This is a genomic window from Gilliamella sp. BG3, assembly GCF_046635605.1.
GTDB classification, from domain to species: Bacteria; Pseudomonadota; Gammaproteobacteria; order Enterobacterales; family Orbaceae; genus Gilliamella; species Gilliamella bombi.
In genome coordinates, this window is the sequence record NZ_JBIDFE010000010.1 from 1 (window position 1) to 93,632 (window position 93,632).

At 34.6% G+C, this 93,632-nt stretch carries 90 protein-coding genes, 2 tRNA genes, 1 pseudogene and 1 riboswitch; of the genes and pseudogenes, 62 read left to right on the forward strand and 31 right to left on the reverse strand.

What is annotated here, in order from left to right:
• The first annotated feature begins 360 nt into the window (after positions 1–360).
• The 4 genes from ACGH6S_RS05990 to pmrB all read left to right on the forward strand — a co-directional run bounded on the left by ACGH6S_RS05990 (position 361) and on the right by pmrB (position 2,693).
• Positions 361–633, forward strand: a complete 273-nt coding sequence (locus ACGH6S_RS05990) for a phosphatase PAP2 family protein (RefSeq protein ID WP_238786395.1) — start codon at positions 361–363, stop codon at positions 631–633.
• A complete protein-coding gene (locus ACGH6S_RS05995) occupies positions 561–797 on the forward strand; it encodes a phosphatase PAP2 family protein (RefSeq protein ID WP_363319033.1) in 237 nt (78 codons plus the stop codon). Before ACGH6S_RS05990 ends, ACGH6S_RS05995 begins: the two co-directional genes overlap by 73 nt.
• A gap of 96 nt (positions 798–893) precedes the next feature.
• Positions 894–1,556 (forward strand): two-component system response regulator PmrA, encoded by a 663-nt coding sequence (gene pmrA, locus ACGH6S_RS06000; protein WP_174798531.1) that lies wholly within the window; start codon positions 894–896, stop codon positions 1,554–1,556.
• A gap of 33 nt (positions 1,557–1,589) precedes the next feature.
• On the forward strand, positions 1,590–2,693 hold the full coding sequence (gene pmrB / locus ACGH6S_RS06005) for a two-component system sensor histidine kinase PmrB (RefSeq protein ID WP_174798530.1): 1,104 nt from the start codon (positions 1,590–1,592) through the stop codon (positions 2,691–2,693).
• Here the strand turns inward: pmrB and ACGH6S_RS06010 are convergent.
• Entirely contained in the window at positions 2,662–3,282 is a 621-nt protein-coding gene (locus ACGH6S_RS06010; protein WP_085165835.1) for a YrbL family protein, read from the reverse strand. The genes pmrB and ACGH6S_RS06010 overlap by 32 nt on opposite strands.
• Before the next feature lie 274 nt (positions 3,283–3,556).
• On the opposite strand from ACGH6S_RS06010, the gene rplM reads away from it, so the two are divergent.
• Positions 3,557–3,985, forward strand: a complete 429-nt coding sequence (gene rplM / locus ACGH6S_RS06015) for a 50S ribosomal protein L13 (protein WP_034901369.1) — start codon at positions 3,557–3,559, stop codon at positions 3,983–3,985.
• Positions 3,986–3,996: 11 nt separating this feature from the next.
• Complete coding sequence (gene rpsI, locus ACGH6S_RS06020) at positions 3,997–4,389, forward strand: 30S ribosomal protein S9 (protein WP_174798529.1); 393 nt, start codon at positions 3,997–3,999, stop codon at positions 4,387–4,389.
• Between the two features lie 848 nt (positions 4,390–5,237).
• Here the strand turns inward: rpsI and ACGH6S_RS06025 are convergent.
• Positions 5,238–5,372 carry a hypothetical protein gene (locus ACGH6S_RS06025; protein WP_255456969.1) on the reverse strand — a complete coding sequence of 45 codons (135 nt, stop codon included), beginning with the start codon at positions 5,370–5,372 and terminating at the stop codon, positions 5,238–5,240.
• Between the two features lie 549 nt (positions 5,373–5,921).
• Between ACGH6S_RS06025 and ltrA the strand changes: the two genes are divergently transcribed.
• The 6 genes from ltrA to glnE all read left to right on the forward strand — a co-directional run bounded on the left by ltrA (position 5,922) and on the right by glnE (position 14,564).
• Entirely contained in the window at positions 5,922–7,652 is a 1,731-nt protein-coding gene (ltrA, locus tag ACGH6S_RS06030) for a group II intron reverse transcriptase/maturase (RefSeq protein ID WP_411578501.1), read from the forward strand.
• 437 nt (positions 7,653–8,089) lie between these two features.
• On the forward strand, positions 8,090–8,722 hold the full coding sequence (locus ACGH6S_RS06035; RefSeq protein ID WP_065589152.1) for a glutathione S-transferase N-terminal domain-containing protein: 633 nt from the start codon (positions 8,090–8,092) through the stop codon (positions 8,720–8,722).
• Positions 8,723–8,771: 49 nt separating this feature from the next.
• Complete coding sequence (locus ACGH6S_RS06040) at positions 8,772–9,179, forward strand: ClpXP protease specificity-enhancing factor (protein WP_174798527.1); 408 nt, start codon at positions 8,772–8,774, stop codon at positions 9,177–9,179.
• A 93-nt stretch (positions 9,180–9,272) separates the two neighbouring features.
• Complete coding sequence (locus tag ACGH6S_RS06045) at positions 9,273–10,220, forward strand: inorganic triphosphatase (protein WP_174798526.1); 948 nt, start codon at positions 9,273–9,275, stop codon at positions 10,218–10,220.
• A gap of 16 nt (positions 10,221–10,236) precedes the next feature.
• Positions 10,237–11,280 (forward strand): hypothetical protein, encoded by a 1,044-nt coding sequence (locus tag ACGH6S_RS06050; RefSeq protein ID WP_174798525.1) that lies wholly within the window; start codon positions 10,237–10,239, stop codon positions 11,278–11,280.
• Between the two features lie 440 nt (positions 11,281–11,720).
• Complete coding sequence (gene glnE / locus ACGH6S_RS06055) at positions 11,721–14,564, forward strand: bifunctional [glutamate--ammonia ligase]-adenylyl-L-tyrosine phosphorylase/[glutamate--ammonia-ligase] adenylyltransferase (RefSeq protein ID WP_411578500.1); 2,844 nt, start codon at positions 11,721–11,723, stop codon at positions 14,562–14,564.
• 127 nt (positions 14,565–14,691) lie between these two features.
• On the opposite strand, the gene ttcA is transcribed toward glnE, so the two are convergent.
• Together ttcA and yeiP are read right to left on the reverse strand one after the other, a co-directional pair.
• Complete coding sequence (gene ttcA / locus ACGH6S_RS06060) at positions 14,692–15,588, reverse strand: tRNA 2-thiocytidine(32) synthetase TtcA (protein ID WP_174798495.1); 897 nt, start codon at positions 15,586–15,588, stop codon at positions 14,692–14,694.
• 14 nt (positions 15,589–15,602) lie between these two features.
• Positions 15,603–16,175 (reverse strand): elongation factor P-like protein YeiP, encoded by a 573-nt coding sequence (gene yeiP, locus ACGH6S_RS06065; protein WP_065574609.1) that lies wholly within the window; start codon positions 16,173–16,175, stop codon positions 15,603–15,605.
• Between the two features lie 116 nt (positions 16,176–16,291).
• Between yeiP and ACGH6S_RS06070 the strand changes: the two genes are divergently transcribed.
• Positions 16,292–16,558, forward strand: coding sequence for a YkgJ family cysteine cluster protein (locus ACGH6S_RS06070; protein ID WP_174798494.1), 267 nt, complete (start codon positions 16,292–16,294; stop codon positions 16,556–16,558).
• 203 nt (positions 16,559–16,761) lie between these two features.
• A complete protein-coding gene (locus ACGH6S_RS06075) occupies positions 16,762–18,204 on the forward strand; it encodes an amino acid permease (protein WP_174798493.1) in 1,443 nt (480 codons plus the stop codon).
• Between the two features lie 117 nt (positions 18,205–18,321).
• Here ACGH6S_RS06075 and infA read toward each other — a convergent pair whose 3' ends face one another.
• The 6 genes and pseudogenes from infA to bamD all read right to left on the reverse strand — a co-directional run.
• A complete protein-coding gene (infA, locus tag ACGH6S_RS06080) occupies positions 18,322–18,540 on the reverse strand; it encodes a translation initiation factor IF-1 (RefSeq protein WP_025315083.1) in 219 nt (72 codons plus the stop codon).
• Between the two features lie 224 nt (positions 18,541–18,764).
• Positions 18,765–19,418, reverse strand: coding sequence for a nicotinate-nucleotide adenylyltransferase (gene nadD, locus ACGH6S_RS06085; protein ID WP_174798492.1), 654 nt, complete (start codon positions 19,416–19,418; stop codon positions 18,765–18,767).
• Entirely contained in the window at positions 19,412–20,416 is a 1,005-nt protein-coding gene (gene holA, locus ACGH6S_RS06090) for a DNA polymerase III subunit delta (protein WP_174798491.1), read from the reverse strand. Before holA ends, nadD begins: the two co-directional genes overlap by 7 nt.
• 7 nt (positions 20,417–20,423) lie before the next feature.
• Positions 20,424–20,915, reverse strand: a complete 492-nt coding sequence (lptE, locus tag ACGH6S_RS06095) for an LPS assembly lipoprotein LptE (protein ID WP_174798490.1) — start codon at positions 20,913–20,915, stop codon at positions 20,424–20,426.
• 35 nt (positions 20,916–20,950) lie between these two features.
• Positions 20,951–23,533, reverse strand: coding sequence for a leucine--tRNA ligase (gene leuS / locus ACGH6S_RS06100; protein WP_174798489.1), 2,583 nt, complete (start codon positions 23,531–23,533; stop codon positions 20,951–20,953).
• A gap of 339 nt (positions 23,534–23,872) precedes the next feature.
• A pseudogene (gene bamD / locus ACGH6S_RS06105) lies at positions 23,873–24,595 on the reverse strand (outer membrane protein assembly factor BamD); the annotation flags it as partial.
• Between the two features lie 92 nt (positions 24,596–24,687).
• On the opposite strand from bamD, the gene rluD reads away from it, so the two are divergent.
• Positions 24,688–25,662 (forward strand): 23S rRNA pseudouridine(1911/1915/1917) synthase RluD, encoded by a 975-nt coding sequence (gene rluD / locus ACGH6S_RS06110; protein ID WP_174798488.1) that lies wholly within the window; start codon positions 24,688–24,690, stop codon positions 25,660–25,662.
• Between the two features lie 5 nt (positions 25,663–25,667).
• Complete coding sequence (gene pgeF / locus ACGH6S_RS06115) at positions 25,668–26,438, forward strand: peptidoglycan editing factor PgeF (protein ID WP_034911320.1); 771 nt, start codon at positions 25,668–25,670, stop codon at positions 26,436–26,438.
• Between the two features lie 143 nt (positions 26,439–26,581).
• On the opposite strand, the gene ACGH6S_RS06120 is transcribed toward pgeF, so the two are convergent.
• The 3 genes from ACGH6S_RS06120 to queD form a co-directional block, all read right to left on the reverse strand.
• Complete coding sequence (locus ACGH6S_RS06120) at positions 26,582–27,649, reverse strand: DUF1176 domain-containing protein (protein ID WP_411578499.1); 1,068 nt, start codon at positions 27,647–27,649, stop codon at positions 26,582–26,584.
• A gap of 108 nt (positions 27,650–27,757) precedes the next feature.
• Entirely contained in the window at positions 27,758–28,372 is a 615-nt protein-coding gene (locus ACGH6S_RS06125) for a 7-carboxy-7-deazaguanine synthase QueE (protein WP_411578504.1), read from the reverse strand.
• 2 nt (positions 28,373–28,374) lie between these two features.
• Positions 28,375–28,797 (reverse strand): 6-carboxytetrahydropterin synthase QueD, encoded by a 423-nt coding sequence (queD, locus tag ACGH6S_RS06130; protein WP_065611257.1) that lies wholly within the window; start codon positions 28,795–28,797, stop codon positions 28,375–28,377.
• 3 nt (positions 28,798–28,800) lie between these two features.
• A riboswitch (PreQ1 riboswitch) is annotated at positions 28,801–28,846 on the reverse strand.
• Positions 28,847–29,131: 285 nt separating this feature from the next.
• On the opposite strand from queD, the gene clpB reads away from it, so the two are divergent.
• From clpB to hisM, 4 genes are all read left to right on the forward strand, one after another.
• Positions 29,132–31,702 carry an ATP-dependent chaperone ClpB gene (clpB, locus tag ACGH6S_RS06135; RefSeq protein ID WP_296302200.1) on the forward strand — a complete coding sequence of 857 codons (2,571 nt, stop codon included), beginning with the start codon at positions 29,132–29,134 and terminating at the stop codon, positions 31,700–31,702.
• A 452-nt stretch (positions 31,703–32,154) separates the two neighbouring features.
• Complete coding sequence (locus ACGH6S_RS06140) at positions 32,155–32,943, forward strand: lysine/arginine/ornithine ABC transporter substrate-binding protein (RefSeq protein ID WP_085165485.1); 789 nt, start codon at positions 32,155–32,157, stop codon at positions 32,941–32,943.
• Positions 32,944–32,946: 3 nt separating this feature from the next.
• The gene (locus tag ACGH6S_RS06145) at positions 32,947–33,630 is read left to right on the forward strand and encodes an ABC transporter permease (protein WP_065591006.1); all 684 of its coding nucleotides are present in this window, start codon (positions 32,947–32,949) and stop codon (positions 33,628–33,630) included.
• Positions 33,631–33,636: 6 nt separating this feature from the next.
• Positions 33,637–34,356 (forward strand): histidine ABC transporter permease HisM, encoded by a 720-nt coding sequence (hisM, locus tag ACGH6S_RS06150; protein ID WP_411578498.1) that lies wholly within the window; start codon positions 33,637–33,639, stop codon positions 34,354–34,356.
• A gap of 127 nt (positions 34,357–34,483) precedes the next feature.
• Here hisM and ACGH6S_RS06155 read toward each other — a convergent pair whose 3' ends face one another.
• Both ACGH6S_RS06155 and lexA read right to left on the reverse strand, forming a co-directional pair.
• On the reverse strand, positions 34,484–34,858 hold the full coding sequence (locus ACGH6S_RS06155; RefSeq protein WP_065591008.1) for a hypothetical protein: 375 nt from the start codon (positions 34,856–34,858) through the stop codon (positions 34,484–34,486).
• An 81-nt stretch (positions 34,859–34,939) separates the two neighbouring features.
• A complete protein-coding gene (gene lexA / locus ACGH6S_RS06160) occupies positions 34,940–35,566 on the reverse strand; it encodes a transcriptional repressor LexA (RefSeq protein WP_065591009.1) in 627 nt (208 codons plus the stop codon).
• Between the two features lie 256 nt (positions 35,567–35,822).
• Here lexA and coaE point away from each other — a divergent pair, with 256 nt between their 5' ends.
• The 4 genes from coaE to tsaD are packed head-to-tail and all read left to right on the forward strand — an operon-like array spanning position 35,823 to position 38,441.
• Positions 35,823–36,428 carry a dephospho-CoA kinase gene (gene coaE / locus ACGH6S_RS06165; RefSeq protein ID WP_174798483.1) on the forward strand — a complete coding sequence of 202 codons (606 nt, stop codon included), beginning with the start codon at positions 35,823–35,825 and terminating at the stop codon, positions 36,426–36,428.
• A 5-nt stretch (positions 36,429–36,433) separates the two neighbouring features.
• On the forward strand, positions 36,434–37,171 hold the full coding sequence (gene zapD / locus ACGH6S_RS06170; protein ID WP_174798482.1) for a cell division protein ZapD: 738 nt from the start codon (positions 36,434–36,436) through the stop codon (positions 37,169–37,171).
• Between the two features lie 29 nt (positions 37,172–37,200).
• Positions 37,201–37,416, forward strand: coding sequence for a DNA gyrase inhibitor YacG (gene yacG / locus ACGH6S_RS06175; RefSeq protein WP_174798481.1), 216 nt, complete (start codon positions 37,201–37,203; stop codon positions 37,414–37,416).
• Positions 37,416–38,441, forward strand: a complete 1,026-nt coding sequence (gene tsaD / locus ACGH6S_RS06180; RefSeq protein WP_065591012.1) for a tRNA (adenosine(37)-N6)-threonylcarbamoyltransferase complex transferase subunit TsaD — start codon at positions 37,416–37,418, stop codon at positions 38,439–38,441. Before yacG ends, tsaD begins: the two co-directional genes overlap by 1 nt.
• 103 nt (positions 38,442–38,544) lie before the next feature.
• Here tsaD and ACGH6S_RS06185 read toward each other — a convergent pair whose 3' ends face one another.
• Positions 38,545–38,901: a DUF4282 domain-containing protein gene (locus tag ACGH6S_RS06185; protein WP_194240423.1), complete on the reverse strand. Its 357-nt coding sequence runs from the start codon at positions 38,899–38,901 to the stop codon at positions 38,545–38,547.
• Positions 38,902–39,019: 118 nt separating this feature from the next.
• Between ACGH6S_RS06185 and ycaO the strand changes: the two genes are divergently transcribed.
• Positions 39,020–40,786: a 30S ribosomal protein S12 methylthiotransferase accessory factor YcaO gene (gene ycaO / locus ACGH6S_RS06190; RefSeq protein WP_411578497.1), complete on the forward strand. Its 1,767-nt coding sequence runs from the start codon at positions 39,020–39,022 to the stop codon at positions 40,784–40,786.
• A 61-nt stretch (positions 40,787–40,847) separates the two neighbouring features.
• Here ycaO and ACGH6S_RS06195 read toward each other — a convergent pair whose 3' ends face one another.
• Positions 40,848–41,678, reverse strand: coding sequence for a shikimate 5-dehydrogenase (locus ACGH6S_RS06195; RefSeq protein ID WP_411578496.1), 831 nt, complete (start codon positions 41,676–41,678; stop codon positions 40,848–40,850).
• 70 nt (positions 41,679–41,748) lie between these two features.
• Here ACGH6S_RS06195 and ACGH6S_RS06200 point away from each other — a divergent pair, with 70 nt between their 5' ends.
• The 3 genes from ACGH6S_RS06200 to mltG all read left to right on the forward strand — a co-directional run bounded on the left by ACGH6S_RS06200 (position 41,749) and on the right by mltG (position 44,400).
• The gene (locus tag ACGH6S_RS06200; protein WP_034911385.1) at positions 41,749–42,078 is read left to right on the forward strand and encodes a nitrous oxide-stimulated promoter family protein; all 330 of its coding nucleotides are present in this window, start codon (positions 41,749–41,751) and stop codon (positions 42,076–42,078) included.
• A gap of 206 nt (positions 42,079–42,284) precedes the next feature.
• The gene (alr, locus tag ACGH6S_RS06205; RefSeq protein WP_411578495.1) at positions 42,285–43,385 is read left to right on the forward strand and encodes an alanine racemase; all 1,101 of its coding nucleotides are present in this window, start codon (positions 42,285–42,287) and stop codon (positions 43,383–43,385) included.
• Complete coding sequence (mltG, locus tag ACGH6S_RS06210; RefSeq protein WP_085165467.1) at positions 43,378–44,400, forward strand: endolytic transglycosylase MltG; 1,023 nt, start codon at positions 43,378–43,380, stop codon at positions 44,398–44,400. The genes alr and mltG overlap by 8 nt, the downstream gene beginning before the upstream one ends.
• A 73-nt stretch (positions 44,401–44,473) precedes the next feature.
• Here mltG and ampD read toward each other — a convergent pair whose 3' ends face one another.
• A complete protein-coding gene (gene ampD / locus ACGH6S_RS06215; protein WP_411578494.1) occupies positions 44,474–45,352 on the reverse strand; it encodes a 1,6-anhydro-N-acetylmuramyl-L-alanine amidase AmpD in 879 nt (292 codons plus the stop codon).
• A gap of 200 nt (positions 45,353–45,552) precedes the next feature.
• Here ampD and ppdD point away from each other — a divergent pair, with 200 nt between their 5' ends.
• The 5 genes from ppdD (at position 45,553) to ACGH6S_RS06240 (ending at position 50,423) form a co-directional block, all read left to right on the forward strand.
• Positions 45,553–45,984: a prepilin peptidase-dependent pilin gene (gene ppdD, locus ACGH6S_RS06220; protein ID WP_065591018.1), complete on the forward strand. Its 432-nt coding sequence runs from the start codon at positions 45,553–45,555 to the stop codon at positions 45,982–45,984.
• 39 nt (positions 45,985–46,023) lie between these two features.
• Positions 46,024–47,133 (forward strand): ATPase, T2SS/T4P/T4SS family, encoded by a 1,110-nt coding sequence (locus tag ACGH6S_RS06225; protein ID WP_411578493.1) that lies wholly within the window; start codon positions 46,024–46,026, stop codon positions 47,131–47,133.
• Positions 47,130–48,305: a protein transport protein HofC gene (gene hofC / locus ACGH6S_RS06230; RefSeq protein WP_411578492.1), complete on the forward strand. Its 1,176-nt coding sequence runs from the start codon at positions 47,130–47,132 to the stop codon at positions 48,303–48,305. The genes ACGH6S_RS06225 and hofC overlap by 4 nt, the downstream gene beginning before the upstream one ends.
• Positions 48,305–49,054: a prepilin peptidase gene (locus tag ACGH6S_RS06235; protein ID WP_411578491.1), complete on the forward strand. Its 750-nt coding sequence runs from the start codon at positions 48,305–48,307 to the stop codon at positions 49,052–49,054. The genes hofC and ACGH6S_RS06235 overlap by 1 nt, the downstream gene beginning before the upstream one ends.
• Before the next feature lie 211 nt (positions 49,055–49,265).
• Positions 49,266–50,423, forward strand: a complete 1,158-nt coding sequence (locus ACGH6S_RS06240) for a M20 aminoacylase family protein (RefSeq protein ID WP_065591022.1) — start codon at positions 49,266–49,268, stop codon at positions 50,421–50,423.
• A gap of 68 nt (positions 50,424–50,491) precedes the next feature.
• Here ACGH6S_RS06240 and ygfZ read toward each other — a convergent pair whose 3' ends face one another.
• Entirely contained in the window at positions 50,492–51,367 is an 876-nt protein-coding gene (ygfZ, locus tag ACGH6S_RS06245; RefSeq protein ID WP_296302191.1) for a tRNA-modifying protein YgfZ, read from the reverse strand.
• Between the two features lie 284 nt (positions 51,368–51,651).
• On the opposite strand from ygfZ, the gene ilvI reads away from it, so the two are divergent.
• Positions 51,652–53,370 carry an acetolactate synthase 3 large subunit gene (gene ilvI, locus ACGH6S_RS06250; protein WP_411578490.1) on the forward strand — a complete coding sequence of 573 codons (1,719 nt, stop codon included), beginning with the start codon at positions 51,652–51,654 and terminating at the stop codon, positions 53,368–53,370.
• A complete protein-coding gene (gene ilvN / locus ACGH6S_RS06255; protein WP_065591025.1) occupies positions 53,370–53,864 on the forward strand; it encodes an acetolactate synthase small subunit in 495 nt (164 codons plus the stop codon). The genes ilvI and ilvN overlap by 1 nt, the downstream gene beginning before the upstream one ends.
• 230 nt (positions 53,865–54,094) lie before the next feature.
• Here the strand turns inward: ilvN and ACGH6S_RS06260 are convergent, their stop codons facing one another.
• On the reverse strand, positions 54,095–54,472 hold the full coding sequence (locus ACGH6S_RS06260; RefSeq protein WP_296301075.1) for a DUF5362 family protein: 378 nt from the start codon (positions 54,470–54,472) through the stop codon (positions 54,095–54,097).
• A gap of 120 nt (positions 54,473–54,592) precedes the next feature.
• On the opposite strand from ACGH6S_RS06260, the gene dusA reads away from it, so the two are divergent.
• The 12 genes from dusA to ACGH6S_RS06320 all read left to right on the forward strand — a co-directional run bounded on the left by dusA (position 54,593) and on the right by ACGH6S_RS06320 (position 67,536).
• A complete protein-coding gene (dusA, locus tag ACGH6S_RS06265) occupies positions 54,593–55,519 on the forward strand; it encodes a tRNA dihydrouridine(20/20a) synthase DusA (protein WP_411578503.1) in 927 nt (308 codons plus the stop codon).
• Between the two features lie 103 nt (positions 55,520–55,622).
• Entirely contained in the window at positions 55,623–57,638 is a 2,016-nt protein-coding gene (gene rep / locus ACGH6S_RS06270; RefSeq protein WP_411578489.1) for a DNA helicase Rep, read from the forward strand.
• 35 nt (positions 57,639–57,673) lie between these two features.
• Positions 57,674–58,429, forward strand: a complete 756-nt coding sequence (locus ACGH6S_RS06275) for a hypothetical protein (RefSeq protein WP_411578488.1) — start codon at positions 57,674–57,676, stop codon at positions 58,427–58,429.
• A gap of 112 nt (positions 58,430–58,541) precedes the next feature.
• The gene (locus ACGH6S_RS06280; RefSeq protein ID WP_411578487.1) at positions 58,542–59,012 is read left to right on the forward strand and encodes a YhcH/YjgK/YiaL family protein; all 471 of its coding nucleotides are present in this window, start codon (positions 58,542–58,544) and stop codon (positions 59,010–59,012) included.
• A gap of 25 nt (positions 59,013–59,037) precedes the next feature.
• Positions 59,038–59,973 (forward strand): sugar kinase, encoded by a 936-nt coding sequence (locus ACGH6S_RS06285; protein ID WP_411578486.1) that lies wholly within the window; start codon positions 59,038–59,040, stop codon positions 59,971–59,973.
• 234 nt (positions 59,974–60,207) lie between these two features.
• Entirely contained in the window at positions 60,208–63,048 is a 2,841-nt protein-coding gene (uvrA, locus tag ACGH6S_RS06290; protein ID WP_411578502.1) for an excinuclease ABC subunit UvrA, read from the forward strand.
• A 183-nt stretch (positions 63,049–63,231) separates the two neighbouring features.
• Positions 63,232–63,834 (forward strand): glycerol-3-phosphate 1-O-acyltransferase PlsY, encoded by a 603-nt coding sequence (gene plsY / locus ACGH6S_RS06295; protein WP_085165445.1) that lies wholly within the window; start codon positions 63,232–63,234, stop codon positions 63,832–63,834.
• Between the two features lie 211 nt (positions 63,835–64,045).
• Positions 64,046–64,651: a recombination mediator RecR gene (recR, locus tag ACGH6S_RS06300; protein ID WP_065560888.1), complete on the forward strand. Its 606-nt coding sequence runs from the start codon at positions 64,046–64,048 to the stop codon at positions 64,649–64,651.
• Between the two features lie 66 nt (positions 64,652–64,717).
• A complete protein-coding gene (locus ACGH6S_RS06305; RefSeq protein ID WP_034914751.1) occupies positions 64,718–65,536 on the forward strand; it encodes a pyridoxal phosphatase in 819 nt (272 codons plus the stop codon).
• A gap of 22 nt (positions 65,537–65,558) precedes the next feature.
• On the forward strand, positions 65,559–66,266 hold the full coding sequence (truC, locus tag ACGH6S_RS06310) for a tRNA pseudouridine(65) synthase TruC (protein WP_174798465.1): 708 nt from the start codon (positions 65,559–65,561) through the stop codon (positions 66,264–66,266).
• A 146-nt stretch (positions 66,267–66,412) separates the two neighbouring features.
• The gene (locus tag ACGH6S_RS06315; protein ID WP_085165439.1) at positions 66,413–66,829 is read left to right on the forward strand and encodes a DUF4878 domain-containing protein; all 417 of its coding nucleotides are present in this window, start codon (positions 66,413–66,415) and stop codon (positions 66,827–66,829) included.
• A 125-nt stretch (positions 66,830–66,954) separates the two neighbouring features.
• Positions 66,955–67,536 carry a hypothetical protein gene (locus ACGH6S_RS06320; protein ID WP_411578485.1) on the forward strand — a complete coding sequence of 194 codons (582 nt, stop codon included), beginning with the start codon at positions 66,955–66,957 and terminating at the stop codon, positions 67,534–67,536.
• A 71-nt stretch (positions 67,537–67,607) separates the two neighbouring features.
• Here ACGH6S_RS06320 and ACGH6S_RS06325 read toward each other — a convergent pair whose 3' ends face one another.
• The 6 genes from ACGH6S_RS06325 to ACGH6S_RS06350 all read right to left on the reverse strand — a co-directional run bounded on the left by ACGH6S_RS06325 (position 67,608) and on the right by ACGH6S_RS06350 (position 72,396).
• A complete protein-coding gene (locus ACGH6S_RS06325; RefSeq protein WP_174798463.1) occupies positions 67,608–68,672 on the reverse strand; it encodes a tyrosine-protein phosphatase in 1,065 nt (354 codons plus the stop codon).
• Between the two features lie 9 nt (positions 68,673–68,681).
• On the reverse strand, positions 68,682–69,497 hold the full coding sequence (locus tag ACGH6S_RS06330) for a PTS system mannose/fructose/sorbose family transporter subunit IID (protein WP_174798462.1): 816 nt from the start codon (positions 69,495–69,497) through the stop codon (positions 68,682–68,684).
• The gene (locus ACGH6S_RS06335; protein ID WP_174798461.1) at positions 69,494–70,288 is read right to left on the reverse strand and encodes a PTS mannose/fructose/sorbose/N-acetylgalactosamine transporter subunit IIC; all 795 of its coding nucleotides are present in this window, start codon (positions 70,286–70,288) and stop codon (positions 69,494–69,496) included. Before ACGH6S_RS06335 ends, ACGH6S_RS06330 begins: the two co-directional genes overlap by 4 nt.
• A 41-nt stretch (positions 70,289–70,329) precedes the next feature.
• Positions 70,330–70,803 (reverse strand): PTS system mannose/fructose/N-acetylgalactosamine-transporter subunit IIB, encoded by a 474-nt coding sequence (locus ACGH6S_RS06340; protein ID WP_174798460.1) that lies wholly within the window; start codon positions 70,801–70,803, stop codon positions 70,330–70,332.
• A 10-nt stretch (positions 70,804–70,813) separates the two neighbouring features.
• The gene (locus ACGH6S_RS06345) at positions 70,814–71,245 is read right to left on the reverse strand and encodes a PTS sugar transporter subunit IIA (RefSeq protein ID WP_411578484.1); all 432 of its coding nucleotides are present in this window, start codon (positions 71,243–71,245) and stop codon (positions 70,814–70,816) included.
• Between the two features lie 308 nt (positions 71,246–71,553).
• Positions 71,554–72,396, reverse strand: a complete 843-nt coding sequence (locus ACGH6S_RS06350) for a MurR/RpiR family transcriptional regulator (RefSeq protein ID WP_174798458.1) — start codon at positions 72,394–72,396, stop codon at positions 71,554–71,556.
• A 299-nt stretch (positions 72,397–72,695) separates the two neighbouring features.
• Here ACGH6S_RS06350 and ACGH6S_RS06355 point away from each other — a divergent pair.
• The 3 genes from ACGH6S_RS06355 (at position 72,696) to yegQ (ending at position 74,558) form a co-directional block, all read left to right on the forward strand.
• Positions 72,696–72,769: transfer RNA gene (locus ACGH6S_RS06355), tRNA-Cys, on the forward strand.
• A 79-nt stretch (positions 72,770–72,848) separates the two neighbouring features.
• Positions 72,849–73,040, forward strand: coding sequence for a thermostable hemolysin delta-VPH (locus ACGH6S_RS06360; protein ID WP_174798388.1), 192 nt, complete (start codon positions 72,849–72,851; stop codon positions 73,038–73,040).
• Between the two features lie 174 nt (positions 73,041–73,214).
• A complete protein-coding gene (gene yegQ / locus ACGH6S_RS06365) occupies positions 73,215–74,558 on the forward strand; it encodes a tRNA 5-hydroxyuridine modification protein YegQ (protein ID WP_411578483.1) in 1,344 nt (447 codons plus the stop codon).
• 59 nt (positions 74,559–74,617) lie between these two features.
• Here yegQ and proA read toward each other — a convergent pair whose 3' ends face one another.
• The 4 genes from proA to gpt form a co-directional block, all read right to left on the reverse strand.
• A complete protein-coding gene (gene proA, locus ACGH6S_RS06370; protein ID WP_065590526.1) occupies positions 74,618–75,871 on the reverse strand; it encodes a glutamate-5-semialdehyde dehydrogenase in 1,254 nt (417 codons plus the stop codon).
• A gap of 173 nt (positions 75,872–76,044) precedes the next feature.
• Positions 76,045–77,154 (reverse strand): glutamate 5-kinase, encoded by a 1,110-nt coding sequence (gene proB, locus ACGH6S_RS06375; RefSeq protein ID WP_411578482.1) that lies wholly within the window; start codon positions 77,152–77,154, stop codon positions 76,045–76,047.
• 22 nt (positions 77,155–77,176) lie between these two features.
• On the reverse strand, positions 77,177–78,433 hold the full coding sequence (locus tag ACGH6S_RS06380) for an alpha/beta hydrolase (protein WP_411578481.1): 1,257 nt from the start codon (positions 78,431–78,433) through the stop codon (positions 77,177–77,179).
• Between the two features lie 23 nt (positions 78,434–78,456).
• Complete coding sequence (gene gpt, locus ACGH6S_RS06385; RefSeq protein WP_081296839.1) at positions 78,457–78,993, reverse strand: xanthine phosphoribosyltransferase; 537 nt, start codon at positions 78,991–78,993, stop codon at positions 78,457–78,459.
• Positions 78,994–79,139: 146 nt separating this feature from the next.
• Here gpt and ACGH6S_RS06390 point away from each other — a divergent pair, with 146 nt between their 5' ends.
• The 6 genes from ACGH6S_RS06390 (at position 79,140) to serC (ending at position 86,851) form a co-directional block, all read left to right on the forward strand.
• The gene (locus ACGH6S_RS06390) at positions 79,140–80,603 is read left to right on the forward strand and encodes an aminoacyl-histidine dipeptidase (protein WP_411578480.1); all 1,464 of its coding nucleotides are present in this window, start codon (positions 79,140–79,142) and stop codon (positions 80,601–80,603) included.
• A gap of 237 nt (positions 80,604–80,840) precedes the next feature.
• Entirely contained in the window at positions 80,841–81,851 is a 1,011-nt protein-coding gene (gene argC / locus ACGH6S_RS06395) for an N-acetyl-gamma-glutamyl-phosphate reductase (RefSeq protein ID WP_411578479.1), read from the forward strand.
• 77 nt (positions 81,852–81,928) lie between these two features.
• On the forward strand, positions 81,929–82,708 hold the full coding sequence (argB, locus tag ACGH6S_RS06400) for an acetylglutamate kinase (protein WP_065606314.1): 780 nt from the start codon (positions 81,929–81,931) through the stop codon (positions 82,706–82,708).
• Between the two features lie 104 nt (positions 82,709–82,812).
• Positions 82,813–84,057, forward strand: coding sequence for an argininosuccinate synthase (locus tag ACGH6S_RS06405; RefSeq protein ID WP_411578478.1), 1,245 nt, complete (start codon positions 82,813–82,815; stop codon positions 84,055–84,057).
• 174 nt (positions 84,058–84,231) lie between these two features.
• The gene (gene argH, locus ACGH6S_RS06410; protein WP_411578477.1) at positions 84,232–85,605 is read left to right on the forward strand and encodes an argininosuccinate lyase; all 1,374 of its coding nucleotides are present in this window, start codon (positions 84,232–84,234) and stop codon (positions 85,603–85,605) included.
• Positions 85,606–85,765: 160 nt separating this feature from the next.
• Positions 85,766–86,851 carry a 3-phosphoserine/phosphohydroxythreonine transaminase gene (gene serC / locus ACGH6S_RS06415; protein ID WP_065590518.1) on the forward strand — a complete coding sequence of 362 codons (1,086 nt, stop codon included), beginning with the start codon at positions 85,766–85,768 and terminating at the stop codon, positions 86,849–86,851.
• A 76-nt stretch (positions 86,852–86,927) separates the two neighbouring features.
• On the opposite strand, the gene ACGH6S_RS06420 is transcribed toward serC, so the two are convergent.
• The gene (locus ACGH6S_RS06420) at positions 86,928–87,287 is read right to left on the reverse strand and encodes a DUF4156 domain-containing protein (RefSeq protein WP_065606320.1); all 360 of its coding nucleotides are present in this window, start codon (positions 87,285–87,287) and stop codon (positions 86,928–86,930) included.
• A gap of 216 nt (positions 87,288–87,503) precedes the next feature.
• On the opposite strand from ACGH6S_RS06420, the gene ACGH6S_RS06425 reads away from it, so the two are divergent.
• The 6 genes from ACGH6S_RS06425 to ACGH6S_RS06450 all read left to right on the forward strand — a co-directional run bounded on the left by ACGH6S_RS06425 (position 87,504) and on the right by ACGH6S_RS06450 (position 93,385).
• Positions 87,504–87,580: transfer RNA gene (locus ACGH6S_RS06425), tRNA-Ile, on the forward strand.
• Between the two features lie 59 nt (positions 87,581–87,639).
• On the forward strand, positions 87,640–88,536 hold the full coding sequence (locus ACGH6S_RS06430; protein WP_174798381.1) for a ParA family protein: 897 nt from the start codon (positions 87,640–87,642) through the stop codon (positions 88,534–88,536).
• Positions 88,537–88,577: 41 nt separating this feature from the next.
• A complete protein-coding gene (locus tag ACGH6S_RS06435; protein ID WP_065606422.1) occupies positions 88,578–89,909 on the forward strand; it encodes a replicative DNA helicase in 1,332 nt (443 codons plus the stop codon).
• A gap of 16 nt (positions 89,910–89,925) precedes the next feature.
• On the forward strand, positions 89,926–91,542 hold the full coding sequence (locus ACGH6S_RS06440) for a ParB family protein (protein ID WP_174798380.1): 1,617 nt from the start codon (positions 89,926–89,928) through the stop codon (positions 91,540–91,542).
• 23 nt (positions 91,543–91,565) lie between these two features.
• Positions 91,566–92,165 carry an STY4526/YPO1902 family pathogenicity island replication protein gene (locus ACGH6S_RS06445; protein ID WP_255456967.1) on the forward strand — a complete coding sequence of 200 codons (600 nt, stop codon included), beginning with the start codon at positions 91,566–91,568 and terminating at the stop codon, positions 92,163–92,165.
• Between the two features lie 5 nt (positions 92,166–92,170).
• Positions 92,171–93,385 (forward strand): hypothetical protein, encoded by a 1,215-nt coding sequence (locus ACGH6S_RS06450; RefSeq protein ID WP_174798378.1) that lies wholly within the window; start codon positions 92,171–92,173, stop codon positions 93,383–93,385.
• The last annotated feature ends 247 nt before the right edge of the window (positions 93,386–93,632 follow it).

Genomic DNA, 93,632 nt, shown 5'->3' on the forward strand with positions numbered 1-93,632 from the left:
CGTTAAACCACATAAAGCGATTTCAGGGAAAACGCCTTATGAGTTTTTAGAGGATTATTTTAACCATGAAGTGTAAAAAACTCTGCGTTTTCCTACACTTTATTTAAATGACGAATTTAAATCTAAAAGTACATCAAATTTTACATTTATCTGATTACTGAATAAGTTTATATTAAGGTTCTCTTAAGGTTTATACGTTAAATTATTAATAATTTGGGTGAATCTAGAGAGATAGCTTATGTGGCATGATTTTAATACGCAAATTTTTTTATTAATAAACGCTTCAGATCATGCATCTAAATCATTTGTCTTTTTTGCTATTTTTGTGCTAACTATTTGGTTTACCTACCTGTTATTATTATGGTAATCGGTTGGTGTATTCGGCCTATTTATAGGCAATTAATTTTAAAAATAGTATTTAGTTTAGGGTTAGCATTATTAGTTACTTTTGTTATTCGTTATTGTTTTTATTCTCCACGCCCTTTTGTGGTTGAAGTTGGTACTAATTATCTTTTTCATGACAAAACAAGTTCTTTACCGAGCCAACATGCGGTATTTGTGTGGACGATGTTTTTTGCTGTTTTTTTGATAATGCATATCGCTTTAGAACAGATCTATATTTATTGGCTTTAATTGCTGTACTTGTATGTTGGAGTCGTATATATCTAGGGATTCATTGGCCATTAGATATTATTGTCGGATTTATTTTAAGTATATTATCGGCGTATTTAATTAATAAAAATTGGATAAGTATTAACAAGTTTCTTAATAAGTATGTTCTTATTGAGCGCAATTAATAGCTTTAGATATGTAACGTGAAGTATATAATTACTGATAATTATACGATTGAGAATTCTTAGTGATTCCAACATTTATATTAAGGTAAATCATCAATGAAAATATTAATTGTTGAAGATGATAGCTTGCTACAGAAAGGTTTATACGATGGTATAACGTCAAATGGTTATGTTTGTGAAGTTGCTACAAATGGTAAACAAGCTGAAGATTATATTCAATTTGGGCAGTTTAGTTTAATTATACTCGATTTAGGATTACCTGATTGTGATGGACTTGACTTACTGATTCGCTGGCGAAAAAATCATATTTCAACGCCAGTTTTGATTTTAACTGCACGCGATACCATAGAAGATAGAGTCGATGGTTTAGATAATGGTGCCGATGATTATTTGATTAAACCTTTTGCTTTAACTGAATTATTAGCTAGAGTAAGAGCGTTAATTCGTCGAGATCAAGGTACCGCAGATAATTTTATCAGTTATGGTCCTATTAATATTGATATAAAACAACAAAAAGTGACTGTTAATAACCAAGAAGTAGTGTTAACACCAAAAGAGTTTATTGTATTATCTCGATTAATGCTAAAAGCTGGCGAAAAGGTCCACCGTGATTTATTGCAAAATGATCTTTATGATTGGCAGAGTGACCCTAGCTCAAATGTTTTGGAAGTGTATATTCACGGATTACGTAATAAATTGGGTAAAAATTTTATTCGTACAGTACGAGGTTATGGTTATCAACTTAATGATGGATGTTGATAACTCGATTAATTTAAATTAGATAATTAAATTATGATTTCAGAATCACTTAGTAATATACGCCACAGTATTCGTTGGAACCTATTTTTTACTTTGGGTTCTATCATGTTGGTTTGTCAGATTATTACTGTCCTTTGGTTATGGCATGAAAGTAAAGAACAAATAGATGTATTGGTTAATTTGACTCTAAGTCAAAATAAAATTGATGAGGTTGTTGAAGAAGAAGAATTAGAAGCGATTTTTGTTTTGTTTTGTTCAGCCTTTTCTATGATGGCAGTAACACTATTTTTAGCGTATAAAGCGATCAGGTGGATCACAAAACCGTTGGAAATTTTAGAGAAAGATCTTAATCAACGTACTGAAGAGAATCTAAAACCCATTGCGCCAATTAGCAATATGCGTGAAATTAAATCGATTACATCTGTATTGAATAATCTTTTTATTAGGCTGAGTACAACATTATCTCAAGAACGTCTTTTTACCTCCGACGTAGCGCATGAAATGAGGACACCTTTAGCAGGCATTCGTTTACATCTAGAATTGTTAGAAAATAACAATAACATTGATTGCACAGAGTTAATTGATCGTATAGATCGATTAGTCAGTACTGTAGAACAGCTATTAATGCTTGCTCGAGCTAGTCAAAAGTTTACTGTAGGACAGTATCAACATATTAATTTTTATAATGATATTATGATTCCGCTGTCTGATGAACTAACAGAATTGACTTCACAAAAACAGCAACAGCTCGAATGGTATTTGACTGATAAAGATCTTATTTTTAATGGTGATGCAACCTTAATAAGACTATTAGTACGTAATTTAGTTGAAAATAGTTATCGCTACAGTCCTGAGAACACTAAAATTGTGGTAAGCTGTTACAAAATTAAAAAAGATATCATTATTACTGTAGAAGATGAAGGTAATGGCATTGATGAGTCTAAAAGCGAAAAACTGACTCAAGCCTTTTTTCGTATGGATCGCAAGCATAATGGTATTGGGCTTGGTTTAAGTATAGTCAACCGTATTGCTAAATTACATCAAGGTCTATTTACCTTAAAAAATAGACCTAATAATGTAAAAGGTGCTATTGCACAATTGAGGATTACTGATTCACTTCGTCAACTAAACGAGTGATTAATTTGTTGTTGCTATTTTCTTTAATAATGGATGTTAAAAAACGTTGCCAAGTTCGTTCAATTTTGGCTTTAGCAAAAAAAGGAATGTAATTGGCAATAGGAATAAGAGTTGAATTACCGATATTATCGATAATAATTAAGCGACTGTTATCTGCACTTAAGTGCTGAAACAAAATATTTTTGCTTTTTATTGTCATTGTAATAATACGATCTTTTAATAGGGTTGATTTCAAATTTCTTAATGAAGTAACTAAATCATCGTAATATTGCTTAGTTAATTTTGTATCAGCGAGGTATTTTTCAAGTGGTATAGCTATTTCACCGGTATAATCTCGGATGAGTTGGAAAACATGGCCTTTGCCATAATTGGTTGAAACTGGACCGTAATATTTTGCTATTGCATCGAATGAAACATTACGTCTAATTAGATGTTTATAATAAGAAATTTCTCGATTAGTCTCATCTTCAGCACCAACATTATAATTCACTTTGATACACTTATTGGGATCATTTGGATGACGATAACATTTTCGGTGCAAACCTTTGCTAATATAATCTTCTATTGAAAGTTGAATTGTATTGTTCATTTATTTAAATATTTTGTTATTTAATGTTGATTTTAGTTTATCAGTAAGCATTCCTTCTCGCTATGATTTTTTATTTTTACTCTAGCGCTTTTATAAAATTTCTGTATAATATTGCCACCCACGTTACGACAACGTTCTTCCCAACGTTGTTTTCGGTTGTCAATATTAGTATAACCGCTCGAAGGGGTGAGTTAATTAATGGTAACAATCAAAAAGTGTAAATAAATCAAATGATTTATTAACGTGAGATTAATTAAAAATTGGATAATTACGAATGAGTACTTTTTCAGCTAAACCAGAAACAGTTAAACGCGACTGGTATGTTGTTGATGCAGCTGGTAAAACGTTAGGTCGTTTAGCTACTGAAATCGCAAGCCGTTTGCGTGGTAAACACAAAGCAGAATACACACCACATGTTGATACAGGTGATTATATTATCGTTATCAATGCAGAAAAAGTTGCTGTAACAGGCAAAAAACGCACTGATAAGATCTATTATCGTCATACTGGCTACATCGGTGGACTTAAAGAAGCGACTTTTAAAGAGATGATTGAACGTCATCCTGAACAAGTCATCGAAATTGCTGTAAAAGGCATGTTACCGAAAGGTCCTCTTGGTCGTGCAATGTACCGTAAACTAAAAGTTTATGCTGGTAGTGAGCACAATCATGCGGCACAACAACCGCAAGTACTAGATATTTAAGGGGATAAAAGATGGCTGATAATCAATATTACGGTACAGGTCGCCGCAAAAGTTCTGCTGCTCGTGTATTTATCAAACCAGGTAGTGGTAACATCGTTATTAACAAGCGCTCTTTAGAGCAATACTTTGGTCGTGATACAGCTCGTATGGTTGTTATGCAACCGTTGGAGTTAGTTGAAATGACTGATAAACTTGATCTTTATATCACTGTTAAAGGTGGTGGTATTTCAGGTCAGGCTGGTGCGATTCGTCACGGTATTACTCGTGCGTTAATGGAATATGATGAAACTTTACGTCCTGCGTTACGTCAAGCAGGTTTTGTTACTCGTGATGCACGTCAAGTTGAACGTAAAAAAGTGGGTCTACGCAAAGCTCGTCGTCGTCCTCAATTCAGCAAACGTTAGATGCGACAAGCAGCACTAAGCGCTTGATTTTTATGAAGTTTTTCGTAAAAATCAAGTGAATGAAAGGCGAAAATGAAATACTTTTCCCTTTCATTCGTAGATAAGAGCGAAGATGAAATACTCTTTCCTTATTTACATGCTTGTAAACTCCTCGAGGGAGCCTCATACTCCCGAAGGGGAGAAAATACCGAAAGCGTTAAATAGTTAACCTTTCGACCCGTGTGCAAGAGGGGACATATTCATGTAAGCCTTTTGTAAGGATAATCCTTACCAGTCCAGAGTTGAACTATATACAACTACATGATGAGCCGAAGATATAGCTGACATCAAAACTTCGCCATGAAGAAAACTGGAGCCCTTTGAGAGTTTACACTCTCCAGTCATAGTTGAACTACATACAACTACAAGGCGAGCAATTATATACGATTGCCGACGTCTCTTATTAACTAATAATTTACTACTTAATGGGTAAAAGATTTACCGTTAAATTAGTGATTAACAAAGACTAGAATATTTCGATGAATCGACAGAAATGTAGATGAAGTTGAAAGACAAAGGTCGAATTAACTATTATTAGTAAGATATCAGGTGTAAAAACCTATTTCACTTGAGTTGTTAAACAAGCAGTGCTTAAGCTATTATTATCATTGTTGAATTAATTATAACTATAGGAAATGAGCATAATTAATAGTCAACCTGTTATATGGCTAACAGTAGTCTAGGGATAGTGCGAGACTGGCAACGGTCTGGTGCGGAGCTTCCTGACAATGTACCCCCTTGAGGAATAGCAAGGTTAATGATTATCGTGAGGTAACATTAAGTAATGGCAAGTAGTATGCCATGAGGGGCTAGACTGGGTAGAAAGATGAACGTAAAGTGAATAGATGAAAACGTCGTAATGCTGGAAAAGCCAAAACTACTGATAGGCTTTGACCAAAAGGTAATATAGTCGGATATTCTCGTCTAGCGTGGGAATACGCCATCAATAAGACTATCGGCGAACAGTCTACATCTTAACTACTCGTGTGATAATAATGGAACTTGGTAAGCCTGTACGTTTGCCGTCCACAATTCAGCAATCGTATTATATAAAGCGCAAAGATTGGGGTCGGCAGGCAAAGCGTAAGTGATGCTGTTAAGCGTGCAGGTAAGGGAGGTTAGAGAAAGCGAATGATTGGCTGTAATGGCTGATATAGGGTATGAAACATGACCTAACTCGAAAGGGTGCAGACTTCTAACTGGTCTTTCGTCGCAAAATGTTAGGCTAATCCTTTGGTGGGTAATTTCTAATGGAATTATTTTAGGCGAGGGGAGAGCTGGCGAGTGTCTAACAGTTTAAAATGAATTATTGGGAAGAATAATTCATCTGTTAAAACATCCGCCAAGCTCAAAACTCAATCATTAACCGTGTTACAGAGCGGTAGAGTTATTTGATATGCTGAATAACCGCCACATGTAACGTGGTAGTTCTTTTGGCGGTTATTCACATAGTATCAAGTAATTTCTGCTACTTCTTGTATCAAGAGGTAAGTATGAAAGAGCACACTAAGTTTAATGCAAAAATTAAACAGAGTCCAGCTCCAGCGACCTCTGACATGGCGAGGCAATGGCACAATATCGATTGGGTCAAAGCAACAAGGCATGTTAAAGGATTGCAGAGTCGGATTGCGAAAGCGACACTTGAAAATGATTGGCGCAAGGTTAAACGCTTGCAAAGATTATTGACACGCTCAACTTATGCTAAGCAATTAGCGGTAAGGCGAGTGACTGAAAATAGAGGTAAAAGGACGGCAGGTGTTGATAAGGTAACTTGGAGCACCGCTGAGGCAAAATGGAAAGCGACTGCAACGCTCACAAACAAGGGATATAAACCGCAACCATTAAGGCGGGTCTATATTCCTAAGTCTGACGGGAAGAAACGCCCTTTGGGTATTCCGACCATAAAAGACAGGGCAATGCAAGCACTCTATCTATTTGCCCTACAGCCTGTTTCGGAGACAACGGCGGATAAAGGCTCGTATGGGTTTCGCATTAACCGCTCAACGGCAGATGCGATAACCCATATACATCGAATATTCTCACACAAGGGGCGGAAAACTAACCAACCTGCGCAGTGGGTATTAGATGCAGATATCAAGGGCTGTTTTGACCACATTAGCCATGATTGGTTAATAGCGAATATTCCAATTAATAAGCGGATATTAGCGAAGTGGTTAAAATCGGGTGTCGTTGACATGGGGCAGGTGAAGATGACTGAGGCGGGCACACCGCAAGGTGGGATTATCTCGCCAACGCTAGCCAACATGGCGTTAGACGGATTGGAGAAAGAGCTAGCTAATCACTTTGGTGAGAAAGCGAGCAGGAAAATCAGGCAACATAAAACGTACATGGTTAGGTATGCGGATGACTTTATTATTTCAGGGATTTCAAAAGAATTACTGGAAGAAAAGGTCATTCCTGTAGTGGAGGAATTTCTCAAAGAGAGAGGACTAACACTATCAGAGAAGAAAACAAAAGTAGTGCATATCAGGCAGGGTTTTGACTTTTTAGGTTGGAACGTAAGACAGTTTAACGACAAGCTTATCATCAAGCCGAGTAAAAAGAATGGGGAGGCATTCTATAGCAAGGTGAGAGATAAGATTAAAAAATTAAGCATGGTTAAACAAGAAGACTTAATAAAGGTATTAAATCCAATGATAAGGGGATGGGCTAACTATCACCGAAGTCAGGCAGCCAGTCAAGCTTATGGGCGAATGGATGCATTAATATGGCGCGCGCTTTGGAATTGGAGCAAAAGAAGACATAGTAAAAAGGGTAAACGTTGGGTTAAAGAGAAATACTTTAAAACGACGGCAACTCGGAAATGGAACTTTGGCACGATGATAAAAGACCGCCAGGGTATGGATAAATGGGTTGAATTATTGCAATGTAGCAAGACGGCAATCAAACGACATATTAAGGTAAAATCGGATTACAATCCATTTTTACCAGAATGGGAATTATACGGGGAAACATTACACCAGAAACGGATGTATGAGGAATTCTCACACAGACACAAATGGCAAATGCTGTATAAGGAACAAAAAGGTCGTTGTGGTTTATGTCAACTCCCAATCACAAAAGAGACGGGGTGGCATGACCATCATATTATCTACAAAATGCACGGAGGGGCGGATACGCTCAAAAATAGGGTGTTACTACATCCTATTTGCCACAAAAAAGTCCATGCACTGAAATTGGAGGTAGTGAAACTGGCTTACTAAAGTCAATTGAAAGGCTTGAGCTGTATGCGGAGAAATTTGCTCGTACAGTTCTTAGGGGAGGGCACAACAGTAATGTTGTGTCCTTACCCGACCGGCAGTATTACAAAAACGTTACAATTTTGTTTCAATTTTGTTTCAAAACCCAGCGAATGCTGGGTTTTTTTATGCTGATTTGGTTAATTAAAAAGCTAAACTACGTAGGTTAAATATTTTTAAGAATTAAGATTATTTAGGAAATAAATATTATTTAATATTATTAGGTTAACTAATTTAATAAATCCTATACTTAAGCACATGTTTTATGAAACTGCTTGTCAAAATTAGGGCTTGAGGAAAAGAATTAAAGAAAATTTATTTTTTTTTAACAATTTTGTTATCCAATTTGTTAGAATAGACGGCAACTAGACTTATTTTAATTTTATAAATTTGGAGTGAATATGGTTGTTGCTGTTAATAAACGTTCTGTAATGACATTATTTTGTGATACAACAGATATTTACGGGCATCAGATTCGTTTTGTTCTGGCAGAAAAAGGGGTAACTGCGGAAATAGAGTTTGTAACGGCAGATAATTTACCACAGGAATTATTGGATCTTAATCCATATAGTTCAATTCCAACTTTAATTGATCGTGACCTTACGTTATATGAACCACATATTGCGTTAGAATATTTGGATGAACGCTTTCCACATCCACCATTGATGCCTGTTTATCCTATCGTTCGCGCTAATTCACGATTAACAATGTACCGTATTAAAAAAGAGTGGTATAGTGCATACGAAACAATTATTGCTGATCCTAATAGTGATGCTGCTAAAACAGCACGAAAAAATCTTCTTGATGATCTTGTTTCGATTTCGGTTATGTTTAAAGAAAAAGATTATTTTATGAGTGATGATTTTACATTATGCGATTGTTACTTTGCGCCGTTACTTTGGCGTTTACCATTGCTTAGTATTGAATTACCAAAAGTAGCTGAAAAGAGTTATTTAGCTTATATGGCGAGAGTTTTTGAACGCCCTGCTTTTATTAATTCATTAACTGAAGCAGAAAAAAAGATAAGATCATAAACAATTAAATTTATCTTTATTTACGATAATTTTAGCCAAGGTAGCCTTGATGGAACTTGAACAAATGACGCCACGTCGCCCTTATCTATTTAGGGCTTTTTATGACTGGATTTTGGATAATGATTTAACACCTTACATTGTGGTTAATACTTCTGTATATGGAGTATTAGTGCCGCAGGAATTTATCCAAAACAATCAAATTGTACTAAATATTGCCCCACAATCAGTTGGTCAATATTTGGCTACTAATGAACAAATTGAATTTAATGCTCGCTTTTCTGGTGTGCCACAACATATTGTGGTACCAATGGCTGCGATTGAGGCAATTTATGCTCGTGAAAATGGCGTGGGTATGGGATTTGAAGATGAACCACAATATAGTATACAGAGTGTATCTTTGTCCTCACAACCTAAACAATCTAAATCAAAACCTAATCCATTTCGTGTTGTAAAATAATTTGTCATATTGTTGATTAACGGTGATTCGCTATGATGTATGAAGTAGATTTATCGTTGATTATGTTAAAAATAGCGAAAAAATAGTAGATGAATGAGTAATGAAATCGAATTAAAGTTTGAAATTAATACTAGTGATATTGCTAATTTAAGATATTTTCTAGATCAATGGGCTGATAGCGACGAAGTTGAATTTTTAACGATATCACCAGCAAAAAACAGTTCTACAAAACTCAATTTGACTAGTACCTATTATGACACAAGCGATTATTACCTACGTAATAATCAGTGTGGATTGCGAGTAAGGGAATGCGAAAGTGATCACGAAAAAGAGTTTGAAATCACCTTAAAGCGAGATAGCAAGTCTGTGTCTGGATTACATGAGCGTGCTGAATTTAATGTTGACTTACCTAATTCAGAACCCAATTTAGCTGTATTACCACATATGGCATTACCCTATAATTGCGATATTGAGCGGTTACAACGAGATTTATTACCATTGTTCAGTACTGATTTCAAAAGGCAAACTTGGTTAATTTCTTTTGCGAGTAGCGAAATTGAGGTAGCACTAGACCAAGGGGAAATTAAGTCAAACAAAAAAGTTAAAATCATTCAAGAAGTCGAATTAGAACTCAAACAAGGTAATAAACAAGACCTGTTTAATTTTGCTCTTGAATTAAGCCGTTTCCATTTGCATCTTTTTTCACAAAGTAAAGCTGCTAGGGGCTATTGTTTACTGAAAAATACATCACTTAAAACTTGTCAATTTGATTTTCAAGCCCATCAAGATCTAGCAAGCCTGTTAAGATTTTGGCAACAAAATGAAGAATATGCATTAGAAGTTAATGATTTAGAGTTATATAAACAAACACTAAACCAAATAAATTATATTCTAATAGATAAAAATCTTCCTTTTGAGCCTGAATTTACACAATGGCAAATGGCATTATTGACTATTAACTCTGTAAAAGAATTTGCTTTTAGTGAGATTAATACAAAGTTCAGGCTTATGTTGATCGCAAATATGACTATTAATCAATGAAATAAAAAGTAAAATAATGAAGCTTTCTTTTTTTAAATTACCGTTCTTGTTTTTGCTGTTTTATGGGGTGCTAGATAGCGCTTTTTTAGTTGGACGAGAACTTCTTGTTGAGAATATGGTTTTTAGCTATGCAAAGGTTAACCCATATATTTGGGACGATTCTTTTTTATCATTAATTATTCATATAGTTTTGCCTAATACTTTTAATCAGTTAGCAAATCTGGTTTTAATTTTTATTACTTCAGCCATAATCTTGCATAAGAATTCGGTCTATCGAGTCAATAAAAAGAATCTGCTTTGTGTGTTTTTAATTGTTTTTTTTATAATAATAGGTATCAATGGTTATCAGGTGATATTTGAGCGACAGGTTCTTGGATTTTTATATTATGCTATAGTGCCATATTATTTTACTTATATAGAAAGCCTCTATATAGGCATATTTAGATTAGCTTGTTATATTTGGATAATAATGGCGATTTATTTAGGGATAAAACTACTGCGAACAGCTTTCGTAACAGAGTCAGATATGATTGTATTATCCTCGGACAATAGTCAAAAAACTCATTTATCTTTATTTATTCTATTATTTAATTTCTATTATCTATCTATTGTCTTATTTTGCTTAAATTTCTTTTTTGTTCCTAAAGATCCTCTGGATTCTATAGGTCCCCTTGAATACCATATTAGAACTATTATTTTTTATTCAGTTTTTTTATTGATTGTAAATACGATTGGTTATTTTGTTTTGCGAAAACAATTTAAAACTGTTTATGATAATTTACAGGTGAAGTCATTAATTTCAAGTTCTGTCATTGCTTTTGTGTTAACATCGTTGGCAGCAATAATTGTTTTATTTTTCAATATATATTGTCTGAAATGGTTTGATGAGGTTGCAGATTCATTAACAGACAGCGAAATAATGGTTATTGTTATAACAGATATTATATTATTTCTTCTTATTTTATGTGCAATAGGTTCGGTAGTTGTTAGTAAAACAGCAAAAGCATTTTTTGGAAAAGAAGTTAATTTATCCAGTTTTGTTGAGTCAAAGTCAGAATAAAATTTGTACAAATTAGTTTATTGGTAACATTTTTACATTAATTATAATAGGCATTGTTCTATAATAGACAAGGTTGCCTTATATTAATTGCAAGAATTGTTGCCTGAAATTTTTACTTTTTTCGGTATGATATTTTTTTATCTATACAACAATATAATGACGGTTTTTATTAGGATATATGGTTATATATAGCTCCAGTAAAGGTCTTTTTACTCCAAAAAGACTTTGCACCTATGGTAATATAAAATAAAGGGTTTAAAGAAGTTGTATATTCTTTATGAATCATTCCTAAAAACAATACTCAATTAAAAATCATCTCATCATTTTCGACACTTTTTTATTTTGTATATAAAATACTATATAACTTACAAAAGTTACTTATAATATATTCTTATTTTGCTGATATTATTTTGTGAAGAAATTTCTAAGAGAGCTTGCTTATGTCAGAATTTAACCTTCCAGTTTCTTCTTTGTTTGAACAACAAAAGCAAAAAGTTGCCTCTCAACTTAAACAATGTCAATCAAACGAAATACAAGCTAATCTAGATATTTTAGTGCGAAGTAATTTTTTGGTAGATGCATTTTATCGATTTCCTAACTGGCTAACAGAAATCAGCCAAAATCCCCCACAGGCAGATGAAAGACAGTATTACCAAACTTGGTTAAATGAAAAATTAATAGCAGTTTCAGATGAAACTGAATTCATGAAGATTTTAAGGCAATTTCGTCGTTATATTTTAGTCCGGTTAGCATGGTCTCAACTAGTTCATATCAGTAATGATGAGCAGATTTTATTACAATTAAGTGAACTAGCTGAGGTGATAATTGTTACAGCTCGTAATTGGCTTTATGAGCTTAGTTGCAAAGAGTGGGGGACACCTTACAATGCTCAAGGTCAGACGCAGCCACTGCTGATTTTAGGTATGGGAAAATTAGGTGGTGGAGAACTTAATTTCTCGTCCGATATTGATTTGATTTTTACCTATCCCGAACATGGACAAACACAAGGAGGGCGGAGAGAGTTAGATAATGCTGTATTCTTTACACGTTTGGGACAACGTTTGATCAAAGCGTTAGACCAAATTACAGAAGATGGATTTGTTTATCGCGTTGATATGCGCTTGCGGCCACTTGGTGATGGTGGACCTTTGGTGCTGAGTTTTTCTGCTATGGAAGATTACTATCAAGAACAAGGGCGCGATTGGGAACGTTATGCAATGGTTAAAGCTAAAGTGCTTGGTGATCAACAATCTCCTTATGTCAGTGAGCTTTATCAAATGTTAAAACCATTTGTTTATCGTCGCTATATTGATTTTAGTGTTTTACAATCATTGCGTAATATGAAAAGCATGATTGAACGTGAAGTGCGTCGTCGTGGTTTAAAAAATAACATTAAGCTTGGTGCTGGTGGGATTCGTGAAATAGAGTTTATTGTACAAGTTTTTCAGCTTATTCGTGGTGGAAGAGTAGTGGGGTTGCAAACTCGTTCGCTATTAAATGCGCTTGATGTGATTGAACAAGAATCGCTACTTGCATCGAATGAAGTATCGTTATTACGAGAAAATTACCTATTTTTACGCCGTTGTGAAAATCTTCTACAAGCTATTGCTGACGAACAGACCCAAACCTTGCCAAATAATGCACTGGATCAAGCTCGTTTAGCGATAAGCATGGGCTTTAATCATTGGCATGATTTTGAACAAGCGTTATTAGTGCGGATGCAACATAACCGCCAAATTTTTAATGAACTTATTGGCGAAAACGAATCAGAATCTACCTCAACGACTAAGCCTTATAACGATCAATTTGACGATCTTTGGGTGCCTGATCTTCAAATAAGCGATGTTAGTGCAATATTACCTACCTATTCAGAAACAGAAGTTACGCAGATCTACCAAATGCTAGTGCAATTTCGTGATGATATAGGTAAACGTACCATTGGCGTACGGGGGCGTGAAATCCTCGATCAGTTAATGCCACGTTTGTTAGAAGCTGTCTGTAGCGAAAAGCAAGCAACAATGGTGCTATCAAGGATTTTGCCGTTACTTGTTAATATTGTTAGTCGTACCACTTATTTAGAACTGTTACTTGAATATCCAACTGCTTTGAAGCAATTGATTCGCTTATGTAGTGCTTCACCAATGATTAGCGATCAGCTGGCTCATTACCCTATATTATTAGATGAGCTTATTGATATCAATTCGCTTTATCAGACTGTTGCTCCAAATGAATATAAAAGCCAGCTTTATCAATATTTATTACGTATTGAAGTTGATGACGAAGAACAACAACTTGAAGCTTTACGTCAATTTAAACAGATGCAATTGTTGCATATAGCTGCTTGCGATGTTGAGCATGTATTAACTACCATGAAGGTCAGTGATCACCTAACTTATGCGGCTGAATCATTATTAGATTTTGTCATACAAATGGCTTGGAATCAAATGGTTACTCGCTATGGCAAGCCTGAGCATTTGGCTGATAATCATAAAGGCTTGGTGGTAATCGGCTATGGTAAATTAGGCGGTTGGGAACTGGGTTATGGTTCGGATCTCGATTTGGTTTTTTTACATGATTGTCCAGTTAATAGTATAACTAACGGCAATAAGCAGATAGATAGTCGTCAATTCTATTTGCGTTTAGTTCAGCGAATTATTCATCTATTTAATGTTCGTACTAGTTTTGGGATTTTATATGAAGTTGATGTAAGGCTTCGCCCTCAGGGTGATGCAGGATTGCTTGCTTGTAGTTTAGATTCGTTCGAAGATTACCAAATGAATGAAGCTTGGACTTGGGAGCATCAAGCATTAGTCAGAGCAAGAGCTATATATGGAGAAGGTGAATTAATAAAACGTTTTAACCAAATTCGTCATAATGTACTTTGTAAAAAGCGTGATGAAGTTGTATTAAAAAAAGAAGTGCGTGAAATGCGTGAAAAAATGAGAGTACATCTAGGTAGCACTCAAAACAATTTATTTAACTTAAAAATTGATGAAGGAGGAATAGGAGATATTGAGTTTATATCGCAATATCTTGTGCTTAATTATGCTAATAAATATCCTAAAATGACAAAGTGGAGCGATAATGTTCGGATTTTAGAACTTGCGACAAATTATCAAATAATGGATAGCCAAGAAGCAGAGCAGCTAACACAAGCCTATATCGATATGCGCAACAAAATTCATAGATTAGCATTGCAATTACAATCTAGCACGGTTAATAGTTCGCAATTTGTGCAAGAAAAACAAATAGTCAACCAATGCTGGCTAAAATGGTTAACATAATAAATTGGCTTTTTATTTTAATGTTTGGTTTAACTTTATTGTGGATTTAAAATTTCTAGGAAATGTAAAAATCAATGCCACATTAATGGCATTGATGAAAAAGTTAAAGTATATGTATATTAAGCCACTATTTTGCTTCCTTCCATAAAATCATATCTTGTTTTTCAAGTTCTGAAGCATCAAAACCGATGGTTGTTGCCATATCTTCGCGGTCAAAAGCAATATCGCCACCATTAACAGAAAGATCACCTTTTTTAATCCCTTTAAAATCAAACAAATTGGTATCACACAGATGGGATAGGGTGATGTTTTGTGTTGCTCGGAACATGGTTTCAATGCGTCCGGGGAACTTTTTATCCCATTCATTGAGCATTTCTTTAATTACTTGCCTTTGTAAGTTGGGTTGTGAGCCACAAAGATTACAAGGAATAATCGGAAATTGTTTAATTTCAGCGTATCTGGCGATATCTTTTTCTTTGCAATAAGCTAGTGGTCGGATAATGATATGTTCACCTGAATCATTCATTAGCTTTGGCGGCATTGCTTTGAGTTTGCCACCATAAAACATATTTAAAAATAGCGTTTCTAAAATATCATCTCGATGATGGCCAAGGGCAATTTTTGTTGCACCAAGTTCGGTTGCTGTGCGATATAAAATGCCACGACGTAGCCGTGAACAAAGCGAGCAAGTTGTTTTACCTTCAGGGATTTTATCCTTGACAATACCGTAGGTGTTTTCTTGCACGATTTTATATTCAATGCCTAACGAATTTAAATATTCAGGCAATACATGTTCAGGAAATCCTGGTTGTTTTTGATCTAAGTTAACTGCTATTAGATCAAAATGTACTGGTGCACTGATTTTTAAGTTGATAAGAATATCAAGCAAAGTATAACTATCTTTACCGCCTGATAAGCAAACCATAATACGATCGCCTTCTTCGATCATATTAAAGTCAGCGATTGCTTCGCCAGTTAAGCGACGCAATCGTTTATGTAGTTTATTTTGATTATATATATTCATTACGATTTTATTGGTTATTCGGCACGGCTCATGTAACGGCGTTCAGCAATATGAATTTTAACTCTTTCATGGTTATCAATATATTCTGGAACCTGAATTACAAGCCCAGTCGATAAAGTAGCTGGTTTAGTTCGCGCACTAGCTGAAGCTCCTTTAATACTTGGCGAGGTTTCAACAATATCAAGTTCAACAGTCTGTGGCAATTCCAAGGCAAGAACTTCACCATCAGCCATTAGCACTTGAATACCATTCATACCGCCTTCAGGGATAAACAATAATTCATCTTCAATTTGCTCTTTTTTGAAGATATAAGGGGTATAATCCTCATTATCCATAAATACATATTCATCACCATCAATATACGAAAAACTAACAGGTCGACGGGATAGTTCAATTGTTTCGAGGATATCATCACCTTTAAAACGTTCTTCAACTTTTCCACCATTTTTTACATCGGTAAAACGCATTTTATAAAGTGTACTGGCACCCCGTGCACTTGGACTTTGAACATCAATATCTTTAACAAGTAATAATTTACCATTATAGGTGACTGCATCACCACGTTTTATTTCATTTGCTTTAGCCATAATATTTATTCTTCACGATTAAAAAAAGTTAAAAAATTAGCTCGCTATTTTACCGCTAACTTGCTATTGTCACCATCAAAATTTATTGAATAGGCGTGTAAAATAAAGAAAACACTATGACAGATTCATTCCAATGTCGAAAAAACTGCGGTGCCTGTTGTATTGCTCCTTCAATTTCATCAGCCATCCCATGTATGCCTAAGGGTAAACCAGCTGGTATTGCTTGTCTTCATTTAGATAACAATTATCAATGTAAATTGTTCTTGCACCCATCGAGACCGAAAGTTTGTGGTCGATTAAAACCTTGTATCGAAATGTGTGGTAATAGCCGTTCGCAAGCACTGAATTATTTAACTCAATTAGAACAGCTAACTAAAGGTTAAGTATTGTATATATTTAACAAAACAGTTCGATTATTAGAATTATTTATCTCGCCATCATTTTTTTTTGATACACTTTTACCTATTTTATTTATCAGTAATGATTAATATAAATTTTTAGCTGCCTATTTGGTTGTTAAATAATGTGGAATATAAAAATTTATGCTCCATAAGATGGGCTCTCCTTAACAAAGAAGAATATTGATATGAAAAACAAATTAAAACGAGATTTAAAGGCGCGTCACTTAGCTATGATCGCCATTGGTGGTTCAATTGGCACAGGGCTATTTGTTGCCTCAGGAGCAACTGTTGCTCAGGCAGGTCCCGGTGGTGCTTTGCTTTCGTATGCCATTATAGGTGTAATGGTGTACTTTTTAATGACTAGCTTAGGGGAACTTGCTGCATATTTACCTGTTTCAGGCACCTTTGCAACTTATGGTTCACGTTATGTAGATGAAGCGTTTGGTTTTGCCATTGGTTGGAACTATTGGTATAACTGGGCAATTACAGTTGCGGTTGACCTAGTTGCCGCTCAGCTAGTTATTTCTTATTGGTTTGATGCCGGTCCTTATAGCTGGTTATGGAGTTTATTGTTTTTAAGTATCATCTTTTGTTTAAACTATATTTCAGTTAAAGGCTTTGGTGAAGCTGAATTTTGGTTTTCATTAATTAAAGTTGTCACCGTTATTGTTTTTATTATTGTTGGTTTATTAATGATTATTGGTATTTTCCATGGTGCAGAAGGTGCAGGTTGGCAAAATTGGACCATCAAAGAAGCGCCTTTTGCTGGTGGATTTTCATCAATGATTGGTGTAGCAATGGTAGTTGGATTTTCATTTCAAGGTACAGAATTAATTGGTATTGCAGCTGGTGAATCAAAAGATCCAGAAAAAAATATTCCTAAAGCTATGCGGCAAGTCTTTTGGCGAATACTGTTATTTTATATCTTTGCGATTTTAGTCATCAGTTTAATTATTCCTTATACTGATCCTAATTTACTACGTAACGATGAAACCGATATAAGTGTTAGTCCATTTACCCTAGTATTTGAACATGCAGGATTATTATCAGCTGCAGCATTAATGAATGCTGTTATACTGACTTCAGTTTTATCTGCGGGTAACTCAGGACTTTATGCTTCGACCCGTATGCTTTATGCTCTTGCTAAAGAAGGTAAAGCACCTAAAATCTTTGCAAAATTATCATCATCAGGCGTACCTCGTGCAGCGTTGTTAGCAACGACATTTGTGGCTATGCTTTGCTTCTTAACGTCGATGTATAGAGATCAGGTTGTTTATTTGTGGTTGCTCAATATGTCAGGTATGACTGGTTTTATTGCTTGGTTAGGAATTGCAATTAGTCATTATCGTTTTAGAAAGGGTTACCTTATGCAAGGTCATGATGTTAATCAATTACCATATAAATCAAGCTGCTTCCCATTTGGCCCTGTTTTTGCTTTCGTATTATGTTTAATTATAACACTTGGTCAAAATTACGAAGCCTTCCTACAAGATTCTATTGATTGGAATAGTGTAATTGCAACCTATATCGGTTTACCATTATTTTTAATGATTTACTTTGGCTATAAAATAGTTAAAAAAACAAAATGGGTTAAATACGATCAAATGAACTTTTCTAAAGATGATTAACTCACTAGTTTAGTTTAAATATCTCACTTCTCCGTCGACTTTTGTCGACGGTTTTTTTATTAAAAAAGAGAGAAATAAACAGTTATATAGCGATAAAAGTTTATTCTGATAACGATATTAGCGACTTCGGAAGATGATGCGTGCTTTAGATAGATCGTAAGGTGTCATTTCAACAGTAACTTTATCACCAGTTAAAATACGAATATAGTTCTTACGCATCTTACCAGAAATATGTGCAGTAACGACATGACCATTTTCAAGTTCCACACGAAACATCGTATTTGGAAGAGTATCAAGTATGGTTCCTTGCATTTCAATGTTATCTTCTTTTGCCATTGGGGCCTCTTAATAATAAGTACAAATTAAATATACTCAACTAACTTTCCTCGTCTAAGCACATATAGTGCAAAGGTATCGCGTTGCGCTTTTATGTCACCTATAAAGTATTTTATTCGATGACAAAGTAAAGTTAAGTATAAACACAAAAAGCTAAGTTTAAAATAAATAAACACAGCGGCGAAATAATGCCGAAAAAACTGTCAGATGTAAAGCCCTTTCTACTATTTCTTTGCAGTATAAAGGCCTTGCTGATGAATATAATGCCACACTTTGGGTGGTAACAAATTTTCACAACTGGCTTGGTTGTTAATATTTTGCCTGATCTCAGTAGCTGAAATATCTTCAAGTGGCGTATGTGCAAAAAAGATATAACCATGTGGTGAATTGTGTAGATCTTTAACGTTTGTGGTATTATGCACATCAATCCATTGTTGTAACTCAATGTTATCAGTTTTTTGGGCATAACCTGGTCTACGGCAAATTAGTAAATGGCAATAATCAAGCAGCGTTTTCCATTTACTCCAAGTCGGTAAACTCAATAATGAATCTTGTCCCATAATAAATGCCAATCCTTCACTATTCCCATTTTCTTGTCGCCAGGCTTGAAGCGTTCCGATAGTATAAGAAGGACGTGTTGAAGTTTCAGGTAAGATCTCTCTTACATTCAACGCAAATAATGGTAAACCTTCGATAGCCAATTTTAACATTGCCAAGCGTTGTTCAGTACTCGCTTCGGGTTGTGGTTTATGAGGAGGGATATGATTAGGCAATAAACCAATTTGCTTTAATCCGACTTCATTTGCTAACGAAATAGCAGGGCGAAGGTGTCCATAATGGATCGGATCAAAAGTTCCTCCTAATAATGCAGTTAACATTTATCTAATCCCATAAATTGCATCGATAAATTAAACATTGCGTCCCATATTCGTGCTTGGTTATCATGCTTTAAACTGATTTCGATCTCTGTCAATTTGGCTAATAAATTAAATAGGTCATTAATATCGCAACGGTTTAGATAACTGGTATATATCGTTCTTTTATTTTGCCAAACCTTATATTCATCGAAAACTTGTTTTAATGATTTTTGTTGCAATCCTTTTTTTAAATTGATCATCAATATCAATTCACGTTGAACAATCCGCAATAAAATTAACGGCTCAAATTCATTTATTTTTAGCTGTTGTAAAATATGAATGGCTCGTTTTGTTTTATTGGCAATCATCGCATCAGTCCAATGATATGGTGTAAATATTGCCGAATCATTTATATTATTTTCGACTTCATCATAAGAAATGCTCTGATTAGGATACAACAACTTAAGTTGTGCAATAATTTGTGTTAATGCCAGTAAATTGCCTTCATAATAATAGCAAAACAGTTCAATTGCCTTTGGTTCAATGGTCATTTGTTGTTGTTGCAAATGATTTTTGATCCATTGTGGCAACTGTAAAGTATCGGGTGTAGTGCAATTGATAACCACCAATTTATCCGATAAAGCTTTATACCAATTAGCGTTTTCTTGCGATTTCGTAATTTTGTTAAGTGTAATAACCAGCGCAATACCAGGGGTTAAAACCTCACTTAGTGTATTGAGTTTGGTAGTGATAGCTGCGTTTAATGAACCCTCACCAAAATCAAGAAAAATCAGAGTATTTGCAGAAAATAGATTCATAGCCTGACAGCTATCATAAATAGCTGTCCAATCGGTTTGATTATCAATTACAAAAGTAAGTTGCTCATCAAATCCTTTTTGTAAAAAGGATTTGCGTAACTCAGTTTGCACATAATGCTGTAAATAGGGATCACTACCTAAAATTAAATAATAGGGAGCCCCCACATTATTGTTAATTTGATCGGCACTAATTTTAATCATGTCAACGTTAATTTACTGCATGAATCGATTTTAATTTACGGATGACTTGTTTAGCCGCTTGTTTAAACATTTCGTTTTCAATTAAGTCTTGTTCAACCGTCTTAGCCAAAGCTTCAGCTGGATTATCAAAAAACGTTCTAAACACGCGTACGCTTATTGGATAAGTCTGTTGACCAGCAACAACTTGTGCTTCAACCGTTAACACTAATTGATATTCGGCAGCTTTACCATCTTGATAAATCGAGATGGTATTGCGACTTAGATTTTCACTTACCATTTTTAACAATGGTACCTGACCTGAAGCATTATTATTCGTTATTGTCACATCATTATCGTGTAATAACTCTTTAATATTGCGAGATAATCTTCCATAAGGGTCATAACTTATGTAAGACATCGTTTTAAAACTTTCTGGCACTTCTGTCTCATGTTGTAAGTGAAATCCACATCCTGTTAAGGATATTGTTAATAACATAATTAATGCTAAATATTTTTTCATATCAATAACCGCCTAAATTTAGTTATCAAACAAAATTAACCAACAACAAGATTTAATAATTTACCCGGTACATAAATCACTTTACGGATAGCAACATCACTCAAATATTTTTGGATGTTAGGCTCTTGTTTTGCTTGTGATACAACAAAATCTTGATCGGCATCGGCAGGTACAATAAATTTACCGCGGACTTTGCCATTGATTTGTACAACAATGAGTTTCTCGTCCTCAACCATTGCCGATTGATCAGCAACAGGCCAAGTTGTATTATCAATCAATTCGTTGTGACCTAAAGCTTGCCACATAACAAAACAAGCGTGAGGCATCATTGGGTAAAGTAATCGAACAATAGCATTTAAAGCTTCACTCATTAGAGCGCGATCTTGCTCTGTTTCTTGCGGTGCTTTTTGTAAGCGATTCATAAATTCCATCACAGCAGCAATAGCAGTATTAAATGTTTGGCGGCGGCCAATATCATCACTCACTTTCGCTATGGTTTTATGTAATTCACGACGTAATGATTTTTGTTCACTATCTAGAGCTGTAACGTCTAGTTTTGCTGCTACACCTTTTTGGGTATGTTCATAAACTAAACGCCATACACGTTTAATAAATCGGTTTGCACCTTCAACGCCAGATTCTTGCCATTCTAGTGTCATATCAGCAGGTGATGCAAACATCATAAACAATCGAACGGTATCAGCACCATATTTTTCAACCATTTCTTGCGGATCGATACCATTATTTTTTGATTTTGACATTTTGGTCATACCGGCATGAACTAGCTCATTGCCATGACTATCGACAGCTTTAGCAATGCGCCCCTTATCATCACGTTCAATAGTGACTTCAGTTGGCGAAACCCAAATACGTTCATTTGTTGGACTGGTATAATAAAATGCATCAGCTAATACCATACCTTGGCAAAGTAGACGTTTTGCTGGTTCATCTGACGATACTAAACCAAAATCACGCATTAATTTATGGAAAAATCTAAAATAAAGTAAATGCATAATGGCATGTTCAATACCACCAACATACTGGTCAACAGGTAACCAATAGTTTGCTGCTTTTTCGTCTAACATACCTTTGTCGTAGTTTGGACAAGTGTAACGAGCATAATACCAAGAAGATTCCATAAAGGTATCAAACGTATCGGTTTCACGTAGTGCAGGTTGACCGTTAACGGTTGTCTTAGCCCAGTTAGGATCTGCCTTAATTGGACTGGTAATACCATTCATTTCAACATTTTCAGGTAAAATAACTGGTAATTGGTCTTCTGGTGTTGGTATGGTTGTACCATCTTCCAGCGTCACCATTGGGATTGGTGCACCCCAATAACGTTGACGCGAAACACCCCAATCACGCAAACGGTAATTAACTTTACGTTTACCAATACCTAATGCAATTAACTTATCAGCAACAGCATTAAATGCTTGATCAAAATCAAGACCATCAAATTCGCCTGAATTAAATAACTTGCCATGCTCAGTATATGCTTTTTCAGAAAGATCTGGTGCGTTACCGTCTTGAGTTAAAATAACAGGATTAATTGGTAAGTTATATTTTGAAGCAAATTCATAATCACGTTCATCGTGCCCAGGCACAGCCATCACTGCACCTGTACCATATTCAATTAACACAAAATTAGCAATCCAAACAGGGACTTTTTTTCCTGTTAAAGGATGGATAGCATAAAAGCCAGTTGCAATGCCTTTCTTTTCCATGGTTGCCATATCGGCTTCGGCTGTTTTGGTATTTTTACATTCAGCAACAAATTCAGCAATTTTAGGATCGTTTTGGGCTGCTAATTGTGCAAGAGGGTGCTCTGCGGCAACAGAGACAAAACTAACGCCCATTAATGTATCAGGACGAGTTGTATAGACGCGTAACTTATCAGCATAATTTTCAACAGCAAAATCAAACTCAACACCTTCAGAACGACCAATCCAGTTACGTTGCATGGTTTTAACTTGTTCTGGCCAACTTTCAAGCGTATTCAAATCATTAAGTAGTTCTTCGGCATATTCGGTGATTTTAATAAACCATTGTGGGATTTCTTTGCGCTCAACAGGGGTACTACAACGCCAACAACAACCTTCAACCACTTGCTCATTAGCAAGTACGGTCTGATCATTAGGGCACCAGTTAACTGCCGATGTTTTTTTATAAACTAAGCCTTTTTCATATAACTTAGTAAAAAACCATTGTTCCCATTTATAATATTCAGGATGACAAGTAGTAACTTCACGATCCCAATCATAACCAAATCCTAAAAGTTGTAATTGCTTTTTCATATAAGCAATATTTTCATAGGTCCATTTTGCAGGTGCAGTATTGTTCTTAACTGCAGCACCTTCAGCAGGCAAACCAAACGCATCCCAACCGATTGGCTGTAGTACATTTTTACCATTTAAACGTTGGTAACGTGAAATGGTATCACCAATGGTGTAGTTACGGACATGACCAAGATGCAAACGCCCAGAAGGGTAAGGTAGCATCGATAAGCAGTAATATTTTTCTTTTGATGAATCTTCAGTAACGTGAAAGGTTTTATTTTCTTGCCAATGTTTTTGTACAATGGCTTCTATTTCATCTGGGCGATATTGTTCTTGCATGACGAGTTAATGTCCTATCTATTATTACTAATAAAAATATGCTGCTAATTGTATTGGTTATTGATTCGTTTTACAAACGATATATGAAGTAAGACATTGATTTCTTGTTATGATAAATTCTAAGTTATTGAGCATATTTTATTACTGATATTTAATAAATAACAAACCTTTAATAGGTTAAGGTGAAAGGGATACAACAAGTTAAATTAATTGCTATTTAAGTGTGATTAAATAGCAATTAAAGGTAGGTATCTTAATTAAAAAAGCCTAACCACCATTAAAGACGCTAGTAAAACGTGATAAGAATGATCGTTGTTCTTCTTTAGGCATGTTTTTAAGATTTGCTTGAATCAGTTGATCAAGTTTTTGGGTTTCATCAACTAAGCCTAATTCATTATAAGCATTACGCATTAAAAGCAATGCTTCTTTAGTTGAATCGGTATCTGGGAACATAATTAACATTTCAGTCACGCGATTAATCACAGCTACATAAGCACCGCGTTTTGTATAGAATTGTGCGACTTTTAACTGATAGCGAGCCAATCTATTTTTCAAAAATACAAGGCGTTTTTGCGCATCGGCTGCATATTGACTGTTTGGAAAACTAGACAGTAGATAAGAAAAGTCCTTAAATGCAGCTGAAGCATAATCGGGATCGCGATCTGAACGATCAACATTAAACCAACCTTGGATCATATTGTCGTCTTGTGCCATATTTGAAATGCCACGCATATAAATAACCCAATCAATATTTGGATGCGTTGGATTCAATTTCAAAAAACGGTCAATTGACGCAATTGCTAACGGTAAGTCAGCTGATTTATAGTAAGCGTAAATCAAATCAAGTTGAACTTGTTGAGAATAAGGACCAAAAGGATAATTTTTGTCCAAGGACTCTAATATAGTAATACTGGATTTAATATTACCATTTTCAAGCTCAGACTTCGCTTTGTTATGTAGTTCAATCTCGGGTACATTTTCAACATCGGGCTTGGAAGAAGTACAGCCAATTAGCATGCCACTTAAAGCGATAGCTAGCAAAGAGTGTAAACGCAATTTCATTCAGTTTTTGATCCAAATATAATTAAACATTAAAGGCGATGATTAGTATATAATACTCTAAAACATAACAGCTTAAAATAGATAAATTACACATGCATGAGTTAAAATTATCAACTAAAATCGAACAAAGTCAACTAGGAATGCGTTTAGATCAAGCATTATCCGAGCTTTTTCCTGATTATTCACGCTCAAGAATAAAAGATTGGATTATTAATAATAAAGTCACTGTCAACGATGTTATCGTTAATAAACCAAAAGAAAAAGTGCTCGGTGGCGAAATAATAACTATTAATGCTGAAATTGAACAAGAAACTTATCATCAACCAGAAGATATAAAGCTTGATATTGTTTACGAGGATGATGACATTTTGGTGATTAATAAACCTCGTGATTTAGTTGTGCATCCTGGCGCAGGTAATCCTGATGGTACGGTATTAAATGCCTTATTGCATTATTATCCTGAGATAGCACGCGTACCCCGCGCAGGTATTGTGCATCGTCTAGATAAAGATACAACAGGGCTAATGGTTGTAGCTAAAACTATTATGGCACAAACACATTTGGTCGAATCACTTCAACTACGCCAAATTACACGCGAATATGAAGCTGTGGTCATGGGGATTATTACTGCAGGAGGAACCGTTGATCAGCCTATCACCCGTCATCCAACCAAACGTACACATATGGCTGTATTCCCAACGGGTAAACCAGCGGTTACCCATTATAGAGTGATGGAAAAATATCGCCTACATACACGTTTGCGATTGCGCTTAGAAACAGGGCGAACTCACCAAATCCGCGTGCACATGGCACATATTGCTCACCCACTAATTGGTGACCCACTCTACGGTGGAAGACCAAGGCCGCCTAAGGGGGCTAGTGAATCTTTTATTCAAACTTTACGCGATTTTAATCGCCAAGCATTACACGCTACCATGTTGCGATTATATCATCCTATAACAGGTGAACAAATGGAATGGCATGCTCCTATTCCTGACGATATGCAAAAGTTAATACAAGCTTTACAAGAAGATACCGAACAGCATAAAGATGAACTAGATTGGTGATGAATATGATTAAATCGATTTACCCATATTGGACAGCCCCAAAAAAAATTCATGCCTTTACTTCAACACGAACTGGTGGTGTTAGTTTAGCGCCATTTGCAAGTTTAAATATGGGAAATCGAACTGGTGATAATTCAGAACATATTGCTGAAAACCGCCGAAGAATTATTCAAGCCGAACAAATACCAAGCGAACCGTATTGGTTAACGCAGACTCACAGCACAACAGTGCTTGATATATCACAAATTGCTTTACAGCCTCCAACAGGTAACATCGATTCTTATCAAACTTTTGAAGCTGATGGATCATATACCAATCAACCTAAGCAAGTTAGTGTGGTGTTAACCGCAGATTGCATGCCTGTACTTTTTTGTACAACAAAAGGTGACGAAGTTGCAGCTGCCCATGCTGGTTGGCGAGGATTATGTAATGGTATATTAGAAGAAACAATTAAAAAATTTTCAAGCTCGCCATCAAACATCATTGCTTGGATGGGACCAGCCATTAGTGTCAAAAAATTTGAGGTAGGTATTGAAGTCAAACAACAATTTGAAAAAGTCGATCCAAAAGCACAAGAAGCGTTTAAATTGATCAACCCAACTGAACAAAAATACCTAGCAGACCTATATCTAATTGCCAAACAACGTTTACAAGCAGTAGGAGTAACGCAAATTTTTGGTGGTGATTATTGTACTTATACTGAACAAGATGAATTCTTCTCTTATCGACGTGAAAATAGAACTGGTAGAATGGCATCAATGATCTGGTTTGAATAAAAGAGTTTTTTTAAGCTAAAAACCTTCAATTTTTAGCTGCTTTGTAAAATATTTATAGTATAAAGATCTGCGGTAAATGTTAATATATAAAATTATAATATTTAAACCGCCATAAGATCTGAAGGCTTTCTATTGTTCAATTGTTATTTTATTTCGCTAACAAAAGAAGGTAATTCCCAAGCCCCACCGTCAAAACCTAAGCATTCACCTGTACTTATATTAGAGGAAAGCATAAATTTATGTCCATTCCAAGTCCAGCTAGATTTTTCTAAACAATCTCCCTCACCTCTTAGCTTAGCTATACTGGATATTGTTCCATTTTTGTATGCATTGCCCTCATTATTTATAAATTTTATATTTTTATTACTTAGTTTAGCTGTGTTAGAAATTATCCAATAGGCGTTACCTGAGTTATATGCGCTAAACCAACACCTAGTTTCAAGTAAATCGTGGTTATTATCTAATTTAATTAACCGAAATCTTTTATCATATCCTTGTGTTTCATCATAATAAGGATCTTCTAAATCATAAGCATCACATTTAGCTTCATGTATATAGCGTTTTTTGAATTGAGGGAATATTTTAATTACTTCATTGGTATTAAGTTCTTGACTTTGTTCTGGAGCAATTACTTTACCTTTTTTTATAGTTGGTACAGGTATTGGTGCATAAACGTTTGATTCATTTTTATTACCATGTGCTATAACTGCGCCAGTTGTACCAACCCGTCCTTGTTTTTTGTCCATTGTTAACATGACATCATAAAATCCGCCATTGGTATAAAATGATTGACTTCTACTGTTACGGAATATAACTTTCTCATTTTTTGTAAATGCTTGAATAATTTTTGTAGCTTGGAATTGTGACAACTGATAAATATTATTCTGTATTTCTTTTAATTCGCCTAAATACTCTTGATTAATGAATGCAGCCAATGAATTATCTAATTGTTGAGTGTTTTTAATTTCAATACCTTCTTTATCTTCTTCTTTGTTATTTTTTGTTCTAACATAAATTTCAACTGGCTGATTGGCCCCCGCTTTTCGCTGGAATAAAATTGACGATTTTATCACTCCTGTATCAGATATATCACTATATTCTATAACACGACAAGTTAAAGTATTATCACAAACTATATCCCAAGCTATAACTGGAGTTGTAAACAAAGTTAGCAATAAACAATAGCAAAAACGCATGACAGTTAATTCCATATAAATAATTTATATGAGGTTATTATAGATTAAACAATTATTCAATTAAAATTAATAAAACTTCTTGATTTTATGAATATTTAATTAGTTCTCTTTAGTACTAATTTATCATTCTATATTGGCAAACTTGTGGCTTTGCACACTCAAAAGCCATTTATTATTCAGTCGATTTTGGTTGATTTTTCCTAACAACTCTATCGTTTCAAACATATTAAATGCACCATCTTTTTCACAAGGAGATAGATAATAGCGTTTGGCTTGAATATGAGTTTCGATATATTGGCAAAAAGGAATAAAATCGCAGTGATTTTCGGCTACTATGCGTACTTCATTTGCTATTGGTTGTACTATTTTTTGATAGCGTGACTGATAACAAAATTTAGGGCTTAGCGCAATATAATCAATAAGCGGATCGACTTTACCAAGACCGTTGCTTTCAATGGCGATGAAATAACCAGCTTTTTTGAGTGGCAAAAGCAATTCAGGTAACGCTTTAACCATTGTCGGTTCGCCACCTGTAATAATAATATTTTTGCTTTTATATTCGCTCACTTTAGTCATTAAAGTATCTAACGTGAATCGAGTAAATTTTCGAAAATTAGTGTCACACCAGGCACAATTTAAATTGCATCCTGCAAAACGAATAAAAATAGCAGGCATGCCAGTATTATAACCTTCGCCTTGTAAGGATTCGAAGATTTCAACAATACGAAATTCAATCATCATTAACTCCGATGATATTCACAATATGAAGTTGGCGTTTCCCATAGTTTGATCATCGAAACAGGCAAATATTGCGATAAGCAATCAAAAATAAATTTGCTCATTCCTTCTGCGGTGGTTCTACATGGAAAGGCAAAAATTTTACGATCCATTTCTTGTAGTAACGACGCGATACGGCACTCATTAGGGTTATGTTGATTGTAAAGATAGGCGTGATCTAACGGATCGACAATATGTTGTTTAACTATTAGCTTTAAATCGGCATAATCCATGACCATATCTTGGCTTGAGCCGTTATCAATAAGCTCTCCGCTAATTTCAACTAATAGGCGATAAGTGTGGCCGTGCAGATTATGACACTTTTTATTGTGCCCATCTAACATGTGACAAGCATCAAATTGAAACTCTTTGGCTATTTTGAACATTTTATATTCCTAGTTTTTTTTCGTGGGATGGATTACGAACCACGGTTAGCGAAACTAACAAAATAAAGGTAACAATATAAGGGGTAAAAGTGAATTTGTCATCTTACCAGTATATCTTAAAACGAAATTTAGATGTAATTGCTTAAATTGCAAACAGCTTTATTTTTATGTCAATTAATTCTTACATACTTGATAATTTTGTTGTATAAATTTTGTAAAAAATATTTTAACTTTGCTCTTGAAATTTAGGTTGCAACACTCATTTAGATCACATGCAAATGGATTAAATGTGTTAAGCGTTTAATCCAAATTTATTGCTCAGGAGATAAACACTATGAGGTTAGATAAACTAACAAATAAGTTTCAACAAGCTTTAGCTGATGCGCAGTCAATGGCATTAGGTAAAGACAATCAATATATAGAGCCTGTGCATGTCCTATCAGCCATGCTTAATCAAGAAGGGAGTAGTGTAATGCCTTTATTGATTGCAGCAGGTGCAAATATTGTTAATTTACAACAAGAATTAGCTCAAGCTATTGACCGATTACCCCAAGTTCAAGGTGTGGGTGGAGATGTTATTCCATCGCAAGATTTTGTTCGAGTATTAAATCTTTGCGATAAATTATCCCAAAAGAACGGTGATAGCTATATCTCATCAGAACTCTTTATATTAGCCGCTTTAGAAGATAAGGGCAGTTTAGGCGATCTTCTTAAAAGATCAGGTGTTAATAAAGATAAATTTAGCCAAGCAGTTAATCAAGTAAGAGGTAGCGATAACGTGAACGATCCTAATGAAGAAGATCAACGCGGTGCACTTAAAAAATACACCATTGATTTAACTCAACGAGCAGAACAAGGTAAACTTGATCCTGTTATTGGTCGTGATGAAGAAATTCGTCGAACTATTCAGGTATTACAACGTCGTACTAAAAATAATCCAGTATTAATTGGGGAACCAGGTGTAGGAAAAACTGCTATTGTAGAAGGATTAGCACAACGCATTGTTAACCGTGAAGTCCCTGAAGGATTACGAAATAAACGCGTTTTATCATTAGACATGGGTGCATTAATTGCTGGTGCCAAATATCGAGGGGAATTTGAAGAACGCCTAAAAGCCGTGCTTAAAGACTTAGCAAAAGAAGAAGGTCGCATTATATTATTTATTGACGAAATCCATACCATGGTTGGCGCAGGAAAAAGCGATGGAGCAATGGATGCTGGTAATATGTTAAAACCCGCATTAGCTCGCGGTGAATTACACTGCGTGGGAGCAACAACGCTTGATGAATACCGTCAATATATTGAAAAAGATCCTGCGTTAGAGCGTCGTTTCCAAAAAGTCTATGTTGCCGAACCAACAGTTGAAGATACGATCGCTATTTTGCGTGGTTTAAAAGAACGTTATGAACTGCATCACCATGTGCAAATAACCGATCCTGCAATCGTAGCTGCGGCTACATTATCGCATCGTTATATTTCTGATCGCATGTTACCTGACAAAGCGATTGATTTAATTGACGAAGCCGCATCAAGTATTCGTATGCAAATGGATTCAAAACCAGAATCTTTAGATCGACTTGAAAGGCGCATAATTCAACTTAAACTTGAACAACAAGCGCTTAAAAAAGAATCTGATGATGCGAGTAAAAAGCGACTACAAATGTTAAATGATGAACTTTCTGAAAAAGAAAAGGAATATGCTTCACTTGAAGAAGAGTGGAAGTCAGAAAAGGCAGCTGTTTCGGGGACTCAAAACATCAAAGCAGAACTAGAAAAGGCACGTACTGAAATAGAGCAAGCTCGTCGAGCTGGCGACTTGAACAAAATGTCAGAATTACAATATGGCAAAATTCCAGAGCTCGAAAAGAAACTTGCTTCAGCAACACAGTTAGAAGGCAAAACCATGAAGTTATTGCGTAACAAAGTGACCGATAACGAAATTGCAGAAGTATTATCTAAAGCGACAGGTATTCCAGTTTCTAGAATGCTTGAGAGCGAAAAAGATAAACTATTGCACATGGAAGATGCTTTACATAAACGTGTAATAGGTCAAAATGAAGCAGTATTAGCGGTTGCAAATGCGATTCGACGTAGCCGAGCAGGGCTTTCAGATCCAAATAAACCGATTGGATCATTCCTATTCTTAGGACCAACTGGTGTCGGTAAAACCGAGCTTTGCAAATCATTGGCTAACTTTATGTTTGACAGCGAAGATGCTATGGTGCGTATAGATATGTCAGAGTTTATGGAAAAACACTCCGTTGCTCGCTTAATTGGTGCGCCTCCAGGTTATGTTGGATATGAAGAAGGGGGGTATTTAACCGAAGCAGTTAGACGACGACCATACTCAGTAATTTTACTTGATGAAGTCGAAAAAGCACACCCAGATGTCTTTAATATCTTACTGCAAGTATTGGATGATGGGCGCTTAACAGATGGTCAAGGTCGCACAGTTGATTTTCGTAACACTGTCATAATTATGACATCAAACTTAGGTTCTGACCTAATTCAAGGTCAAGTTGAACTAAGTTATGACGAAATGAAATCTCTAGTGATGACGGTTGTAACCAAACACTTTAGACCAGAATTTATCAATCGTATTGACGAAACAGTGGTATTCCACCCATTAGGTCAAGAAAACATTAAAGCGATTGCAAAAATTCAGTTAGCACACGTTGAAAAACGTTTAGAAGAACGTGGTTACCAATTGGATATTTCGGATGCGGCACTTGAACAGTTAGCTAAGGTTGGCTTTGACCCAATTTATGGCGCAAGACCGTTAAAACGATCGATCCAACAAGAGATCGAAAACCCATTGGCACAACAAATACTGTCAGGTAAATTAGTCCCAGGTAAAACTATTCATCTAGATTTAGTTGGCGGCAACATTGAAGCCCAACAGTAATAAAACTTCAAAAGACAAACCGACCTCTATGGTCGGTTTTTTTTATACTTGATACAATTTAGTTTACCTATAGTACTTATAGTACTTAGAATTTAATCAGACAAACATTATTTTCGCAAAATGGATGTCTGATGAATAAAATAACAACAACACAAACCTGAACCCAACAAAACTACTCATTTTATACTTTAACATTTTTATACTTTAACATATAGTTACCTGAAACTTTTTGACAAAATTTTTTTAAAACCGTTTTCAAGGTTTTGCAACCAAAGCTTAATCAAACTAGCTTTTTGTTAGTTGTTAAAAGTAACAACTTTAACTATTTTGTCTAGCGTTTTTGCCATTAAGTAATTCTAATTTTATACACCACAATAATAACTTTTTTTTATTATAAAATTACCTTAGAACACGTTATATTATTGCCTTAAATAAAAAAGGAAAGATTAAACATGAAGAATTTATTAAAAAAATTAGTTATTTTTGGTTGTTTAAGCTTGCCAATGGCAAGTTATGCTGCCTTACCTGAATCGATTAAAGTTGGTTCGGATACGTCCTATGCGCCTTTTGATTTTATTGATGCTAATGGTGAAGTTACTGGATTCAACATTGAACTCACGAAAGCATTGTGTGAAAAGATCAATATTAAATGTACTTTTCAATCGACCGACTTCGATGCTTTGATCCCGTCGTTATTATCAAGAAAGATTGATATTATCTCGTCTTCGCTAATGATGACCGAAAAACGTAAAAAACAGATTGCTTTTTCTGACGAAATCTTTATGACTTATTCACGTTTGATTGTTAAAGAGGGTACTAATTTAATGCCTAATGCTGAGTCATTGAAAGGTAAGCGTGTTGGTGTTGAGCAAGGTACATCGCAAGAACATTTTGCCAACGAAATGTGGCGTCCGAACGGTGTAGTTATAGTGCCTTATCAAAATCAGTTACAAGTATTTTCTGATCTAGTGGCAGGTCGTTTAGATGCGGCATTGCAAGATGAAGTCACTGGCAGTTATGCCTTTTTAAAACAGCCACAAGGTAAAGGTTTTATTTTTGCTGGGGATGCTCTAACCGATGCGAACTACTTTGATGTTGGAGTAGGAATTGGTTTTCGTAAAAATGATAATGAGTTGCGCGAAGCCTTTAACCTAGCTTTAAAAGACCTCTTAGCTGATGGCACCTACCAAAAAATCAACAATAAGTATTTTGATTTTAATGTGTACGGTAATAAAAAATAAACCATGCAGGGGTATATTTCTTTAATTTGTCAAGGTGCATGGTTGACTATTATTTTAGCATTGACATCGCTACTACTGGCCATGATACTTGGTATTGTTTGTGCATTAGGTAAACTGAGTCATTCAAAAGTATGTAATGTGCTTTGTCAGGCTTATACATCGTTAATTCGAGGTGTACCCGATTTAGTGTTGATGATGCTAATCTTTTTTGGCTTGCAGTTTTTGGTTAATAATATAACTGATTATTTTAACGCTCCTTTTATTGAAGTTGATCCTTTAATCGCTGGTATTATTACGTTAGGCTTTATTTATGGGGCATATTTTACCGAAACTTTTAGAGGAGCTTATCTTGCGGTTTCTAGAAACACCTTAGCGGCAGCAACAGCGCTTGGTTTAAGTAAAGTGCAAGTATTTGGGTATGTAATGTTTCCTTTAATGATGCGCTTTGCCCTACCAGGTATTGCTAATAATTGGTTAGTGGTGTTAAAAGCGACAGCATTAGTGTCGTTATTGGGGTTATCGGATTTAGTCAAAGCTACTAAAAATGCAGGTGAAGCTGTGTACCAACCTTTGTTATTTGCTTTGATTGCTGGGGCTTTTTATCTGTTTTTTACATCAATATCTAATATCATTTTATGGTGGCTTGAACGGCATTATTCTATTGGCATTACTAAAACTAAATTATAAGAACTCATGTTAGAAATTATTCAACAATATTGGCAATCACTATTATGGACCGATGGTTATAATATCACTGGTCTTGCGATGACGCTGTGGATTTTTATTTTATCGGTTTTAATGGGGGGAATTTTGTCGCTAGCGTTAGCGGTAGGGCGAAATGCACAAAATAAACTGATTAAACTACCTATTTGGCTATTTACTTATATTTTTCGAGGTACGCCTTTATATGTGCAGTTATTGATTATTTACACTGGTATATATACCTTAAGTGTGGTTAAAAATAATGCTTGGTTAGGCGATTTTTTTCAAAGTGGTTTAAATTGTACGGTGTTAGCTTTTACCCTAAATACCTGCGCCTATACTACTGAAGTTTTTGCTGGAGCTATGCGGAATGTGCCAAATGGCGAAATTCAAGCTGCAACAGCACTTGGTTTTAATCGTTTTCAAATTTATCGTTATATCATTTTTCCAAGAGCATTTCGTATTGCATTGCCAGCTTATAGTAACGAGGTTATTTTTTTGTTGCATTCAACTGCACTGGCTTTTACTGTTACTGTGCCTGATGTGATGAAGATTGCGCGCGATATTTATGCCGAAACCTATCAACCTTTTCATGCTTTTGGTATTGCAGCAGTGATTTATCTTGGTGTGAGCTTTACATTGATTTTTAGTTTCAAAAAGTTAGAGCAACGTTATTTGGCTTTTCAGCAGGCTAATATGCAAATCAGTTAATAAATTGATTTAGACTATCGGATAATTTTCTCAATTCGTTTATAAGGTTATTGATCTATCAAAATAAAAATCCGACAATTGTAATGACATTTGCCGGATTTTGGTTGTTTGTCGATTTGACAACATGTTAATTTATAGGATAAAAATCGTTTGTAGAGTCGGCATCATCATCATGGTGACTTGAGCCAGGTAATGCTCTAGCTCGTTCAATAGGAACATAACTGCCGCTAGGAGTTTCTACTTGGCATTCGCCTAAAAAGATAGAATATTTTGTGTTAGCTCGCATACTTTCGCCTCTAAAATAACAGTGAGTTGCATTATATAAATCAACGCGACAAAGTAATGCAATACCTAACCAAGTAATTAATACAGCTAAAGCAACCCATTTTAGATGTTTCCAAATAAAAAGCCAAAAACCGATCCCTCTAAAACGGCAGTACCCAAAAACGAGTAATAAAACTGCAATAAACCCTAAAAATTCGTATAACCAAAATAGCCACATAGTAATCTCCCACACGTTAGTTAAGTGCTATTTTATACTAACTTTGGCTATACTTCTATATACTTGCGTCTATGAGTTTGCTTACATCCAAGATCCGTTACGAATAATACCAACCGCTAATCCTTCAATAGCAAAATTTTGCTGTTCTAAATCAACTTTGATTGGCGAAAACTCGGCATTTTCGGCAAGAAGATGTACATGCTTGCCTTTACGCGACAAGCGTTTAACTGTAACTTCATCATCAATACGAGCTACAACAACTTGTCCATTTTTAACGTCTTGGGTTTTATGTACAGCCAACAAGTCACCGTCAAATATACCAATATCTTTCATTGACATACCTTGCACTCTTAATAAAAAGTCTGCGCGAGGTTTAAATAGTGAAGGATCAACTTGGTAATGGCTTTCAATATGCTCTTGCGCTAATATTGGCGAACCAGCCGCGACTTGTCCAATAAGGGGTAAACCATCCTGTTCGTTTGGCTCAATAGGTGTTTCAAGTAAAAGGCGAATTCCGCGTGATGAGCCGGCGATCATTTCAATTGCGCCTTTTTTAGCTAAGGCTTTCAGATGTTCTTCGGCGGCGTTGGCAGATCGAAACCCCAATTTCTGGGCAATTTCAGCACGTGTAGGTGGCATACCAGTATTTTGAATGTTATCTTTTATTAAATCATAAATCTGTTGTTGGCGCTCAGTTAACGGTCTCATTACATATTCCTGTTTTTATATACAGATACATGTAATTATATACAGCTAATAATATAAAACAACTGTTTTATTTAATTTATTTTTCAATTGGTGGTAAATTTTGGGGGGATTGTTGTTATTATGCGCTAATTTTGTGAATTATTCTGGAAATGCAATAGTTAATTAACAACTGAATCTTTCTCCTTATTAGTATTATTTAATCAACTTATATATATGTTATAATAAAGCAATTTTTTGTTGGATTGGAATTTGCTTTATGCCTTATGTTGTTGCGCTCAGTGGTGGTATTGCCAGCGGTAAAAGCACTATTGCTGATTTGTTTGCCAAATTAGGCGTGCCTATTATTGATGCAGATATTATTGCGAGGCAAGTTGTGCAACCTGGTAGTTATGCGTTTAACCAAATTGTTAAGCATTTCAGCCAAGAAATTTTACTCGCTAATGGAGAACTTGATCGTAGTCAACTCCGCGAAATTATTTTTAATAATGAGCATGAACGGCTCTGGCTTAATGATTTGTTGCACCCCATCATTCAACAAGAAACTCAAACACAAATTGCTATGCAAAGTAAAATCTATCTAATTTGGGTTGTGCCGTTATTGATTGAAAACAATTTGCATACTTGGGCTGATCGTGTGCTGATAATTGATACCTCATTTTCACTACAATTGGAACGATTAGTAAAAAGGGATAATATTAGTGAATCATTAGCTAAAAAGATGATACAGTCACAAGTATCTTTAAAGAAACGTTTATCTTATGCTGATGATATTATAGTTAATGACGGTAATTTGTTGTCGCTAACAACACAAGTTAATTTACTGCATCAACAATATTTAAATAGCTTTAAAAGTAAGATTTAGAATAGATGAATAATATTATTTTTGAACATCCATTAAATGAAAAAATGCGTACTTGGCTTAGAGTTGAATTTTTATTAAATCAATTAAATGTACATTGTCATTTTAATGACAATAGTGCGTTGATTTTTTTTCATGCATTGTCTGAGTTGTTAGAGATTATTGAGCGTAATGATATTAAAAGTGATTTGGTTAAAGAGCTTGAATCGCAAAAACAAAAGTTAATTTTGTGGTTAAATGTCGAAGGCGTGGATCATGATTTACTCAATGACCTGATTCAGCAATTTGATGATTTTATCGTCCAATTTAATACAATTGGACGTTTAGGACAACCATTAAAAGATGATCGATTTATTACAGCCATTCGTCAACGTTTAATGATTCCGGGGGGATGTTGTAGTTTTGACTTGCCTTCGTTTCATTTATGGCTCAGAATTTCACAAGAAAGGCGTTATAATCAAATAAAAAATTGGTTACAACACTTATCAATACTTGATAAATCTCTAACATGTTATATGCAATTAATTCGACGGTTAGGGGAATTTAGACCGTTTGTTTATACCAATAATTTTTTTCAAGAGACAAATGGTGATGTTAATTTGATTCGTATTCGAATTTCTTTAGATAAAAATGTATATCCTCAAGTATCTGGTCATTTGTCGCGTTATAGTATTCGCTTTTTAGCACTTGAGAATTACGATAACGTCAATACTGATGAAATTGAATTTGAATTAGCCTGTTGTTGATTGAATACTGTTATTAAAAAAGAGTTGAAATGAATAAAAATACTACATTTGTTAAGTGCCCAACTTGTCAAAAAGAAGTTGAATGGAGTCAAACTAGTCTTTATCGTCCATTTTGCAGTAAGCGTTGCCAGCTTATCGATTTAGGTGATTGGGCAACTGAAGAACATCGCATTGCTGATAAAGATATGACAGAACAAGATATTTGGAGTGAACAAGACCTTGCTGATTTTATAGGTAGACATTAATGAAGATCCTTGGTATTGAAACTTCATGTGATGAAACTGGTATAGCCATTTATGATGATGTTAATGGTTTAATTGCAAATCAGCTTTATTCTCAAATTAAATTACATGCTGATTATGGTGGTGTGGTGCCAGAACTGGCATCGCGCGATCATATTCGTAAAACCGTGCCATTAATTCAAGCAGCTTTAAAACAAGCTAATTTAACCGCACACGATATTGATGGGGTTGCCTATACTGCTGGTCCGGGATTGATTGGAGCGTTGATGGTAGGCGCATCGATTGGACGATCGCTTGCTTATGCTTGGAACGTACCAGCTGTTGCAGTTCATCACATGGAAGGCCATTTACTTGCGCCGATGCTTGAAGATAATCCACCTGAATTTCCCTTTGTTGCATTATTAGTTTCGGGGGGACATACACAGCTTATTAGTGTGACTGGTATTGGTAAATATGAACTTATTGGAGAGTCAATTGATGATGCTGCAGGAGAAGCTTTTGATAAAACAGCCAAATTGCTTGGTTTAGATTATCCCGGTGGCGCAAAATTATCAAAATTGGCTGAACAGAGTAGTGGAGCGCGATTCCATTTTCCTAGGCCAATGACTGATCGTCCTGGGCTTGATTTTAGTTTTTCAGGCCTTAAAACAGCAGCAGCTAATATGATTCATCAGCATAGTGATAATAATATTATTGATCCACAAACTAAAGCAGATATTGCTAGAGCATTTGAGGATGCTTTGGTTGATACATTGGTGATTAAAGTAAGACGAGCACTTGAACAAACTAGATTTAAAAATTTAGTAGTTGCTGGTGGGGTAAGTGCTAACAAAACACTGCGTACTAAATTGACTGAGTTGATGCACCAACGAAAAGGAAAAGTTTTTTATCCAAGGCTCGAATTTTGTACCGATAATGGTGCCATGATTGCTTATGCTGGTATGATTCATTTAAAAGAGAGGCAGTATTCAGATTTAGTTATTAGTGTTAAACCAAGATGGCCTCTTAGCGATCTTAATGTTGGTTAACTGATTATTTTGATTTGACAACATGTAAATTAAAATTACATGAAAAATAAAAATGCGGGAATTTGTTCCCACATTTTTAAGCTATATAGTTAAATAAACAATATTAATTAATAGGATCTGTATCAGAACATTCTTCTTGTTTTTCTGAATTGGTCTTTTCATTAGCTAATTTTTGAATATTTTGATTAATATTAAATAGTACACAAATTAATTCAAAACCAATGCGAGTTGAAATAAAGCCCACAACTAAGGTAACAATGCCAGTGAAAAAAGCAACTAAACCCATAGTAAAGCTATAAGTAAATGCAGCAAAACTACCTAATATCATAGAGAACGCACTAATTCCAATAAGTAATAATGCGATCCAATACACGATTGTGATAAAAGAAGGTGTTAACATTTTATCAAAAAAGAATAAGTCTTTAATGGTAAAGCCTTTAAAGTCTATTTTTTTGTTCATTTTATTTCCTTTTTAGTTGGATTGATTTTATTACTTCTATTTTTTTATATTTGCGTATAAAGTGATAATTTTTGAAAAGCGCAACAATTATAACATAAAATTATTTTGAGATTAACTTATGAAAACTTATATCCCCGGTAAAGATGCTGCTCTTGAAGATTCGATCAACTATTTTCAGCAGCAATTAGCAAAATATGATTTAGAAGTAAAAGAAACTTCTTGGCTAAATCCGGTACCTAATGTGTGGTCAGTGCATATTCAAAATACTAAATGTCCATTGTGCTTTGCTAATGGTAAAGGCGCAAGCAAAAAGGCGGCATTAGCATCGGCTTTAGGAGAGTATTTTGAACGGTTATCAACCAATTACTTTTTTTCAGATTTTTACTTAGGAAAGCAAATAGCGAATGCCGATTTTGTGCATTATCCAAGTGAAAAATGGTTCACTATTCCTGAAGATAATTCACTACCTAAAGGACTATTATCCAAAGAACTACTTAAGTTTTATGATCCTGATCATGAATTGAGTGCAACAGATTTAATTGATTTACAATCAAGTAATGGTGATCGAGGTATCTGCGCTTTACCATTTGAACAGCAGTCTGACAAAAAAACTATTTATGTGCCAGTTAATTTAATTGCTAATTTATATGCCTCTAATGGAATGTCAGCCGGTAATACTCGTAATGAGGCTCGAGTACAAGGGTTATCTGAAATTTTTGAGCGTTATACTAAAAATAAGATTATAGCCGAAGGCATTAGCTTACCAATTATCCCAACTGAAGTGATTAACCGTTACCCCACCGTTTTAGCTGCAATTGATGCGCTTGAAAGCGAAGGCTTTCCGCTTTACTGTTTTGATGCCTCATTGGGTGGAGAGTTTCCGGTTATTTGTGTAGTGTTATTTAATCCACAAAATGGAACGTGTTACGCCTCATTTGGTGCGCATCCAAATTTTGGCGTTGCGCTTGAAAGAACAGTAACAGAATTACTACAAGGACGCAGTTTAAAAGATCTTGATGTGTTTTCACCTCCAAGTTTTGATAATGATGATATTGCCGACCTTAGCAATTTAGAAACGCATTTTATTGATTCAAGCGGTTTGATTTCATGGGATCTATTTAATGAGCAAGCAGATTACGAATTTGTCGATTGGGACTTTTCCGGTTCAACTGAGCAAGAATTTGCTAATTTGATGGATATTTTTACCCGCCATAATACTGAAGTGTTAATTATGGACTACGAACACCTTGGTGTATATGCTTGCCGAATTCTGGCCGTTGGTATGTCTGAAATTTATCCTCCTGAAGATCTTATAATTGCCAATAGCAATATGGCTATTGGATTACGAGAGCTTATTTTGTCATTACCTTACCAAAAACGTACAGCTAAACAGTACCTAGCAATTATTGAACAGCTTGATGATGAAGGGCTTGATGATTATGCTCGAATTCGCGAACTGCTAGGCATAGCAACAGGTAACGATAATGCTTGGTTAACTCTTCGCGTTGGCGAGTTAAAAGCAATGCTGGCATTGGCAGGCAAAGACTTAATACAAGCACAACAGTGGATTGATTGGACGATTGAAATGAACGAGTCTATATTCACGCCATCGCGCAATCATGCTTATCGTTGTTTACAGACATTAGTTAATTTTATTTTACAACGAGACAAAAAACAGTTTAATAACTATCAAGCCGCATTTAATAAAATGTATGGTAAAACCTGTGTTGATGATATGTGGCAATATGCTAATGGTGACAAAACATTTTTTGGTTTAGCTAATTATACGAAAATCGAGAAACAGACCAATAACAATCTAGAACAGTTTGATATGCACCAAAAATTATTAGCTGTATATAATAAATTGCATCAGACAATGTTATAAATTATTAACTTAAATTTTATTTAAATTCCACCGGTGAACACGGTGGAATGAATAACTTTATTTAACCTTGCCTTGCAAATTCTCCTGCTTGCCTTACTAACTCATCGCTCGGGGTTACACCAGTATATAACACAAACTGTTCAAGCGCTTGTAAAACAGCAACATCAGCACCTGAAATAATGATTTTATTTATCTTTTGGGCATATTTTATCATGGGAGTATCAACGGGAAGGGCAACTACATCAAACACAATATCGGCATTTTTTATCATAGTTGTGGGAAATGCAAGCGCCTCAGACTCAATAGCACCAAGCATACCAATTGGGGTAACATTGATAATCAATTTGGCTTGATGTGGCAATATTTCTTGCTCATCCTTTACCCATTTATAGCCATATCGTTTGGCTAATGCTTCGCCTTTTTGTTGGTTACGTGCGGCAATAATACCATTTTTAAATCCCGCATCATAAAAAGCTCCGATCACCGCATTAGCCATGCCTCCGCTGCCTTTTAATACAAATGGTGTTGTATTATCAATCTTATTTTCTACAATGAGTTTAGCAACGGCAATATAATCAGTGTTATAAGCTTTTAAATGATGGTTGGTGTTAACAATGGTATTTATCGATTGAATAGATTCTACCGAGTCATCTAATTCATCAATAAACTCAATGCAAGCTTCTTTATAAGGCATTGAAATGGCGCAACCTCTAATACCTAAGGCCTTAATGCCATAAATCGCATCTTTCAAATTATTGGTAGTAAAGGCTTTATATAAGTAATTAAGATGGAGTTTTTCGTACAAATAGTTATGAAAGCGAGTACCAAAATTGCTTGGTCTTGCTGAAAGGGACATGCAAACAGTTGTGTCTTTATTGATAATTCTTGCCATTACAACAAATCCTTGTGATCATATTAGATGATTTTATTTTACCACTTTCTTAATTAACGTGTATGTAATTATGGTTGCAAACAATAACGGTCCTAAAATACAGCAAGAAAAAGCAACAGTAAGAGCAATGATCTATTTATATTGCTTTAAACAACATCATAGCCAACATCATCAGTTATGTGAGGAATGCAACGACCTGTTGCAATATGCTATGCAACGCTTAACAATGTGCCGTTTTGGTGAAGAAAAAACGACATGTGAACGTTGCCCTAAACATTGTTATCGTAAAGATTATAAATTAAAAATTAAACAGGTAATGCGGTTTTCTGGTCCAAGAATGTTAATTTATTATCCTACAATGGCATTAAGGCATCTTTATAAAAACTTGGTGAGTAGGTAAGTTATTACCATTATTAACGTCTACTATGACAAAACAAATATTAACTCGTCATAAAGTTAAAATTATGGTTTAGTATATTCTATTGATTAAAAATACTAATTCCCAAAATAGCCCAAAACTTCCACCGATTTGTATACTGTGAAAAATTTGTTATTATTAGAAACAGAATTTAAAATAATGGCTCGATAAGAGTCTGGATCAAAGAAATGTCTATTGCAGTTGTTGAAGTTAATCGTCAAGCAGTTATTCATAATGTTGAGTATCTCAAAAAAATGGCTCCAAATAGTCAACTAGTTGCGATTATAAAAGCCAATGCTTATTCACACGGTAGTGAGGAGATTGCTCAATTATTACATGATAAAGTGAATTATTTTGGTGTATCGCGCCTTACCGAAGCTATGCAATTGCGAAACAATGGTATTAACACACCGATTCTGGCTTTGGAAGGTTTCTTCCCGCATGATGATTTGGATTATTTTATTGATTTTAACATTCAACCAGCTATTCATAGCAAATGGCAAATTGACATATTGCAAACATCCCTCCGTAAAGATCAAATTACCACATGGTTTAAGCTTGATACAGGAATGCATCGTTTAGGTTTTTGTCCTGATGAAGCAAAAGAAGAATTTTATCGTTTGGCTAGTTGTTCAGTGGTTTGCAAACCAATTAATATTATGAGTCATTTTAGTTCGGCTGATGATCTCTCTTCAGAGAAAACGTTAAAGCAAATAGAACTATTTGATGAGTTTATTAATTCAATTGATGACAAATCACTTATTGGCAAACGCTCGATTGCTGCATCGGGCGGTATATTAGCCTGGCCAAAAGCTCAGCGAGATGTTGTGCGTCAAGGTATTGCTTTATATGGTGTTTCACCTTTTGATGAACCGATTACTGAGCTACAACCTGCAATGACGTTTAAATCTGAATTAATTGCGGTACGAAAACACAAAAAAGGTGAATCAGTTGGTTATGGTCAAATTTGGTGTAGCCAGCAAGATACTAAACTAGGTGTGGTTGCAATGGGGTATGGTGATGGTTATCCACGAAATATTCCAGAAAATACTCCTGTTTTGATTAATGGTCGAAAAGTACCAATCGTTGGTCGAGTATCAATGGATATGATTGTAGTTGATTTAGGTATAAATTGTCTTGAAAAACCAGGTGATGAAGTCATATTTTGGGGAGCAGGACTTCCTGTTGAGGAAATCGCAAAGCATACTGGAATTAGTGCTTACGAATTAATAACGCGCTTAACTTCACGCGCAAAAATTCATTATATAGATAAATTAAATTATGATTAAAAAAATATTTTTATACACTTTACTTTCTTTTATATTAATTATTGGCGGCTCGATCAGTATTGGTTATTACTTTTTACAGCAGTTTTCTAAACAACAAATGCAAGTAACCAACGAAAACCAGATGTTTGTTTTGAAAAAAGGCACATCCATGCACCAATTGGTTGCACAAGTTAAAGAAAGTAAATTAATGCATAGTGCTTATTTATTGCCTTATTTGTGTAAATTGAATCCTTCATTGAGATCAATTAAAGCAGGAACTTATCAATTACACCCACATATGACCGTTGAAGAGTTTTTGCAATTATTAGTGTCAGGTAAAGAAAGCAATTTTTCAATTCAATTTGTGGAAGGTAAACGAGCTAAAGATTGGTTAAATATTATTCAAAGTACGCCATACATTGAACAAACATTAGTTGGAAAAACAGATGAAGAAATTGCTAAGTTATTAGGCATTGAAGGATCAATTGAAGGTTGGTTATCGCCTGATACTTACCTTTATACCGCAGACACTTTAGATATTAATATCCTAAAACGTGCGCATATGACGATGAAAAGTAATTTGCAAAAAATTTGGGATAATCGGGATAGTAATCTTCCTTATCAATCCCCTTATGAATTACTGATTATTGCATCAATTATTGAGAAGGAAACAGGTATTAGTTCAGAGCGTGCTAATGTGGCATCGGTATTTGTTAATCGTTTAAGAGCTAAAATGAAGTTACAAACAGATCCAACTATTATTTATGGTTTAGGCGATAACTATAAAGGTACTATTAGGCGCGTTGATTTGACCGATACTGAAAATCCTTATAATACTTATGTTATTGAAGGATTACCACCAACTCCAATTGCAATGCCAAGCATTGCCTCGCTCGAAGCTGCAGCACACCCAGCTAAAACCAATTATCTGTTTTTTGTGGCGAATGGAACAGGTGGACATACATTCTCAAGTACTTACAGTAACCATCAGCAAGCAGTTAATGAGTATCGTCGAATGAATAGTAGTGGGAATTAAATAAAAACCCAATAAAATCAATGCTCTACCTGAGCATTTTTTCAGGTTTGTTAACTTTAATTATTACCGCATATTAATGCGGTAATTTTTCATAATTAAGTTGCGACAAATCATCAAGTTGCTTAATTAGGTAAAGTAGATGATTAACATCTTGTTCTTGCTCTTTTAGTGCTTCTTCAAAATAAGGGTGTAAGGCAAATTTGGGCAAATTTGTTTTGGCGTCAATCATTGCTTGTATACGTGGAATAAAAATCCATTGTAACCATTCGTGTGCTTGCATGGTATCGATAGCAAAAGGTTCTTGGCTTAAAAATGCATTGGGATTTGGCGGTATAGTTTGCCATAAATTGATTTTTTGTAATTCCTCTATAATTTGTTCAAGTTGATTTAGTAGATTTTGCCCTTGCGATTTTTGTGTTAATAAATTCTGATAATGTAGCCAATCAAAACAAGGGCCAGGATCTGTTTTTCGATTTGGAGCAATATCGCTATGCCCAGCAATATCTTTGATGGCATAAGTTTGTTGTAATAATAACGTAACGTTTACTAATTGCTGATATTGTTGTTCGGTAAAATTATCGCTATCACATCCTTCCATTTCGATGCCGATCGAAAAATCATTACAATTTTCTTTCCCTTCAAATGCTGATTTTCCTGCATGCCAGGCACGTTTATCAAATGGAACAAATTGAATAATTTCACCATCACGTCGAATAAACAGATGGCTTGATACTTCAAGTTGATGAATCGAAGCAAAGTACGGGTGCTGGTTGGGATCGAGCCGACCAGTAAATAATTGCTCAACATAAGGACCTCCATATTCATTGGGCGGTAAGCTTATATTATGAATAACAAGTAGTGATATCGGTTTATTAATAGGTCGTTCATTATAAAAAGGCGAAACAACTTGCTTTATACCTTGTAACCAGCCATTAACAATTTTTAGGGACATAGTGACTCCACTTATTTGATAAACCGATGTATGGATTTGTCTATTTTGCGATTTGCTTCGCAAAAATTGAACATACAACGTAATAATTAACTACATTAAGGATTTTACTTTCTAATCTTACTTATTCATTATTATTCCATTTTTTTGTTTTGCTATAAAGGCTCTTAGATTAAATCATTGACTAAAAAATAGAGGTATTTATGTCTAATCAATCGGGCTTTACGTTATTTGAACTTATGATTGCCATTATTGTTATCGCTATCTTAGCCGCTATCGGTGTTCCTGCTTATCAGGGATATGTAAAAAAAGCCGCAATGACTGATATGTTGCAAACAATGACATCGTATAAAACCGCTGTAGAAATTTGTGCTGTAGAGCAAGGTAGCTTAACCAATTGTAGTAATGGTAATAATGGAGTACCAGCGAGTCGAACATCAAATTATGTTACCTCTATTACGGTTAATAACGGAGTTATTACCTTGGTTGGAACCAGCGCCTTAACAGGGTTAACTACTACACTAACACCAACAATCAATGCTACAAATGGCAATTTAGATTGGAGCCGAGTTTGTACTACATCGCCAAGTGATACCAGTTTAACCAGTGCTTGTGAAGATATTTTTAAATTCTAATGTTTGTATTTAATAATTGACGAATAAGGAACCACCTTTATGCAAGAAGAACAGTTAATTGAAAGTATCGATAAATTGTTACTTGAAGCATTAGATAAGCGTGCTTCGGATATTCATTTTGAGCCTTACCAACATAGCTATCGTATTCGTATGCGTATTGATGGTGTTTTGCACGATATGTTATCCCCGCCCCTTGCATTAGCGAAACAGATAATAGCAAGATTAAAAATCATGTCTCAACTAAATATAGCTGAACATCGATTACCGCAAGATGGTCAACTCATTATTGATCGTTATACCATGCGTATTTCCACTTTGCCTGTAATGAATGGCGAAAAAATTGTTTTAAGAGTAATGGATAATCATGAATCTGAATTAACCATTAATGATTTAGGGTTAACGGATGCAGATCTGTTAACATTCAAACAAATTTTAGACTACCCACAAGGATTGATTTTAGTTACAGGTCCAACAGGAAGCGGTAAAACGGTGACGTTATATAGTGGATTAAAGCGGTTAAATAAAACCGAACGTAACATCTGTAGTGTCGAAGATCCCATTGAAATTCCTCTAGAGGGTATTAATCAAACTGCGATTAATCTCAAGGCTGGCTTAACATTTGCTATTGTATTGCGTGCTTTACTACGGCAAGATCCTGATGTAATGATGATTGGCGAAATTCGCGATCATGAAACCGCCGAAATTGCAATTCAAGCTGCGCAAACAGGGCATCTAGTATTATCTACATTGCACACTAATTCAAGTGTCGAGGCAATAACACGATTAAAGCAAATGGGGATAGAAAATTATCTATTGTCATCAAGTTTAAAATTAATTATTGCTCAGCGGTTAGTTCGAAAATTGTGCTCACACTGCAAAGTTGTGGCGAGTGATTTAGTTAAGCTGGGCAATGAATACGAACCGCATTATTTAGCTTCAGGATGCCCAAATTGTATTGGCGGTTATAAAGGACGAATTGGGGTATACGAGTTTTTAGTTATCACGCCCGATATTCAACAACAAATATTAGCCAATCAAACTATTTTACCTTCAAATATGACTTCGCTAAAAATAGCAGGACAAAAATTAGTGAGGCAGGGCGTGACAACATTAGCTGAATTAAATCGAGTCTTGGGTGATACAGCGTGAAACGGCTCTATTATTGGTATGATGTTGATTTTAATCAACACAAAATTATTGCCGAATCATCACAGGCTATTAAAAGGCAGCTATTGTTGCAAGGTAAAATAGCCATTAAGATTAAAGCCGGTAAAATTATCACCCCACACAGTTTTAATCGTACAGATCTGCTGATGATTACCAAACAATTAGCTACCATGCTAAAGGCGGGATTATCTATTATTGATACATTACAATTGCTTGCTCAAGAACAAGCTAAACCGCATTGGCAATATTTGTTACTTGATATTAAACAACAAATAGCTAAAGGCGAATTTTTATCTCAAGTATTACGCCAACATTCTTCGGTATTTTCTGCCCTGTATTGCGAAATTATTGCAACAGGCGAACTGACAGGACAGCTTGATGAAAGCTTTGAGCAGTTAGCATTATTGCTTGAAAAATCAATCAAACTACAAAAAAGTATAAAAAAAGCAACGCGTTATCCGTTGTTTTTATTATTGATTGCAATGATGGCAAGTTTGGTGATGTTATTATTTGTTTTACCAAAATTTTCAGATATTTATCAAAATTTCGATGCTGAACTACCAGCTTTTACACAAGGTGTTATTGATTTTTCGAGTTATTTGCAACAAAGCTGGTTAATTTGGTGTATCGTATTTTTTATTAGTTATTTTTGTTATCAGCGCTATTTAAAAGTGCGTTATCGACGTAAAATCGAAATGATAGTAATAAAATTTCCCTTTATTGGAAAAATTATTCAAACCACTTGCTTAACTCAGATTTTCCAAACAATTGGAATCACTCAAAAAGCAGGTATACCATTATTGACTGGTTTAACTGCGGCGGCTAATACTACTAATTATTTTCTTTATCGTGATAGTATTTCGCAAATTATTGTAGGTATTGAGCAAGGGCTTTCATTTAGCCATGTATTGCATGGGCAACGATACTTTCCTAATTTATGTTCACAGTTAATTCATGTGGGGGAGGAATCAGGCACACTAGATTTAATGCTCGATAAATTAGCAATTTATTATCAAGAACAAAATCAAACCTTAACCGATAATTTATCACAAGCATTTGAGCCATTATTAATGCTAGTTTTGTCTTTAATTATTGGCAGTTTAATTATGGCTATGTATTTACCGATATTCCAAATGGGCGATGTAATTCACTAATGTTAGTATTTATTATTATCTATTTAGGTCTTTGTATCGGTAGCTTTGTTTATGTTGCTTATTATCGTTATTTGCCAACACTGACATCATACCAATATTTATGTCGAATTAGTTTTCATCGATCTGCTTGCCCACATTGTCATAGTAAGCTGAAAGCTTGGCAATTGATACCGATTATTTCTTGGTTAATATTAAAACGACGTTGTTATTACTGCGATACTAATATTTCATGCCAATATCTTATTGTTGAATTATTTGTCGCTGTTTTATTTACTTTTATCTATATTGATAAAAGCATCAATTATCAAAGCGGTATTTTAATGATTCTTGGTTGTTATTTTTTACTTTTAGCTTTAATCGATTTTAAATACTATTTATTGCCAGATTTGTTTACCCAACCATTAATGTGGACAGGTGTAATGCTTGCCTATTTTGATTTGGCAAACATCGTTTTAACCGATGCTTTGCTAGGTATCTTTTGGGGATATCTATTATTAAAAATACCTGCTACTTTATTTTATTTGGTATTTAAAAAACAGGGATTAGGGGGAGGTGATATCAAATTGCTTGCCGCTCTTGGTGCTTGGTTGCCTTATACATCATTACCAATGTTATTATTTTTTGCTTCCCTATTGGGGATTATATATTCTCTTTTTTTGCGATATGTGATCAATGAACCAAAATCAAAAGTTATTCCATTTGGCCCTTTCTTATTAATTTCTGGTTATGTGATTTATTATTTCTGTTAAAAAGTTTCAGGAAAATAGGTGTTTTAATCAATTTATTGTTAATCAATAAGTGTTAAAAGTGCATAAATGTATTATTTTTTCATTAAATGCAATATATAACTAAAATTGATATCCATAGTAAAAATAGTTATTTTTATAAAAGTGAAAATCGCGTTATAGTGTTAGCTAGGTTTGTTGAACCGCAGGTTATTCACCTACTAAGGAATTACTTATGATATCTAATAGTATTAATCAATTAAAAACCGAAATGATAACATGGCGCCATCATATTCACGCCCATCCAGAAACAGCCTTTGAAGAGGTTAAAACCACGCAATTTATTATCGAAAAGTTACAATCCTTTGGTATTACCGAGTTATATACTGATTTTGCTCCAACAGGAGTTGTTGGTATTATTAAAGGTAATCGTGATGGACGATGGATTGCTCTGCGAGCTGATATAGATGCATTAGATATTATTGAAGAAAATAATATTAATTATTGCTCAACCATTTCTGGCAAAATGCATGGGTGTGGTCATGATGGGCATACTGCAATGTTACTAGGAACGGCTAAATATCTTAGTGAACACCGTGATTTTGCTGGTACTGTTGTTCTTATTTTTCAACCAGCTGAAGAAAACGAAGGCGGAGCCAGAGTCATGGTTGAAAATGGTTTATTTGAACAATTTCCGATTGAAGCAGTATATGGCATGCATAATCAACCTAATATGGAGTTAAATCACTTTTATATTAATCATGGCCCAATGATGGCATCGTATGATGTATTTGAGATCAAAATAACAGGTGTTGGTGCTCATGCCGCTGCGCCTCATCTAGGAAAAGATACAATTTTGACAGCTACGCAAATCGTAAATGGATTACAAAGTATTGTGAGTCGTAATGCTGATCCTTTAAGTTCATTGGTAGTTAGCGTAACGCAAATTCATAGTGGCGATACTTGGAATGTGTTACCACAGGAAGCGGTTATTCGCGGTACTGTTAGAACATTTAGTGCACAAGTACAAGATATGGCTGAAAATCGTATTAAACAAATAGCAACAGGTATTGCCACAACATTTGGAGCCAAGGCGGAAGTAGATTATCAACGCCGTTACCCAGCTACCATCAATTACGCTAAACAAGCTGATATTGCTATTGCAGCTGCTAAACAAGTTGTGGGACAAGATAACTTAATTATTGATCCTCTCCCTTCAATGGGGTCAGAAGATTTTGCTTTTATGCTACAAAAAATCCCTGGTGTTTATGTATGGTTGGGCGCTGGTAAAGGGGCTAATTTGCATAATCCAGCTTTTAACTTTAATGATGAAGTGTTAACAACTGGTGTAAGCTATTTTGTTGAAATAGTTAATCAAGAACTTACTAACTAAGTTAAAACGAGATTCCAACGACAGCTGGAATAAACGTTGTGTTATTCCAGCTTATTAGTCGAAAACAATTAAAATGTCATTCGGCTATTGTCATTTCCATATACTCTAAATGGCGTATTTAAATCAATTCCATTATTAAGTACCACTTGGACACAAACACCGTCTTTTTCGTCTAGTTTTGCCGCAGCTAACACAAGTCCCCCTTCTCGCCAACCACCGGCAAGTTTATACTCAAGCGTACTGCCTATTTTAGGTAAAACATCACTCGTACCCTTTATTACATACATCCCACGAGTATTTGCTCCACGGAATTGTGCTCTAGCTACCATTTCCTGACCACAGTAACAACCTTTTTCAAAGCTGATTGCGTCATAAGATTGCAAATTACAGGCTTGTGGTAATAATATTGCCATATTGTCATTATCAATGATAGGGTAACCAGCTTGCAGATCAAGTTTTAGCCAGTCGCTACATGGATGTAAATCTTCAGAAATAGGCTCCGGCGTTACCATAATAATACGCATTTGCGGTAAAGGTAGTTTGATATAGGTGATATTATTTTCAGTAAAACAGTTTTTATCACTTAATTTTTCTGCGATTCCAGAGGGGATCGCATCTCCAACCAAGCCGACCATATTTAGATCTTCGACTGGTTCGATAGTTACTTTAGAAAAAACAGCGTATTTTGTTAGTTCGGCAATCTGTTTTTTAACAACACTTTTACGCTCAATATAGTAAATATCATTACCTCGTTGAAATAACAATAAAGTACTCCACATTCTGCCTTTACTGTCGCAATGAGCAGCATAAAGCGTAGATTTTTCTGAAAGTCGGTTAATATCGTTAGTTATTTGACCTTGCAAGAAAGCTCGGTTATCCTCACCTGTAACTTTAACTAATTGCCAGTCAGCAAGAGAGGTTGGTTTAGAAGAAATATTGCTCATATTTGTACCTTTGGGTGAAGAAGAATCCTAGTACCGTTATGGCTAGAAATACTCATCTCCTGAGTTTATATAAAAAATAAAAAAATAACAATAAAATCAATTAGCAATATTTAAATAAAATAGATAGATTACGGATATTATTCATAATATTTTAAAAAATAATTTTATTTGTGGATAATTTTTTCAGTAAAACACTTAGTTAATTGACTTTAATTGATTTTGTTTATAAGTTGATGCAAAATAAACCACTAAATGACTAATCAGTTACATTGGAGACAACAACCATGGCAAAACTGTCAGGCGCAGAGATGGTTATTCAATCTTTGATTGACCAAGGAGTAAAACAGATATTTGGCTATCCCGGTGGTAGTGTTCTTGATATTTATGATGCCATTCACACGTTAGGTGGTATTGAACATATATTAGTTCGCCATGAACAAGCTGCGGTACATATGGCCGATGGTTATGCTAGAGCAACAGGGAATGTTGGCGTTGTTTTAGTTACATCAGGCCCTGGGGCAACAAACACTATTACTGGTATTGCAACAGCTTACATGGATTCGGTTCCACTGGTTATATTGTCTGGACAAGTTGCCAGTAACCTAATTGGTAATGATGCATTTCAAGAATGTGACATGATCGGAATTTCGCGTCCGATTGTTAAACACAGTTTTTTAGTCAAAGATAGTAAAGATATTCCAGAAACCATCAAAAAAGCATTTTATATTGCTTCGACAGGTAGGCCAGGTCCAGTCGTTATCGATCTACCAAAAGATATTGTTAATCCAGCTAACAAATATAATTATCATTATCCAAAATCAGTTTTAATGCGATCTTACAATCCAACGATTCAAGGTCATAAAAAACAGATCAAAAAAGCATTAACCACGTTGTTATCGGCTAAAAAACCGGTGTTATTTATTGGTGGCGGGGTTATTGCCGCCGATGCTAGTGGCGAAATTAAAACACTTGCAGAAAAATTAAACTTACCTGTCGCTTCAACGTTAATGGGTATTAGTGCTTTTCCGGGAACCGATAAACATTATCTTGGCATGATAGGCATGCACGGTGTTTATGAAGCTAATATGGTCATGCATAATGCCGATGTAATTTTTGCAATCGGTGCACGTTTTGATGATCGAACAACCAATAATGTTGAAAAATATTGTCCAAAAGCCAAAATTATTCATGTTGATATCGATCCGACTTCTATTTCAAAAACTATATCTGCTTCAATTCCTGTAGTTGGTGATGCAAAAGTTGTTCTTGAAACGTTGCTGTCTATGTTAGATGAGTTAAATACAGAACGTGATCTTGACGCATTAATTGATTGGTGGAAACAGATAGAACACTGGCGATCACGTAACTGCTTAGCTTATAACCATGAAGGGCAAAGCATTAAACCACAAGAAGCGATACAAGTGTTATATAAATTAACCAAAGGTGATGCATTTGTGACGACCGATGTCGGTCAACATCAAATGTTTACTGCGCTTTATTACCCATTTGATAAACCTCGTCACTTTATCACATCTGGTGGGCTAGGCACGATGGGATTTGGTTTGCCAGCAGCGCTGGGAGTCAAATTGGCATATCCTAAAAAAACCGTTGTATGTGTAACAGGCGATGGTAGTATCCAAATGAATATTCAAGAATTATCAACCGCATTGCAATATGGCTTACCAGTACTGGTTTTAAATTTGAACAACCGCTTCTTAGGCATGGTTAAACAGTGGCAAGATATGATTTATTCTGGACGCCATTCAAGTTCTTATATGGAATCTCTACCTGATTTTGCTAAAATTGCAGAAGCCTATGGTCATGTTGGTATGGTAATAACAAAGCGTGAGGAACTAGAATCTAAACTGAAACAAGCACTGGCAATCAAAAACCGTTTAGTTTTTGTTGATGTTATGACTGATGCGACTGAACATGTATATCCAATGCAGGTTCGAGGTGGTGCAATGAACGAAATGTGGCTTAGTAAAACGGAGAGAACCTAATGCGTTATATATTATCAATCTTAACCGAAAACGAACCAGGCGCATTATCACGAATTATCGGCTTGTTTTCGCAACGTGGTTTTAATATCGAAACTATCACCACTGCGCAGACTGAAGATCCAACCATGCACCGCATGACAATTCAGACCTCGGGTGATGAGCATGTGATTGAACAGATCCAAAAGCAATTGCATAAACTTGTTAATGTTTACCGTGTTCATGATTTAACCGAAGGCCCGCATGTAGAGCGTGAAATCATGCTAGTAAAAGTAGAAGCAAAAGGTTCACAAGCACGTGATGAAGTTAAACGTTGTGCCGATATTTTTAGAGGATCGATCGTAGATGTTACTGCAACACATTATATTGTACAACTATCGGGTACTAGTGAAAAACTAGATTCATTTTTATCCTCAATTCGTGAAACATGCAATATTATCGAAACCGTCCGTTCAGGAATTATTGGCTTATCACGTAGTGAAAAAACAGTTAAATAGCCATATTTATAGTTAACATATTTATTAAGGCACATTGTGCGCCTTAATTTTGTTAACAATACTAAGACTGTTGATTTTTCAATCAAAAGGCATAAAGATGTTGCCATATTTTAATCTCGCCAAAAATTAACAATAGCAACTCGTTATGCCTAGAACAATGCTACTAGATACTTACTTGAAAAGGTGCCAAAATTAGAAGATCAGTAGTCTTTAGATTAAAGTAATAATTGTTAGTAATAACCATTACTGTATGTAACAAGAATAGAAATAATAATTACAATGTATAAAACAATAAATACAATCGAAGCGATAAATGTAATTAGAAAATATTTCCAATAGCCATAAATATTTTCTATAGCATCAACGATATCGTCTCCTTTTCGAAGACTTGCAGCTAAGCTAAATGCACTTCCCGATTTGAAAAGTTTGGCTCCAGCAAAAATTTGTGGGATGCCAACAATAGCAGTAATTATTCCTAGACATGTAAAAGCGCCAGCAATTATAAAAATAACACCAAAAACTTGTTGCATAGTAGCGATAAAACGCATATGTTTTATTAATAATTCAGTTATTTGAAAAGAAATTGTATTTGTTTGATTTGTATTCATTTTTATTCCTTATATTATTGCTCTATTTGAACGTGGCGAATAAAATAGCATTTTTTAAATTAATGTCGAGGTAATTTTTTGCATAATAGTTCAAGTTTAAATCGTTTTTCTATTGCCCCAATGTTAGATTGGACAGATAAACATTGCCGTTATTTTCATCGAATTTTAACAAAAAAAGCATTGCTATATACCGAAATGGTGACTACAGGCGCAATTTTATTTGGAAAAGGTGATTATTTAGCTTTCAACAATGAAGAGCATCCACTTAGCTTGCAACTAGGCGGTAGCGATCCTAACGCATTAGCACAATGTGCAAAATTAGCGCAAGAACGTGGTTATGACGAAATCAACTTAAATGTAGGATGTCCATCAGATCGCGTACAAAATGGTATGTTTGGTGCTTGTTTAATGGGAAATCCAAATTTGGTTGCCGATTGTATCGCTCAGATGCAAGATCAGGTTGATATTCCCGTCACGGTAAAAACAAGAATTGGTATTGATGATTGCGATAGCTATACTTTTTTGTGTCAATTTATTGAGAAGGTAATGCCTTACACCAAAACATTTATTGTACATGCGCGCAAAGCATGGTTATCAGGATTAAGCCCAAAGGAAAATCGTGAGGTTCCGCCACTTGACTATGAACGTGTTTATAAATTGAAACAAGATTATCCCAATTTAACTATAGCCATCAATGGTGGCATAAAAACAATTGATGAAATAAAATGCCATTTACAGCATGTTGATGGTGTAATGGTTGGGCGAGAGGCATATCAAAATCCACTGTTACTTACTGAAATTGATACGCAAATTTTTGGCACAAATGCTCCCGTCATTGATCCTCTATCTGCTATTCAAGCACTTTACCCTTATATCGAACAACAGCTAATGCAAGGTGCGCAACTTAACCATATTATGCGGCATACTTTAGGTATATTTAATGGACGTAAAGGAGCAAGGCAATGGCGGCGCTATCTTAGCGAAAATACGCATAAAAAAGGGGCAGGGATCGAGGTTGTTGAACAGGCTTTAACATTCATCAAATAATATTTAAAAAATAGCAATTATATTTGCTCAATAATGACGCTAATTGCGCGTTGCTAGTATATCGTTATATACTAGCTCACATTTTTCCTAATGGTTTTATTCTGTGCGTTTAAATTCAAGTCAACAAAAAGCCGTTGAATATGTTTCAGGACCTTGCCTTGTTTTAGCTGGGGCAGGTTCTGGCAAAACTCGGGTTATCATTAACAAAATTTCCTATTTAATTCGTGTTAAAGAATATTTACCACGCCATATTGTTGCGGTTACCTTTACGAATAAAGCCGCACGCGAAATGAAAGAACGTATAGCCCAAGCTCTTAGTAAACAAGAAGTAAGAGGGCTTAAAATATCAACATTCCATACGCTAGGATTGGATATTATTCGCCGAGAGTATACTCATCTGGGAATTAAATCTAACTTCTCACTATTTGATGATCATGATCAAACAGCGCTACTTAAGGAACTAACTCATCAATGGTTAGAAGATGATAAGGATCTGATTAATCAATTACGCTCAACAATCTCAAATTGGAAAAATGATCTTGTTGATTCAACTATTGCGATGGCAAGAGCGCAGACGAATAAAGAGAAATTATTTGCTCACTGCTATCAATTGTATGAAAAACAATTAAAAGCTTGCAGTATATTAGATTTTGATGATCTTATATTATTGCCCACACTCTTATTAAAAACCAACGAAGAAGTTCGCGAAAAATGGCAAAACAAAGTTCGTTATTTGTTGGTTGATGAATATCAAGACACAAACACAAGTCAGTACGAATTTATCAAATTACTGGTTGGTAACCGAGCTAAATTTACTGTTGTTGGTGATGATGATCAGTCTATTTACTCTTGGCGTGGTGCACGACCACAAAATTTAGTATTACTTAAACAAGATTTTCCTAATTTAGAAGTGATAAAATTAGAACAAAATTACCGATCATCGGGTCGAATTTTAAAAGTGGCGAATATCTTAATAGAAAATAATCCACATATATTTGAAAAAAAACTTTTCTCAGAACTGGGTTATGGTGAAACATTAAAAGTTATTTCAGCCGATAGCGAAGAGCATGAAGCCGAAAAAGTTATTAATCACCTTATTGGCCATCGCTTTGCGCATAACAGTCAATATGGTCAATACGCTATCTTATATCGTGGCAATCATCAGGCACGACTAATTGAAAAGATACTCATGCAATATCGGATACCGTATCGAATCTCTGGCGGTACATCATTTTTTGCTCGAATTGAAATTAAAGATTTAATGGCATATTTGCGATTATTAACTAATCCAGATGATGATAATGCGTTTATTCGTATTATCAACACACCAAAACGAGAAATTGGTCCAGCAACTATTCAAAAACTTGGCGAATGGGCTAATCATCGAGGTGTTAGTTTATATCAAGCAAGCCATGATATGGGGTTGACCCAATTGCTTTCAGGTAAACGTATGGAGTCATTACAAGAATTCATACAATGGTTTGATGCCCTTATTCAAAAATCTCATACTGAACCCATGGAAGCTATTTATGAACTTCTACACGAGATTCATTATGAGAGCTGGATTTATGAAACCTCATCATCCCCAACATCAGGGCAAATGCGTATGCGGAATGTAGAACAATTGGTCAGTTGGTTAAACGATATGTTGCAAGGTGATGATATTGATGAAGCAATGACACTTGAACAAGCTGTCGCTAGATTTACTTTGCGTGATATGTTAGAACGTAACGAGTCCGAAGAAGAACTCGACCAAGTACAACTTATGACACTACATGCATCTAAAGGATTAGAGTTTCCTTATGTCTACTTGATTGGCATGTCCGAAGGTTTATTACCTCATCAAACCAGCATTGATGAAGATAACATTGAAGAAGAGCGCCGTTTAGCTTATGTTGGTATTACTCGGGCGCAACGAGAACTGACTTTTTCTTTTAGCCGGCAACGTAAACAATTTGGCGAAACCCTTCAAGTTGAACCGAGTCGATTTTTATTAGAACTGCCACAAGACGACTTGGAGTGGCAAGATCAGCGTAACGAATTATCACCTGAAAAAAAAATGCAACAAGGGCAAAGTAGACTAGCCATGCTAAAAGCGCAAATTGCCAAGGCTAAGTAACCAAATTTTGACAATTATAAAATAAGGAATAACAAATGATGAAGTTAATAATAAGTGTCATATTAATTTTAACTAGTTGCTTTGCGAATGCTACAGGTTTAAATTATCACTCAGAACGCACGAGGCTCTATCAATTAACCAAAAAATTTGAAGCGCAAAAAACATTACCTAGGTTATATACAAAAGAAGGTAAAGAAATTCTTAGCCAATTTACTGCTCCCAAACTTCTTGAGAATTTTTCAAAAGATAAAATAGATGAGAAATTAGATATAACCAATTATATCAACCATATAGTTGAGATTTATTTAACCTTTTCATCAAATAAATCAAACGAAATAACCAGCCAAGATCTAACGAATAACCTAAAACGATTTCAACAAGAAATTATTTTATTAAGCACTTTTAATATAAAATATTTTGCGGCAATATCTCCCCATATTAATCAGTTTTATAAAGAACTTCCCGATAATGAAAGAGGTGGAGTCATACAGTATAGTGTGAAAATGATGCAATCAGAAATGTTAAAATATTACTACGGTGGATTTAAGTGGATTGCTTTACCAGATTGTTTAACTGAACAATCTAAATTGGATATTATCGACACATTAGAACAATCAGCTGAAAATTACGCTAAATTTATCCCAGAATCGAAAAAGACCGCAATCATTGAAAAGGCCGAACAATTAATAACTCAACAGCCTATATTTAAATCACAGTTATCACATATTATCAACGTGATGAAAACAAACGAATGTGAAGAAATATGTCAAATAATCTACAAAAATAAGTGACTTATGTATATACTCTTTATCAATCTAATTAAATTTATCATAGTATAAGTTAGTTACAACTAATTTGGTTATTTGTATTAATTTTCATCAATATTTTTAAGGATCATTTGGTATGATTTTAGGTAATATTAATCATTTAGGGTTAGTTCCTTATTTACCCGAAAAAATTAAACAATCAATTGAATATATTAAAGATAATGTCAATAATAACACGCCTGTGGGGCGTTACGATATTGATGGTGATAATATGTTTTTTATGGTGTCAGATAGTACATCGCGATATATCCACGATGCTAATCCAGAATATCATGAAAAATATATTGACGTTCAGATTGTTTTAGTTGGGCAAGAGGGTATGGCAGTGAGTACGTTACCGCCATATACAAAAGTGTTAGATAATAAATTAGCAGAAAATGATATTGCCTTTATCGAAACACCAAAAGAAGAAACCTTGTTGATATTACACCCAAATGATTTTATCGTGTTTTTACCTAATGAAGTGCATAAACCGCTTTGTGCAATTGATAATAATATCGAAACAGTTCGCAAAGTTGTGGTAAAAATCGCGTTAGATTATTTATAAAAAGGTTAAAGATGATAAGTATAATATGGCTACAAAAATAGCTGTTATTGGCGAATGTATGATTGAATTGTCGATGAATCAGGATTCGACTACGCGTGGTTTTGGTGGTGATACGCTTAATACATCGATTTATTTGTCTCGTTTACTAAAAGATAATGATTTTTCAATACATTATGTAACCGGGCTTGGTACCGATCCCTTCAGTCAAGAAATGTTAGATTGTTGGCAAACAGAAAACATTCAAACAGATTTAGTACAAAGAATGTCTGATAAAATGCCGGGGCTTTATTCTATTGTTACTGATGAACATGGTGAACGGTCTTTTTATTATTGGCGTAATGATGCTGCTGCTAAATTTTGGTTGAAAACAACTGAAACAGATAGAATAATTCAGCAAATTGAACATTATGATTATGTATATTTGAGCGGTATTAGTATTGCTATTTTAGATGCTGAAAGTATCCTTAAATTATTAGATCTTTTAAAACGTGTTAAAGCTAATAGCGGTAAAGTTATTTTTGATAATAATTTTCGTCCATGTTTATGGAGTAGCCTTGATTTGGCTCGTAGTGTTTATGCTGATATTCTTAGCTTTACAGATATTGCATTTTTAACATTAGATGACGAAGATTTATTATGGGGTAAGCTACCTTATGAGCAAATTATTGAGCATACAAAACAATTTGGTGTAACTGAAATTGTTATTAAACGTGGCAGTGATAGCTGTATTATTGATTCTGCTGATGGTCGTTTTGAAGTTCCTGCTAATAAAATCACTAAAGATAAAGTGATTGATACTACTGCCGCTGGCGATTCATTTAGTGCTGGTTATCTTGGGGCTCGTTTAAGTGGAAGGAACCCTTCTCAGTCAGCATTACAGGGGCATTTGGTGGCTGGCACGGTTATACAATATCGCGGCGCAATTATTCCTGTTGATGCGACTCCAAAATTGATATACTAAGTTAAATCAACAAATGACGGTTATTAATGACCGTTTTTCTCTGCGGTAGAAATAAAAATTTTAGTTTATTTTTTGTCAAAAAGTTTCAGGTAAAACTGTGTTTTAGTATAAAATTAGCCAAGTAGTATATTCAGCTATATAGTTGTATATTTAATCAAATGTTACTGGTATAATATACAGTTAATTTTCTATCCATTTTGTTTAAAAAACACAACAAAGAAGAGATCTATGTCAATCAAAGATATCGATATTCGTGGTGCGAGAACGCACAATCTAAAAAACATTAATGTAACCATTCCAAGAGATAAATTAGTTGTTATTACAGGTCTTTCTGGATCAGGTAAATCTTCGTTAGCATTTGATACTTTATATGCCGAAGGGCAACGACGCTATGTTGAATCGTTGTCGGCGTATGCTCGTCAGTTTTTATCATTGATGGAAAAACCTGATGTAGATCATATTGAAGGATTATCACCTGCAATTTCGATCGAGCAAAAATCAACTTCGCATAACCCTCGTTCGACAGTAGGGACTATCACTGAAATTTATGATTACTTACGTTTGCTTTTTGCTCGAATTGGAGAACCTCGTTGTCCAAATCATCATTTACCGTTAGCTGCACAAACGATATCACAGATGGTCGATAGCATCATGGCGTTACCGACTGATAATCGTTATATGCTACTTGCCCCTGTGGTTACTGAGCGTAAAGGGGAGTTTGTTAAACTGTTCGAGCAACTTGCTGCTAGTGGTTATATTCGGGTACGAGTGGATGGTGATGTATATGATCTTTCTGATCCGCCAATTCTTGAATTGCAAAAAAAACATACCATTGAAGTTGTTGTTGATCGTTTTCGTATTCGTGACGACTTAAAACTTCGTTTAGCAGAGTCGATTGAAACGGTTCTTTCGATCACTAATGGTATTGTTAAAGTGGCCAATTTGGATGATCCACAAGCTGAAGAATATTTGTTTTCGGCTAATTTTGCTTGTCCTATTTGTGGTTACAGTATTTCTGAATTAGAACCGAGATTATTCTCGTTCAATAATCCCGCTGGTGCGTGCCCTGAGTGTGATGGTTTGGGGGTGCAACAATATTTTGATCAAAAACGTATTGTTCAGATGCCAGAAGTTTCATTAGCTGCTGGTGCGATTAAAGGTTGGGATCGTCGCAATTTTTACTATTTCCAGATGCTAAAATCATTAGCAGATCATTATAAGTTTGACATTGATAAACCGTATGGGAAATTACCTGAAAAGATAAAAAATATTTTATTAAATGGTTCAGGTAATACCGAAATTCAGTTTGTTTATTCAAACGATCGTGGTGATGTGGTTAAGCGTAAACATCCATTTGAAGGGATTATTAATAATTTAGCTCGTCGGTATAAAGAAACTGAATCACAAACTATCCGTGAAGAGCTAGCAAAATATATTAGTCATCGACCTTGTCCTTGTTGTAATGGTTCGAGGTTATGTACGGCAGCAAGAAATGTGTTTATTAATGATACAAATTTACCAACAATTAGTGATTTAAGTACGCAACAAGCCAAGGATTTTTTTGATAAATTGACATTGACAGGGCAACGAGCTCAAATTGCAGAAAAAATCTTGAAAGAGATAAACGATCGTTTACAATTTTTGATTAACGTTGGACTTAACTATTTAACGCTTTCAAGATCCGCTGAAACATTATCAGGTGGTGAAGCACAACGTATTCGATTAGCAAGCCAAATTGGTGCAGGTCTTGTTGGCGTGATGTATGTGTTAGATGAACCTTCTATTGGATTGCATCAGCGAGATAATACTCGTCTGATTGACACTTTAACGCATTTACGTGACTTAGGTAATACTGTTATAGTCGTTGAACATGATGAAGAAGCTATTATGGCTGCTGATTATGTGATTGATATTGGTCCTGGGGCAGGGGTTCATGGTGGTGAAGTTGTTGCTCAGGGAACACCCAAACAAATAATGGCATGTAAAACATCTTTAACAGGAAAATATTTATCCGGTAAAGAAAAAATTGAAATACCAACTATTCGCACCAAAGTCGATAAGAAAAAAATGTTATCTCTTATTGGTGCAACCGGCAATAATCTTAAAGATGTGACATTAAATATTCCAGTTGGCTTATTTACATGTATCACTGGTGTATCGGGTTCGGGAAAATCAACCTTAATTAATGATACCTTATATCCCCTTGCCCAAAACGAACTCAATGGTGCAGAAAAAACTGAAATAGCACCCTATAAATCAATCAAAGGACTTAACCATTTTGATAAAGTAATTGCGATTGACCAAAGCCCAATTGGACGTACGCCACGTTCTAATCCAGCAACTTATACTGGATTTTTTACTTCTATTCGTGAACTTTATGCTGGTGTACCAGAATCTCGAGCTCGAGGCTATAATCCAGGGCGCTTTAGTTTTAATGTTAAGGGTGGACGCTGTGAAGCTTGTCAAGGTGATGGTTTAATCAAAGTTGAAATGCACTTTTTGCCTGATATTTATGTTCCTTGTGATCAGTGTCATGGCGCTCGCTATAACCGTGAGACCTTAGAGATCAGATATAAAGGAAAGTCTATTAACGAAATTTTAAATATGACAGTTGAAGAAGGTCGCGAGTTTTTCGATGCCGTGCCAATGATAGCACGCAAACTGCAAACATTGATTGATGTTGGGCTTTCTTATATTACCATTGGACAGTCAGCAACAACATTATCGGGTGGTGAAGCGCAACGAGTAAAACTTGCAAAAGAATTATCTAAGCGAGATACTGGTCGTACTTTGTATATCTTAGATGAACCAACAACTGGGCTACATTTTGCTGATGTGAAACAATTATTAACGCAATTACATTCTTTGCGAGATAAAGGCAATACTATCGTTGTTATCGAGCATAATTTGGATGTAGTTAAAACAGCAGACTGGATTGTGGACTTAGGACCAGAAGGTGGTAATGGTGGCGGAGAAATTATTGCCGAAGGGACGCCAGAAGAGGTTGCGAAATCTAAACATTCCTTCACTGGTAAATATTTAAAACCGTTGTTGGAAAAACAAAAAGTAGTCTAGAATTATTATTAATATAGCATATAAAGAACGGGCGAGGAGCAACGCCCAGTCTTTTTATATACTTTAATTAATATTATAGTTAAATAAGTACTGAAAATAGACAGAAACTGGATTTGCGACGAGTTTGGTAAGATTCTTAAGTGCAATTATCAGCATGGTGTGGTTGATGAAAGGGGTTGTATTTTGACATTGCTAATTGTATTGATGATCATAGTCGCCTATATTTTGGGCTCGCTTTCTGGTGCAATGATTATTAGTCGCATCATGCATTTACCTAATCCTTCAGAACATGGATCTCACAATCCTGGAGCAACCAATATTTTACGACTCAATGGCAAATTACCAGCCATTTTTGTTTTAATCTTTGATATGTTAAAAGGTACAATTCCTGTTTATATTTCATATCGGCTTGGTATTACACCTTTCTTTTTAGGTATTATTGGTATTTTTGCTTGTTTAGGACATATTTTCCCCTGTTTTTTTCATTTTCGTGGAGGAAAAGGAGTTGCAACTGCGTTAGGTATGATGGCTCCAATTGGGTTTGATTTTACAGGTTGCTTTATTTTAACTTGGTTACTTACTTTACTAATAACAGGATATTCTTCGGTGGCTGCAGTTGTTGGTTTTCTTATGGCGCCATTTTATGTTTGGTTATTCAAACCTGAGCTTACTTTACCAGTTGCAATGCTTTCTTGTTTGATTATTGTTCGCCATAATAATAACATTATGCGCCTTTTTAAAGGTGAAGAACCAAAAAGTTATCATCGTAGCAAGAACAAAAGATAGTCTAAAAATTTATACATAATAATGTTATATATTTGAATATGTGCTTTTATAACATAGATTGTACGTTATGTAACATCCTACCTACTTATTTTCTGCAATCTTTTTGATTTTATCGTTAGTTAATTAAACAATAGAATAATTCTTGTTTGATAGATTTTTTAAAAAAGGTATTATTATCTTAAAACTCAAATATGTGGAAACCAAATAATTCATGCAAATAAGCCCATTATTAGAATCACTTATGGAAGCATTGCGTTGTTTACCTGGCGTTGGTCCAAAATCGGCGCAACGAATGGCCTTTCATTTATTACAACGAAATCGACAAGGTGGCATTAAATTAGCTCATGAGCTACATGAAGCAATGATAAATATCGGCCATTGCAAGGAATGCCGAACTTTTACCGAACAAGAAACCTGTACTATTTGTGCAAATGCTCGTCGTCAAAGTAGTGAACAGCTTTGTGTGGTTGAAACTCCAGCAGATATAGTAGCCATTGAACAAACTGGGCAGTATAGTGGTCGCTATTTTGTATTATTAGGGCATTTATCACCTTTAGATGGTATTGGGCCTAGTGATATAGGTCTTGATTTATTGAAAAAAAAACTATCTTCAGAGTCGATTAGCGAAGTTATTTTAGCCACTAATCCCACCGTCGAAGGTGATGCAACAGCTAATTATATTGCGCAAATGTGTGCAGAGTTTAATGTAACAGCAACAAGAATAGCTCATGGTGTTCCAGTTGGTGGTGAACTCGAAATGGTAGATGGTACCACCTTATCGCATTCGTTTGTTGGTCGTCAAAAAATAGAATTATAATTTTATTGAACTTTTAGTACTTAGCCAGTCTTTATAGCTAAGATCAGAAATGAAAAGAGGTATTATATGAAGTATAAAGCCGTAGCCTTTGATATGGATGGTACGTTGTTAGCCGGCAATCGTTTAATTTTACCAGAAACAATAGCGGCCATTGAAAAAATTACAGCTAAAGGTGTGAAAGTTATTTTAGTTTCAGGGCGGCATCATTCTGTAATTTATCCTTATTACTATCAGCTCAAATTATCAACCCCGGCAATTTGTTGTAATGGATCTTATATCTATGATTTTGAGAAACAAAACGCTTTTGCCGCTAAACCAATGACGAAAGATCAGGCTCGAATGCTACTAAATCTTGTCAATCAATATGGTATTCATACATTAATTTATACTGATAAAATGATGACTTATGAATTGTTAGATGATCATCTAGAAAGCTTTTTTAAGTGGGTTAAATCATTGCCTGAGTTTTTACAACCTGAAATTAAAAAAGTAGATGATTTTGAAAAAGTTATTGAGCAATCTGACGCTATTTTTAAATTTGCAACAAGTAGTCATAATATACCTGCTTTACAACAATTTTCAAATGCAGTTGATTCCTTAGGTATGTTTTCGTGTGAATGGTCTTGGTCAAATCGAGCAGATGTAGCAGTTAAAGGAAATACCAAAGGAAATGGGTTAACTCACTGGGCAGAGTACGAAAATATTGATTTAAGCGAAATAGTCGCTTTTGGTGACAGTTATAATGATATAAGTATGTTATCTATTGCTGGATTAGGGATTGCGATGGGTAATGCTGATGATGAAGTGAAAGCCAAAGCAAATTATGCCATTGGTGATAATAATGGCCCTAATATAGCTAAAGAGCTTGAAGAACTCTTTTTATAATTGATATTTTAATAAATATTCTATGTTTGAAATTCTTTATCAAGATGATGACTTAATTGCCATTAACAAACCATCTGGTTGGCTTGTGCATCGCAGTTGGTTAGATAAAACTGAAACAGTTGTTGTGATGCAAACATTGCGTGATCAAATCGGTCAACATGTCTTCCCTATACATAGGCTAGATAGACCAACCTCTGGTGTTTTGTTGTTTGCTCTTTCTAGTGATGTAGCAAGAATTATGTCAGAAGAATTTGCAAAAAAACAAATTGAAAAAACGTATCATGCGATTGTGCGCGGTTATGTTGAGGGGGAAGCGGTGATTGATTACCCTTTAGTTGAAGAATTAGATAAAATTGCAGATAAATTTACTAATAAGAATAAACCAGCACAAGATGCCGTCACATTTTACAAATCTATCAGCAAAATTGAAGTTCCGATTAAGGTTGGCAAATTTGAAACAGCAAGGTATAGTTTTGTTGAATTAAAACCACAAACCGGTCGTAAACATCAACTACGTCGCCATATGAAACATATTTTCCATCCGATATTGGGGGATAGCAAACATGGTGATTTACATCAGAATCGTGCATTTGCAACTTATTTTAATATCAAACGATTGATGTTACATGCAAGCAAACTTGAAATCAAACATCCAATCCAACATAAACCAATGATTATTGAAGCTAAGTTAGATCAAAGTTGGCAAGATATCCTTTTAAATTTTAAATAGTGTTATTATTCCATATTACTTTGCAATTATTTGATTATATAGTATTATTTTGTCGCTTTCTGTGATTCTTTTTGTGGATTCAATTTAGGAGCATAATTTTAACATATTAATATTAAACATAAATAATATTAGGAACGGAAATAAAAATGAAATTAGTAATAAAGTTTTTAAGCATTTTCTTATTAGCACTTATGGTAACAGCATGCTCGAATGATGATTCTCCTGAACAAGTAGCAGAAAAATTTATCTCAGCGATCTACAAAGGTGATTCAGATACTGTTATAAATCTCATCAATTTTCCTAAAGATGATGATAACAAAGGTATGGATATGCGAATGTTCGTTAAAAGCAAAATGCAAGAAGCACTACAGCGAGGTAAACAATTTGCTGATGAACATGGAGGACTTGATAAAGTCGAATCTGAACTCGTAAAATATACTAATGATGAAAAAAATATGGCAATAGTTAGCACTACTGTTATCTTTAAAGATGCTACTAAAAAAGAGGAAAAAAACATATCGGTGATTAAAGCTGATGGTAAATGGCTAATTAATCTTAAATAGCTATATTATTGTCAATATAGATTATGTTTTTAGAAGAATCTAAAAAGGGTAAATAGTGATTACCCTTTTTTATTAAGAAACGATTTTTGATGAGATCTTGCTATTATCTTTGTATGATGTTAATTATGATGCTAGTAAATTTTGCTCTAGCTAATGATACTGTTCATTTTTCAAATCCAACCACCGAAACACCACATTCAGTAAAAGTTGGCGATTGGATTTTTAGAAAAGGTATACAAACCGATAGTCTTATAGTCAATCAATTAGGTGGTAGTAATTTTTCACATATTGGTATGATTATATCAATCAATCCAGAAATTAGAATTATTCATGCTACGACCAACGATGATGAGTACCATCCTAACCAAGTTATTGTATCAACTTTAGCAGAGTTTATAACGCCAGAACTAGCCGAAACATATGCTATAGCAAGACCTAATTTTATATCTAATGAGCAACAACAACAAATTGTTAATGATCTTTTAACAAAGCAAGGTGAAGCTTTCATATTAGCCCCCCGTGAAGAGCCACATCTTTATTGTACAACGTTACTTTTTGATTCCATCATCAAATTTCAACCTAATTTTAATGTTAATTGGCAGTCAATTAATTTTCCATTTCTAAGTGGTGTTTATTTATTTCCAAATGCATTCGCTAATTATCCAGATATTACCTGGATCTATAAATATCCCGAAACATCAGAATAATTTGTTATTCTATTGTATGTAAAAAATGGAAGCGCAATAAATATTGCGCTTTATTATTAATAAAAGTTATATTAATCTTCTAGATAATTCTTTTGCATAGTTTTAAAATCTTGCTCTGTGAAACCTAATTCTTGCTTGATGTAATTAGCTGGAGTGCCAGCAACTTCTTTCATAGTATTGAGAATTTCAATAACAAAACTTTCACGCGTATCAATTAAACTCAATAAATAACCTAACACATCTTCATTATCCGTAATTTTTCGATATGCAGCCATTTTTATTTTGTTTCGTTCTAAACGATTTTGATGTGTTAACATGTAATCATAAATAATGTCTTCCTCTGATACTCCTAACATTACTTGTAATAATAACACACCATAACCTGTGCGGTCTTTACCTCCTCGACAATGTTGTATGTTTGGGCTATTGTTTGGTTCTAACATTATTTGAAGCATCTGTTTATAGGCATTTTTCGATTTGTCACTTAATACAAAATTACGATATTGTTCAAGAACTTGTATGCCTTTACCATTAACTAATTCCTTAGGAATATCGTGTAGTACGCTTTCAATTAGTGCACGATCTTCATCACTAGGGTCGGCAGCAAATTGAGCAGCAAGTTCAGCTGTTTGCGCTGAAGCATCTAAATTAAAAGTATTTTGTTCACCGATGAAAGTATTTGGACTAGTTTTGATTTCGTTAGCACAACGATAATCTATAATAGTCTTGATACCAAGTGATCGAATATAACTTTCAGCATTAGGTTTCAATCCATATAAGTGATTAGAACGATATAGCTTTCCCCATTTTACTCGTTTACCATTACTTCCTAAGTAACCGCCAAAGTCACGAAAGTTATTTAAGCCTGCAATAGGTAGAGTACGTTCTCCAAATAAAAATGAATCATGTTCTTGAGTTTGTAATATCAAATAAATTCGTCGCTTTGTTTGTAAAGGATCGTCAATAGTGAAATCATTTTGTATATTTTTACTTATTAATGTTTTATTAGATGTATTGATATTGGCTTCATCTGTCCAATATAAATCTACGGGCATATTGTTGCTAATTTTAAATGAGATTTTTAATTTATTTTGTTTATTACGGATAACCGATGCTGTTTCAATTTGTTTTTTCATGTTACATCCTTATTTTAAAACTCCAAATACCGACAAAATTACACCTATTACCATTACACTTAAAATTAATGTAACTGTATATTTACCTTGAAATTTTTTTACTAAAAAGAATGTGCCTAAAGCAAACATTAAGGTTAAAAAGTTAGGCATTACTTTATCAAACATTTCCTGAATTTTTACTGATTGCTCACCGACATTAATCGCCAATGGTGTAGATACTTTAACCGTTGTTGCAATTAAAGAGCCAAGAACCATAACTCCGACTACATTAGCTAAGTTACTTATTCGTTGAATAATGTTTGAATTTTTGGATTGTTCAATTAGATCAACACCTTTATTATATCCGTAATGAATAAAGAAATATTTAGTTAATATATTGACTATATTATAGATTAGGAACATTAAAATTGGTCCAATAATATTACCTTGTAGAGCAAAAGCAGCTCCAATGCTGCCACAAATTGGCATCCAAGTGAATTTTAATAGGCTATCTCCTAATCCTGCAAATGGTCCCATTAAACCAGCTTTCACAGAAACAACAGCTTCTTTTTCGTCTTCTTTCGTTTTTTCTTCCATTGCTGCGGTTACGCCTAAAATTAGTGCGTTAGCATTGATTTGACAATTAAAAAATTCTAAATGACGATTCATTGCTCGAACACGAGTTTCTTTATCAGCATCATGGTAAAGCCTATCCAATACTGGCGTCATACAATGCGCAAACCCGATCATTTGCATTTTTTCATAGTTATAAGAAAAAGACATTGTTTGTAAATTCCAAAAAATGCGATTAAGATCTTTCTTTGTTATTTTTTTTTCATTTATCATAGGTCATAATCCTCTTCAATGTTATTATTTAATGCAGATTTATCATCTTGTTTATATGCATTATTATTTTTGCTGCTCATTGATGCCATGTCATACAGTACGGCAAAAGCTAAGGCGATAAAAGTGATTGGGATAATTGGTAATTTTAGATAAGTAGTTAACATAAAACCAAGGAGGAAAAAAAACCACATTCTGCCTTTTAATAGCATCAATAATAAAATACAAATACCGACAGCAGGAATTAGTTTAGAAGCAACCCCCATACCAGTGATTATACTTTGTGGGATAGCATCTAAAATTGTTTTAATAAGATCACTACCAAAGTAAATGGCTATAAAACAAGGTACAGCACGAATCAAAAACCATACAGGAGTTGAGAAAAAATGAACTTTACTTAGTGCTTTATAATTACCATTTTCAACAGCCCGTGTTGCCCATGGATTAAGAAAACAAGCAAATGAACGCCAGATAATAAGTAATTGTTGACACAGAAGTGATACTGGTACTCCTAAAGCAATCCCTGTTGCAATTCCTCCTCCCGTAGTAATTCCAAGTGAAACACCAATAATTGCACCAGCTACAATATCTGGCGCAGAATAAGCCCCAACATTGCCAATACCCATCCACATTAACTCTAGTGTTGCACTGATTATGAGCCCTTGAACCAAGTCTCCCATGATGATACCTGCAATTGTACCAGTCAATAATGGTCGACGTAACATTTGTGGACCGACATCATCCATAGAACAAATTCCCGCCCAAAAGGCGACAAGAATAGCCTGTGTTAACATAAGTTAACCTCCAAATTAATGAACAAAAAAGTTGTTAAAGTTTAATCAAGCAATGGTTTTAGCTCGATAATTGGATCTTTTGGTACCATTTGAATTTCGACTTTCACATTTTTTTCAATAATGTGTTTAAATGCTTGTTTCTCTTCATGAGTTACTGATACCGCCCGTGATAGCTGATGTCTTCCTTCTTGCATTCGCATTCCTCCTACATTGAGTTTTTCAATTTCTAGACCACCTTCAATTAACTTATTCACATCTATACTATTTGTAAAAAGTAGCATTGTGCGTTTTTTTATAGGTGTTTTTTTGATAATGTCGATAAACTGTTGTACTCCAAAAACCAATACTTTTAATTCTGGAGGAGCAGACATGGTTAAGACTGATTGTTGAACCTTATCCATTGCAACTTTATCATTGATAATTAAGACTTGTTCAATATTATAATTTTTTACCCAAGTAGTGATCACTTGACCGTGGATAAGGCGGTCATCTATTCTTGTTAAATTTATTGGCATTGTTACCTCCTTACAGTAGAGTAGATTGCTCAGATTTGGCATTTAAAACTTGTCCAACATCAATACAACTTTGCGGAAATATTTCTTCAATCGCTGTTTTTACATTATTAAGTGTACCTTCTCGATTATTTAAAACTTCAAGTAATATTGGAATATTAAATCCACAAAAAAGTAAAATTCCTTCATGTTTAAAAAGTAATTCTCCCGCCAAATTACATGGTGTACCACCTATAATATCAACAAGGATAATTACACCGTCACCTTGGTTGAGCGCTTGATAACTTTCCTCTATTTGTTGGCGTAATTCTTCGATATTGCTATCGATTTGAACAGATATCACACGGATATTTTGTTGTTTACCTATTAGCATTTGAGCACAATCAAGTGCACCTTGTGCAAATGAGCCATGGCTAGCTAAAATAACGGGCAATTGTCTATGCATTATCAATTTCCTTTTTAATTATTTTTAATGTAACATTATTACTTTAGTTTTAAATTTATTTAGTAATAAAATTACATCTATACTTAATTTTAGTCATCAATTTTTTTTAAAATTTTTAAAAAATTGTGATTTAGATCATGTTTAATTGTAACTATTTAACAAATAAAATGTTTTGTGAAGTTTCTTTAATTTCTATAGGAGTTATTAGTTTGATAGATAAAAAGAGGAAGATCGTAGCTATTATGAAATAATTAAATACTATATCATTGTGAAGATAGCTAAAATATTATTAAATGGCTGTGAGTATATTACCGATGAGGGTACTTGCGTTCTTCTCTATTTTGAGTTTGTAATAACAAACGTTTGTCATATTTGCGTATAAATAAATTAGTCACAATCATATTGATAACTGAAATTTGCGAAATTTTAGATCGAATAGGAATTAAACGTGAAACATGTTCTGTAGATGTAGTATTCAATATAATATCAGCTAGCATAGAAACTTGGCTTTGTCCCATTTTAGTTATAGCAATTGATGGTACTTTATTTTCTTGTCCTAATTTTAATAACTCAATACATTCAGGTGTTTCTCCTGAGTGAGATATAATTATAATTAAATCATTTTTATCAAGGGTACTGACAATACTTTTTTGAATATGTGCGTCAAAATGACAATTAACATCTTTTTTTATTTTAATAAGTTGGTATTCAAGCTCTTTACCGACTAAACCACTGCTACTGCTACCAAAAATAATAATTTTATTACTAGCAATTATTAGATCTATGGCTTTATCTAGCTCTTTAGGTTTGATCATTGAATGAGTTTCATCGATAGATGATTTTTCCATTGCTTGCACCTTTCTATTTACATCTATCAAAGTATCATTAAGATTTATATCATCTTGTAAAATATCAGCACTTAGTTTTTGTGGAGAGGATGAAATCAAGTCAACTTTAAAATCACTAAAACCGTTATAACCTAATTTATTACACAAACGTAAAATAGTACTTGTACTAACATGGTTAAGTTTTGCTAAGGTCTGAATACTCATATTTTTTAGGGTTTGTGAGTGATCCATAATGTACAGAGCGACCTTTAATTCTTTGGAAGACAAGTCTTTTTTTACTTCTCTGAATTTTAAATTAATCATAATTAGGCCTATAATATGAAATATAGTTAACACAAGTATATAAAATTAGTATAAAAAATAGAAAATATTTTTATGGTACATGTTATTTATATAATTTTAATCAGTTTTGACTAATTTTAGTATTAACTTTTAAACTTATCATTATTTGGTATGTATTGGGCTACTAAAATTTTGTCAAAAAAGTCGATTATTTAAAATTTAGTTAAAAATAAAGTGACTGCTGTAATTATAATCTATTTAATCTTGACGATTAGTCAAGCCAGTGATACTATTTGCAACCTATTCAGATAGACCTCCAAGGCGCGTTGGCAGAGTGGCCATGCTGCGGATTGCAAATCCGTCTACCTCGGTTCGACTCCGGGACGCGCCTCCATTTTTTAAATTAATCAATTTTTACTTTTTTCAGTTATATTTATTTTTTAATTTTGTAAGCTAATTTATTAACATTATTTATGGGCTACTTTAATTATCATGCAAAAGCAAAGAAGTTAATCAAAAATGGTAAACTTGTTAGATATGAGTTTGTGGATAATTGGAATGGTATTAAACCTGCATTAGTTTTATATTTTAAAGAGGTTAATCCCATGCCAATTAGAGAATACCGATGGGATGAATATTTACCATTATTGAATAACAAAACCTAACTTATCATACTTAAATAAAGTGAGAAGTGTCGAGAAAAGCAATAACTGAAAGTTTTTTATAGCTTGGAATATAATAAATTTGCCAACAGATAGGCTAAAGCGTAAAATGCCCATCCTATTTTGCTTAACCTATTACTTATAAGTAATACTGACCTGAAATCAGAGGCATTTTTAATGACAAATTTATATGCAAAACCAGAATTACTTTCCCCTGCCGGTTCTTTAAAAAATATGCGTTATGCTTTCGCATATGGTGCAGATGCTGTTTATGCCGGCCAACCGCGATATAGTCTACGAGTTCGTAATAATGAATTTAATCATGAAAATCTAGCAATTGGCATTAACGAAGCACATGCTCAAGGTAAGAAGTTTTATGTAGTTGTGAATATAGCACCACATAACTCGAAGTTAAAAACTTTTATTCGTGATTTAGAACCCATTGTAAATATGAAACCTGATGCCTTTATCATGTCAGATCCAGGTTTAATCATGTTAGTTCGCGAACATTTTCCTGATATGGAAATTCACTTATCTGTACAATCGAATGCTGTTAACTGGGCAACAGTAAAATTTTGGCATCAAATGGGATTAACTCGAGTCGTTTTATCGCGCGAATTATCACTTGATGAAATTGCTGAAATCCGTAAAAAAGTTCCTGAAATGGAGTTAGAAGTGTTTATTCATGGTGCATTGTGTATGGCATATTCTGGGCGCTGCTTGCTTTCGGGCTATATTAATAAGCGTGATTCAAATCAAGGGACATGTACTAATGCTTGCCGTTGGGAATATAAAGTTGCTGAGGGTAAAGAAGACGAAGTGGGGCAAATTGTACATAAATGTGAACCGATCTCGGTAAAACAAGTTGAACCAACATTAGGAATTGGTCAAACTACTAGTAAAGTATTTATGCTTGAAGAATCAGGTCGCCCAGGTGAATATATGCAAGCTTACGAAGATGAGCATGGTACATATATTATGAACTCAAAGGATTTAAGAGCAGTGGAATTAGTAGATGATTTAACAAAAATTGGTGTACATTCGCTCAAGATTGAAGGGAGAACTAAATCTTTTTATTATTGTGCAAGAACAGCACAAGTGTATCGCCAAGCTATTGATGCAGCGAGTGAAGGTAAGCCTTTTGATCCTCGCTTGTTACAAGAGCTTAATGCACTTGCTCATCGAGGGTATACGGAAGGATTTTTACGTCGCCATAAGCATGAAGAAATGCAAAACTACAAACATAGCCATTCTGTTTCGGAAAGGCAACAATTTGTTGGTGAGTTTAGTGGTGAACGATTAAATGGGTTGGCTGAAGTTATCGTAAAAAATAAATTCTCTGTTGGGGATAGCGTTGAAATGATGACGCCGAAAGGCAACAAAACTTTTACGATTGAGCGAATGGAAAACAAAAAAGGACAACCTGTTCCTGCTGGTTTAGGTGATGGTCATATTGTTTATATTCCGATTCCTGAAGAAATCGATTTAAATTATGCATTATTAATGCGTAATTTTGATTAGTTTGGTTAAGCATAAAAACTGTTCGGGATGTCCGAACAGTTATATTAAACAGAATTTTATTATTGACGAATTAAATTGTCTCCATAACCTATCCATTTATAGGTAGTTAAAGCTTCGAGTCCCATTGGTCCGCGTGCATGTAGTTTTTGTGTACTAACTGCTACTTCTGCACCTAATCCAAATTGCCCACCATCAGTAAAACGTGTTGATGCATTGACATAAACTGCAGCTGCATCAACCTGATTTACGAACTGTTCTGCATTAAGCAAGTTACGCGTGAGAATGGATTCCGAATGCCCCGTACCATACTCGCGGATATGCTCTACAGCCAATTCAAGTGAATCAACAATGATCACATTTAAATCTTTTGATAACCATTCTTGCCGTAATTCTTCATTTTTTACTGGTAGGATAGTTGCATTACCTGTTTTTAATATGTCATAACAGTTTTGGTCAGTATGTAATACGACGTTATTATCTGCCATGACCTGACAAAGTTTTGGTAAAAACTGCTCCGCAATATTTCGGTGGACTAGTAACGTTTCAAGCGTATTACAAGTGCTTGGACGCTGAGTTTTGGCATTGACAATAATTGGTAGAGCATTATCAACATCAGCACTTTCATCAACAAAAATGTGACAGACTCCAATACCACCTGTAATGACAGGTATTGTTGAATGTTCACGGCATAATTTATGTAAAGATGCACCACCTCGAGGGATAATCATATCGATATACTTATCGAGTTTAAGTAACTCATGAATATATTTACGATCAGGATTATTAATACATTGAACAGCTGTCTGGGGTAAACCAACTTGTTTTAACGCTTTTTGAATAACAGAAATTGTGGCCATATTAGTATTGATTGTTTCTTTACCCCCGCGAAGTATTGCGGCATTGCCTGTTTTTAAACAAAGAGCTGTAATATCAATTGTTACATTTGGTCGAGCCTCGTAAATCGCACCAATAACGCCAAGTGGTACTCTGTGACGGTGTAACTTTAAGCCGTTTTCTAAAGTAGAACCATCAATGATTTGACCAATAGGATCAGTTAATGAAATGATTTTACGGACATCATTGGCAATAGATGATAATCGTTTGGGTGTTAAGAGTAGACGATCTAAAATGGCTTCGTTTAAATTTTGTTTTTTTGCCGCTTGGATGTCCTTTTCATTTGCAATGAGTATACTTGCGCTATGCTGTTCTAATAAATCAGCAATAACCATCAACGTGTTGTTTTTCATTGCGGTAGGACATTGTGCTAGTTGATATGAAGCAAGTTTAGCAGTTTTACCCATTTGCTGTAACATTGTTATCACCACTATTTTATATTACTATTTAGTTGTTTTATATTATTTATTTCTTTTAATAATGATTGCTTATCATCATCAGTCATATAATTTAAATCTATCTACTGCTAACCAATTAGCAATTATACCTCCAATAGCTAATCCTATAATTTTTTTCCTTTCTTGTTTATTATTTATTTTATTATCATATCATCACGATGAACAGCAACGTGACCATATTCATAGCCAATAATTTGACTAATTTCTTGAGAATGATGCCCAGCAATTTGCCTTAAAGCATCACTGTTATAACGACTGACACCTCGCGCAATGCGTTTGCCAAATTTGTCGCAAATATCAATAACTTCACCGCGAGAAAAATCTTTCTCTACGCTGATAATTCCTTTAGGTAATAGCGAACTACCATTATTTAAAATCGCATTAACAGCACCATCATCTAATAACACTTTTCCTGCTTTTGGTGCACCAAACAACCAGTGTTTACGATGTTCTAATGGTGTTTTTTGTGGTGAAAAATGTGTTCCAATCGGTTTATTATTGACAATATCAATAATAACATTTGGTTTATTTCCTGCAGCGATAATAACTTCTATACCTGCACTTCCAGCTACTTCAGCTGCTTGTAATTTTGTGCTCATACCACCCGTGCCAAGCCCTGAAACACTATCACCGGCGATACTTCGCAAATTATCGTCAATATGATCAATTTCATGAATTAACTTGGCATTTTTATCAGCTCTTGGATCGGCTGTATAAAGACCTTCAATATCGGTTAATAAAATCAACTTATCTGCTTCGGCTAAAATGGCAGCTAGTGCTGATAAATTATCATTATCGCCAACTTTAATTTCTGCGGTTGCAACAGCATCATTTTCATTGATGATTGGAACGATATGATTATCTAACATTGCTTTTAAAACGTCTTGGGCATTTAAAAATCTTTCACGATCTTCAAGGTCTGCACGGGTAAGTAACATTTGACCAATATAGATCTTATAGATAGAAAATAGCTGTTCCCAAAGTTGAATAAGCTTACTTTGTCCAACAGAAGCAAGTAATTGCTTTGAAGCAACAGTATTAGGTAGGGTAGGGAAGTTAAGATATTCGCGTCCAGCTGCAATTGCACCAGATGTAACAATGATAATTTTATGTCCATCTTGATGTAGACTTGCGCATTGTCTTATTAACTCAACTATTTGTGCTCGATCAAGTTGTTTTGTTCCACCTGTTAGTACACTGGTGCCTAATTTAACAACCACGATTTGTTGTTTTTTAATAGTCATAGCATATTCTTATTTTTTCACGTTATATAACAGACTTCATCCAATTTACTGATTGTGTTAATGCCTGATGCAAACTTTTTTGTAACTGTGTTTTAGGTACAGTTATTACTTTATTTTGTTTGATTGAATGAATTAATTTTGCTTCACAAAGATCGCTTAACTTATCATCCTCAAGGATGATATTCATAACAGGTACATGACAAGCATGAGTTAAAAGTCCTTGATTTTTTAGTGAAAAATAATTTAATTCTGCTGCCAATTGTTGGTTGGATATTGAAGGTAATCCCAAACGGCTAGCTAACATATCTTTATAACTATTCGGTAGATTTTTTTGCAGATCTTTATCAACAAAGATTTGATGAATAAACGGAGTAAAGTTAAATACGCCTTTTATTTTATTTGGCATCAAATAAGCTAAACGTGTGGCAATATGCGAACCAAATCTAAATCCAGCAACAACAATCCGATGATCATCTATCCATGGAACAGAAGACAACTTCTCTAATATAGCTTGATGAATTTGGCTACTATTTTGTGATAAAGCAAAGTTACGGCTATAACCAACAGTTGGTAGATCAACAGTTAGCATGGCAAATCCATGCGGCGCTAAAAATTCACTAAAATAACGATAATAATCGATCTGCAAATTGCCTAACGCATTACAAATCAACACAACAGGGCAAGTCCCTTCGCATTTTGGTAAATGTAAAATTGTTTTGACACTACGATTATCGACTTTAAATTCCAGTTCTTTTATCAAAAATGGCGAAAATTGAAGAGCTTTTGCATAATACTGATAAGCGCATGTTTGGGCATACATTGCTAGTTGGTCATTTTTAAAATGAGGATAACTAGCAATACTTGCATATATGCTGGCTATGAGATAATAATCGTGTAAATTATTTTTATTTTCATCTATAAGATTTGCTTCATCAATTGATTCAGCTTTAGCTTGCCATACTGCCGCTTGATTTAAAAATTCATAGACCCAGTTGCCAGATTGATAACCAACAACAGTGTCTAGCCGGGTATCATTTGTGTGGCGTCGAGTTGAAGCGGCAATTTTTGATAAAACCGCTTCAGCCTCTAATTTGGGTAATCCACGCCAATGCCACAAAATGGGATTAATAATTCGATACCATCTGGAGTCAACTTCCCCATCTAAGGCGCTAATGCTACTACCATTACTATTATCAATGCGATTGATAAGTGTTGAAGTTTCAGGATAATCAAATTGTGGTTTAAATATCTGTTCAGTTAGATTTTCGGTAGTTGCCATAACAACCTTAACTTCCTTATCAATTATTTATGATCGCTAATAGGTTTAACAAACATAACACCTGTATCCCATGGCTGTTCAATCCAAGTATCTTGTGCAATATCGACAACATAATCATCAACAAGTGGTTTACCAGCAGGTTTTGCAAAAATAGTTACGAAGTGAGCTTTAGGGTACATTTCGCGAATTGTATGAGCAGTGTTACCAGTGTCAACTAAATCATCAACAACAATAAAACCTTCACCATCGCCATTAGCTTGTTTTAATATTAGTTTTTCACGTTGATGATCATGATCATAACTTGAAATACAAACGGTATCGACATAGCGAATACTTAATTCGCGCGCTAAAATTGCCGCTGGAACTAATCCACCACGACTAACGGCAATAATACCTTTCCATTGATTTGCAGGTAATAAGCGTTCAGAAAGTTGGCGCCCATAGGATTGCAACATTTCCCAAGTAACATTGAATTTTTTCTTTTCAGCAATAAGTTCTGCTTTATGTTGTTTTTTGGCTTGGATTTCTTCTTCTGTTAATAAAATTTGATCTGTTGACATTGAGTAACCTGCAATTTTAATCGATTGTATGAATAAATAAATATTAATGAACTAAAAATAGATGTAAAATTGCACCTTATTATAATGTGATTCAATAAAAAAAACCACTCATTAATTTATTACATACTTAATATTGAGGTTATATTATGCTTTCTACCTTAACGCCTAAATTTGTTTGGCAGATTTTTAATGATATCTGTAAAATTCCGCACCCATCTCACCATGAACAAATGATAACTAAATATATCGTCGATTTTGCTAAAACTCATGGTATTGATTGCAAACTTGATAAAGTAGGTAATATTTTGTTAAGTAAACCTGCTACCAAAGGTATGGAAGAGTGCCCATCAATTGCATTACAGGCTCATATGGATATGGTGCCACAAAAAAATGAAGGTACTAGTCACGACTTTTTAACTGACCCAATTCAAGCTTATGTTGATGGCGAATGGGTAAAAGCCAAAGGAACGACATTAGGTGCTGATAATGGCGTTGGGTTAGCATCTGCATTAGCTGTTTTAATTGATCCTGCTGTTGAACATGGACCAATTGAAGTATTGATAACAGTATCAGAAGAAACTGGTATGCACGGAGCCTTTGGTTTACAACCTAATTGGCTAAAAAGTCACTATCTAATTAATACTGATTCTGAAGATGAAGGCGAAATATTTACAGGTTGTGCTGGCGGCGTTGACTTTACTACAACCTTTGCTGTTACTTATGCAGTAATGCCAGAAAAGCATGATTGTTATATGAACATTTCACTTAAAGGATTAAAAGGGGGGCATTCAGGTTGTGATATTCATCTTGGTCGTGGAAATGCAATTAAATTGATGGCTCGCTTTTTAGCGCAATATGCACAAGATATCTCGTTTAGATTAGCTGATATAAAAGGTGGTTCACTACGTAATGCGATCCCAAGAGAAGCCTTTATTGAAATTACACTAAATAAACAAGATCTGCCAAAATTAGAAGCCATTGTTAAACAGTATCAAACAATTTTACACAGTGAGTTAGGTCATGTAGAACCTGCTATCGAAATAACGTTATCGGAAGTTGAATCAAACAAAGTAAAACGTGTATTAACTACAGAGCATCAAAATAAAATCATAAGCTGGTTAAATTCAGCGCCTAATGGTGTAGTTAGAATGAGCGATCAACTTCATGGTGTGGTTGAAACATCGCTCAATTTAGGTATTGTTAGTATTGAGGACAATCAACTGAATGTCCATTTTCTTATTCGTTCTCAAGTTGATAGTGCTAAAGATGCGGTTGTATCAACATTGACATCACTTAGCCAATTAGTGGATGCTAATTATGAAATAAGTGGCGGTTATTCAGGTTGGGAACCTAATTTAGATTCACAGCTTTTAAAGCTTGCTAAAGATAAATATCACGAAATTTTTTCTCAGAAAGCCAAAATAATGGTGATTCATGCAGGGCTTGAATGTGGTTTATTTAAACAAAGTTACCCAAATCTGGATATGATATCAATTGGACCAACGATTGTTTCGCCACATTCACCAGATGAAAAAGTTAACATTCAAAGTGTTTATCGTTATTGGGAATTATTGATAGCGATATTAAAATCAGCAACTTTATTAAAATAATCCAACACCTCACCTGCCGATCTTTATCGGCAGGCATTTCGAACAGATTACTCGTGTTTATATTTACTAAAAAACAATTTAATATAACATAATACGTTAGAATATTTGGGTATCTGCAAAAAATGTTTGAAATTAAATTCATAAAAAGTGAATAAAAATTCATTTTGTACTTGTAATAGCCTTATAAATAACCTACTATATGCACATTATTGCATAAAAAATAGATAAGGGTAGGGTATGTTAAAAGCAATTATTGTTGGTGCAAGTGGTTATGCGGGGGCAAAATTAGCTTATTATTTACACAAGCATCCGCATATACAACTTATTGCTTTAACCGTATCTGAAAACAGCCAAGACGGTGGTAAGCTTATTTCTGATTATGATTTACACCCTCAGTTAAAAGGTGTTGTTGACTTACCACTTATTGCCACTGCAGATTATTCTGCCTATATCAATGATCTTGATATAGTTTTTTTAGCTACTGAACATGCAGTCAGCCACAATATAGCTCCTTATTTTTTAGAACATGGTTGTACAGTTTTTGATTTGTCGGGTGCGTTTAGAGTTAACTCTGCTTCTTTTTATACCGATTATTATGGTTTTATCCATCAGCACCCAAAATGGTTAGATAAAGCAGTTTATGGCTTAGCAGAATGGAATAGTGAACAAATCAAACAGGCACAACTGATTGCTGTACCAGGATGTTATCCTACAGCATCACAATTACCATTAAAACCATTAATCGAGGAGGGGCTATTAGATAATTCACAATGGCCTGTTATTAATGCTGTGAGTGGGGTGAGTGGAGCAGGGCGAAAACCTTCGCATAATAATATATTTTGTGAAGTAAGTTTACATGCCTATGGACTTTTTACTCATCGGCACCAACCCGAAATTGCAATACATTTAGGTCAAGAAGTGATCTTTACACCTCATTTAGGCAGTTTTAAACAAGGTATCCACGCCACAATTACTTGTCGAGTAAATGAAGGTGTTACATCACAAGATATCCTCAAAGCTCTAAATAAATATTACCAAAATAAGCCTTTGATTAGAATTTATCAAAAAGATTGGCCAGCATTAAAATCTGTCATTGGTTTGCCTTATTGTGATATTGGATTTGTATTAAAAGATCGTCATTTAATATTAATTTCTGTTGAAGATAACTTATTAAAAGGCGCAGCAGCACAAGCTGTGCAGTGTATGAACATTCGATATAATTTTGATGAAACCACATCACTATTATAAAAATGAGTGAATTATTTCAAAGCTCTGTACAAAATTTTTAATGAATTAAAAATAGGTTAAATTAATAGGAAACTAAAATGAAACCATTAATTATAAAACTTGGAGGCGTATTGCTCGACAATAAAGATGCCTTAAGTAAATTATTTGACGTTATTAGTGAGTACAAAAAAAATTTTCAACGATCATTAATTATTGTTCATGGTGGTGGTACGGTAGTTGATTCATTAATGGATAGACTTTCTTTACCCGTAGTCCGTCGCAATGGATTACGGGTAACTCCTGCTGATCAAATTGACGTTATTGTTGGTAGCCTTGCTGGCAGTGCCAATACTACTTTATTGTCAGAAGCAAAAAAACAGCAAATAGCAAGTGTAGGACTCTGTTTAGCTGATGGTAATAGTGTAGAAGTTAAACAAATTTCAGAAGATTTAGGTTATGTTGGTGAAGCCAAAGCTGGCGATCCTACATTAATCAATCTACTTATTAATTCGGGTTACCTTCCCATTATTAGCTCGATTGGTATTACTCAAGCGGGACAAATGATGAATGTTAATGCCGATCACGCAGCGGTAGCACTAGCTAAGACCTTAAATGCAGATTTAATATTATTGTCTGATGTAGTTGGCGTACTTGACGAAAACAAACAACGCATTGAATCATTAACTCAATCACAAGCGGAGCAACTGATTGCTAAAGGTGTTATTACAGACGGTATGGTTGTTAAAGTGAATTCAGCTTTCGAAGCCGCCAAGGCCTTAGGACGACCAATTGATATTGCTAGTTGGAAAGAATCCCACCAACTCATCGAATTATTTAATGGGCAATCAGGCACTACAGGCACAAGAATCATTGCTTAGATATTGAGCAGCTATTATATTAAGCTAGTTATCTATATCTAACGATTAATAAAAAAATATTTTTAACTCATTTTTATCGTCAGTTAATTTAGAAAGGGTATAACATGGAAAAAAGTGGAACAAAAAAGGTCGTATTGGCTTATTCAGGTGGTTTGGATACATCAGCAATTATTCCTTGGTTGAAAGAAAATTATGGTGGATGTGAAGTTTATGCCTTTGTTGCTAATGTAGGTCAAGATCCAAAAGAACTAAAAGATGTAGAAAAAAAGGCTAAAGCATCGGGTGCAGTTGCTTGTAAGGTTGTTGATTTAAGAGAAGAATTTGTTAAAGATTACGTATATCCAGTCTTAAAAACAGGAGCCTTATACGAAGGAACTTATTATCTTGGTACCTCCATGGCTCGTCCAATTATTGCAAAAGCGCAAGTTGAATATGCGTTAGAAGTCGGGGCTGATACACTCTGTCACGGAGCGACTGGTAAAGGCAATGACCAAGTGCGTTTTGAAACAACCTATACTGCACTTGCACCACAACTTAAAGTGATTGCTCCTTGGCGTGAATGGGATCTGCGTTCACGCGAAGCATTAATTGATTATTTAAAAGTTCGTAAAATTCCAACAACTGCAACCGTTGAAAAAATTTACAGCCGTGACGAAAACGCATGGCATATCTCCACTGAAGGTGGTGTGTTAGAAAGCACATGGAACCAAGCTAATACAGATTGCTGGGCTTGGACTGTTTCGCCTGAAGATGCTCCAAACCAACCAGAATTAGTAACCATTGGTATTGAAAAAGGCGAAGTGGTTTCAGTAAATGGGAAAAAATTATCACCATATAACTGTGTTGCAACATTAAATAAAATTGGTGCAAAACATGGTGTTGGTCGAGTTGATATCATTGAAAATCGCTTAGTCGGTATCAAATCGCGTGGTTGTTATGAAACGCCTGGCGGCACAATAATGATGACAGCATTACGTGGTTTAGAACAATTAATATTAGACCGCGACAGCTTTAAATGGCGTGAACAACTAGGTATTGAAATGGCTTATGTTGTTTATGATGGGCGCTGGTTTGCACCATATCGTCGATCAATTCAAGCTGCGGCTGAAGTTTTGGCACAAGACATGACGGGTGAAGCAGTGGTTAAACTTTATAAAGGTAATGCAACTGCCGTGCAAAAGAAATCACCAAATAGCCTATATAATGAAGAATTTGCTACATTTGGTGAAGATGAAGTTTATGATCATAGCCATGCAGGAGGATTTATTCGTCTATTCTCATTATCATCACGTATACGTGCTTTAAATGAGGAACAGCAAAAACAAACTGCCAAAAAAGCGAAAAAGTAAACGCCAATTTGCAAATATACTAGTGATAATATTAAATATATACAGGCAACGTCCTGTATATATTGTTCTTGATTAAATTTAATTTTATTATAAAAATAAATATATAAAACGAAAATTGAAATTGTACAGCTAATCATTAAGATAACATTTATTTAAGATAATATTGAGGTAATTATGGCATTATGGGGTGGGCGTTTTAGCCAAGAAGCAGATCAACGATTTAAGCATTTTAATGATTCATTACGCTTTGATTATCGTCTTGCAGAGCAAGATATCATTGGCTCAATTGCTTGGTCAAAAGCATTGGTAACGGTTAACGTTATATCTTATGATGAACAAAAAAAATTAGAAAAAGCCTTAAAGGAATTGTTGCTATTGGTTAAACAAGATCCTAACCAAATTTTACAAAGTGATGCCGAAGACATACACAGTTGGGTTGAACAAAAACTGATTGAAAAAATTGGCGACTTAGGTAAAAAATTACACACAGGACGAAGCCGTAATGACCAATCAACAACCGACTTAAAATTATGGTGTAAAGACCAAATTCCTCATTTAATTAATGCGATAAATCACTTACGCCAATTACTAGTTACAACCGCTGAACAGCACCAAAAAGCTATTATGCCTGGTTACACCCACTTGCAACGAGCACAACCAATTACATTTGCGCATTGGTGCCTGGCTTATTTTGAAATGCTAAGTCGTGATGTCAGCCGTTTAGAAGATACATTGCAACGTTTAGATGTTAGTCCATTAGGCTCAGGTGCATTAGCTGGAACTGCCTATCCAATGGATCGTGAACAATTAGCGCATTGGTTAGGATTTGCTCAAGCAACTAATAATAGTTTGGACTCGGTGTCTGATCGTGATCACATTCTTGAACTATTAAATAATGCTTCAATAGGTATGGTACACCTATCGCGTTTTGCTGAAGATCTTATTATTTTCAATAGTGGTGAAGCCAATTTTGTTGAACTATCAGATCGAGTGACTTCAGGATCTTCACTCATGCCACAAAAAAAGAATCCAGATGCATTAGAACTGATTCGTGGCAAAATAGGGCGGGTTGCAGGTGCATTAACAGGAGCCTTAATGACCTTCAAAGGTTTACCGCTTGCTTATAATAAAGATTTACAAGAAGACAAAGAGCATCTATTTGACGCACTTGATACTTGGCAAGAATGCTTAGATATGTCCACACTAGTACTAGAGGATATTAAAATTAACTACACAAATTGCCAAGAAGCTGCCAAACAAGGTTATTCTAATGCAACTGAATTAGCTGATTATTTAGTTGCCAAAGGCATACCTTTCCGTGAAGCACACCACATTGTTGGCGAAGCAGTTGTTGATGCTATTGCAAAGCAAAAAGCGCTCGAAGAACTTTCGCTTGAAGAACTACAAAAATTTAGCCAAGTTATTGATAATGATGTTTATTTAATATTATCGCTAGAATCATGCCTAGCTAAACGATGTGCCAAAGGTGGGGTTTCACCACAGCAGGTAAAATCAGCGATTGAAGTTGCCAAGCAACAACTATTATAAACAGCTATATTAATCTAATAACAACTATACCTGTATTATCTGGTATTTTTATACTGAAACACATAGTTACCTGAAACTTTTTAACAAAAAATATGATTGTATATCTGTTCATACAGTGTAAAAATAGAGCTCTTTTTTGAATGGATTAAAGTGAAGCATAATGAGTAAAAGTTATAATTTTAGTGCAGGTCCAGCAAAATTGCCTGCTGAAGTATTAAAACAAGTTCAAACTGAATTATTAAATTGGCATAATACAGGCGCATCAGTCATGGAATTAAGCCATAGAGGTAAAGATTTTGACGCTTGTGCTATTGAGGCCACCAACGACCTACGAGAAATCTTAAACATTCCAAACAATTACAAAATTCTTTATTGCCAAGGTGGTGCCAGAGCACAATTTGCTGCTGTTCCATTAAATATTTTAGGAAATAAAACCAGTGCCGACTATATTAACAGTGGTTATTGGAGCCAATGCGCAATCAAAGAAGCCAGCAAATATTGCCAAGTGAATGAACAAAATGTTGTTATCAAACAAAACGGACTAACGGCTGTTAAATCTATGTTAGAATGGCAATTAAATGACAATGCTGCCTATGTACACTATTGTCCAAACGAAACAATTGATGGCGTTCAAATCTTTGAAGAACCCAACTTTGGTGATAAAACCGTTGTAGCTGACTTATCATCGTGTATATTATCGCAACCTATTGACATAAACCGATATGGCATAATTTATGCGGGTGCTCAAAAAAATATTGGTCCATCAGGTATTACCATTATCATTGTGCGAGAAGATCTAATTGGCCATGCAAAAAAAATCTTACCATCAGTACTAGATTACAAAATCTTAATGGACAATGATTCAATGTTTAACACTCCACCTACATTTGCATGGTATTTGTCGGGGCTAGTGTTTAAATGGATAAAAAGTCTTGGTGGATTAAAAGCAATGCAGCAACGAAACCAAGCTAAAGCACAATCACTATATCAATTCATCGACCAATCTAACTTTTATCGAAATAATGTTGCAGTAGCAAATCGGTCAATTATGAATGTTACTTTTTTATCACCAAATGAAGAGTTGGATAAAAAATTTGTAAGCGAAGCAACTCAAGCTAACATTATTGGCATTAAAGGTCACCGAATTGCAGGAGGTATGCGAGCATCAATTTATAACGCTATGGATCAAGAAGGCATCAATTATTTAATTGATTTTATGCAGCGATTTGAAAAACAAAATAGCTAAATTAACTCAAAATATTACAAGTTATTACTATCAGCAAAAAGGGAAGGAAAAACTTCCCTTTTTCATTTAATCAGCATTATTTACAGCTATAAACCTCACCAACCATAACCGCATCTGTTGGTGCAATATCAGAAATATATTGCATTGAAGTATCCTGTGCATTATAAATCACATTACCACCCATTGCAGCAGCTTTATTCATCAGGTCAGAAGCCGCATCACGAATAAGCTCACTATGTGTTTTAAGACCAGAAAAAAAACTACTACGACGCCCCTCTGCTTTACCTAATAACTGACAAGAAGCAGCTGGTTTAGTATCAATAAACCGAACTTGACTACCGGCAGAAGTAGTTTGATAGTTAGAACTACTACAAGCACCTAAAAGTAAAGTCGCAACCATCGTAACACCAATGAATAATAATTTTTTTATAGACATAATATTTCCTCAACCAATAAAACAACAATCAATAATAAACTAAATTATTGTAGCAGTTTAATTAAACAAAAAATATCAGTAATTAAACTTGTATAAAATCTAATAAATCACAGGACAATAAATAATCAAACCGACCTATTTTATTAATTAACTATAGCAAATTCGATTTAACTCTATTATAATTGCAAGCCTACTAACTAAGTAGCACATCCAAATGGCCCCTTAGCTCAGTTGGTCAGAGCAGTCGACTCATAATCGATTGGTCACTGGTTCAAGTCCAGTAGGGGCCACCATCAATCAATATCATGATTTTAATGTTTAATAAATTTTTAATTTTTTAAGGGTTAATATCATGAAAAAAAATGCAACAGTGATCACTATAGCAGACACGAAAGGCGGTTCTACCAAATCTACCACAGCAGTTAATATTGCTGCATTTATAGCACATTCGGGGTTAAAAACACTATTACTGGATTTTGATTTAGAGCAGCCTACAGCTTGTTCATATTTTCCATTGCAAAAAGAAGCTCCGTATGGCGTTTATGAGTTTCTTATAATGCATGAAACAGATTTAGATAAACTAATATCTGAGACAACAACACAAAAATTAGATGTTATGTCATCAAACAGCGTTAGACAAGAAATCGTTTCACATTTAAACGCTTCGGCCGATGGTATTATCCGTTTAAAATCATGCTTAAAACTTCTCAAAAGTGAGTATGATGTGATAGTCATTGATACTGTAGGAACAATTGATCCTACTGTTAACATGGCAGTACTTGCTTCTGATGTGGTTTTATCTCCGCTAGATCCTTCCATGCCAGGCGTTCGAGAATATCTACGGGGTACTATTTCTAATTTGTTTAGAAGTTTGATTCCTTTCACTGACTACGGAATAGAATTACCTCCTGTTTATACGTTTTTTAATCGAGTAGAAGAAAATAATGATTGCCGTCGTATAAAAGAACTTTTTAATCAACAAATCAAATCTCTGCCACCATTACCTTTTCAAATTACTGTTTTAGATAAAGATATTAAAAAGAAAAATAGTTACAAAGTTGCAGCATCACTCGGTATTGCAGCATTTCAACATTATACCGAACCAACAAATAAAGTAGCTCATCCGTATAAAATAACAAAAGCCCAAGCCCAAAGTATCAAAGATGATATTTATTATTTGTGTCAACACCTATTACCTGGGTACAAATCACAATTTGATGCATTTATGAAAACCGAAATTGCTCATTAATCATTTTTATTTCTGTTCACAATAAATAACAAGGTGATTATATGAATAAGCAATTTTATTCTAATGATACTGAGCGATCGGTACTGGGTGCATTATTAATCGATAATAGCTGTATTGATGATACATTTGAAATAAAAGTGGATGATTTTTATATACCACAGCACAAATTGATTTTTAATGCCATAGTTTCTTTAATTCAAGAAGGTAAGCATGCGGATATTCTGACTGTATCTCAGGCTCTTTCCGAAGAACAACTAAAAAATTGCGGGGGGTTAGCATATTTAGCTGAGTTGAGTAGAGATACACCACGTGCAACAAATTTTAAACACTACGCATCAATTTTACGCAATTATACAAAAGCTCGTAGTGCAAATAATATTGCAAAAACATTGATAAAAAAGCTCACAAAAGCGTCATTTAGTAATTCAGACAGCAGTAATCAGATTATAGCACAAACGGAATCCGAACTTTTTCAGTTGGGACATGCTGTAGATAATCAAGATGAGCAACTTATACCAGCAATGTTGAATAATATTATGACATTTTTGGAAACGGAGCACTCTCCATTTATTCCAACAGGTTTTAAAAATTTGGATTCTAAAATAGGTGGGTTGGAACCCAAGGAAATTACAATTATTGCCGCAAGACCTTCAATGGGGAAAACAGCATTTCTTATTTCATTGATTTACAATCAAATAATAGCGCTTAATGATAATCCTAATTTACCTATACAACCTGTTTTTGTTTTTAGTTTAGAAATGGATGCGCAATCGTTGATGTTGCGATTATTAGCTACATTATCCCATGTACCATTTATCGATATAAAAAATAAAAATCTTGACGATAGTGATTACGGAAAAATTTCTGCAGCGATTGCAATTTTATTGAAATTAAAAAAATTTCTTATTATTGATGATAATGCGTATTTAACTCCAGCTATTTTTAGACGTAAAGTTCAGCGCTATACACGTTTATATGGCCAACCAATATTTGTTGCAGTTGATTATGTACAGTTAATGTCATCAGGTGAAAAAAACAATGAAAATCGTGCTGTTGAAGTGGGCAATATTAGTAGACAGCTAAAAATTCATTGTAAAGATTTCAATATTCCTTTAGTTCTGCTTTCACAACTAAACCGCTCAGTTGAATCTCGTTCTGATAAACATCCTCTTTTGTCTGATTTGAAAGAATCTGGCAGTTTAGAGCAAGATGCGACAACAGTAATATTACTGTATCGAGATGAAGTCTATAACGAAAACAGTGAAGCTAAAGGGACTGGTGAATTAATAGTGGCCAAAGCTCGTAATGCAGCGACTGGTAAAGTAGCAGTCAAATTTGATGGGCCATACATGCATTATCAAAATTTAGTTTAAGGAAAATATTAATATTATGGTAGAACAAAAATCATCTGTTGATGTTATGCGTGAACGTATATCTACAGGTTTCCCAGACGGTGATAGGGCAACCACTAAAATTACATTGAATGAAATGCCTATGCGGGTCAGTCTTGACGAATTAAGACCTAGTCAGGTATTACCACGATTGAAAAAAAATGAATCATATGAAGATATTAAAGAATCTATTCGAAAAAAAGGACTTGATCATGCTCCTGCCATTACAAAAATGCCAGGAGAGGAAGGGTATGTAATTTCTGATGGGGGAAATACACGATTACAAATTTTGAAAGAGTTGTATGAAGAAACTGGCGATAAACGCTTTTATACAATTAATTGTATTTTCAGGCCTTGGGGCGGAGAGCTGAAATCCATTGTTGGACATTTAACTGAAAATGGCCTTCGTAGTGATTATACATTCATAGAAAAAGCATTGGGTGTTTCAAAGAGTAAAGTTTTGTATGAAGAAGAAGTAGGTAAACCACTATCTTCACGAGAGTTGAGTGAGTGTTTAAAAAATCATGGATATCCTATTTCACATGCATTGATCAACAAGATGCTAAATACAGTTGATTATTTATATCCTTATATCCCAGAGATTCTGAAATTAGGATTGAGTCGAAATCAAATTGAAAAAATTCTAATGTTAAGAAGTATATGTTGGGATTTATATAAACGTTCAGAAAAATATGATGACGACAATGCTTTTGTTGAAGGTTTTAATTTAGTATTAAGTGAATTTGATTATGAGCCAGAATTATTTAGTTATGAACGTTTACAAGACGAGATGTTTGGTTATTTTGCGAAATTGTTGGGAATTAGCTATCAGCTTTTTGAATTTGAATTAGAGGAAAAAAACCATAAAGGGATAAAGAAAAACTTGTCACCAATTGATGTTAGCAAAAATGCTGGACAAGGTGGATTGGAAGTTGTTCCAACATTAAAAGATCAATTGCAACAGGATATTTCATCAGAAACTAATGTTAGTAGCCAACAATCAACTAAAGTTGACCCAATTTCATTAAAAAGGACAAATCCAACAATCATATCCGATGATGAACCTGAATCGGAAACTGCTTATACTGTTTTACCCTCTGGTGATATTACTGTACATGACGGAGCTGATGTTGAATTAGTAATGGAAGACATAATTAAAAGTACTGATTTAACTAAAATTAATCCACATGCTTATAGTCTCAGTGCTAATTTAAATACATACGGGAAAACGGAAAGAACACCTATCCTAGATATTTGGAAACTGCCTGAAGAAGCTACTAATTATGAATATGTTTTTCGAGATATTGCAGGGCATGTACTTGATATTTTTGATGAGCTAGGCATCAATAACCAATCTTTTGCATTTTCAATTGACGATAAAGATAAATCAAAATTACCCATTATTGCATTTAATCCCCTCTCTACAGAAGATGAAGTAGATAGCAAAAAACGCACCGCATATAAACTATTATTATCATTACTTACAAAACAGACAGAAGAACTAATTAGTATGCATTATTTAATTACTGAATTCAATGATTTTTTAGTGATTAAATTTTTACGAATTATTCGATTGTTCCGAGTTTATAACGAGTTTTTAAATCAACAACATTAAATATAGGAAATATAGGGCATATCATGGTAAGTGTCAGTAATAATATAAATTTGGCGATATTGAACATGGTTCATAATTTTATTAATGAAGGAAAGATTCACTCATTAATTGAAATGGGATTTACAATTGAACACTTAAAACAAATGAAAGAATTGAGTTATTCACAAGTTACTTATATTGCAAACTCACCTGTGCTATTGATTCAAGTTACTATAGATACAAAATTATTTGATGTTGTACTTGCAAGAGCAAAAGAATTTGAAGAAAGAAGCCATATTATTGACAAAGCACATTCACTAGGCGCATCTATAGAAATTTTAAATAAATATTTTGGGTTATCAACATCTGATATTAGTTGTTCCAGAAAACTAAAGGATTTAACTGTATCAAAGGGGCGTTTTAGGAAACCTGATGAAGCCGAAAAAATAGTTATTTGGGAACAATGGCAGCTTAAAAAAAATGAAAATCCAGATATTGTAATAAATGATGATCTAAATCGCTTGTTAGTTTATATGGATATTACTCAACATGTTTCGATGATGAGCGATGATAATACTGAGCCTTTGACATTAACATCGGTAATTAAAGAGCTAGAGCCATTAATTAATTCAAATAGTTTGTAAATATTATGGTAGATTTTGAAAATCAAATTAGCGTATTACGTAATACATTAGTTGAGCAGAAAACAAATAGCATTTCTTCTGATGAAAAGATTGCCATGTTTTTTGCAGGTCATCAATATGACTCAATGCCTCGCGCATTATTAGAAGATGATTCAATTACATCATTAGATAAATATGCTTGGCAACGGTTGTATATTGAATTACAAAAATACAGGCACAATAACTACTTTCCAACTTACGATAATTTACAAAAGCTGTGGGGGAACCTAGGCGGTACATTGTCTAGAAAAACTGTACGAGAAATACTTTCTAGATTAGTTTTATCGGGCTGGTTGTCATTTAGAATGATTAGAAGTAGTAATGGTCAAATTATGGGTAATATTTATATTCTTCATAATACAGCACTGCCTCTTGAAAAGATTATAGATGACAGTGTTATACACATTTTAACATCATTGTTAAATAAAAGTAGCATTACAAAATCATTAGCGATACTTGCATACAATCTAATCAACGAATATATCAATAAAAGCACTCAATCTGACAAAAACATTTTTTTGCACATTAACGATTCAAAAAATGAAAGCAATATAAATTACAAGTTTAATAATATTGCATCATCGTTACTCACTCACTTACAAAACTTATTAAGTTCCCAGAAGAAACTAAGTGAAAAAACGCCAAGTTCCCAAAAGGAACTAAGTGAAAAACAACTAAGTTCCAAAAGTGAACTAAGCCTAAACTCACTAAGTTCCAAAAAGAAACTACCTAAAAAATCATTATGTTATGATTCACCTAGTAGTACTACTAGTAGTAGTTTATATAGTAGTACTACTAATAGTAATGTTTTTTTAGATTTAAATGTTCCAGGTAACATTAAAGCTAATCTTGGTATTCAAGGATTGAATGATGTTATCAGTGCGATAAATAAAAATAGTTTAGACATACAAATTGCCAATAATGTATTAAAAACTATCTCGATGAAAGATATTACTAAAATTAAAAATATGACTGCTTATCTTGTAACAAATATACAAAAAGCCGCTCGGGGTGAATATAACCTCATTTCAACGCGTAATCAGGGAACCACAGCAGATGAGGATCCTAGCAAACAGGAAATTTCAAGAGTCTTACCTGTTGAGAAGAAGATGATTAGCAAAGAAGAAATAGAACAACTCTTGAATCCATTAAAAAACATGTTATGTGAGGTTAATCCTTAATGTAACGGGGGGTTACAGCTAGCTAAGTAGTCTAATTACTGTAACGGGGGGTTACAGCTAGCTGAGTAGTCCAATTACTGTAACGGGGGGTAACAGCTAGCTGAGTAGTCCAATTACTGTAACGGGGGGTTACAGCTAGCTGAGTAGTCCAATTATTGTTACGGGGGGTAACAGCTAGCTGAGTAGTCCAATTACTGTAACGGGGGGTTACAGCTAGCTGAGTAGTCTAATTACTGTTACGGGGGGC

Excerpts from the sequence above, each read along its gene's own strand:
- ACGH6S_RS05990 (WP_238786395.1), top strand. The coding sequence starts at position 361 with ATGGTAATCGGTTGGTGTATTCGGCCTATTTATAGGCAATTAATTTTA.
- pmrA (WP_174798531.1), top strand. The coding sequence starts at position 894 with ATGAAAATATTAATTGTTGAAGATGATAGCTTGCTACAGAAAGGTTTA.
- pmrB (WP_174798530.1), top strand. The coding sequence starts at position 1,590 with ATGATTTCAGAATCACTTAGTAATATACGCCACAGTATTCGTTGGAAC.
- ACGH6S_RS06010 (WP_085165835.1), bottom strand. The coding sequence starts at position 3,282 with ATGAACAATACAATTCAACTTTCAATAGAAGATTATATTAGCAAAGGT.
- rplM (WP_034901369.1), top strand. The coding sequence starts at position 3,557 with ATGAGTACTTTTTCAGCTAAACCAGAAACAGTTAAACGCGACTGGTAT.
- rpsI (WP_174798529.1), top strand. The coding sequence starts at position 3,997 with ATGGCTGATAATCAATATTACGGTACAGGTCGCCGCAAAAGTTCTGCT.
- ACGH6S_RS06025 (WP_255456969.1), bottom strand. The coding sequence starts at position 5,372 with ATGGCGTATTCCCACGCTAGACGAGAATATCCGACTATATTACCTTTT.
- ltrA (WP_411578501.1), top strand. The coding sequence starts at position 5,922 with ATGAAAGAGCACACTAAGTTTAATGCAAAAATTAAACAGAGTCCAGCT.
- ACGH6S_RS06035 (WP_065589152.1), top strand. The coding sequence starts at position 8,090 with ATGGTTGTTGCTGTTAATAAACGTTCTGTAATGACATTATTTTGTGAT.
- ACGH6S_RS06040 (WP_174798527.1), top strand. The coding sequence starts at position 8,772 with ATGGAACTTGAACAAATGACGCCACGTCGCCCTTATCTATTTAGGGCT.
- ACGH6S_RS06045 (WP_174798526.1), top strand. The coding sequence starts at position 9,273 with ATGAGTAATGAAATCGAATTAAAGTTTGAAATTAATACTAGTGATATT.
- ACGH6S_RS06050 (WP_174798525.1), top strand. The coding sequence starts at position 10,237 with ATGAAGCTTTCTTTTTTTAAATTACCGTTCTTGTTTTTGCTGTTTTAT.
- glnE (WP_411578500.1), top strand. The coding sequence starts at position 11,721 with ATGTCAGAATTTAACCTTCCAGTTTCTTCTTTGTTTGAACAACAAAAG.
- ttcA (WP_174798495.1), bottom strand. The coding sequence starts at position 15,588 with ATGAATATATATAATCAAAATAAACTACATAAACGATTGCGTCGCTTA.
- yeiP (WP_065574609.1), bottom strand. The coding sequence starts at position 16,175 with ATGGCTAAAGCAAATGAAATAAAACGTGGTGATGCAGTCACCTATAAT.
- ACGH6S_RS06070 (WP_174798494.1), top strand. The coding sequence starts at position 16,292 with ATGACAGATTCATTCCAATGTCGAAAAAACTGCGGTGCCTGTTGTATT.
- ACGH6S_RS06075 (WP_174798493.1), top strand. The coding sequence starts at position 16,762 with ATGAAAAACAAATTAAAACGAGATTTAAAGGCGCGTCACTTAGCTATG.
- infA (WP_025315083.1), bottom strand. The coding sequence starts at position 18,540 with ATGGCAAAAGAAGATAACATTGAAATGCAAGGAACCATACTTGATACT.
- nadD (WP_174798492.1), bottom strand. The coding sequence starts at position 19,418 with ATGTTAACTGCATTATTAGGAGGAACTTTTGATCCGATCCATTATGGA.
- holA (WP_174798491.1), bottom strand. The coding sequence starts at position 20,416 with ATGATTAAAATTAGTGCCGATCAAATTAACAATAATGTGGGGGCTCCC.
- lptE (WP_174798490.1), bottom strand. The coding sequence starts at position 20,915 with ATGAAAAAATATTTAGCATTAATTATGTTATTAACAATATCCTTAACA.
- leuS (WP_174798489.1), bottom strand. The coding sequence starts at position 23,533 with ATGCAAGAACAATATCGCCCAGATGAAATAGAAGCCATTGTACAAAAA.
- rluD (WP_174798488.1), top strand. The coding sequence starts at position 24,688 with ATGCATGAGTTAAAATTATCAACTAAAATCGAACAAAGTCAACTAGGA.
- pgeF (WP_034911320.1), top strand. The coding sequence starts at position 25,668 with ATGATTAAATCGATTTACCCATATTGGACAGCCCCAAAAAAAATTCAT.
- ACGH6S_RS06120 (WP_411578499.1), bottom strand. The coding sequence starts at position 27,649 with ATGGAATTAACTGTCATGCGTTTTTGCTATTGTTTATTGCTAACTTTG.
- ACGH6S_RS06125 (WP_411578504.1), bottom strand. The coding sequence starts at position 28,372 with ATGATTGAATTTCGTATTGTTGAAATCTTCGAATCCTTACAAGGCGAA.
- queD (WP_065611257.1), bottom strand. The coding sequence starts at position 28,797 with ATGTTCAAAATAGCCAAAGAGTTTCAATTTGATGCTTGTCACATGTTA.
- clpB (WP_296302200.1), top strand. The coding sequence starts at position 29,132 with ATGAGGTTAGATAAACTAACAAATAAGTTTCAACAAGCTTTAGCTGAT.
- ACGH6S_RS06140 (WP_085165485.1), top strand. The coding sequence starts at position 32,155 with ATGAAGAATTTATTAAAAAAATTAGTTATTTTTGGTTGTTTAAGCTTG.
- ACGH6S_RS06145 (WP_065591006.1), top strand. The coding sequence starts at position 32,947 with ATGCAGGGGTATATTTCTTTAATTTGTCAAGGTGCATGGTTGACTATT.
- hisM (WP_411578498.1), top strand. The coding sequence starts at position 33,637 with ATGTTAGAAATTATTCAACAATATTGGCAATCACTATTATGGACCGAT.
- ACGH6S_RS06155 (WP_065591008.1), bottom strand. The coding sequence starts at position 34,858 with ATGTGGCTATTTTGGTTATACGAATTTTTAGGGTTTATTGCAGTTTTA.
- lexA (WP_065591009.1), bottom strand. The coding sequence starts at position 35,566 with ATGAGACCGTTAACTGAGCGCCAACAACAGATTTATGATTTAATAAAA.
- coaE (WP_174798483.1), top strand. The coding sequence starts at position 35,823 with ATGCCTTATGTTGTTGCGCTCAGTGGTGGTATTGCCAGCGGTAAAAGC.
- zapD (WP_174798482.1), top strand. The coding sequence starts at position 36,434 with ATGAATAATATTATTTTTGAACATCCATTAAATGAAAAAATGCGTACT.
- yacG (WP_174798481.1), top strand. The coding sequence starts at position 37,201 with ATGAATAAAAATACTACATTTGTTAAGTGCCCAACTTGTCAAAAAGAA.
- tsaD (WP_065591012.1), top strand. The coding sequence starts at position 37,416 with ATGAAGATCCTTGGTATTGAAACTTCATGTGATGAAACTGGTATAGCC.
- ACGH6S_RS06185 (WP_194240423.1), bottom strand. The coding sequence starts at position 38,901 with ATGAACAAAAAAATAGACTTTAAAGGCTTTACCATTAAAGACTTATTC.
- ycaO (WP_411578497.1), top strand. The coding sequence starts at position 39,020 with ATGAAAACTTATATCCCCGGTAAAGATGCTGCTCTTGAAGATTCGATC.
- ACGH6S_RS06195 (WP_411578496.1), bottom strand. The coding sequence starts at position 41,678 with ATGGCAAGAATTATCAATAAAGACACAACTGTTTGCATGTCCCTTTCA.
- ACGH6S_RS06200 (WP_034911385.1), top strand. The coding sequence starts at position 41,749 with ATGGTTGCAAACAATAACGGTCCTAAAATACAGCAAGAAAAAGCAACA.
- alr (WP_411578495.1), top strand. The coding sequence starts at position 42,285 with ATGTCTATTGCAGTTGTTGAAGTTAATCGTCAAGCAGTTATTCATAAT.
- mltG (WP_085165467.1), top strand. The coding sequence starts at position 43,378 with ATGATTAAAAAAATATTTTTATACACTTTACTTTCTTTTATATTAATT.
- ampD (WP_411578494.1), bottom strand. The coding sequence starts at position 45,352 with ATGTCCCTAAAAATTGTTAATGGCTGGTTACAAGGTATAAAGCAAGTT.
- ppdD (WP_065591018.1), top strand. The coding sequence starts at position 45,553 with ATGTCTAATCAATCGGGCTTTACGTTATTTGAACTTATGATTGCCATT.
- ACGH6S_RS06225 (WP_411578493.1), top strand. The coding sequence starts at position 46,024 with ATGCAAGAAGAACAGTTAATTGAAAGTATCGATAAATTGTTACTTGAA.
- ACGH6S_RS06235 (WP_411578491.1), top strand. The coding sequence starts at position 48,305 with ATGTTAGTATTTATTATTATCTATTTAGGTCTTTGTATCGGTAGCTTT.
- ACGH6S_RS06240 (WP_065591022.1), top strand. The coding sequence starts at position 49,266 with ATGATATCTAATAGTATTAATCAATTAAAAACCGAAATGATAACATGG.
- ygfZ (WP_296302191.1), bottom strand. The coding sequence starts at position 51,367 with ATGAGCAATATTTCTTCTAAACCAACCTCTCTTGCTGACTGGCAATTA.
- ilvI (WP_411578490.1), top strand. The coding sequence starts at position 51,652 with ATGGCAAAACTGTCAGGCGCAGAGATGGTTATTCAATCTTTGATTGAC.
- ilvN (WP_065591025.1), top strand. The coding sequence starts at position 53,370 with ATGCGTTATATATTATCAATCTTAACCGAAAACGAACCAGGCGCATTA.
- ACGH6S_RS06260 (WP_296301075.1), bottom strand. The coding sequence starts at position 54,472 with ATGAATACAAATCAAACAAATACAATTTCTTTTCAAATAACTGAATTA.
- dusA (WP_411578503.1), top strand. The coding sequence starts at position 54,593 with ATGTTAGATTGGACAGATAAACATTGCCGTTATTTTCATCGAATTTTA.
- ACGH6S_RS06275 (WP_411578488.1), top strand. The coding sequence starts at position 57,674 with ATGATGAAGTTAATAATAAGTGTCATATTAATTTTAACTAGTTGCTTT.
- ACGH6S_RS06280 (WP_411578487.1), top strand. The coding sequence starts at position 58,542 with ATGATTTTAGGTAATATTAATCATTTAGGGTTAGTTCCTTATTTACCC.
- ACGH6S_RS06285 (WP_411578486.1), top strand. The coding sequence starts at position 59,038 with ATGGCTACAAAAATAGCTGTTATTGGCGAATGTATGATTGAATTGTCG.
- recR (WP_065560888.1), top strand. The coding sequence starts at position 64,046 with ATGCAAATAAGCCCATTATTAGAATCACTTATGGAAGCATTGCGTTGT.
- ACGH6S_RS06305 (WP_034914751.1), top strand. The coding sequence starts at position 64,718 with ATGAAGTATAAAGCCGTAGCCTTTGATATGGATGGTACGTTGTTAGCC.
- truC (WP_174798465.1), top strand. The coding sequence starts at position 65,559 with ATGTTTGAAATTCTTTATCAAGATGATGACTTAATTGCCATTAACAAA.
- ACGH6S_RS06315 (WP_085165439.1), top strand. The coding sequence starts at position 66,413 with ATGAAATTAGTAATAAAGTTTTTAAGCATTTTCTTATTAGCACTTATG.
- ACGH6S_RS06320 (WP_411578485.1), top strand. The coding sequence starts at position 66,955 with ATGATGCTAGTAAATTTTGCTCTAGCTAATGATACTGTTCATTTTTCA.
- ACGH6S_RS06325 (WP_174798463.1), bottom strand. The coding sequence starts at position 68,672 with ATGAAAAAACAAATTGAAACAGCATCGGTTATCCGTAATAAACAAAAT.
- ACGH6S_RS06330 (WP_174798462.1), bottom strand. The coding sequence starts at position 69,497 with ATGATAAATGAAAAAAAAATAACAAAGAAAGATCTTAATCGCATTTTT.
- ACGH6S_RS06335 (WP_174798461.1), bottom strand. The coding sequence starts at position 70,288 with ATGTTAACACAGGCTATTCTTGTCGCCTTTTGGGCGGGAATTTGTTCT.
- ACGH6S_RS06340 (WP_174798460.1), bottom strand. The coding sequence starts at position 70,803 with ATGCCAATAAATTTAACAAGAATAGATGACCGCCTTATCCACGGTCAA.
- ACGH6S_RS06345 (WP_411578484.1), bottom strand. The coding sequence starts at position 71,245 with ATGCATAGACAATTGCCCGTTATTTTAGCTAGCCATGGCTCATTTGCA.
- ACGH6S_RS06350 (WP_174798458.1), bottom strand. The coding sequence starts at position 72,396 with ATGATTAATTTAAAATTCAGAGAAGTAAAAAAAGACTTGTCTTCCAAA.
- ACGH6S_RS06360 (WP_174798388.1), top strand. The coding sequence starts at position 72,849 with ATGGGCTACTTTAATTATCATGCAAAAGCAAAGAAGTTAATCAAAAAT.
- yegQ (WP_411578483.1), top strand. The coding sequence starts at position 73,215 with ATGACAAATTTATATGCAAAACCAGAATTACTTTCCCCTGCCGGTTCT.
- proA (WP_065590526.1), bottom strand. The coding sequence starts at position 75,871 with ATGTTACAGCAAATGGGTAAAACTGCTAAACTTGCTTCATATCAACTA.
- proB (WP_411578482.1), bottom strand. The coding sequence starts at position 77,154 with ATGACTATTAAAAAACAACAAATCGTGGTTGTTAAATTAGGCACCAGT.
- ACGH6S_RS06380 (WP_411578481.1), bottom strand. The coding sequence starts at position 78,433 with ATGGCAACTACCGAAAATCTAACTGAACAGATATTTAAACCACAATTT.
- gpt (WP_081296839.1), bottom strand. The coding sequence starts at position 78,993 with ATGTCAACAGATCAAATTTTATTAACAGAAGAAGAAATCCAAGCCAAA.
- ACGH6S_RS06390 (WP_411578480.1), top strand. The coding sequence starts at position 79,140 with ATGCTTTCTACCTTAACGCCTAAATTTGTTTGGCAGATTTTTAATGAT.
- argC (WP_411578479.1), top strand. The coding sequence starts at position 80,841 with ATGTTAAAAGCAATTATTGTTGGTGCAAGTGGTTATGCGGGGGCAAAA.
- argB (WP_065606314.1), top strand. The coding sequence starts at position 81,929 with ATGAAACCATTAATTATAAAACTTGGAGGCGTATTGCTCGACAATAAA.
- ACGH6S_RS06405 (WP_411578478.1), top strand. The coding sequence starts at position 82,813 with ATGGAAAAAAGTGGAACAAAAAAGGTCGTATTGGCTTATTCAGGTGGT.
- argH (WP_411578477.1), top strand. The coding sequence starts at position 84,232 with ATGGCATTATGGGGTGGGCGTTTTAGCCAAGAAGCAGATCAACGATTT.
- serC (WP_065590518.1), top strand. The coding sequence starts at position 85,766 with ATGAGTAAAAGTTATAATTTTAGTGCAGGTCCAGCAAAATTGCCTGCT.
- ACGH6S_RS06420 (WP_065606320.1), bottom strand. The coding sequence starts at position 87,287 with ATGTCTATAAAAAAATTATTATTCATTGGTGTTACGATGGTTGCGACT.
- ACGH6S_RS06430 (WP_174798381.1), top strand. The coding sequence starts at position 87,640 with ATGAAAAAAAATGCAACAGTGATCACTATAGCAGACACGAAAGGCGGT.
- ACGH6S_RS06435 (WP_065606422.1), top strand. The coding sequence starts at position 88,578 with ATGAATAAGCAATTTTATTCTAATGATACTGAGCGATCGGTACTGGGT.
- ACGH6S_RS06440 (WP_174798380.1), top strand. The coding sequence starts at position 89,926 with ATGGTAGAACAAAAATCATCTGTTGATGTTATGCGTGAACGTATATCT.
- ACGH6S_RS06445 (WP_255456967.1), top strand. The coding sequence starts at position 91,566 with ATGGTAAGTGTCAGTAATAATATAAATTTGGCGATATTGAACATGGTT.
- ACGH6S_RS06450 (WP_174798378.1), top strand. The coding sequence starts at position 92,171 with ATGGTAGATTTTGAAAATCAAATTAGCGTATTACGTAATACATTAGTT.